This window comes from Streptomyces sp. NPDC031670, assembly GCF_055580545.1.
On the sequence record NZ_JBVILC010000004.1, the window covers coordinates 1 to 111,727 of the forward strand.

Here is a 111,727-nt window from a genome sequence, read left to right on the forward strand (position 1 = left end):
CCCCCCCCCCCCCCCCCCCCCCCCCCCCCCCCCCCCCCCCCCCCCCCCCCCCCCCCCCCCCCCCCCCCCCCCCCCCCCCCCCCCCCCCCCCCGCTGCCCGTGGGACGGAACGTGTTCTCACTCCCGGTTCTCGTCGGCCGGTGGCAGGTCCTCGTCGCGGATGATGTGCATCGCGGCCTCCTCGGCGCCGGCCGCACCACCGTCGATGCCCTCGTCGGTGGCGACGACCTCCTTGGTGGTATCCGGATGGGCGCCCTCGTCCGGGGCCACGAGCCGTCCCGCGCGCCTCTCGCCGGACTCGGGATCGAGGGGCTCGCCCTCTCCCCCGGGAAGGTCGCCGATGCCGTCTCCCGGCGGTGGCTGCACGTCCGGGACCTCCTGCTCCAGCCGCTCGTCGAGCGTCTCGCCCTCGCGCTGCTCCCGGGCCGTGGTGCCCGTCTTGGTGACGCCCAGGGGCTTCTCGGGCGGCGAATAGCCCTCGTCGAGCATGTCGTCGTACGTACGCTCGTCCAACGCGTCCTGGAGGTCCAGCGGGGACGCGTCCTCCTGCTCCTCGTTGGTACCGGTGGGCTGGTAGGCGTCGTCCGCCATGTTCTGGTCGCTCATGACTACCTCGCGTCAGGGGTCTCGTTGAGATCGCGCTTCGCCCTCTGATCGTCGCGCGTAGATCCTCGAAGTGCCCGCGCCACACTCCTGCAAACGCGCCACCGCGAGATCGCCCGCGTTCTCCGGATCCTGGTCCGGGTGTGGGAGACCACGCCGTAAAACCACGTCTTGAGGCGTTTAGGAAGGCACCTTCGCAAGAACACATCACTCATGGACCACTCGAAGGCTCCCGTACTGGAAGCGCTGGCCGCCTACCACGCCGAGGGGCAGACACCGTTCACCCCGCCCGGCCACAAGCAGGGACGCGGCGCCGATCCACGCGTGCGCGCCGTGCTCGGTGACGCCGTCTTCCGCTCGGACGTGCTCGCCACCAGCGGCCTGGACGACCGCACCTCGTCGCACGGTGTCATCGAACGGGCCCAGGAGCTGATGGCGGACGCCGTCGGAGCCCAGCACACGTTCTTCTCCACCTGTGGCAGCTCCCTGTCGATCAAGTCGGCCATGCTGTCCGTCGCGGGCCCGCACGAGAAGCTGCTCGTCGGACGGGACGCGCACAAGGCGGTGGTCTCCGGGCTCGTCCTCGCCGGCATCCGCCCGGTCTGGGTGGATCCGCAGTGGGACCCGGACCGCCACCTGGCGCACCCACCGTCGCCGGACGCGTACCGGGCGGCACTGACCGAGCACCCCGACGCCCGCGGCGCGCTGGTGACGACCCCCACCCCGTACGGCACCTGCTCGGACCTGGCCGCGATCGCCGACACCTGCCATGAGCACGGTGTCCCGCTCATCGTCGACGAGGCGTGGGGCGCGCACCTGCCCTTCCACCCGGATCTGCCGACCTGGGCCATGGACGCCGGTGCGGACGTGTGTGTCACCTCGGTGCACAAGATGGGCTCCGGACTGGAACAGGGCTCCGTCTTCCACCTCCAGGGCGATCTGGTCCAGGCGCACGTCCTCCAGAGCCGCGAGGACCTGCTGGGCACCACCAGCCCCTCCGTACTGCTGTACGCCGCACTCGACGGCTGGCGCCGGCAGATGGTCGAGCACGGGCGCGAACTGTATGACGCCACGCTCGCCCTGGCCATGCGGACGCGCGCCCGCATCGGGGAGCTGGACGGACTGCATGTGCATGGGAGGGAGGACTTCTGCGGCCCGGGGCGCGCCTTCGACCTCGACCCGCTCCAGATCACCATGGATGTCACGGCTCTGGGAACGACCGGGTACCGACTGGCGGACTGGCTGCGCGAGCACCACCGCGTCAATCTGCACCTGGCGGACCACCGGCGGATCAGCGCCCAGCTGACCCACGCCGACGACGAGCGCAGTGTGGACAAGCTGCTGACGGCGCTGTCGGACATGGTGGCCCATGCCGCGGATCTGCGTCCCGCCCCCCAGGTGGAGGTGCCCGACCCGCAGGAGCTGCGGCTGGAGCAGGCGGTCCTGCCGCGCGACGCCTACTTCGGGCCTGTCGAACAGGTGCCGTTGCAGAAGGCCGTGGGCCGGATCTCCGCCGAGATGCTGACTCCGTACCCGCCGGGGATCCCCGCGGCCCTGCCCGGCGAGCGGCTGAACGACGCCGTGGTGCGCTATCTGCGGACCGGCGTGGACGCGGGCATGGTCGTCCCGGACGCCGCCGACGCGGAACTCACGTCGGTGCGGGTGGCCGTGGAGGAGTGAGGTACCTGGGCCCGGGTCCCGCACCGGGGGCGTTGCCCTGCCCCGCGCGGGACCGGGCAGGACGGGGTGGGAGAACGGGCGGGATCGGGCCGGATCGGGCCGCCCGACGCGGAAGACGGTCGCACGGCCCGCTTCCGCCCGCGTCGCCGGTCACAGCCCGGCCGTCGCCATCTCCCGCAGCCGCGCCCACGCCTCCTCCCGGACACCGGGCACGATCAGTACGTCGGCCGCCGTACGGGCCAGCGCCTCGGCGGCGGCCGGCATCACCTCGCGAGCCCGCGGTCCACCCGCCGCCTCGGCGAACTCGGGCGTGTGGTCCGTACCGCCGGCGCCCATGATCGCGACGAACGGGTGGATCGCGGGCAGACGCGTACTGACGTTGCCGATGTCGGACGAGCCCAGATACACCCCGGCGACGGGCTCGGTCAGCTCGATCCCGCGCCGGGCGATGTGGCGGGCGAACCGCCGCGACAGCACGTCGTTGTCGCGGAAGTGCTCGTACGTCTCCCCCACCGGCTCCACCACCGCCCTCGTGCCGGTGGCCAGGGCCACACCACGGGCAGCGGAGCCCACTTCGGCCACCAGGTTCTCCAGGGCGGCGGTCGTGGCCCCGCGCAACCCGAAGAGCCCCTCGGCGTACTCGGGGACGATGTTGGTGGCCTCGCCGCCCCGCGTCACGATGCCCTGGATGTGGGAACCGGACGGCAGGCGCCTGCTCAGTACGGAGACGGTGTTGAAGAACTGGATCAGCGCGGCCAGGGCGTCGATGCCCTCGGTCGGGTTGCCCGTGGGGTGCGCCGACCGGCCGTGGAAGGCGACCCGCAACTGCCGCTGGGCGGTCAGCGGCGCCCACGACCAGTTCTGCGCCCCGGGGTGGAACATCAGCGCGCAGTCCACCCCCTCGAACAGCCCGGCGGCGACCTCGGCCACCTTGCCCCCGCCCCGCTCCTCCGCGGGCGTGCCGACCGCCAGCACGGTGCCCGGGACCTCCTCGAACGCGTCACGCAGCGCGAGCGCCGCGCCGAGACCCGCTCCGGCGATCAGATTGTGCCCACAGGCGTGACCGAGGCCGGGCAGCGCGTCGTACTCCAGGAGCAGCGCCACGCACGGCCCGTCGCCGGTGCCGGTGCGCGCGAGGAACGCCGTCGGCAGACCGGCCACGCCACGCTCCACCCGGAACCCGGCGTCCTCCAGTTCCCCGCTCAGTGTCGCCGCGGCCCGGTACTCCTCGTAGGACGGTTCGGGGTCCTTGTGCAGAAGCGAGCTCACGTCCCACAACCGGTCCGCGCGGGCGGTAATGCTGCGTCCTATACGGTCGTACGTCGGTTCGAGGGTGTCCGGCACGTCTCTCCCTGCCCTGCTGTGCTGGGTGCCCGGCTGTCCGGGCCGGTCTCACGCAGCCGTGTTCCACGCATGGCGCACCTGATGCCTGCACGTCGGCACGGCTACCCGCCTCGCTCGCATGGTCTAACGCGGCCCAGTCGGAAGGGTGAGCCGAAACGGCTCTGCGCGGCGCAGCAGCGCGTGGCGCGCCGACGCCACGGAGTGCGACCCCGTTTGCGGGACTGCCTGGTAGGGGCCGGAATGAGAGGCAGGGCGCGGCCTTTCCCCTGGGGCGCACCGAATCCCCTGGGCCGCATCCTCCAAAGGAGCGATGAAGCATGACTGCAGGATTCCTCCATACCGGCGAGCTCAAGGACCTCACCGTCCGCGACCCGAAGGGCGACAAGATCGGGACCGTCGAACAGGTCTGGCTCGACGACCACACCGGCCGCCCCGAATGGGTCACCGTGAAGACTGGTCTCTTCGGCACGAAGGAGACCTTCGTGCCGCTGTCCGGGGCGCGCAGCGACGGTGACACCCTCACCGTCGTCCACCCCAAGGCGCATGTGCACGACGCCCCCCATGTGGACGCGGACCAGCACCTGGACGCGGAGGAGGAGCGCACCCTCTACCTCCACTACGGCCTGTCCGGCGACGGTGCCCCCGGCACCGGGCGCACCGACCGGGCCCGCAAGGGAGCGGCGGGCACGCGGGAGACGCGGAGTGAGGACGAGCTGGTCCGTTCCGAGGAGCGTCTGCACGTCGGGACCGAGGAGCAGGAGGTCGGTCGGGCGCGTCTGCGCAAGGTCGTGGTGACGGAGAACGTGACCACCACCGTGCCGGTCAGCCATGAGGAAGTCCGTGTCGTGCGCGAGCCGATCCGCGACGGCGAGAAGGTCCGCGCCGACATCGGCGAGGCGGAGTCCGAGGTGACCCTGCACGCGGAACGCCCTGTCGTCGGCAAGGAGAAGGTCGCCGTCGAGCGCGTCCGCTTGGAGACCGACAAGGTCACCGAGCAGAAGGAGATCTCCGAGAGCGTCCGCAAGGAGCAGATCCAGTACGACGACGGCACCGGCAGGCGCGACCGCCGGGGCAACGAGCCGGGCCGTGGCGACCGGCGCGGTCCGCGGCACTGAACCACCCGCGGCGAGCTGTCGGGCCGCAGCTGTGTGACGGCCCGGACGAACGAGATGCCCGGCCACGGCGAGGACGGGGCTACCAGCCCTCGACGTGGCCGGGCCCCCGCATGCCCGGCGCCGCCCGCCGCCGCGCGCACCAGGCGTTGATGGTGATGCCCACCCACACCACCGCAAAGATCTCGTCGTCGTCCAGTACGCCGCGCGCCTCCTCGTACGCCTGTTCCTGCGCCCCTTGCCTGTTGTCACCAGGACTATGATCACCCATGCTTGTTGAAAGTGAAAATACATGGGTGGAGAGGGGTCGGGGACATGGGCGACACGGAAGTCGAGGTCCTCACCGCGCGGGACGTCCCGCTGGGCGGACCGCGAGCGATGACCGTACGGCGAACCCTGCCGCAGCGGGCCCGGACGCTCATCGGCGCCTGGTGCTTCGCCGACCACTACGGTCCCGACCGGGTCGCCGACACCGGCGGCATGGACGTCGCCCCGCACCCGCACACCGGCCTGCAGACGGTCAGTTGGCTCTTCAGCGGTGAGATCGAGCACCGCGACAGCCTCGGCACCCACGCCTTCGTACGCCCCGGCGAACTCAACCTCATGACCGGCGGCCACGGCATCGCCCATACCGAGGTCTCCGCACCGGACACCACCGTGCTGCACGGCGTCCAGCTGTGGGTTGCGCTCCCGGCCGAACACCGCCACGCCCCGCGCGACTTCCAGCACCACGCCCCCGAACCCCTGCGCGTCGACGGCGCGGAGCTCAAGGTCTTTCTGGGCGCACTCGCGGGCGAGACCTCCCCGGTCCGCACCTTCACCCCGCTGCTCGGCGCCGAAATCACCCTCGATCCCGGCGCCACCATCACTCTCGACGTAGACCCCGACTTCGAACACGGTCTGCTGGTCGACGAGGGCGACGTGCGCCTCGACAACACCCCCCTCCTGCCCGCCGAACTCGGCTACGCGGGCCCCGGACGCACCCGACTGACGCTGGCCAACGCCTCCGACGGCCCGGCGCGGACGATCCTCCTGGGCGGGCCGCCGTTCGAGGAGGAGATCGTGATGTGGTGGAACTTCATCGGCCGCAGCCACCAGGACATCGTCGAGGCGCGCCAGGCATGGGAGCAGTCCTCCGACCGTTTCGGCACCGTCGACGGTTACCCCGGCGACCGGCTGCCCGCTCCCGCCCTGCCGAACGCCGTCATCGCACCCCGCAAGAACCCCTCCCACCGCTGACCCCTATCGAAAGAGCCCACCATGAGCGAGCACACCACCACCCCCGTCGTCCGTCGGGTCGACGCCCGGCACCGCTACGAGATCCTCGTCGACGACAACCGCGCCGGTCTGACCGCGTACCGCGACCGCGACGACCAGCGGGTCTTCTTCCACACCGAGATCGACGACGCGTACGCCGGACAGGGCCTCGCCTCGCTCCTCGTCGAGCACGCACTGAGTGACGTCCGCGCCGCCGGTATGCGCATCGTCCCCGTCTGCCCATACGTCGCCAAGTTCCTGACGAAGCACGACGAGTTCGCCGACATCGCCGACCCCGTGACCCCCGAAGTCACCACCTGGCTCGACGCCCAGCTCGGGCGCTGACACCACCACCGCCGCTCGGCCAACCGGTCGGCGCCAGGAGGCTGACGGCTGGGGTACGGGGGGTAGCCCCACCCCAAAGCAGGTGGCTGACGGGATCCCGGATGCAGGCCGGACCGAAAATACTGGGCTCACGGAGATCAGTTGTCACCCACCGGCCTCGCAGGAGCCTTTCGTGAACGAGCACACGCATACAGCAGACGGAACTCGACCGCCCCGGGGGAAGGCGGCCGGCGCGCCCGGGGGGCCGAGGTTGCGGGTGGCGGCGGTCGGTGCGGTCGCGATGGCCGTGCTGGGCGCCGGGTTCACTCTGCCCGCGTCGGCGGCGGGTACCGAGCACACCGGTCGGATGTCGTCCGAACGCGGCGACCACGCGGCCACGCAGGCCGCCTTGGACGGAGTGGTCCAGGGCGGCCCGCCCGGTGGCATCGCGCTCGCCCAGCGGGGACATGACGTCTGGGCAGGCCGTTCGGGCACCTCCGACCTGACAACAGGCCGACCGCCGCGGGCCGATGACCGGTTCCGGGTGGGCTCGATCACCAAGACATTCGTCGCCACCGTGGTCCTCCAGCTCGAAGCCGAGGGCAGGCTGAGCCTGGACGACACCGTGGACCACTGGCTGCCGGGCGCGGTACGCGGCAACGGCCACGACGGCACGAAGATCACCCTGCGTCGGCTCCTCAACCACACCAGCGGCATCTACAGCTACACCGACGACGCGGACTTCAAGCGGAAGGAGTTCAGCACCGACTTCCTCCGGCACCGCTACGACACCTGGACGCCGGAGCAGATCGTCCGGCTCGCCATGACCCACCAGCCGGCCTTCGCCCCCGGCACGGGGTGGAGCTACTCCGACACCAACTACACCCTTGCCGCAATGGTGATCGAGAAGGCCACCGGGCACTCGTACGCCCGCGAGATCGAGCGGCGGATCCTGCGCCCCCTGCACATGGACTCCACCACACTGCCGAGCACCCGGTCCCGCGTGCCGGGACCCAGCGGGCGGGCGTACTCAAAACTGACCGGGGAACTCGCCGGGCCCGCGGAACCGAACAGTCCCACCTACGACGTCACCGAGTTCAACCCCTCCCTCGCAGGCGCGGCCGGAGAAGTCATCTCCACCACCGGTGATCTCAACCGGTTCTACCGGGCCCTGCTCTCCGGTCGGCTCCTCGACAAGCGCCGACTGGCGGAGATGACCACGACAGAGCCGATCGAGGGTATGCCCACCGTCTCCTACGGCCTGGGTCTGATGAAGATCAAACTGTCCTGTGGCATCGACGTATGGGGGCACAACGGCGGCATCCAGGGCTCCGTGTCGCAGACCATGTCGACCGCGGACGGCGGGCATGTGCTGTCGCTGAACTTCAACGGCGACTGGAACGTCCACGAACAGCGGGTCGTGGAGGCCGAGTTCTGCGGGGTGTGAGGGGGGCGCGGAGCGCGGGAGGTGCCCCCTTCGGTCGTGAGCGACCGTCTCCCCCCGCACCGGGATGGATTCAGGATGTTCCGACGAGCACAGCGGTCGTGGCCAGGGTGGTGTAGTGCATCGTGAAGCGTCCACCCAGGGAGTCGATGGCACGCCCGACCGCCTCCAGTATTTCGGCGAGCTGATCGGAGCGGAGTCGCGTCACACCGCCGGTAGTGGGCAGCAGATCCAGCCACTGCTCGCGCGTGTAGGACTGCTCCCAGTCGAATCGCCACTGTTCGGGACCGTTGAACTGTCCGGTCTCGCGGATCCTGTCGGCGAACTTCGCGTATGCCGCCTGGTATACGTCCAGCGGACGACGGGACGGTTGGCCGTTGAGCGGCGAGTCCGGCGCCGCCCGCCGATAGGCCGCGGCGAATGCTTCGGCCACCTCAACAGGCGGCTCGTACACATGTCCGAAGATCGCCAGCCTTCCCTCGGAACGCAGCACACGGGCCGCCTTCGCGGCGCCGACGACCGGGTCCACCCAGTGCCACGACTGGGCGGCGATGACCGTGTCAAACGTCCGACCGGAAGACTGCCAGGCCTCAAAGGCCGCCACCTCGACCTCCACGCCATGGGCTCGCGCGAAGTCCGCCATCCGCACATCCGGCTCGACGCCGAGCACGGCGCAGCCGGCGGCTTGGAACTGGCGGGCCGCGATGCCGGTGCCGCAGCCGACGTCGAGCACGTCGGTCCCGGGACTTCCGGCGATGATCCGCTTCACCAGTGCGTCCGGGTAGGCGGGTCGGGACTGGTCGTAGCGCTGCGCGTCCGCGCCGAACGACTCGGCCATCCCCCGGGCCTTGTGCGGCTCCAGTGGGGGCGGTTCTGGCTGCTCTCGCGGTAAGGTGGGCATGCGCCCACCTTAGTGGGCGTGCGCCCACTCGGCAACGAATGCCGGCGGGCCGCCGCACGAGAGGAACGACGAATGCCGACGGGGGTACACCTTCGCGACGTACGACAGCAACTGTTCGACGCCGCCGAACGCGTGCTTCTCAGGGACGGAGCGAACGGCCTGACCAGCCGCGCGATCACCGACGAGGCGGGCTGCGCCAAGGGCGTTCTCCACCGGCACTTCAGTGACTTCGACGCCTTCCTCACCGATCTCGTACTGGATCGGGCCGCGCGGCTTGAGCAGCAGGCGCGTGCACTGCGCGAGTCCGCCGGCACCGGCACGGTCGCCGACAACCTCACCAGCGCGCTGACCACCCTGTTCGGGCCCCTTCCGCTAGCGCTCATTCCCCTCATCACCTTTCGGGACGAGTTGCGCGCACGACTGCGGAAGGCGAGGCCGGGCGGCGGCATAGCGATCCTGGCCGAGGCCACAGCCGAGATTTCGGCCTATCTGGCCGATGAGCGCGACCTGGGGCGCATCGCGGCAGACGCCGACATCAGCTCACTCACCCTCTCCTTGGTCGGCGGCGGACATCTCCTGTTCGCGGACCGGGACCCCGGCCCACCGGCCACGTCCGTCGTCAACAAACTCGTGACAGCAGTCATCGCCGACGCCGTACGACGTCGAACGGTCTAGGGCGCGGGCTCCGACGACACCACGGACGGTCGCAAGGATGCCCGGGCATGCTGTCCGTACGCGCGGGTCAAACGGTCCGCCACCAGGGCGGTTGTCCCATCGACGCCCACGCATGGCGCGATCCTGTACGTGTGTGGTGATCGCATCGGGGCACGGGGCCTGAGAGCACGCGAATGCGCTGCCCCCAGTACCCGAGGAAGAGGACTCATGGAAAACGGCTTTCCGAGCGGGGACTTCCGGATCATCAACGACGAGACCGGGCTATGCCTGTACGCCCCGCGTGAGCTCTATGAGGAACAGACGGTTCTCCACGACACCGACGGGCCCCACGAGGCACACCGGGTGAGCCGCAGCGACGCGGTTTCCGGCCGGGAGACGGCCGCCGGCAACATCCCCGAGCTCGCCATCCGCAAACCGCAGGGAACGGAGGACGAGACGTGGTACTTCGACACGCGCCGTGACCAGGGGGACACCAGCCCCGTCAACCAGCTGATCAGCGCCGTCGTGCAAGCGACGCACAACCGGTACGCACTCGACGCCGGGCAGGCCGATCTGTATGCCGCGGAGAAGGACGAGGCCCGGGCGGACATGCTGAGCCGGCTCATCCGGGCGGAGGAGGAACAGGCCAGGCTGGAGGCGATGACCACGGACCCGGAGAAGGAGGACGAGGCCGTACGGCGACTTCAGGAGCTGGCCGCCGACGAGGAGCTGGAGGATCTGCGCGAAACCGTCGGTTTCCTGGGTCTGGGGTCGTTGCGCGCCCAGCTTCGTCTGGCGCGGGGTTTGGACCTGCTCCCGCAGGACGTGCCGCACCTGCTGGGCGGCATCGGGCTGGTGGAGGCCGGGACCTCGTCGGTGTCGAAGTGGGCGGCCCGGGACGGAGCGTTGGTCCTGGAGGAGAAGCCGGACCAGCAGGTCGTGATCTACCAGCTTCCCAACACCGGCGAATACCGGCCCGCGCTGATCCACCGGGAGGCCACCGGCCCGGGTCTGAACCGGACGTGGCGCTTCGAGAAGGCCTGAGCGACGGCAACCCGCCGGTCCCGGACCGGAACCCAAGGACTCGTCGGCGCCGCTCCGTCCGAGGCCGACCCTCTCGCCCCGTGTCCCCGCCCCCACACCGAAAAGGCATGATGGCCACATGGACGAACGACTCCCCACCGCCATCGAGCAGACTCTCGTCGCCCTCAACAAGATGAGCGAAACGCGGTCCTACGACCACACCCGCCAGGTCATGACCTTCCTCTACCAACGCGGTGACGAGGCCATCGACCTCGGCCTCTTCGAAGGCCCTCTGCCCATTCCCGCCGTGGGCCAGTCCGTGACGCTCTGGACCACCGGCAATCCCCTGGTCGTGACCCGGGTCGAGACGCACTACGGGATCGGACAGCACGGCGACGACAAACAAGGCGCGCAGGTGGCGTCCGTCCTGGTGTTCGTGGAGCCTGCCGCCGACCACCCGTAGCCGCGCGCCGGTGACCGACGAAGCGTCCTGCTCCCGGCGGAGGCGTCGGCGACTCCCCAGGGGGCAGGACGGTTGCTCAGAAGTTGCTGGGCGGCAGGGGAAGAGGCAGCCCGGGCAGACCGTCCATGCTCTGCGCGATGTGTTCCTTCTTGGCGAAGTACGCGCTCAGCGAGGCGTCGTCCTCGCGCGCGAAGCGCTTGCCGTGCAGGTCGCGGTCTTCGTCGTACGACATGAAGGGCACCGCGTATCCGCAGGAGTCACGGACCAGTTCGGCTGTCACCACGATGATCGCACGCAGCCCGTGCAGGGCCGGGTCGATGTCCGGGAAGTGGGCGAGCAGTTCCGTGAAGCGCGGGTCGTCACGGAAGACCGGCTCCCCCCGGCCGTGTACCCGCACGATGTTGGGCGGCCCCTGGAAGGCGCACCACATCACCGTGATCCGGCCGTTCTCCCTCAGATGTGCGATGGTCTCGGCCGTGCTGCCGGCGAAGTCGAGATAGGCGATCCGTTCCTCGTCGAGCACCGCGAAGGAGCCCTTGAGCCCCTTCGGGGAGAGGTTGACCGTACCGTCGCCGTCCAGCGGGGCGGTCGCGGTGAAGAAGATCGGCTGCTGCTCGATGAAGCTGCGCAGCCGGCCGTCGATGCGTTCGTAGGTCTTTCCCATATCTAAGGATTATGCGAGGAAAACCTTCGACTGTCTAACGAACCCTGGCGCCCAGTCTCAGGGCTTCAGCGTGTCGACGAACCGGTACCGTCCGCCGCCGTCGTCGCGCGCCGAGGGCGGTCCGAGTTCGACCAGGGCCATCGGGCGGTCGGACGGCTCGCCCGTGTCGGGGGTGAACGCGATCTCACCGCTGACGCCGCGTATCTTGTACGTCCCGTTGGTCTGCCCGAGCAGGTCGAGGACTGTGCCCGCGGTGACCTTCTCCACGCCGTAGGTGTCCACGGCCCGGCGGGCCGCGATACTGGCCGTGTACACCGCGTCGTGGCCCACCATGGCCTGCCCGTTGGTGAGTTCGCCCGCGCTGCCGCCGCGCAGGGCGAGGTAGCGGCGCCGGAAGTCGGGGAACGGGCCGCGTTCCTGGCCCCCGTATATCCGGGCGGAGGCATCGGGGTGGGCGTACGCCGTGTAGTACGCCCGCAGCCCGCTGGCCTTCCAGCGTCTGCCCAGCTCGTCGAGTTCGGCCGTGTCGGTACGGCCGCTGGTGCCGAAGTACATGCCCACGGCGCTCGACCCGGAGAGCACGGTCACCGGACAGCTGCGCCGGTTCTCGCCCGCCGCCTCCACGAAGCTGCGCAACTCCCGCCCGCGCGCGGCGAAGTAGACGCCGTCCGGTGTGGCGCCGGGAACACAGATCTTCTCCGCGACCACCCGGAGCGCGTTGCCGCTGCCCGGTGCCGCGCCCGAGGTGAACGGGACCACCGTCTCGACCTTGAGGCCCATACGCCGCGCGGCGGTCATGAACCCCGAGTACAGCGAGGCGTTGTAGATGTCGCCCGCCTTGTTGTCCTTGACGACCTGGAGGCGGTATCCGGGCCGGCTGTCCTGCTGCTGCTTGAAGTAGCGTGCCGCGGCCGAGGCCTGCTCCCCGGCCGGGAAGGAGACCCGGAAGAAACCGGGCGCGGGTGAGCGCATCTCGTCCCCGGCGACCGTCGCGCCCACGACCGGCACCCCGGCGGCACGCAGTTTCTCGACCGCGGCGAGCGTGCGGGCGTTGCTCTGCCCGATCCCCGCCACGGCCACGAGATGCTGCTCGTCCTTCATCTTCAGGAGCTGGTCGACCACTTCACCGGCGTACGTGTCGTTGCGGCCGGTGTTGGCGAGCAGCAGCCGGACGCGGGGCAGGGTGCCGCGCTCGTCGTTGATCTCCTGCTGGGCGATCAGCGCACCGGTGACGGACTGGCGGGTGCCTTCCGGGCCGCGGTCCTCCGAGCCGCCGGACATCGACTCCAGATAGGCGATGGCCACCGACTTCTCCCCGGCCTTCTCGACCTCGCGGTTCTCGTCACGGATCCGCGCGCTGAGGTCGCCGAGGGCGGGGAAGGCGTAGGAGCCGTCGGTCACCCCGACGCACTCGCCGCCGGACTTCTTGGCGACGCCCCGCGCGCAGTCCGTCTCGGGCGCGCAGGCCCTGACCAGTACGAGGGTGAGCAGCGCCGCGAGCGCGACGCCGAGTGCCGACCACAGCACCTTGCGGCTGGGCGGTCTGGGCAGGGTGAGGCTCGGGGTGGGTGTGCTCATCGCCAGGGCTCCTCGGTGTACTGCTGCGCCTTGTCCTGCAGCACGTTCGCCCAGGAGACCCGCTGGGTGTGGGCTGCCGCGAGGGTGTGGAAGCGGGCGTAGACCTCGCGGTAGAGCGAGGCGTACGGATCGCCGAGCGGGTCCCGGTAGGGGTCCCCGATCAGGTCGGTGGCCGGATCCTCGCCGGGCTCCGGGGCTATCCAGCTCGCGGCGAGCAGGCGCGTGACGGTGCGCAGCCGGGGTGCGGTGTCATCGCGCAGATGCCGCACCAGCGCCTCGTAACGCTCCCAGGGATCGCTGCCGGTGCCGCTGACGGAGCGGGGCAGGGGCGCGCGGCGCAGCCGGCACAGTTGGGCACACCACTGCTCCGGGGTGTCCTGCTCGAAGGTCGCGTCCAGGTGAGCCGCGGCGGCGGGCAGGTCGCCTCGTGCCAGGGCGTGGTACGCCGCGAGATCCGGCTCCCCCCGCGCCTCCGCCTCGGCGCGCAGCGCGGCGTGCAGTGCGGCCGGGTCCTCCAGGGTGTTCAGGAGCAGGCGGCGCAGGAGGGGATGCGGGGTGCCCGCGGGGCCGTCGGCGAGCGGGGTGGCGGTATCGATGTGCATGGTGCGCAGCCGGTCCCGGGTGAACGCGTGGAACTCCTGGCCCAGATGGGCCCTGGTCTCGGTCTCGGCCTGTAACCAGTGGGCGACGGTGGCCTGGGCGAGGTCCGGTGCGGCGGCGGCCCTGGCCAGCGCGCCGCGCAGCCCCTGCGGCGGGTCGATGGGCAGCAGGCGGTCCAGCAGGGCGGTACTGAAGTCGCCCCGTGGTTCCAGGACGCGGCGCAGCCGCTCCTCCCAGGGCTCCAGGGGCTCGCCCCCGTGCAGCGCGGCCAGGACGCGGGCGGTCGCCTCGGGCTGTCCCCGGGTGATCTCGTACACCGTCCAGCCCAGCCACCGTGCCCCCGCATGGCTGCGGGGCGGGGGTGCGGAAGCCGACTGGAAGACGTCCTTGGCCTGCTGCTCCACCTCGGCGCGCGTCAAGTCGCGCAGTCGGCCCACCCGCAGTCCCGCCGTCACCTCCTGCGGGGCGAAGGCCGTGCCAGGCGGCCACGGCCCGGGATAGCCGTCGGCCGCGTACTGCCGGCCGAAGTCGACGTCCTGGAGTGCCTTCGGGTAGCTGCCGGCCATGGCCACGACCACCAGGGGGTCGGGGTCGGCGGCCCGGCGCTCCTGGACGAGCAGGCGCAGCACTTCGCCGCCGAGCTTGTTGTCGGCGTTGTCCAGCAGGACCAGGCAGCGCACGGCCCAGCCCTTCCTGGTGTAGCAGCGCCGGAGTTCCTGGAGGAACAGGCCGCAGACGATGCGCTCGGTGGTGGCTCGGTCCTCGGCGGCGGCGCCGTGGTAGGCGTGGTTGAGCTCGACGAGGATGTCGAGGGCGGAGGCGACGGCCGAGGCCCGCCGGATCCTGGAGAGCCGGCGGAGCATCTGGCCGTGCCTCAGCACCCGTTCGATGGTGGGCAGCACCCGGAACAGCTCGGTGAACGGGGACGGCAGCCCGGCCATGGACCCCGCTGCCTGCCCGACCTGGATGATGTGCGGCAGCCAGTGGGACGGCGGCCCGGACAGCTCCTGGCTCAGCCGGCGGCGGGCCACCGCCCGGTCCTGGGGGTCGAGTTCGAGCGCGAGCGCCGCACACATGAGGTGGAAGGCGGGCAGCGAGATACGCGGCACATGCTTCTTGCGTGGTTCGATGCCGTACGCCATCGCTTGCAGGACGTCGACGGGCCGTTGCTCGTGGCGGGCCAGTTCGGCCAGGTCGAGCCGGACCACCGGGCCCACGGCCGCCCATGTGCCGAGCGCCCGCAGCAGAGTCGTCTTGCCGCTGCCCCGCGGCCCGAGCAGCAGCGTGACAGGGTGCTGCCCGGCCGCTCGGCCGCCCTCGCCGGGCAACAGCTGCGACTCGACGTAGCTCTGCACCAGCCGGTCACGCTCGGACTGCCCCGCCCACTCCCGCGGCATTGGCCCCCCTACCCACGGTCCGGTACCACCACGGTGTGGCACCAGCGGAGGAGCAATATCCCCGGGGTGTATGGGGGTTGCAAGGGCTGTTGTGAATTCTGGACGAAGTGGCGGGGAAATCCGGTCCCACCTGCTGCCTTCAGCGGCGGCGGTCGATCCGTGGGGAGGGGGCGGTCAGCCGGAGGGAGCGACTTCTCGCCGTCGACGCCGTGTCGGTGCCGTGTCGGTGATCTGTCGACGGCTGACGGGACATTGGTGGAAACCGGCACCCGCACCACGGCACCGGTCGCCAACGTCCCGGCCCAGCGGCCCGCGTACCCGGCACACCTGGCCGGAGTACGCCCAGCAGGCCACGACCAGCAAGGAACCCTCGATGACCACCGACATCACGATCATCGGCGCCGGACTCGGCGGCCTCACGCTCGCCCGCGTCCTGCACGTCCACGGAATACCGGCCACGATCTACGAGGCGGAACCCTCTCCCGCCGCGCGCTCGCAGGGCGGCATGCTGGACATCCACGACTACAACGGCCAACTGGCCGTTGAAGCAGCCGACTTGGTGGACGAGTTCCGCGGCATCATTCTCGCGGGCCGCCAGGCGATGCGGGTCCTGCGGCCGGACGGGACCGTCCAGTTCGACCAGGCCGACGACGGGACCGGGGGACGCCCCGAGGTACAGCGCGGCGAACTGCGCCGGATCCTGCTCGACTCCCTCCCGCCCGGCACCGTCCGGTGGGGGCACAAGGCCACCGGCAGCCGCAGCCTCGGCGACGGGCGCCACGAGGTGACGTTCGCGGACGGCAGCACCGCCGTCAGCGGTCTGCTGGTCGGCGCGGACGGCGCGTGGTCACGGGTCCGTCCGTTGCTCTCCCCCGCCACACCCGAGTACATCGGGAAATCGGTCGTCGAGACCTACCTTTTCGACGCCGACACCCGCCACCCCGCCGCCGCCAAGACGGTCGGCGGCGGCGCGATGGTCGCGCACTCGCCGGGCAGGGAGCTCTTCGCCCACCGCGAGAAGGACAACGCGCTCCACGTCTACGTGGGTGTGTCGGAACCCCAGGAGTGGTTCGCCGCCGTTGATTTCACCGATGCCGCCGCGGCCACCGCACGCATCGCGCGGGAGTTCGACGGCTGGGCGCCGGAACTCCTCGCGCTGATCACCGACGGCGACATCGCACCCGTACTGCGTCCCCTCTTCGCCCTGCCGACCGGGCACCGGTGGGACCGGGTACCTGGCGTGACCCTGCTCGGCGACGCGGCACACCTGTCTGCCCCGAACGGCGAAGGCGCCAACCTGGCCATGCTCGACGGCGCCGAACTCGCCGCGGCCCTCGCCGCGCACCCCGGCGACATCGAGACCGCGCTCGCCGCATACGAACAGGCCCTGTTCCCCCGCAGCGCCGAAGCCGCCCTCGTCGCACACGGAGACGGTCACGGCGGCGACTCCGCCGAAACCGCCAACGCCGACAACACCGACAACACCATCAACAACCTGATCAACGCCTACGTCCGGGATGACGGGGCCCGATCATGACGTAGGGGCGCGCAGCGGGCAGGGCGCCGGTCGCGCGGCTCTTCCGCCGCGTTACCGGCGCCCCCGCGCCGGGTACGTGAAGATCGCGGGGCGGATGAGGCGGGGATCCGCAACGGGGGTGGCTTGCGCGTCGGTCCTCCGGGTAGGGCGTCTGAATGAGCGGGACATCCGCGCAGCCCGGAGATTACTGAAAGAGACGCGCTTGTGACCCATCTCGGCGGCCCCGGCGACGACGCTGCGAAGGGAGCGGACGACGGCGCTGACGCCGTCGCGCGGGACATCGCTGATGCCGTGGACCAGTTGACCAACCTGTGGTCACTGGCCGCCCACGAGGCACCCGTACGGTTGTCCCTGCACCAGCTGAGGGCCCTTCGCTTCCTGGAGTCGGCACGGGAGCTGAACCTGACAGGGCTGGCGGAACGGCTGGACATCGGGCTCCCCACCGCCAGTCGTCTGTGCGACCGGCTGGAGGCGGCCGGCCTGCTGGAGCGGACGCTTCATCCCCACAGCCGGCGCGAGGTGCGGCTGAGCCTCACCCCGCACGGCGGACATGTGCTTCAGGACGTGGCCGACCGGCGGGTCCAGATGCTGGCGTGCGCGCTGGAGGAGATGACGCGGGCCGAGCGGCTGGCCCTGAGCCGCGGCCTGCGTGCCTTCCTCGCGGCCCGGGATGCCGCACGGACGCGTACGGACGGTCCTGGGCTCACATGACGCCCGCGGAAGAGCACGCGCCGGTTCTCCGCGGCCGGAACGCGGTCGGCGGCGTTCACCAGCGTCCGCCTTCCCTGCTGGTGACTTCGACCCCGGTGGACCGCGTTCGGGGTGAGGGCACTTCGCAGCCCACGGCCGAGGGGCCGTCGACCGGGGTGTGGCACAGCAGCAGGCAGACGTCGTCGTCGCGTTCGGAGTCGTACAGCATCGGCTCCAGCAGGGCTTCGGCCGCCGTGTCCAGATCCTCCCGCAGATCCGTGGCGGCCAGCGCGCCGAGGGCCTCGGTGAGACGGCCGATGCCGACGTCGATGCCCGCGCTGCGGCGCTCGACCAGCCCGTCCGTGTAGAGGGCCAGCGTCGAGCCGGGCGGCAGGTGGGCGGTGTGGTCCTGGTACTCGTACGACATCGGGATGCCGAGCATGATCCCCGGGCGCGAGTCCAGGATGTGCACCGAACCGTCGGGCGCGCGCACGACCGGCGGCGGATGTCCGGCGGCGGCCCATACGACGGTGGGGTCGCCGGGACGGAAACGGACGACGGCGGCGGTCGCGTACAGCTCGGGCTGCAGGTGGCGGAGCATGCCGTGCAGACGGGTGAGGATCTGGCCGGGGCCGTCGCCTTCGAAGGCGTAGGCGCGCAGGGCGGTGCGCAACTGTCCCATCATGACGGCCGCACGCAGACCGTGGCCGGTGACGTCGCCGATGACGGCCAGCAGGCTGCCGTCGGGCTGGGGGAAAGCGTCGTACCAGTCGCCGCCGATGTTCAGGCCGTGGGTGGCGGGCAGATAGCGGGCGGCGAGGCGGAGATGGGAGGTCGCGGGCAGGTCGGTGAGCTGGGCACGCTGGAGTGCTTCGGCCGTGTCGCGGTGCTGTTCGTAGCGGCGGGCGTTGTCCAGGGCGGTGGCGGTGCGGCGGGCGAGTTCGACGAGCATGACGCTCTCGTCGGGAGCGAAGCGGCGGTCGGCGGTGAGGATGAGGACGCCCAGGAGCCGGCGCGCGGTGAGGGGAATGCACAGCACCGTCCGGTCCGGGGCGAGGACCGAGGGCGGCAGGTCCTCGACGCCGGGCAGGCCACCTGGGTGGGCGGCGGCGTGCTGCGGGCGGCCGGTACGGGCGGCGGCGACCGCGGCGGCCGGGTGGCTGTCGTGGTGCGGGGTGTGCTCGTCGTCGAAGAGCCAGACGTCGACGCGGGCGGCGTGGCTGGGGACGAGGAGGTCGGGCAGCCGCCCGAGGATGTCCTCCTGGTCGAGTGAGGCGGCCACGGCGTCGCTGGCGTCGGCCAGGAAGGTCAGCAGGCGCCGAGCGTTCTCCGCCTCCGCCCGGGCGGCCTGTTCCGCGGCGAGGAGTTCCTTCTGCACCAGCGCCGCGGCCTCCAGTTCCGCGTGGATCGCCACGACGCCCTGGTTGGTCTGGTGCAGCTCCTCGCGGTGGAAGCTGAGCAGGCTCTCCGCCTCCTCCAGCCGGTCCAGGATGGCGGCGGTGTCCTCGTCGGAGGCCAGGACGGCCGCGGCGAACGCGTCGTCGTCCAGGGCGGCCGGGTGGGCGCGGAAGAGGCGCGGTGTCTCGGCGCAGTCGAGCGAGCGCTGCCACGGTGTGCCGTCGCCCGGCTGGTGGCCGGCCGGGCGCAGCGTGATCCGCAGGTGCGGGCGGTGTCCGGCCGCGGGCTGCCGCGTGTGGAGGAGGAGTTCCCAGACACCGCCCTGGGCGAGGCAGTCGCGCAGGCGGGCGGTGAGGTCGGTCAGGAAGCGCGTGCGCTGGAAAGGCGGCGCCGCGGCGTCCACCGCCAGGCGGGCCAGCGTCGCCCGGGCGCGGACCGCGTCCTGGGCCGAGGCGATCTTCCAGAACTCAGAGATGTCGGTCATGGTCGCCTGTCCGGCGGTCGGGGGCCAGTACGGCCACGCTGGTGTCGTCACGCAGGGGGCTGGCGGCGCTGGCGGCGTCCCGCAGGATCGCCGCGGCCACCACCGCGGGGTCGTGGGTGAACAGATGGGTGTCGTGCGGCGGTGTCCAGCGGCTGGGCAGTCCGTCGCTGTGCAGAACGAGAAGGCTGTCGGGCTGCCACGGCACGCGGTGTACGGGGACGGTGGCGGGACGCTGGACGCCGACGATTCCGGGGTGGGACAGGAGCGGGCGCCAGCCTCCGGCGGTGTACAGGCGGGCGCCGATGTTACCGATCCCGGCGAACGACAACTGGCGTGATTCCAGGTCGAGTTGGGCCACGGCGACGGCCGCGCCGCGGGTGGGCCGCAGCGGCGCGTCCAGGCGTCGCAGGAGGTCGGCGGGCGGCAGATGGGGGTTCGCGCGCAGTTCACGCGTCGCGGCGGTGGAGGCCCGGGCGGCTTCGGGGCCGTGGCCGAGGCCGTCGGCGAGGAGCAGGGTCAGATGTGTGCCGGAGCGTGCCCAGTACCAGGCGTCGCCGGAGCACTCCGCCTCGGCCAGGGGGACGTTGATCCCTCCCACCCGCAGCCCGGCACCGGGGTCGCTCCGCGGTGGCGCCGGTGGGGGCAGGTCGCGGATGCGGGCGACCGCGACCGTCCCCCGCCCGGGTGTGCTGTGCAGGTCGAAGTCGTCGGATATGCGTCGGCACGTGCCCAGTCCGGCGCCGAGTGAGGAGTGGCTGGTGGTGTGCCCGTCGCGCAGGGCGGTCTCGACGTCGGGGATGCCCGGGCCGTGGTCCATGGAGACCATCTGCACGGAGGGTTCGCCCCGGGCGGCCGAGGTGTCCGCACCGTCGACCAGGTCGATGGTGATGCGGCCTCCGCCCGCGTGCTTGAGGAGGTTGGTGGCCAGCTCGGTGGCGACCAGGGCGGCGGCCTCGGTGCGGCGCGGCGCGAGCCCGGCGTGGGCGCAGGCAGCTTCGGCGGCGACCCGGACGTCCCGCACGCGGGTCGAGTCCTGCACGGGGATGTCCCACACCCGGCTCATCCGAGCCCCGCACGTGGTCGGCCCATGGGAGTGACCCAGGCGATGACGGTGACGGTGGTGCCCTCGCCGGGTCGGCTGTCGATGGTGAACTCCTGGACGAGGCGTTTGGCGCCGCTCAGCCCCAGGCCCAGGCCGCCGCCGGAGGTGTAGCCGTCGGTCATCGCCTGTTCCAGGTCGCGGATGCCGGGCCCGGAGTCCGTGAAGGTCACCTTCAGCCCGCGTACGGGACCGCCGGTCAGCGGGGTCACCTCCGCGTGGCCGCCGCCCCCGTGGATGAGGGTGTTGCGGGCCAGCTCGCTGGCCGCGGTCACCAGCTTGGTCTGCTGCACGAGTCCGAAGCCGAGCTCGGCCGCCGCCTGCCGCACCTCCTGCCTGACCCAGGCCAGGTCCGCGTCCGAGCCGATGGGCAGGCAGGTGGTGCCGGTGGGGCGAGGGGCATGTGTCACGCGTCCTCCCCCGCACGCACGGGCAGAGCGGTCGCCGGGTCGTGCCCCAGCAGGGCCAACGCCCGCTCGACGTCCAGGGCGGTGGCCAGCCCGGGCAGGGTCAGTCCGAGCTCGACCATGGTGATGGCCACGGCGGGACGCATCCCGGCCAGAACGGTCCGCGCGGCCAGCAGGCGGGCGCTTGAGGCGATCTCCGCCAGGACCCGGCCGAGGAACGAGTCGACGATCTCCACTCCGGACAGGTCGATCACCACCCCGGTCACCGGGCTGCTCGCGATGCGCTCGGTGAGGTCGTGCTGGAGCTGCTCGGCCGCCCCGTCGTACAGCTCGCTCTGGAGCGTGACCAGCAGGAGACTGCCCAGCGCCAGGACCGGCACCTGGGGCGAGGCGCCCAAGGGTGGTCCGTTCATCGCGGGCTCGCTCCGCCGGGCGTACCGGCGCTGACCGCGACACCCTGCCTCCGCAGCGCGTAGGCCAGGGCGTCGGCGAGGGTGGCGTGGGTGACGACGCTGCCGAGGTCGATGCCGAGGTGGACGATGGTCTGCGCGATGGCCGGCCGGATACCCGACACCAGGCATTCGGCGCCCATCAGCCGGGCCGCGGCCACCGTCTTCATCAGGTGCTGGGCCACCAGGGAGTCGACCGTGGGCACACCGGTGATGTCAAGGATGGCGTACCGGGCGCGCTGCGCGACGATCGCGTTCAGCAGGTTCTCCATCACCACCTGGCTGCGCGCGCTGTCGAGGGTGCCGATCAGCGGCACCGCGACGACGTTCTCCCACAGCTGGATCACCGGCGTGGCTACTTCCATCAGCTGCTGGCGCTGCCGCTCGATCAGCTCCTGCCCGGCGCTGAGCGCCGTCTCCATCACCACCAGGCGCAGGGTGCCCATCAGTACGGCCAGTGCCAGCGCGCACTGCTGTGCCTGGTCGTCGGCGGGGTCCTCGAACTCGTCGCGGAGCAGGGCGGCGACGGGCTCGCGCAGCGCCGCGACCTCGTCGGCGATCTGCGCCGCGGTGGCTCCCGTGCGCGCCAGGGAGGCCGCCATCCGCTGCAGCTGTTCGCGTACGGGGGCGAAGCCGGGCGCGGCGATGTCCTCCAGCCGCCGGGAGGCGGCCACCGTGGACAGCGCGTCCACGACGGCCTTGCCCGCTTCCACGGCCTCCTCACGGGAGAGGGTGAACACCGTGCGGAACAGGGCCGCGTCGGCCCACCGCTGGGCGATCTGCTCCCGCCTGCGCTCAAGGAAGTCGGCTGTCTGCTTCGCCGCCGGCTCCGGGGCCGCGTCCTGTTCCGACACCTGCATACGTCTCCCTCGTGCCCGTGGGCTCTGTGGCCCGCCGCACGGCAGGCCTTCCGACAATCATTGCCGCATGACAAACATTAGCGGCGGGGTGTAGTGCAAACAACTGCGTGATCACCTCCGGAGGGGCCCGGACGCGAGAGCCCGGTCACGTCGACCGCCCCCGCCAGTCCAGACAGATCACCAGGGCGTCGTCGTCCGGCGCGGACTTGCCGCGGTAGCCGGCCAGTTCACGCAGGATGGCCCGGGGAACCTCCGCGGCGGGCAGCAGCCGGGTGGCCGTCATCGCCCGAGCGAGCGCCGCGTCCCCGTAGGTCTCGCCCACCGGCGAGGCGACCGAGTACACCCCGTCGCTCACGAAGATGAAACGGTCCCCCGGCTCGGCCTGGAAGTCCTGAGCCACGTAGTCGGTCTCCTCGAACATGCCCAGCGGAAGCTGGGCCTCGAAGCGGACACGTTCCACCACGCCGTCACGCAGCCGCAGCATCTGCGGGGAACCGGCGTCCACCACCCGCGCCCGGCCGGTGGCCAGGTCGAAGTCGAACATCAGCACCGACAGGTAGCAGCGCCCCCGGTAGTGGGCGTAGACCGCCTGGTCGGCCAGCGCGGCCTGGTCGGCGAGCTCGATCCCCGCCCGTCGCGCGTTGCGCAGGGCGTTGACGGCCAGATTCGTCAGCAGCGAGGCCTCTATCCCCTCGCCCATGCCGTTGGAGACGTACAACATGAACCGGTCGGCCGTCGCCGACCAGTCGAAGTTGTCGCCGAAGATCCCGTACGCCGGCTCCAACTGCGCACCCAGCTCGTACTCCGGGCGCGCGCAGGAGCGGCCCGGCAGCAGTTGCCACTGCATCTCCGCGGCCAGGGTGAGCCGGTCCTTGCGCCGCGCCTGGAGGTACAGGTCGGTGTCCCGCTCGGCGACGATCACCTCGTGCCCGAGCATTTCCGCGATCTGCGCCAGTTCTGCCAGACCGTCGGCCACAAGCTTCCGGCTCGCGTACGTCACCGTCAGCACACCGAGCCGGTCGCCGCGCACGGTGACGGGCAGATGGACCCGCACCGGGCCGCCCTCCACGCCCTCCTCGACGAAGGGTTCCTGGGAACCGAAGGCCCGCCCGGCCGGGCTGCTGTGCGCCGACACCGGCTCCAGCGTGTGCGGAAGCACGGACACCGGCTGCAGCACCGTCAGACCGTAGTCGGCCATGAAGAGCTCGACGGAGTCCGCCGCGTACTGCTCGATCAGCACACGACGGACAGCGTCGAGCACCTCGTGAGGCGCCGCCGTGCGCAACGCACGCTCTGCTGCCATATATCTGTTCACGATGGAAATCACCAATCCTTCACCGGAAGGTCGTATACCTCACTCAAGCGATGCGGCCGTCCGGTCCGGCCGCGCCGGTCGCCACGACAGCTCCGCCGACGCCCGCGCCTAGTAGGCTGGCAGCCGTCCCAGTGCCTGCGAGAGTGTGACCGTGACAGACTTCCGCCCCCGCTCAGTGCCGAACGAGGTCGCGCGCGTGACTTCCACGGCCGCGGAGCTGCTGGAGGTCCTGTGGGGCAGGGCCTCAACCGCACCGGCGTCCGCGTCGCAGCTGCGCGTCCTGCTCATCCTTGAGCACAACGGCGGCATCAACCTGCGCACCCTCGCCGACTTCCTGGCCTCGACCCCGCCCTCGACCAGCCGTCTGTGCGACCGTCTGCAGGCCGCCGGGTTCGTCGAGCGGGAAGTGAGCCCGGTCGACCGGCGCGAAGTGCGTCTGCACCTCAGCAGCCGCGGCCAGGCCTTCCTCACCGACCTGCGTGTCCGCAGGCAGCAGGCCGTACAGGCCGTCCTGGAGCAGATGCCCCACGCCGAGCGGGCCGCGCTTCTGCGAGGCCTGGAAGCGTTCTGTATCGCCGCCGAGGCACAGATACACGACGGCTCCGAGGCCTCGGAGGACACCGACAGCCGCACGGCCTGAGCGCCCTGCCGCAGCATGCGGTCCCTGATCGCCGTAGGCTGCCGACGATCAGCGCACGGAGCGGTCTCCGCCCACCGGAACATTCCAGGTCCCTTCCCGTGCACGGTCCGCACGGCCACTTGATTGCCCTCCCCCATAGTTGTCGGAAGGCAACTATTCACTCTCTGCCACTCTCTCACACGGCGTTCATGTACCCCCGGTCGCCGCGCCCCTTACCCCTTGTGGGCAAGATCTCGTGGCGATGCGGGGGGCGCGGAGGCGCGCCAGGCGCACAAGACCGGCGCGAGCCGGGCCTGTTGCGCGGTGTTCCCCGGCGAGGCTCCGGTGGGGATTCGGAGGGGGTTTTCCTCGACCGGGCCGCGCTTCTTGTCCCCGGGGTCGCCGACTGTCATCGTCGGAACCTGCGCCCGGTACGAGAGCCCGGGCAACGCAGAAGCAGGGGGACGGGATGAGGATTCTCAAGGGGCACACGTCGAAACGAAGGGCATTCGTGCTGGGGACCTTCGTGATGCTCGCGGGCCTGCTACAGGTACCGGCCGCGTCGGCGAGCGATACGGCAGCCGCTCCCCCGGGCTACGGCGGGCCGTTCAGTTCGTGTCCCGGCGAAACGTATAAAACGGTGACCCTGCGCAACGGGACCACGGAACTCGGCTACATGCAGATCTGGTACTCCGGCAGTTACAAGGGAGGCACCTACTGCGCACGGGCCGGCGAGTCGATCGCCGGCGCACATCACATGGAGATCGTCGTGCGCCGCGGGGACTGGCAGACTTCCTGGTCCGACTCGGGCACCTACAACGACTACGCCGGCTATATCGACGTCTACGGCGCGGCCACCAAGTGTGTGCACTTCTTCGGCCGCGTCACGGTGAACGGGGTGAACTACGACCGGACTTGGCTGACGCCCGAGTGCCTGTGACACCGGTGCCCACCGGACGGCGTGGTGATGGGTGCGGGTCAGGGGCCGTCCGGCCCGGCCGCCGCCACGGCCTCCGCCGCCACCCGTTGCAGCGCACGCTGAGTGACCCAGCGGTTGTCCCCGCCGGCCAGGTGTGTCAGGGCGCGGCCCACCCATTCCGGGTCGCCGAGCAGGTGCGCATTCCCCTCGCCGACGAGCTGCCGCAGCAGATGCTCAAGCCGCAGGGCGTCCACCGCGCGGTACGGTCGCGCGTGCCGGTCGAAGCGCAGTTGGTCGTCCTCGTAGGGGTGGCGCAGTGTCATGTGCAGCCACCCGCCGTCGCGCCCGGCGACCATGCCCTTCCACGTATACGTCCCCCGGCTGTTGACGCTCCAGGAGTGCTTGCCCCAGGTGATCCATATGCCCGACATGATCCTGGACCACGGGATCAACCGTCCCTCGGAGTCCGGCTCGTGCTGGTAGAGCCCGTCGGGACGGAACTCGACCCAGTGGGTGTCCGGCCGCGTGGCGTCCCCGACTCCCCAACGACCGCTGACCAGTTCCAACGGCCCCAAGCATGTGTGGTCCTTCACCATGCCGTCATTGAATCACGCGTTCCACGAACGGTTGTGCCGCCCCGTGCCGAGTGCCTCCGCCTCCACGGCGCGCAACTCCGGCCTGACCAGTGTCACCTCGGTGGGCGGCGACGAGAAACACGGTCGGCCCCCGACCCCTTCGCGGGGGTCGGGGGCCGACCGTGCGAGAGACGGCTGCCGTACTAGTGGCGGAACGCGTCCTTCGTCTTCTCCTTGGCCTGGCGGGCATCGCCCTTGGCCTGCTCGGCACGGCCTTCGGCGGTCATACGTTCATTGCCGACCACGCGGCCGAGGGTCTCCTTCGCCTTGCCCTTGGCCTGCTCGGCATGCGCCTTGGTCTTCTGCTCGCCCGACATCGGGGACCTCCTCGTGACGTACCGGATTGGTCGTGACCCGCTCCTGCTCGTATCCGCCGACCTCAAACCCCCGAGGCGGGCGGGACGGGCGAACCGGGCACACCGCCCTTCCCCGCGCCGTCACTCCTTGCTGACGACGACCACTTCGTCGTTGTCCGTCCAGCGGCGCCGCTCGTCCTTGGGCGGGTTGATCCGCACGCCGTAGCCCAGCCGCGTCGACGAGCCGTCGTGACTGCGGTAGCCGATGGCGCATTCGCCGTGCTGCCGTGCCGCTGCCACGATGGTGGCGAAGGACGTCTCGACCCCTGGCCGCACATAGTGCGGGGCCGGCCGTAGGCGCACCCCGGTGCCGTCGGCGGAGAACAGTTCCTCGAACACCGCCGCCAAGTGCCGGTTCTGGGAGATCTGGGCCATGAGCAGGCCGATGAGCTTGCCACTGATGATCACGTCGGCGCCGGGGCTGATGGGCGCCAGTGGCCGGTTGCGGTCGTCGACCAGTTCGGTGACGACCGGCAGTTCGTGCCCGGTGGCCTCTTCGAGCTGGCGCAGCAGCAGGAGGGTGACGAGCGTCCGGTTGTCGGGGTCGTCCGGCGACGGCCCCGGGGCGGGGTCCTGGCCCAGCACGATGATGCTGTCGTACGAGTGCACGTCCAGGCGTTTGAACGTTTCGGGACGGGTGATGTCCGCGTCGTGCAGGGTCACGGTGAGGTTGGTGCCGCTGTGCGCGTCGGCCGCGTTCACCTGTCGGGCTGTCGCTCCCCCACCCCCGGTCACCACGTCGATGACCGAGCCTGGCCGGGTACAGCGGCGTAACTGGTTCACCAGGAGCGGCGCTCGGCGGTTCCAGCCCAGCAGCAGCACCCGCTCCGCCGCCGCGGGAGCCGAAGGGGCGGACACCATCGCGGTGTTCTCGACCAGCTCCGTGCAGTCGTCCAGCCAGACCGTGTCGTCGTCGCGGGAGATGCCGATGAGCAGGTCGTCGGGAGCGAGCGGGGTCTGCGGTGGCGGGTTCAGCAGGGCCGCGTTCTCTCGTACGATCCCGACGACGCTCGACGTCCGATAGGCGAGGAGTGCGTCACCGAAGGGGCGGCCGGTCAAGGTCGGTTCGTTGAACAGGTAGAACTCGTCGCCGGCGAAGTCCATGAGTTCCTGGTGGACCAGGGAGAGCCCCGGACGGCGGGCCGCCTGGACGATCAGCCGTGCCGTGATGGTGTCGCTCTCCAGGACCACCCCGTCGGGCCCCGCGGCCAGACGGGCGGCCAGGCGGTACCGGTCGTCCCGGACGGCGGCGACGACAGGGGGACGGGCACGGGCTCCCTCCGCGGCCGGGGCCGCCCTGAGCGCCAGCAGTGTCTTGACCACCTCGGCGTCGGCACCGGGTTCGTCATGGGGCAGAACGAGCACGACCCCGGCGGAGTCCGCGTTGGTCAGGGCCAGCACCGCCGGGTCGGTGGGGGGACCGCTGCGGCAGATCAGCCGCGTACGGCCCAGGGGACCCACCTTCGTCCTCAGGGCCTCCTCCATGGCGCTCTTGTCCCGGTCGGCCAGCACCACCACCGCGGCACGCCGCTGGTTGGCGTTGGCGGCCACCAGTTCGCTCACCACCGTGAACACCTGCTCCGACCACCCGAGGACCACGACGTGCCCCTGTTCGAGCACGGTGGAACGGCCCCGCCGTAGCGCCGCGAGCCGTTCCGTGATGGCCGCGGTGATCAAGCTGACGAGCGTCGAGACGTACAGGAGCGCGATCAGGGCGAGAAGCACCGACAGGGCGACCCGCAACGGTCTGCCCGTCGCCCCGCCCAGCCGCAGCGTCTCCCCGGTGACGTGCCAGACCTGGACCAGCCGACCCCTCAGGGGCCTCGGCGCGGCGGGGTCGGTCCACACCATGACGGCGCTGACGGGGACGACGATGGCCAGGCACAGCACCGCCATCCAGCCGACCAGCGCGAAGGCACCACGGGCCAGCGTGCTGTCGAACCAGTAACGGGCTCGTTCACCGAGCCCCGTACGCCCATGCGGCACACTGCTCCCTCCGTCGCGCCGCACTCTCCTGAGGCCGCCTCGGCGCCGCGTACGGAATGCGCCGCGCGGACTCGGCCGAGAGCACGGATATGGATATGCCTTTGGCAGTGTGCGGGATCGGTCGCGACGGCAGACCGAGATCGCCCGGCATTCATCCCTTCGGGTCTTCCCCCAGGCGCCCCGGCCTGTTCCGGGCCTGTTCCCGGGCCCGTCCCCCTCAGCGGACGTGCCGCGTCGTCAGGGTTTCTCGCCGCGTCGCTCCTTCGAGTCAATGGCGGTGCGATGTGCGGGCCCCGGGTCACGGCCGCCACTACAAAGGGCGCCATGACTGAAGATCACGCGGTGGCCCCAGACAGCGGTTTCTCCCGGCGGACCTTCGCGACGGCGGCCGGCGCGGCCACGGTCGCGACAGCCCTCACCGGCCCCGCCGCCGCGGCCCTGCCGGCCCCGGCCGGCCCGGTCCAGAGCCGTGGTGCCGACTTCGACCGGTGCCTCGCCGTCGCTCGCGCGCTGCTCGTACTGGACTCCGACAACCACCCCCTCGTCCCGCGTTACCAGCACGTCCTCCGCGAGGGGCTGCCCGCCCAGCGGCGGGCGCGCCCCAAGAACGTCCTGGTGGTCGGCGCCGGCCCCGCCGGGCTGGTGACCGCCTGGCTGCTGAAGCGAGCGGGGCACCGGGTGACGGTCCTGGAGGCGAACGGCAACCGAGCCGGCGGACGCATCAAGACCTTCCGCAAGGGGGGCCACGAACAGGGCGAGCAGCCCTTCGCCGATCCCCACCAGTACGCCGAGGCGGGCGCCATGCGCATCCCCGGCAGCCACTCCCTGGTGATGGAACTGATCGACCGGTTCGGTCTGAAGAAGCGCCCGTTCCACTACGTCGACATCGACCACGAGGGACACCCCGCCAACCACACCTGGATCCACGTCAACGGCATCCGCATGCGGCGCGCGGACTACGCCCGCGCGCCCCGGCGCGTCAACCGGTCCTTCGGGGTCCCCCGGGCCTACTGGGACACCCCCGCCGCGGCCATCGTGCGCTCCGTGCTGGACCCGGTCCGCGACGAGTTCAGCTACCTCGGCCGCGACGGCAAGCGGATCGACAAGCCTCTCCACGAGCGCTTGGAGGGCTGGGCGCGGGTGGTGCAGCGGTTCGGCGACTGGTCGATGTTCCGCTTCCTGACGGAGCACGCCCGCCTCGACGAGCGGACCGTCGACCTGATCGGCACCGTGGAGAACCTCACCTCACGCCTGCCGCTGTCGTTCATCCACAGTTTCATCGGCTCCTCCCTCATCAGCCCCGACACGCCCTTCTACGAGCTGGCGGGCGGCACGGCCGTACTGCCGGACGCCCTCCTGGAGCGCGTGCGCGGGGAGGTGCGGTTCGACCGCCGTGTCACGCGCATCGAGTACCACGACCCCGAGCACCCCTCGTCGGACACCGAGCACGTACGGAGCAAGGGCCCGCACGTGTGGGTGGACACCGTGTCCGAGGGCCGCGACGGTCCCGTCGTACGGGAGCACTTCAGCGCGGACGTCGCCGTGATCACGGTGCCCTTCGCCGGACTGCGCCACGTACGGATCGACCCGCCCATGTCGTACACCAAGCGGCGCGCGGTCTGCGAACTCCACTACGACAGCGCGACCAAGGTCCTGCTGGAGTTCAGCCGCCGGTGGTGGGAGTTCGACGAGGCCGACTGGAAGCGCGAACTGCACGCGATCGATCCCGGCCTGTACGACGCCTACCGCACCGGCCGCGCCGCCGCGGACGGCAGCCTGCTCGGCGCCCACCCCTCCGTGCCCGGCGGATACATCACCGACGATCAGCGCACCCACTACGCCGCCAACCGCTCGGTGGCACGGGACCAGCCGGAGGCGGTCCACGTCGTGGGTGGCGGCTCGGTGTCGGACAACGCCAACCGGTTCATGTTCCACCCCTCCCATCCGGTCCCGAACAGCGCCGGAGGAGTGGTCCTGGCCTCGTACAGCTGGGCGGACGACGCCCGGCGCTGGGACGCCGTGGACGACGAGGCCCGCTACCCGTACGCCCTGTGCGGCCTCCAGGAGGTCTACGGACAGCGCGTCGAGGTCTTCTACACCGGCGCGGGCCGCACCCAGAGCTGGTCGCGCGACCCCTACGCCTTCGGGGAGGCGTCCGTGCTCCTGCCCGGACAGCACACCGAGTTGCTGCCCTCCATCCCCACCCACGAGGGGCCGTTGCACTTCGCCGGCGATCACACGTCCGTGAAGCCGGCCTGGATCGAGGGCGCGGTGGAGTCCGCGGTGCGTGCCTCCTTGGAGGTCCACACCGCATGAGCCCAGCGATCCGCTGAGCCTCGGCGCGGGCTGCCAACCCCTGCGGTTCAGGGGGTTGGCAGCCCGGGGACGGGTTCCAGCCGCAGTCGCCGGACCGGCCAGGGCGGTGGTTCCGTCCGGCCGAACCAGACCCGGACCTCCTCCCCGGTGCGGACGGGCAGGAGGGGGTAGTCGTTCTCGGCGTGCTCGGTGCGGTGCAGTGCGTGGTCCGGGCCCAGATGCTGGGCGGCGTACGCGTCGAAGGCCGTGGCGTCGGACGGGTGGCAGACGGTGGCGACCACCTCGCCGGTGCCCGGCCGCGAGGGGAAACCGGGGCCGCGCAGCAGCAGGACGTCATCACTGTCGATCATGGTGGCGTTGGCCGCGTCGCGGTGCTTCCGCCAGACGGGACCGGTGTAGAACGCCTCCAGCGCGCGGCGACGGTGTGCCATGTCGGGAAACGCCCGCAGCCAGACGAAGCGGTCCGGGTCGTCGAGGTCTCGGAACCGGCCGCCCACCGTGATGCCGACCGCCTGCTGACCGGTCACGAACTCGCGCTCGAAGAGCTCGACCAGCGTCTCCCGGGTGCCGGGACGCAGGGTGTACTGCCGGAGCTCGACGATGCTCATGCGGCGCCCACCGCGGCACGGGTGAAGTCCATCGTCCAGTTGAGTTCCCAGGTGCGGCCGTCGTCGGCGGAGAACTCCTGCTCCCAGCGGGCGGCGTCCGCGCCGAGGCGGGACCAGGTGAAGTGCACCCGGACGGGGCGGCCGTCGTAGGTGTCCTCGCCGAAAAAGTCGCCGCGGTCGCCGGTGAAGCCACCGACCACGGGGGGATCCAGTCGGCCGGTGCGGCTGTCGGACCAGTGGATCGACCAGCGCTCCGTCGTGCGGTCGAACAGCCGCAGGGTCACGCCCTGGTGTCCGAGGGTGGGAAAGGTGATCTCGTCGATGTTGCCGCCGCCCGCGAACAGCGGCCGGACCACCGCGTGCCCGGGGAACTCCACCCAGGTGTCCGGGCCGGTGCCGAGCGGGGCGGTGAGACGGCGGTTGGCCACGTCCCAGGAGCCGTGCAGGAAGTCGAAGTCGTTCATATGCGCAGGCTAGGGAGACTCCCCTGACATCCACTGTCAGTGGATACCGAGGCGTATGCGCGCGAGCCGACTGGTCACCCTGCTTCTGCTGCTCCAGAACCGGGGCCGGATGACGGCACGGCAACTGGCCGACGAGTTGGAGGTCTCCGTCCGTACGGTCTACCGGGACGTCGAGGCGCTCAGCGCCGCTGGTATTCCGCTGTACGGCGATGCCGGGCACGCAGGGGGTTACCGGCTGGTGGACGGCTACCGGACCCGGCTCACCGGGCTGACGGCGGACGAGGCGCAGGCCGCGTTCCTCGCGGCGCTCCCCGGCACCGCCGCCGAACTCGGCCTCGGCGAGGCGCTCGCCACGGCCCAGCTCAAACTGCGGGCGGCCCTTCCGGCGGAGCTCCGCGAGCACGCCGGCCGGATCCAGGAACGCTTCCTGCTCGACGCCCCCGGCTGGTACGGCGACGGCGGCCGTACGCCTCATCTGGCCGCGGTCGCCACCGCGGTGTGGGCACGGCGGGCGGTGGTCCTGCGGTATCGGCGCTGGCGGGCGCCGGAGGAGATCGAGCGGCGGGTGGAGCCGTACGGGCTGGTACTCAAGGCGGGCCGCTGGTATCTGGTCGCCGCCGGACCGTCCGGGGTCCGCACCTACCGGGTCGACCAGATCGACGAACTCCGGCCGCTGGACGAGGAGTTCGCGATGCCGGACGGGTTCGGCCTGGCCGCGTACTGGGACGGCTATCTGGCCGACTTCCGGGCCCGGCTGCACACCGGGGAGGCGGTGGTGCGGCTCACCGAGGAGGGGGCCCGCCGCCTCGGCGTGCCGCACGGGGGCGGCGAGTGGACCGAGGCCCGGGTGCCCATCGAGTCCCTCGACCACGCCCCCCAGGAGTTCCTGCGGCTGGGCACCGACGTCGAGGTCATGGCACCGGCCGAACTCCGCGAGCGCGTCGCCGAGACGGTACGCGTCCTGGCGGCCCGCTACACCCGTTCCTCGTGCGGTGCGGTGCGCTGAGCGGAGAGCGCACCCCATGATCGGCCGTCGGTTTCGGGCTCACCTACGGGTTCGTCGGTTCGGCGGCGCGACGGTATTCGGCGTTGATGCGCTGGGCTTCTTCGAGCTGGTCCTCAAGGATGACGATGCGGCAGGCGGCCTCGATGGGGGTGCCCTGGTCGACGAGTTCGCGCGCGCGGGCGGCGATACGCAGTTGGTAACGGGAGTAACGGCGGTGGCCACCGGCGGAGCGCAGCGGCGTGATGAGACGGGCTTCGCCAATGGCGCGAAGGAAGCCCTGGGTGGTGCCGAGCATCTCGGCGGCCCGGCCCATGGTGTAGGCGGGATAGTCGTCGTCGTCGAGACGGCTGTTGGAGTCCTCTACTGTCATTTGCACCTCTCTGTGGCACGCGTCGAGGGGCCCGGATGCCGTACCGGCACCCGGGCCCCGAAGGAACTGCTACACCATCTGCCGGCCCTGGTACTGCGCCGGCCTTCTGTTTCCGCCGTTCCGACCCGATTGCTGTCGGAGGTGCGGGGATCGCGGTTGCTTGACCGGAGACCACCTCACTATCGATGTCCTGCGGTACCCGGGGTCAGACATCCGCCCGGGCGATCCTGATGGCGCTCGCTCCTCCGTCCTTCCCTCTGGATCAATCACTTGCGTACTGCTGGTACTGCGGACTGCACTTGTCGAACTGCTACTGCGGTACTGCACTACTGCTGGTACTACTGCCCGGCAGTTCGTCTCTGCCGGGCCTTGTCCGATCTGAGCTACAAGAGAAACCATAGCCACATCAGCACCCAATGTCTACTCCGGCCAGCATAGATTTTCTGGCGTCCGACAGTGGAGCCGCCACGTCATCCTTTCGACGACGACATGTTTGTCATCGATTGGATGACCTGCTACAACGGTGGTGTTGAAGCGCATTGGCGGGTACGACCCGAACCTTCTGGAGGTGTTTCACGATGTTGATGCGCACCGACCCCTTCCGTGAGCTGGACCGCCTCGCCCAGCAGCTGACCGGGACCGGTACCGGCACCTGGACCCGGCCGTCCGCGATGGCGATGGACGCCTACCGCGAGGGCGACGAGTACGTGGTGGCCTTCGACCTTCCGGGTGTCAGCCCGGAGGCGATCGACATCGACGTCGAGCGGAACATGCTGACCGTCAAGGCCGAGCGCCGACCGGTCGCAAAGGCCGAGAACGTGCAGATGGAGCTGTCGGAACGGCCCCTGGGCGTCTTCTCACGTCAGCTCGTGCTGGCCGACACCCTCGACACCGAACGCATCAAGGCCGACTACGAGGCCGGGGTGCTCACCCTGCGCATCCCGATCGCCGAACGCGCCAAGCCCCGCAAGATCACCATCAGCGGGGACTCCTCCCGCAAGGAGATCTCCGGCTGAACCCGGCGCCGGGAGCCGAACAGAGGCGCAGGACGGGACCCGGTCTCCCCCCCTCCACCCGTCCTGCGCTCCCCTCAGTCCCCCTCAGCCCAGAGAGGCGGTGGCCGACGTGTCTCTACGGAGGGAAGCGTTCCTCGACCAGGTGAAGGAACGTGGCGAGTACAAGAACATCCAGGAGGCCGAGCGGGCGGCCCGTGTCGTTCTCGCCCTTCTCGGCGCCCACTTGGTCGGCCGGGTCCGTGCCGAGCTGGCCGCGTGTCTGCCGGAGGCGTTCGCCCTGATCCTCCTCAACCCGCTGCAGAGCGCCGAACCGCTCTCGCCCGAACGGTTCGTACGGGCGACGGCGGCCTGGATCGAGGGGGCCACCGAGACGACCGCCACCTGGGACGTCAGCGCCGTCCTCAGCACCGCCGCCGACGCGGCCGGCGACGATCTCATGCACCAGATCCTGCTTCAGTTGCCCACCGGCTACGACCTTCTCTTCGGCCGCCCCCAGGCCGGCTCCGCACATCCATGAGCAGGTACGCGCAACGGTCGGACGGCGGGACCACGGTCGCCCACCGCCCGGTCGTCCTCGACGGAAACCGGGTCCTGGGCTGGGCGGCGTCGACACCGCGCCGGCAGACCGACTAGACCCGCTCAGCGTGTTCCGGCCGTGGCGCGGCGATACTCATGCCGGTTCGGTGGGCTTCACGCCGTCGTCTCGATACCGAGTTCGGTCAGCAGGCCGCGGACGCGCCGCTCGATCTCGTCGCGGATCGGGCGGACCGCCGCGACGCCCTGGCCGGCCGGGTCGTCGAGCTGCCAGTCCAGGTACCGCTTGCCGGGGAAGTACGGGCAGGCGTCGCCGCAGCCCATGGTGATCACCACGTCCGAGGACCGCACCGCCTCGGTGGTGAGGATCTTGGGGCTCTGGGCCGAGAGATCGATGCCCACCTCCTTCATGGCCTCCAGCACGGCCGGGTTCACCGCGTCGGCGGGCGCTGATCCGGCGGAGCGGACCTGGACGCGGTCCGCGCCGAGATGGGTGAGGAAGGCGGCGCCCATCTGGGACCGTCCGGCGTTGTGCACGCAGACGAACAGCACGGAGGGTACGGCGGAGGTGCTCATCAGGTCAGGGCGCTTTCTTCGGCGGAGGCGGAGAGGGCGGGGGCGCAGGCCTGCTGCCTGCCGTGGGGGACGATGACCTCGTCCTCGTTCGCGGAGGCCGGACGGCCGAAGCAGAGCGCGACCAGACCGAGCCCGATGGCGGCGCCCACCAGCTGGGCGGCGACGAAGGGCAGTACGGACGCCGGGGCGATTCCGGCGAAGGTGTCGGTGAACGCCCGGCCCATCGTCACGGCCGGGTTGGCGAAGCTGGTCGAGGAGGTGAACCAGTACGCCGCCCCGATGTAGGAGGCGACCAGCAGCGGCGCCAGGTGCGCGCGGCCCGCGCGGGCCAGGCCGAAGATGAGCCAGACCAGCCCGGCGGTGGCCACGACCTCGCTCAGCCACAGATGTCCGGCGGACCGGTCGTGGGTGGCGAAGTGCACCAGCGGCTTGGCGAACATGGCGTCGGCCAGCACCGCGCCGGTGATCGCCCCGGCGATCTGAGCGGGCACGTACGCGAGGACGTCACGCAGGGTGGTCGTGGTGTCGCCGGTGCGGCGGCCGGTGAACCAGGCGGCGAGGGTGACCGCCGGGTTGAAGTGTGCTCCCGACACGGGGCCGAGCAGGGCGATCAGCACGCCGAGGCCGAAGACGGTGGCGAGGGAGTTGGCCAGGAGTTGCAGCCCGATGTCGTGGGTCAGTGCGGTGGCCTGGATGCCGGAGCCGACCACCACCGCGACCAGCGCGGCCGTGCCGAGCCCTTCGACGGCCGTCCGCCGCCCCAGCGGCGCGGGCGCGCTCACGCCGACATCTTCGCGGCGACGGGGATCTGGAGCAGCGCGGACAGCTTCGCCAGGGCCTCGGGCAGCACCCAGTAGTACACCCAGGTCCCACGCCGCTCGGAGCCGACCAGGCCGGCCTCCCGGAGCACCTTCAGATGATGGGAGATCGTCGGCTGGGACACGTCGAACGGGCCGATGAGGTCGCACACGCACGCTTCACCGCCCTCGTGGGAGGCGATCAGCGAGAGCAGCCGCAGCCGGATCGGGTCCGACAGCGCCTTGAACATCCGCGAGAGGTCGGCCGCGGCCTCCTCCCCCAGCGGCTCGTGGACCATCGGGGTGCAGCACGCCTCCGCGTCAGGGGCGAGCAGCGGCAGACCAGCTTGTTTCGACATGCCTCTATGTTGACAGCGATCTAATCCGGCGGCAAGGTTATCAATATCGACAGCTGTCGATACAAGCCGTTTTCACGGTTGGGAGACCGCCATGTCCCGTGTTCAGCTCGCCCTGCGCGTTGCCGACCTCAAAGCCTCGATCGCCTTCTACTCCAAGCTCTTCGGGGCCGAGCCGGCCAAGCGTCGCGAGGGATACGCCAACTTCGCCATCACCGAGCCCCCGCTCAAGCTCGTCCTCATCGAGGGCGACGGGGGCGAGGACACCCGCCTGGACCACCTCGGCGTGGAGGTCATGTCCACCGACGAGTTCGCCGCGGCGACCGGGCGGCTCAAGGACGCGGGCCTGGCGACCTTCGAGGAGAACGACACCTCCTGCTGCTACGCCGTACAGGACAAGGTGTGGGTCTCCGCTCCCGGCAAGGAGCCGTGGGAGGTCTACGTCGTCAAGGCCGACGCCGACACCCGGGCGAAGGCCGGCAGCGCCCCGGACGCCTGCTGCGGCACCACCGCGTGCTGCACTCCCGACGAGCAGGCCGTCGACCCGGCCCGGACGGCCGCCGAAGCCAAGGCCGCCGCTGGATGCGCCTGTGCCGGCTGAGCCCGACACGGCGCCGTGACCCCGGGCGCAGCCGGTGGCGCCGCATTTCGTCCCGTCGTCCGGTGCGGCCCCCGGGCCGTATCCGCCCTTGCCCACCCCACAGTCACTCGGGGCGGTCAAGAGCGGATACGGCCAGATTCACGGGAACCCCTTCGCCTCGACTCCTCAACTCTCGTATACGTCCTCACCTGTTGACGGCTGCCCCTCACCTTATTACTGTCCGCCTCGAATCTCCGATCCATCGACCAGTGTTCGATACTTCGACCAGTGGGAGCGCTCCCCCGACCCTGTCGTCCTCCAGGGCAGGCGACGGGAAACAAGAAACCGGACCGGTAGTCCTTGGCGGCACGGCGCCGACGGTCGCTGGACTCGGACCAACTCCATCCGCTGACCCCAAGGAGCCGCTCATGCCCCCCACCCCGCCGTCAGCCCGGCCCAGAAGCATCGCCGCCGCCCTGCTGACCGGCTGCCTCCTCGCCGGTGGCATCCTCGCCGCACCCGCCGCGTCGGCTTCCACGACCGCCACGACAGCCGTACGCGTCAACCAGGTCGGCTACTTGCCGGACGGCCCCAAGCGCGCCACCGTCGTCACCACCGCGACCCAGTCGCTCACCTGGCAGCTGCGCAACGCGTCCGGGACGGTGGTCGCCTCCGGCGCGACCGTTCCGCGCGGCGCGGACACCCCCTCCGGACAGTCCGTCCAGGTGGCCGACTTCTCCTCGTACCAAGGGACGGGCTCGGGATACGTCCTGACGGTGGACGGCAGCAGCAGCGTGCCCTTCGACGTCCGCGCCAACCTCTACGACGGGCTGCGCTCCGACTCGATGGCCTTCTTCTACCACCAGCGCAGCGGCGTCGCCATAGACGCCTCCCTGGTGGGCTCGGCGTACGCGCGCCCGGCCGGACACCTGGGCGTCGCACCCAACAAGGGCGACGTCTCCGTCCCCTGTCAGGCGGGGGTGTGCGACTACACCCAGGACGTCAGGGGCGGCTGGTACGACGCGGGCGACCAGGGCAAGTACGTGGTGAACGGCGGTATCTCCACCTGGCTGGTCGTCAATTCCTTCGAGCGGGCCAAGCGGGCGGGCCGGGACGCGGCGCTGGGTGACTCCACCCTGCGCGTCCCCGAGCGCGGCAACGGCGTGCCGGACGTCCTGGACGAGGCGCGCTGGGAGCTCGACTTCCTGATGAGGATGCAGGTGCCCGCGGGCAGGCCGTACGCGGGGATGGCGTTCCACAAGGTCCATGACGCGGCCTGGACCGGGATGCCGATGCGGCCCGACCAGGACCCCCAGCCCCGTGAGCTGCACCGGCCCTCCACGGCGGCGACGCTCAACCTGGCCGCGTCGGCCGCTCAGTGCGCCCGGGTCTTCCGGCCCTACGACGCCGCATTCGCCGACCGCTGCCTCTCGGCCGCCCGCCGCGCCTGGAGCGCGGCCCAGGCCAACCCCGCCCTGTTCGCTCCGGATTCCGACAGCACGGGCGGTGGCGCCTACGGCGATGCGCAGGTCGGCGACGAGTTCTACTGGGCGGCGGCCGAGCTGTACGCGACGACCGGGGAGAGCGCCTTCCGGGACGCGGTCACGTCGTCGTCCTGGCACACCTCGGCCAATGCCTTCTCCCCGTACGGCTTCGGCTGGGCGGACACGGCCGCGCTCGGCCGACTCACCCTGGCCACGGTGCCCAACGGACTGCCCGCCTCGGACCTGGCCCGGGTGCGTTCCTCGGTGACCGCGGCGGCCGACACCCATCTGTCCAGGATGGCCGCCCAGGGCTATGCGGTGCCGGCCCCGGCGGACGGGTACTTCTGGGGCTCGAACAGCGAGGTCGCCGACAACGCGATCATCCTGGCCGTCGCGGGTGAGCTGACGGGCGACGCGCGCTACCGTACCGGCGCGCTGGAGGCGATGGACTACCTCCTCGGCCGCAACGCCCTCGGCCAGTCCTATGTCTCCGGCTACGGTGAGACGTCCTCGCAGAACCAGCACCACCGCTTCTGGGCGCACCAGTTGGACGCCTCGCTGCCGCACCCTCCGGCGGGTTCGCTCGCGGGCGGTCCGGACAGCGCGCTCCAGGACCCGGTGGCACAGGCGAAACTGCCGGGCTGCGCACCGGCCGCCTGCTACATCGACGACATCGGCTCGTACTCCACCAACGAGGTGGCGGTCAACTGGAACGCCCCGCTGGCCTGGCTCGCCGCCTACGCCGCCGAGGGAACCTCGGCAGGTGAGCCGCCGACCGCGGCCTGCTCGGTGGCGTACAAGGTCGACAACGTGTGGAGCAACGGCTTCACGGCGACGCTCACCGTCAAGAACACGAGCGCGGCCCCCGTGGACGGCTGGCAGCTGACCTGGACGTATCCGGGCGGCCAGCGGGCCACGAGCGCCTGGAACGCCACCGTCACCCAGAACGGCACCACCGTGAGCGCCCGCAACGCCGACTGGAACCGGACGATCGCCCCCGGCGCGACGGCGAGCTTCGGAGTCCAGGGGACACACACCGGCACGAATCCCTCCCCCACCGGTTTCGCACTCAACGGCAGCGCCTGCACCTGATCTCCGGCCGACCGGGGATCAGGTGTCCTGAAAGGGGAGCCCCGTCGGCGGTCCGGCGGGGCTCCATCGGCGGTCCTGACCGTCGCGGAGGCCCGGCAGGGGGGCGCTGCTAGCCTCGGCCGCATGATCGAAAAGAGCGCCGGGCCACGGATATCCGGCCTGTCGACGTCCGGTCCGCAGCGTGCGCTCATCGTCGCCGCCTTCGTCAGCCGGGTCGGCAACGGGCTCTTCAACACCGCCGCGGTGCTCTACTTCACGCTGGTCGTGCACCTGCCCGCGGCGCGGGTCGGTGCCGGCCTCACGATCGCCGGGCTCGTGGGGCTGCTCGCCGGAATCCCGGCGGGGAACCTGGCCGACCGGTACGGGCCGCGCACGGTCTGGCTGACGGCCCTCGCGGTGCAGGCCGTGACGATGGCCGCCTTCGTCTTCATCCACGGATGGCTGACGTTCACGCTCATCGCCTCCCTGGACCGGCTGGCAGCGACGGCGAGCGGCGCGGCGGGCGGTGCGCTCATCGCCCGTGCGGGCGGTGAACGCCCCGCCGCCTTCAGGGCGAGGCTCCGCACGTTCGTCAACCTGGGCGTGGTCCTGGGCACCCTCGGTGCCGCCTTCGCCGTCTCGGCCGGCACGCGCGCGGCGTACACCGCGCTCATCCTCGCCAATGCCGCCAGCTTCGCCTGCGCCGGCCTGATCGCCCTGGCCGGTGTGCCCAACTACCGGCCGCTGCCCCGGCCGACGGAGCACCACCGCGGGGCCGTCCTGTCCGACCGGCCGTATGTGTCCTTCGTGGTGCTCTACGGGGCGATGGGACTGCAGTACCAGACCGTTTCGCTCCTGCTGCCGATCTGGCTCTCCGCCCACACCGACGCGCCCCGCTGGACGGTGGCGGCGGTCTACGCGGTCAACAGCGGGGTGTGCGTGCTGCTCCAGAGCAGGATCGGCTCCCGGGTGGAGACACCGCGCCAGGGTGGCCGGGCGTTCCGTCTCGCGGGTCTGTTCTTCTTGGTCAGCTGCCCCCTGATGGCTCTGACCGCGGACGTCCCGGCCTGGATCGCGCCGGGTCTCGCCGTCCTCGCGGTCTGTGTGCACAGTCTCGGGGAGGTATGGGAGTCCTCGGGCGGTTACGCGCTCGGCTTCGGTCTCGCCCCCGACCACGCCCAGGGCCAGTACCAGGGACTTTTCGGCATGGGCTTCGACGCGGGGCAGGCCCTGGCCCCGGTGGTCCTCACGACCGTGGTCCTCGGACTGGGCCACGGGGGCTGGCTGCTGCTCGGCGCGTTCTTCGCGGTCCTGGGGGCCGCGGGGCCGCCGGTGGCCGCGTGGGCGGAACGCACCCGCCGCCCACCCCACGACACGGCCTCTACGTCACCGGGCCGGCCCGCCGAGGACCCGCTTCCCGACACTGCCTGATGTTTCGTGGGCACCCGCCCCTACAGCCAGCCGTTGCGCCGGAAGGCCCGGTACAGCAGCCCCGCGCCCAGGGCCATCAGGGCGAGTGCGCACGGGTAGCCGTAGCGCCAGTCCAGTTCCGGCATGTGGGCGAAGTTCATACCGTAGATACCGGCGATCATGGTGGGTATGGCGAGGATGGCCGCCCACGCGCTGATGCGGCGCATGTCGTCGTTCTGCCAGGTGCCGACCTTCGCGAGATGAGCGTCCAGAACGGAGGCGAGCAGGTCGTCCAGTGCGCGCACTTCGGTGTCGGTACGGCTCAGATGGTCGACCACGTCACGGAAGTACGGCACGATCTGCCTCGGCCAGTCCTCCGCTTCCGTGGCGAACGGCCGCACCACCGGGACCAGCGGCTGGACCGCGTCGCGGAACTCCACCACCTCGCGCTTGAGTGAGTAGATCTGCTCCGTCAGATCGTCGCGGGAGGGTGAGAACACGCACCGCTCCAGCTCCGTCAGGTCCGTCCGTACTTGGGCGGCGGCCTCGGCGTAGGCGTCGACGATCACATCGGTCACCGCGTGCAGGACGCTGACCGGCCCGAGCTCCCGCATATGGGGCTGCTTCGCGAGCCTGCGCGCCGCCTCCGCGGTGGGGTCGTTCGCCCCGTGCCGTACGGTCAGCGCGAACGACGGTCCGATGAAGACCATTACTTCGCCGGTCTCCACGTCCGCAGTCCGCTCGACGAACCACAGCGTTTTCACCGCGACGGCCAGCACATCACCGTAACGCTCCTGTTTGGGACGCTGGTGGGCGTGGACCGCGTCCTCGACGGCCAGTGGATGCAGATTCAGATACCGGCCCAGCCGCTGCAACTCCTCCTCGCGGGGTTCGTCCATACGTATCCAGGCGAACTCCTCCGGCTTCAGCGCGGCCAGCCGGTCGAGGACGGTCTCACATCCCGTGTCCGCCTGCCGGCAGTCCATCTGCTCGCACTCGCCCGTCTGCTCCTGATAGATCACGCACTCCATGCCCCCTCGCATGCTTCCGCCGCCGGATTCCATGCCTCCCCGGAGGGAAAAGGTCTGCCGCGCCGGGCCGATGTGCGCACGGTCGTCACTGGACCTTCGTAACGGGCGGGCCCGGCCGGTCAGGTGGGGCGCGGCCCGGACCCGCCGCCGTCCGGCTCGTCCAGGAGCGCCACCCGGGCGGTGATGCGTTTGCCGACCGGCTCCCGGCGTGCCTCGAAGCCCTGGGCCACCGCCATGACGATCTCCAGCCCGTGCTGGCCCACCCGGCCGGCGTCGGCGGCCCGGGCCACCGGCAGCACCGGATCGCTGTCCCAGACCACCACCTCCACCACCGCGCCGGTGACCCGCAGATCGAGGAGGACCGGGCCGGGGGCGTACTTGCGGGCGTTGGTGACCAGTTCGCTGACCACGAGCTGCGTGAGGTCCATCGCGCGCGCCGAGACGGCTATGCCGTGCTCGCTCCGGAGCCGGGTGAGGAAGTCCGCCGCGAAGTGGCGGGCCTCGGCGATACAGGCGCCGTCGCCGTCCAGCGCCGCCGACACCTGCCAGGGCTCGGGATGCCGCACTATGGGACCCTCCCCATCGAGAGGGACCGACTCCACCCCCACCACGTCCGTCCCCCGTTCATATGCCCGCGCGTACCCCCGACCGCTCTTTGTACACCCGTGGTCCCCGGGCGGCACGGCTTCCCCGTCGGGGAGGCGCCGTAGGATCCAGGCCGAGAGGCAGCCGCCGGCCCGAGTCACCGAGCGTTGTGGAGGCAAGCGTGACCGACAAGAAGGAAACACCGGAGCCGGACGGCTTGGCGATCACTTCCGCGACCGTGGACGGCGTCGGGGTCGTCACCGTACGGGGAGAGATCGACTACCACACCGGCGTCCATCTCCGGCAAGCCCTCAGCCTCCCCGAGGACACGGCCGTCCCCCGGATGGTGGTGGATCTCAGCGGGGTGACGTTCATGGACTCCAGCGGCATCAACGTGCTCATCGCCGCACGCGCCGCGGTCTGCGAAGCGAACGGTTGGCTGCGTCTGGCAGGCGCCACCGGATCCGTGCTGCGTACGCTGCAACTCGTCGGACTCGACAAGATCATCGACTGTTACCCCGCCGTCCGCGAGGCCCTCGACGCCTGAGGTCGGCCGGATGGGGCGCCCATGACATGAGCGCGGTTTCAAGGGGTACCCGGCGCCCATGACGAAGCTCCATCTTCCAGGGCGGAAAGCGCGCCACGGCGGCGACGAGGCGCGAGAACACGACAGGGTCACGCCGGAGGAGGCCGGGCCCGGACCGGAGGTGGAGCGGCGCGAGCCGGACACGCCGACGAAACTGCCCAAACAGGCCTGGGGCGCCGTGCTCAAGGGGGCGCTGCGGGAGTTCAAGGACGATGAGCTGACCGACCGCGCCGCGGCTCTGACGTACTACGGAGTGCTGTCGCTGTTCCCGGCCCTGCTGGTCCTCGTGTCGCTGCTGGGCATCACCGGCAAGTCGGCGACCGACTCGGTGCTGGCGAACATCAAGAAGTTCGCCCCCGGCTCGGCCAGGGACATCATCACGCACGCCGTGGAGCAGTTGCAGAGCAACGCGGGCGTCGGCTCCTTGATGGCGGTGGTCGGCCTCGTGCTGGCGGTGTGGTCGGCCTCCGGCTACGTGGCCGCCTTCATCCGCGCGGCGAACGCCGTCTACGACATGCCCGAGGGCCGCCCGGTGTGGAAGATCCTTCCGATCCGGGTCGGGGTGACGATCATCCTGATGCTGCTGGCCGTCGCCAGTGCGCTGATCGTCGTTTTCACCGGCGGTCTGGCCCACCAGGCGGGCACCGCGCTGGGCTTCGGGGACTCCGCGCTGACGGCGTGGTCGATCGCCAAATGGCCCGTGCTCGTTCTCCTCGTCACCATCATGATCGCGATCCTCTACTGGGCGACCCCGAACGCGAAGGTGAGGGGGCTCAAGTGGATCACGCCGGGCAGTTTCCTCGCCCTGGTCATCTGGATGATCGCCTCCGCGGGCTTCGCGTTCTACGTCGCCAACTTCGCCAGCTACAACAAGACCTACGGCACCATGGCCGGCGTCATCGTCTTCCTTCTGTGGCTGTGGATCACCAACCTGGCCATCCTGCTCGGGCTGGAGTTCGACGCCGAGACCGCGCGCCAGCGGGCCATCGCCGGCGGCCTGCCGCCGGAAGAGGAGCCGTACACCGAGCCGCGCGACACCCGGACCTGGGACGAGGAGGACCGCCGCCGCATGGGCGACGGGTGACCCGCAACCGGAGAACTTGGGTGTACGCCGGTGACCTCGGGATATCTGTCGTTCATGAAGGATTTCGTAGGTTTGCGTGACGCTGAGCGATCGCTCACCAAGAAGACTGCTTCCGGCATTCCTCCCCGCGTCGGCATGGTGCTCTCGGCGGTGGAGGAGACCGCGGAGAGTACGAAGCTGTGGTGCGGCGCGGCCGTGGCGATGGCGTCACTGGGCGGATGGCGGGGCCGCAGAGCGGCGGTCGCCGGTCTGACCGCCCTGACGCTGGCCCAGCTCGTGTCGAACGGCCTGTGCAAGCAGCTGGCGGGGCGGCCCCGTCCTCCCAAGGACTGGTTCCCCCACGACGAGGTCGACGACCGCCCCGACTCCTCCTCGTTCCCGTCCGGCCACACCGCCGCCGCGGTGGCGTTCACCGCCGCGGTGCACCATCGGTGGCCGGCCGTGGGCGCGGCGTGTGCGGTGCCCGCCGCACTGGTGGCGGTCGAGCGGGTGCAGAGCGGCGCCCACTATCCCAGCGACGTGGCCGCCGGGGCCGTCGTCGGGCTGGCCAGCGCATGGGTGACCCGCCGCTCCCTGCGGGTGATCCTGCGGCGCTGGCTGTTCTAGCGGTTCGATGCCCCGGACGGCCCGTCGCCGTCTGCTTGGCCACCGCCGCCACAAGCCTTGGGGAGATACGAGTTCGGGTCCCGGAGGGGTACGACCGTGAGGTGGGGGCACACGGATTCCATGCAGCGACACGCGCGTCCCACGAGCACTCTGTTCGGTCCGGCCGTAACGGCCCGCTCATCGCCGTCCGGTTCGGCCGGTGCCAAGCACGCGCGCCCCAGTCGGCTCACCGCCCGGCTGCAGCGCCGGATCCTCGCCTACAGCGCGATCGATTTCCTGTCCACGCACATCCCGGGCGCCGCGGACTCCAGCGAGGAATGCCTGCTCCTGGTCCATGTCCGCCAGGTCGTCGGACAGGTCCGCTACCGGATCTGCTCCCCCTGCGCCCAGGGAGTCATCACCGCCGTCGCGATCAACGAGCCTTTCGACAACACCGGTCTGGACACCCGGGCGCTGTCACACCTGCGGGCACGCAACCCGGATATCGCGTGGCACAGCACATCGGGCTCGGGCATCACACGCGACCTCCTGCTCCGCATGCGCATCCCCGCCACCACCTCCCTGACACCCTGCCCCCACGCCCCGCCCGCTGCCTGAACCGACAGGGGGCGCCGGCTGCTCACCGTCCGTCCGTACCGGACCCGGATCAAGGGGGCTCCGAACTGCCGACTCCGAATGACGCGTTACTCGAACAGGGCCCCTGGCAACAGGGGCCCTGACGCGTTACGGCACTCCGTGCCCGGTTCAGAAACCGCTGTCAACATTGTTGACCCCTGGCCGACGATGGCTCAGATTACCTATCGGTAGTACCGGCGGTAATCCTTCTTTCTCTCGAAGCCCGGCCGCGTCCGACGCGGCCTCCCCCCACCCCGCACCGCTCCTGAGAAGAGTGAGCACATGCCCGAGCTCCCCTCTGTCATGGCCGCGTCAATTTCGATAGGTGTCCTGGTAGCCGGTTTGACCGGGACCACCGCACAGGCCACCGCACACACCACCGCCCGCGCCGCCTCCCCGCTGGACTACGTCGCCCTCGGTGACAGCTACAGCGCCGGCTCGGGTGTCCTGCCCGTCGATCCGAGCAATCTGCTGTGCCTGCGCTCCACGGTGAACTACCCGCACGTCCTCGCCTCCCGGACCGGCGCCCATCTCAAGGACGTGACCTGCGGCGCGGCCCAGACCAAGGACTTCACCGCGTCCCAGTACCCGGGCGTGGCACCCCAGTTGGACGCGCTGAGCGCCGACACCGATCTGGTGACCTTCACCATGGGCGGCAACGACAACAACACCTTCATCAACGCCGTGACGGCCTGCGGCACGGCGGGCATCCTCAGCGGCGGGAAGGGCAGCCCCTGCAAGGACAAGAACGGCACCTCCTTCCAGGACCAGATCGACGCGAACACCTACCCCGCGCTCAAGAAGGGGTTGCAGAACATCCGCGCCAAGTCACCGGGGGCCCGTGTGGCGGCTCTGGGCTACCCCTGGATCATGCCGGCCACCGCCGACCCGTCCTGCTTCGTGAAGCTCCCGATCGCCGCCGGGGACGTGCCGTATCTGCGGGACATCCAGCAGCATCTGAACGACGCCGTGAGGCGGGCGGCCCAGGAGACCGGAGCCACCTACGTGGACTTCTCCCAGGTGTCCGAGGGGCACGACGCCTGCAAGGCCGTCGGGACGCGCTGGATCGAGCCGTTGCTCTTCGGACAGAACGTGGTGCCCGTCCACCCCAACGCGCTGGGAGAACAGCGCATGGCCGAACGTACGTTGGGCGTCCTCCAACTGGGCTGATCCCAGGCCCACGTACGCGGAAAAACAAAGGCAAGGAGAAATACTTCTCCTTGCCACTATCAAGATATAGCGCACCGGGGGGCTTGCCGCAAGGCCCCGGGCAGGGCGCACAATCGTCGGCCGAGGCCACAACCTGCGGGATTGAGGGCACGACGTGCGTGTGTTGTTGTCGACGAGCGGGGGACGCGGTGACGTCGAACCAGGAGTGGGACCGGCAGGACGGTCCGTGAAAGGGCAGCCCGGACCGAGGGCTTGCCTGACACGGAATACGGCAGATTCGCAAGCGCCGGTGGTTGGATCGGCGCTTGCAGGGCGACGCGGCACGGCTGCCGGGAAGGTATCGCGATGAACGAGCAGTACGTATGGGATCTTCAGGCGGCTGATGAGACGCAGGGGGCGGTCGTCGGCGGCAAGGGAGCCCATCTGGGTGGCCTGTCGAGGATCGAGGGCGTCCGGGTGCCGGACGGCTTCTGTGTGACGACGGACGCCTTCCGCCGGATCGTGACGGAAGCGCCGTCGCTCACGGACCAGCTCGAACGGCTGTCCCACGTCGGCCCGGACGACCGGGAGACGACCCGGACGCTCAGCGCGGAGATCCGGCGGACCATCGAGGACGTCACCGTCCCGGCCGACATCGCGGCGCAGATCACCCGCGCGCTCGCCCGGTTCGGCGAGCAGGCCGCGTACGCCGTCCGATCCAGCGGTACGGCCGAGGACCTGCCGACCGCCTCCTTCGCCGGCCAGCAGGACACGTACCTGAACGTCATGGGACCGGCCGCGATCCTCGAGCACATCAGCCGGTGCTGGGCCTCGCTGTTCACCGAGCGGGCCGTCACCTACCGCCGGCGCAACGGCATCGACCACCGTAAGGTCCATATGGCGGTGGTGGTGCAGCGGATGGTTTTCCCGGACGCGGCCGGCATCCTGTTCACGGCCGACCCCGTCACGGGCAACCGGAAGGTCGCCACCGTCGACGCCGGCTTCGGCCTCGGTGAGGCCCTGGTCTCCGGTCTGGTGAACCCGGATGTCTTCAAGGTGCGAGGCGGCGAGGTCATCGCCAGGACGATCGCCGCCAAACAGCGGGCCGTGCACGCCCTGCCCGCCGGCGGTACGCGGGAAGTGACCGTCGACGCCGAGCGGCAGGCGCGGCCGTCCCTGACGGATGAGCAGGCCGTCCGCCTCGTACAGCTGGGACGGCGGATCGAGACGCACTTCGGTTGCCCGCAGGACATCGAGTGGTGCCTGGTCGACGACGACTTCCAGATCGTTCAGAGCCGCCCGATCACGACCCTGTTCCCGATCCCCGAGGCCGACGACCAGGACAATCACCTCTACGTCTCCGTCGGTCATCAGCAGATGATGACCGACCCCATGAAGCCCCTGGGGCTCTCGGTGTGGCAGCTGACGGCCATGGCGCCGATGCGGCAGGCCGGTGGCCGGCTGTTCGTCGACGTCGCCGCGCGCCTGGCCTCGCCCGCGAGCCGCACCGCCCTCCTGGACCTCATCGGCAGGGGCGATCCGCTGGTCCGGGACGCGCTGGAGACCGTACTCGACCGCGACGACTTCATCCCCTCACTCCCCGACACGGCTCCCGCCGGACCGCCTGCCGGACCGCCTCCCGGCGGCGCGCCCGCCCCGATCGAGACCGATCCGGCCCTGGTCACCGAACTGATCCAGCGCAACCGGGCGTCCGTCGACGCCCTGGGACGCGACATCCGCACCAGGACGGGACCGGCGCTGTTCGACTTCCTGCTGGAGGCCTTCGAGGAGCACAAGCGGATCCTCAGTGACCGGTTGAGCATGCAGGTGATCATGGCGGGGATGGAGGCCACCTGGTGGCTCAACGACAACCTGCGGGAGTGGCTGGGCGAGAAGAACGCGGCGGACACGCTCACGCTGTCCGCCCCGGGCAACATCACCTCGGAGATGGGGCTCGCCCTGCTGGACGTCGCTGATGTGATCCGCCCTCGGCCGGAGGTGGTGGCGTTCCTCCAGGGCGTCGAGGACGAGGACTTCCTCGACGAGCTGGCGAAGCTCCTGGGCGGAAGCGAGGCGCGCGACGCCATCGAGGACTACCTCGACCGGTACGGCATGCGCTGCGTCGGCGAGATCGACATCACGAGGCCGCGTTGGCGCGAGCGCCCCACCACGCTCGTTCCCGTCATCCTGGACCACGTACGCAACTCCGAGCCGGGCGCCGCCGCGCGCCGCTTCGAGCACGGACGGCAGAAGGCGCTGAAGAAGGAACAGGACGTGCTGTCGCGCCTGCGGGCCCTGCCGGACGGGGACCGCAAGGCCGGCGAGACCAAGCGGATGATCGACCGCGTCCGTACCTTCATCGGGTACCGCGAGTACCCCAAGTACGGCATCATCAGCCGCTACTTCCTCTACAAGCAGTCCCTGATGGCGGAAGCCGAGCGCCTCGTGCGGGCCGATGTGATCTCCGACCAGGAGGACGTCTTCTACCTCACGTTCCAGGAGTTCCACGACGCCGTACGCTCGAACCAGGTGGACGCCCAGGTCATCCGGCAGCGCAAGGAGGCGTTCGAGTCGTACCGCGCGCTGACGCCGCCGCGGGTCCTCACCTCGGACGGCGAGACCCTCAACGGGGCGTACCGGCGCGACGACGTACCGGACGGCGCCCTGGTCGGCCTGCCCGTCTCCGCCGGCACCGTCGAGGGACGGGCCCGCGTCATCCTCGACATGGCCCGGGCCGATCTCGAAGCGGGCGACATCCTGGTCACGGCCCACACGGACCCCAGTTGGTCGCCGCTGTTCGTCGGAATCACCGCTCTGGTGACGGAGGTCGGCGGTCTGATGACCCACGGCGCGGTCATCGCCCGGGAGTACGGATTGCCGGCCGTCGTGGGCGTGGAGGGGGCGACCCGACTGATCCGCGACGGGCAGCGGATCCGTGTGCACGGAACGGACGGGTACGTCGAGATCCTGTCGTGAGCGAGCGAGCCGGGGATACGGCGCTCCGGCCGAGGGCGCTCGATCGCTCCGGTCGGGGCTGCTCCGGTCCGGCCCGGCGCGGTGGTCAGGGCCGGGGTCGACTAATCTCCCCCCGGGGCGGCCGTTCGGCTGTCTCGACCGATGCGCAGTGAAGGACTTGTCGTGCGGCATGTGATACGCGGTGCGGTGGTGACCGCACTGGCGGCAGCGCTGCTGACGGGGTGCGCCGGGGAGAGGGAGTCCTCGGACGACCCGAAGGCGCGTTCCACAGGGCCCACGCAGACACCCTCCTCGATAGCGTCCGACGCCGCAGGCGCCCCAACAGTCAAGTCCCACGGCACTGTTGGGGCCGCCGGGTCGGCATGTCCGCTGCCCGTGGTCTTCGCCACCGCCGACCACTGGAAGGCGAAGCCGTTCAAGCTGGACGGAACGGCGCTGGACGCCCTTGCCAAGCAGGGCCCGTTCACCCTGGCCTGCGAGATCGACGCCAAGCCCGCCGGGAACATCGGTTTTCTGCGCGCCTGGACCAGCGACCTCAGGGGCGGTACCCCGCGTGCCGCCCTGAAGGCCTTCGTCGCCGCCGAGAAGAACGCGCGGACGGCGACGTACACCGACATCGAGGCGGGCTCGCTGCCCGCCGCCGAGGTGGTCTACGAGACCTACAGCGAGCTCCTCGACGAGTCCAAGCAGGAGCACGCGTTCGCCGTCGCGACCCCGAGCGGCGCGGTGGTCCTCCACCTGGGAGGTATGGACACCGACGAGCACAAGGACATGCTCCCGGCCTACGAACTGGCGAAGAGCAGCCTGCGGGTCAACTCCCGGTAGCCTCTCGCCCAGTCGCCGCAAGGTGTTCCCGCCCACCCGGGCGCGCCTCTTCGAGGCGCTTCCTCCCCCGCCGGGCCGTGTGAGGTCACGACCGCGAGAGCGTGAACGCGGCGAGGAACCCCAGGACCGTGGTGAGGCCGGCGAGCAGGTGGGCGTCTTCGAATGCCTCCGGGATCATCGTGTCCGCGATCATCGCCAGAATGGCGCCCGCGGCCACCGCGGTGATCATCGCCATCACGTTGTCGGAAGCGCCGCCCAGGAGCGTGTAGCCGGCCAGCGATGCCAGTCCCGAGATCAACGCGATCGCCGTCCACAGCCCGAAGACGTAGCCGCGACCGCGTCCCGCCTGCTTCATCCCCGCGGCGCTCGCCATCCCCTCGGGGAGATTGCTGAGGAAGACCGCTACGACCGTGGCCGTCCCCACACTTCCCCCGCCCAGCAGGCTGGTGCCGATGACCACCGACTCGGGTACACCGTCCAGGAGCGCGCCCAGAGCGATGGCACCACCCGAGCCGGGCTGTTCGCTTTCGGACGGCTGCTGGGAGCCCGACCTCTTGCGGTGACGGGCGCCGCGTGCGGCGAGCGCCACGTTCGCCAGCGAGTACACGCCCGCGCCGGCCAGCGCGCCGAGGGCCGTCGGCGCCAGGCCACCCTGCTTGTCCGCTTCCTCGATCAGGTCGTAGGAGACCGCCGAGATCAGTACGCCGCTGCCGAAGGCCATCACCAGAGCGACCCACCGGGCGGGCACCCGGAAGAGTGTGCCCGCCGCCGCGCCGACCAGCAGCGCGCTCCCCGCGAGTAGGCCCCAGCCCCCAGCAACCAGCGCTCCCACCGCATCCTCCTTCGCCCTGCTCTGCCGTGTTGTGCGCCGTTACCCGGGAAACGGGGTCCGATGCCAGGGATGCGGGGTGATCTTGAGGTCCACCGCTTCTCGTACACTGGCCGCGTGGCATTCATGAGCACCCCGCACTGCTGCTTCCTCTGAGCGGAAGACACCGAGGGTGACGTCGGACGGCGTCGCCCTCCTTGGTGTGCCTGCCGTTGAAACCACGCTCCCGCGGCTGCCTTTCCCCAGGCTATGACGCTCCGGGCGGGTGCGCAGGCACGGTCTCTTCCCTTCACACCTGCCAGGAGTGCCTCGTGCCCATACCTCTTTCCCCTGCTCTCACTCTCTCGCTGGACCTGTTGCGCTGCCCCACGTGCCGCACTGGCCGACTGCACCCCGACCGCGGCGCACTGCGCTGCCCGGCGGGGCACACCTTCGACATCGGACGCCACGGATACGCCGCCCTGCTGACGGGCACACGAGCGATCAGCGGCGACGACGCGGCCATGGCTCAGGCCCGGGCACGCTTCCTGGCGACCGACGCCTACGCTCCGATCCGCGAGGCAGTGGCTCGACTGGCGGCCGGCTCCGCGCGCGAGTCGGCCACGGTCACGGACATCGGCTGCGGCACGGGCTACTACCTGGCCGGCGTACTCGACCGGCTGCCCGGGGCCCGTGGTCTGGGGCTGGACACCTCGGTGCGGGCGCTGCGCTCGGCGGCTCGGGTCCATGACCGAGCCGCGGCGGTGGCCTGGGACGTCTTTCGCCCCTTTCCCCTGGCCGACGCGGCGGCCGACGTCGTACTGAACGTGTTCGCCCCGCGCAACCCGAGCGAGTTCCACCGGGTACTGCGTCCGACCGGCCGACTGATCGTGGTCCGCCCCACCCGGCGGCACCTCGTCGAGCTTCGCGGCCGGATACCGGCGATGGTCACCGTCCATCCGGCCAAGGAACACCACCTCCACCGGGCGCTGGACCCCTTCTTCGAGGCGGACGTGACCGAACAGGTCGAGTACCTTCTGTCCCTGCCCCGGCAGCGGGCCCTCGACCTGGTGGGTATGACACCGAGCGCCCGCCATGTGAGCGGCGCGGACCTCATGGACGGGGTTCGGCTGCCCAGTGAGGTGACCGTCTCGGTGCTGGCCACCGCATATCTGCCACGGCCGGCCCGCCCTTGATCACGGCTCGCCGCGATTACTTGGAGTGACGACCGCTGAGGCCAAAGTAGCCGGATTGCGATGGTGTTTCGGGGGTATCGGCGTGAGTACTGGGATCGACTTCAGGACGCGAGGCTGACCGGATGGACCTAGCTGGACAGGGCACGAGCTGGCCGCCCTTGGTGGAACGTTCGATATCGGTGTCGGCCGCGTTCGAGAGCAGCGAGGACATCGCCGTTGCCCGCGCCATGGCCAGGGACTTCCTGGTGGAGGTGCAGACCGTGCACGGGCTGCCGGTGTCGAAGCGGGCCATGGGGATGGTCCAGCTGGTGGTGAGCGAGCTGGTCACCAACGCCCGTAAGTACGCGCCGGGGCCCTGTCTGCTGACACTGGAAATCAGCCAGGGGGCCGTGGAAGTGACCGTCTGGGACAGCAGCACGACGCTCCCCCTGATTCTGCCGCCGGACCCGACCCGGGTGGGCCAGCACGGGCTGGAGATCGTCATGGCGGTGTGCCGCAGCTTCGAGGTGCACCGGGAGCCCGTCGGCAAGCGGGTCAGGACGGCCGTCGTCCTCGCCGACGACCCGGGTGGGGACGCGGCCGGGCGCCAGATGATGTGACGTGCCGGAGGGCTGTGCTCTCCGCGGGCTGTTCCGGTCAGCGTGAATAGTCCGCGAGGGTGAGCAGCAGGTGGGCCGACTCCGTGCGCACATGGTCGGAGTGGGCCCCCGCCGGGTTCAGGCGGCGGCCCCGCACGTACACCTCGGAGGCGTCGATGTTGACGAAGGTGTGGTCGAGTGCGGCGAGCGGGTAGCGCTCGTCGGGCGGCAGCAACCGTGTGGTGAACATGGGGGCCGGGGCCGGTCCGATACCGGAGTGCCCGATGCCGGGCTGCCGCTCGGCCCTCAGGTGCCAGAATCCCGTGGCACGGTCGTGCCGGGAGTACGTCGCGACCACCGGGCCACGGAGTGGGGCGCCGTCGTGCCCCTCGCCCGGCAGGATGTGGGAGAAGAGCGAGCCGAACGCGTCGCGGCCCGCGGCCATCTGGAACAGCAGCATGCTGTCCACGGTGAACGGGCGGGACGCCACAGGGGTGTGCGTGCTCCAGCCGAGGGTGTCGTCGAGCCGGGCGTCGGCGGCCCACTGCACCGCCTCGCACAGCAGGCGGCAGCCGAAGGAGTGCCCCATGAGGTGCAGGTACTGTCCGTCGCGGTTGGCCAGCACAGGCGCGGCCCGCGGGTCGGCCCGTTCGGTGCTCAGAGAGCCGAGCAGCCGGCCCAGGATGTGCGCGGCGTGACCGTGTCCGTCGCGGGCGCCCATGGCGTGCGCCCGGTCCCGGATCCGGCGGTAGCCGGCCGGGGTGACCGGGCTGGAGGACGGCCAGCGCACCACGACACACCAGGGGTCGAAGCCCCCGGCGGCCAGGGACGGGTACCGGTCCGGCGACGCCTCCAGGGTGTTCTGCGCCAGGCCCAGCAGCCGTGCCGCGGTGCGCAGGGCGGAACGGGGAGCCGTCTGCCAGCCGTGGACGTAGACGAAGATGTCCGTCGCCCAGGCGGGCGGGGCCAGACGCTCGGCGAAGTAGTCGCGCAGCCACTGCCCGGCCACCGGTTCACCGGATTCGCCGTCCAGCAGCCATCCGGTCTCGTCGAGGTCCACGGTCTCGACCGGGGCGCTGTGGTTCATTCCTCGCCTCCGCGTGCCAGGTCCAGACGTGCGTCCATCCCGCTGTGGAGTCCGTAGGCGAACCCCAGGGGGTTGCGGTACCGGGCGGCGAAGTGCCGGGCCAGCTCGTTGGTGATGCTGCCGGCGGTCGCCGTGCCGCGCAGGTAGCGCGTGACGAAGGCGAGCGCGTACTCGGCGGCGAACGCCTGCGGCATCGCGATGTGCGGCCCGAGCACGCCCTCGGCGCCGTGGTCGATGAGCATCCGGCCGAGAAACGCGCGGTCCGCGTTGGCCGCGGACATCCCGGTGTGGCAGGCGTTGAGCAGGACGAGCGGCCGGAAACGGCTGTGCCGGTGAGCGGCGCGCAGCTCACGGACGCTGTAGCCGTCGAACGGGGTGCCGTCGGTGAGCCGGATGGCCAGGACGGGCGGTTCGGGCGCGTTGCCGATGAACTCGCCGTGGCACCAGAAGTACGTCAACTGCTCGTCCAGGTCCGGCTTTCCGAAGTCACGGACCAGTTCGTCGTACGTCGTGCGCACCGTGCATTTTGTGCCCTCGGCCAGCGCCGTGGCCACCTCCTCCGCCCGGGTCGCGCGGCCCACGCGGGTGTCGTGGTTGAGGCTGACCGTCGGCCGCGGCGGCGCCGGGCGGGGCGGACCGATCCACGCGTACGCGGCGCCGGTGTGCTCGATCTGGTGCCGATGGCCCAGGAACCGGGCGAAGAGGGCGTCCAGGTCGGCCGCGGGCTCCATGGCGGGGTCACTCGTGCAGAGCATCGGCCAGGGCAGTTGCAGATCGGAGTCGAACCGGACCCGTAGCCTTTCCCGGGACAGCGCGGAGCGCAGATACGAGCGGAACGTCCTGGTCGGTACGTCGTCGCCGCGCAGCAGCGTGTCGAACAGCAGGGACTCCCCGGCCCGGGCCAGATCGGCCACGATGGGGAGCAGGTGTTGCTCCGGTTCGGCGCTGAGGTCGGCGGTCGTGGCGTAGGGGCGGAGCCGGTTCCGTAGATCACGGCCTTGCTCGTCGCGCGGCTGGAAGTCGACGAATCTCCTGTTCCAGTGGGCGCAGAGCCGGGCGGCGGCGCCATGGACCTCGTCGGGGCGCGCGCTCAGGTCGGCCTTGTGCTCGGTGCCATGGAGCGCCGGAAGGCAGCCGCCGGACATACGGGCCCGGATCCGGCCACCGCCGAGAACGTCGAAGCTGACACGGAGATCGGGAGGTGCCGTCTCCAGATGCGGCAGGAACCGGAAGCCGTCGCTGGGGTCCTGCACGACACGGGTGTGCAAGGTGCGGGGCATGGCGGTCAGGACCTCCCCTTGTGCGGACCGGCCGCCCCGGTGGTCCCCGCCCCGGTGGGCTCAGGACCTCCGACATCCAGGTCCGTCTCCACCTGCTGCAGGACGGCGCCGGACGGGCGGTGCAGAAAGGTGAACCGGATCCGGTGCCTCCCGGGCTCCGCCGCCATGACGCGGAACTGCGGGGAGCCGGTCTCCCCGGGGCTGTACAGAACCGTGGCGGGCACGACCTCCGCACCGCTCAGCGGCACGGCCACGATCTCCAGCAGCGGCCGGGAATCCGGGCGGGACCATGGATGCCCGGACTCGGCCACCACCTCGACGGCGAGCGGAACGGGAGTCCCGACGCGCGGATCGTCGTCCATGAGCACCACCCGAACCCGGCAGCCGGGCGGCGCCGCGCCCCCGAGCCCAGGCGATTCACCCGTACGGAGGACGTCCGCGACGGCTCCGAGTCCGGCGGCGCCCTCCGCCCACCGAGCGGCGGTCGCGCTTCCGCGGCTCAGCCGGAAGGCACCCGGTCCCCTGCCCGCCGGGTCGTTGAGACGCGGCCGTTCGGTCAGTGTCCCGCCCGTCGGCGCATAGACCACCGCATGCCGCAGATACTGCTGGGTGACCTCCAGGACGACCTGGGGCAGGACCTGCCCGAGGGCTTCGACGCTCAACACGCCGTTGGCCGCGGCCCGGCAGGCGGCCGGCCCCTGGCGCATCTTGGACGGCATGGTCTCTTCCAGCCGGCGCGACAGCTCCGCCTCCGCCGCCCGGCTCTGCTGGTCGTCGCGGTTCCAGGGGACGACCACGCTCACCCAGGGCCGGTGTTCGGCGTCGAAGGCCGCGAGCCGGGCCCGCCGGTCCTCGTCCTCCAGCGCCCACCGGTCCACCAGCAGGATCTCCGGCCGTGAGGGGGACTGCTTGCCGTCGAGGTGCAGCACCTCCTCGTCGAACGAGGAGACGGTGGTCCGGCAGTCGAGCGACCGGGCCATGTCCTCCACGACGAGCGCCAAGGGCCGCGCCGAGAACGGGTGGTAGGGGTTCCAGTCGAGCGGGCTGTCGCCGTAGTACGCCTCGTCGCGGCCCTCGGGCAGCGCGTTGCGGGTCGGCGCCACGACCGTGATGTGCAGCGTGCGAAGGTGTGCCCCGGTGGCGCCGAAGGCGCTGGGCAGCTTCCGGTAGTCGAGGGGCCGGACGGGGGCGAGGGGGGTTGCCTCGGCGACGCTGATGATGCGCTTGGCGAGCTCGTAGACCGCGCGCTCGTACTCCTCGGCGAATAGACGCTGCTTGATCAGCCCATAGAGGCCGTCGGCGACATAACGGTCGCCGAAGGCCCGGTGGTTGAACTGCAACCGCTCGGCGGGCCCGGGCAACTGCTCGGGCGGGACCGGCACCCACAGAGTCGGCACGATCGCCTCGGCCGGGCGGTTGGTACAGGCCTGGTGCTGGATGGTGCGCTGCTCGAACGCGTACCACTCGCGACCGCACATCTCGCTCGCGAAGTAGCGCGGCGAGAACAGCGGCACGAACACCCGGCAGGAGGCTAGAGCGGCGCCCAGGGACTCCGACCAGCCCTCGCCGGACCGCATCTCCCGGTCCATGAAGCCGGCGGGCGCACCGGCGGGCAGGTCGGTCATGGCCATCACATGACCGCAGAGATCACGGAAGAACCGCTCCACCCACATGTCCGGGTCGGGGCCACCCGCCCCGAACCTCGGCGTGCGCGCGTAACTCAGAAAGAAGTACGGCCGATCCGCGTCGCCCGGACGCGGCTGCGCTGATACGTGCACACGACCCCCGAAGCTCCTTCTCCTTCTTCCCGCTGCGCACCCAGCATAGGCTCGGCTCCGGACGCGGGCGGCCGATTCGCCGGCGGTCCGCTCCAGGTCTGCGGGTCGGCGGACCGTTGCGGCAGGATGCGGTTGGCAGCGATCATTGAAGACGGGGGCGCGGGATGACGACGGACGGCAACGAGATCACCGAGGCGATCGAGCAGTTGCGTACACAGCTGGCTCAGGCACAGGAGTACGGCAAGGACGCACGGCTCCAATTCCGTATCACCGAGGTGGAGATGGAGTTCCTCGTCGAGGTACGCAAGGACGCGGGGGGCTCGGGGGGCGTGCGCCTCGGCGTGGTCAAACTCGGCGCCGACGCGAAGGTGTCCCAGGGCACGACCCACCGGCTGCGCCTCAAGCTCGATGTGCGCGACACCCTGACCGGGGATCTGGCCGCGGTCTCCGACCGGCGATGACGGCTCCACCGGCCGAAGGCCCCCACGACGGGGCGCAGTTGCACCCGGGGCTCGTGGCCGTCACGGCGGGCCCGGTGGACGCCGAGGGGCGCAGGGAGTTCTCGTCCGGGCGGCTGCTCGCGCCCGCGCTGGTGCTCACCTCCCGCCATGGCGTGACGTTCCCCGACGGCCAGCACCGGCCGGACATCACCGTCAGGGCCGTCGTCGGAGGGCGGGGGGCGGTGCGTCTCACCGGCCCCGTGCCGTGCACCGTCCTCTGGCAGGGGGACGCCGGTCTCGACGCGGCGCTGCTGCGCCTCGGGGCCGACGGCAGCGGCTTCACCGAGCCGCCCGGCGTTCCCGAGCCGCGCTGGGCCGAGGTGACGGGGACCGAACCGGTCGCCGTCGCCGTGACCGGTATGTCGGCCGCCGCGGCACGCAGCACGGGCGACGGCACGGAGACCGAGACGGTACGCGGGGTGCTGGACCCACTGACGTACACGCGCAGCGACCGTTACGCCATCGACGTGTCGACCGCGTGGCCGGCCGGCTGGGACCAGTGGTCGGGCATGTCCGGCAGCGCGGTGGTCCACAAGAGCGGTGCCCTGCTGGGCGTCGTCGCGTGGAGCGACCGGCCCTACGAGGGGCGGCGGCTGACGGCCGTTCCGGTCCGGGCGCTCCTCGCGGACACCGGATTCCGGGAGGCCCTGCGAGAACTGACGGGCCATGACCCGCTGTTGCGCGCCCTGGACCCGGAACGCCCGGCCGAGTCGGCCCGGCTGCCCGCCGCGCCCGGTCCCGCCGGGGCGGTGCTCACCACGCTCAAGGCGCCGCCCCGCCAGATCGTGGACCGGGTCGCGGAGCGCCGCCGGCTGCCCGAGCTGGTCGCCGGGAGCCTCACGGGGCGACCCGAGCTGGTGCACGCCATCGTCGGGATGCCGGGCGTCGGCAAGTCCGCCCTGGCCCGGCACCTGGCCCACCAGCTCGCCGCCGACTTCCCCGACGCGCAGTTCGAACTCGACCTGTACGGCCACACCCCCGACCGGGCCCCGATGGAGGCGCACGCCGCGATGGAGGCGCTGCTGACCTGGGCGGGCATCCGCGGTGACGACGCGCCGACCCTGGACGCCAAGGCCGCGCTGTGGCGGAACTGGCTGCACGGCAGACGCGGCCTGCTGCTCCTCGACAACGCGGCATCGCTCGACCAGGTGTCCTGTCTGCTTCCCGGTGACGACAGCAGTCTCGTCCTGATCACCAGCCGGATCGCGCTGCACGACCCCGACCGCATCACGCTCACCGCGCTCGACGTGCTGCCCGCCGACGAAGCGGTACGGCTCCTGGTGGCGGGCGCCGGACTGGCCGCGGAGGAGGCGGACGACCCCGCCCTGGAGGAGATCTGCCGGGCCTGCGGGTTCCTGCCGCTGGCCGTGCAGGCGGTCGCCGCCCGGCTGCGCTTCGAGGAACCGGAGGAGCTGCTGCTCGCCATGCGGGAGACGGACTCGCCGCTCCTCGAGGTACCCGACGCCGACCGGCGGGTGGGCGCGGCGTTCGCGGTGTCCTGGCAGGCGCTGGAGACGGCGGACCCGGTGCAGGCCGCCCTGTTGCGGGTACTGGCCATGCATCCGGGTTCCGAACTGGAGGTGGAGGCGTGCGCGACGATGAACGGTATGACGGTGCGCGAGTGCCGCCGTCGGATGGCCGACCTGGCCGAGAGACATCTGTTGCAGCGCCACGGCCGGGGACGCTTCGGCTTCCACGACCTGTTCCTCGCGTACGCCCGGAGCCTGGCGGTGGCACAGGAGCCGCGGGAGCGCTGGGACGAGGCCCTCGACCGGCTCTTCACCCACCAGCTGACCCGGGGCGAGGCGGCGCGGGAGGCGCTGGCCACCGGAGCGGGCGAACCGGACGCCGCACGGGCCTGGCTGGAGGCGGAGCGCGGCAATCTGATCGCCGTGACGGTGGCCGCCGTCGAACGCCGCTCCCCGCACGCCAGACGCCTCGCCGCCCTGGCACACGCCGTCCTGGGCGGGCTGGGCGCGACCACCGAACTCGCCAGGATCTGGGCCACCATGAGGGACGCAGCCATGGCTGACCACGACCGGCCCAGCCTGGCCGACGCCCTGCGGGGCCTGGCCGATACGGAACGTACCCGAGGCGATCTGGCGGGCGCGCGGGACGACTACCGGGCCGCCCACGAGTTGTACGAGGCGCTCGGTGACCGGCGGGGGCGCGCGGACGCCCTGTGGGGGCTCGCCGAGACCGAACGCGCCCGCAGCCGCTACGACGACGCCCGTGAGCTCTTCACCGGCGCGCTGCGCGTCTACGAGGAGCTGGACGACCGGGCGGGCCGCGCCGACGCGCTCTGGGGCCTGGCCAACGTCAGCGTCTCGCAGGGCCGTTACGAGACGGCCACCGACGCCTTCCGTCAGGCGCGTGAACTGTACGCCGGGCTCACCGACCGCCGGGGCGAGGCACAGGCGCTGCGCGGGCTGGCCGACATCGCACGCAACCGGGGCCGGGGCGTGGAGGCCCACGAGGGCTACCGGGCCGCGCTGGCGACGTACGAGGAGATCGGTGACGTACGCGGGCAGGCGCAGGCGCTGCGGGGTCTGGGCCATGTGGCCCGCGTCGACGGCCGCCACGACGAGGCCGCCGACCTCTTCGTACGGGCCCGTGATCTGTCCCGTCGCATCGGCGACCGGCGCGGAGAGGCCGACATGCTTCGCGGGCTGGGCGACGTACAGCGGTTGCGGGGGCAGTACGCGCAGGCCCGCGAGACCCTGGCCCGCTCCGCCGCCGTCCACCGTGAACTGGGCAACGCGGGCGGCCTGGGCTTCACCCTGCGCGCGCTCGGTGACACCGAACGCGCCGACGGGCGCCCGGACCGGGCCCGCGCCGCGTACGACGAGGCCCGCGCGGCCTTCGAGCGCGTCGGCTCCCGGCGGGGCCTGGCCGACATCCTGTGCGCCCTCGGTGGCGTACTGCCCCGGGCCGACGAGGCACGGGCCGCGTACACCGAGGCGCTCGCCCTCTACGAGGAGCTCGGCGCGGACATCGCGGCGGCCGGGTGCCGCGAGCGGCTGGCGGCGCTCGGCGGGGAGGAGCGGACGCGGGGGTGACGGTCGGGGGCGCGCCCGGGTGCGCGGGCGCCGGCAGCCGCCGAGCGGAGCCGGCGCCGCGCAGGGCGTACGCGCCCCCTCCGCCTCTCCTCAGTCGTCGAGGGGTTCCGCCTCGTGCGCGGCGGCGATGGAGTCGATGCGGGCGGCGAGGTTGAAGTCGGCCGCCGTGAGCCGGTGGCCCGCGTCGCGGGTGGTGATGGAGAACCGCACCGTGTCCCAGCGCAGGTCGATGTCCGCGTGATGGCCGATCAGCCGCTCCACGTCCGCGACATGGACGATCAGCGCGACTCCCCCGTGATAGCGGATCGCGAAGGTCCGGGTGATCTCCTCGCCCGTCCGGCGCCAGCCGGGCACATGCCGCAGGGCGGCTTGGATCGCCGCCTCCGACAAGGGCTCGGGCCTGCTCCCGGCCATGTCCGCTCCCCTCGTTCACGGGCGCCGGCACCTCGTCGAGTTCCGGCCGACCGGGGCATCGTGCCATGCCCTCCCAGGATCAGCCAAAGGGAGTACACGGACGGGACTGGTGCCGCTCGGTCACGTCAAGTAGCTTTACGATCACTCCCCGTACGCAATCGCGTCTGATCGCGGGGCGCGAGCGTGCAGCTGATCAGAAAGGCACCCCATGCAGCACCGGCACCGCATGCGGTCTCTCTCCCGTACCTGCGTCCTCGCCTTCGCGGGTCTCCTGGCGACCGTCACCTCCTCCGCGTGCCCCGTGTCCGCAGCCCCCGCTTCCACCGAAGCCCCCGTGGCCAGGGCCGCCGAATGCCGGGGCATCGGCACGTCGTTCACCGACCGGATGCTCCCCGGGCAGTGCCTGCGCAACGGGGGCTACCGGCTGGAGATGCAGTACGACGGCAATCTGGTCCTGTACTCGGGTTCGCGCGTGTGCTGGGCGAGCGGTACGGACGGGACGGACGGTGTGTACGCGAAGTTCTCCGGGGACTGGAAGCTGGACTCTCCGTACATGACGCTGGAGTCGCAGTTCGGCGAGCTGCGGAAGTACCGGGGCAAGTACACCTACCTCCACAAGACCGGTGGCGATGTCAGCCTCAACAACAAGGGCGAAGTGTGGATCGCGTACGGGAAGATGGCCGGATGCTGACAGCGGCCGACGGGCGGGTCCGGGCACGGCGGGGAATCGGCCGGGCCGTGTCGGTGGCAGCCTTCCTCGCGGCCACCCTGCTGACCGGAGTCCCCTCCCCCTCCGCCGCCGCGACGAGTACGCCGGTCACCGCGGCGGACGTGTGCGCCGCCAACGACAACCTCGGGGAGATCGCCACCAACTTCATCTCGCGCTGCCGCCAGGCCTCCATCCGGCAGGTGTTCCCGGGGCAGCACTACGGGGACTCCCTCGGGTACATCAAGGACTGCGGGGAGAAGTCGTGCAGGACGGCCTGGAAGCTGTTGAACGACAACCGGTTCAAGAAGTAGGCCGGAGGTGACCGTGGAGAGGGGCCTCTACGTCGCCGTACTGCTGTGCGCGGCGTCGACCACGGCCGACGGCCGGGCCCCGCTCTACCAGGAGAACTTCGTCCTGCTGCGGGCTGGGGACGAAGGCGAGGCCCGCGAGAAGGCGTTCGCGCACGGCAGGCGCCTTGAGACGAGCTACGAGAACGAGCTCGGTGACACCGTCTCCTGGAAACTGCTGCACGTGGTGGACGTCAGCGAGGTCGGGCAGGGCGACCTCGACGACGGATCCGAGGTGTACACCCGGCACTTCAGGAACTACGACGCCTACAGGTCCTTCGAACCGCTGCTGTCGGGAGAAGACCTCTGACGCGTCTCCCCCTTCTCCGGGGGAACATCTCGCGCCCTCGCGCCGTACCGCATCCGCGCGGCCCCTGTCAGTCCGTAACGTTCCGGATTCTCCGGGCGGAGTGCGCGTCACTACCCTCCGAAGCGCCTGTCACACAGCGGTCGCTCGCCCCGACCGCCGCCGCGCTTCCCCCAGGAGGTCCCGTTGACCGCGCACCACCCCACCCGCAGGAGCATCCTCAAGTCCGCCGGCGGGATCACCGCCGCCACGGCCCTCGGCGCCGGAGGCGTGCTCGCGGCGGCGACGACGGCCTCGGCGGCCGACGACGGCTTCGGGCTGCACATCGTGGACCGCAACGAGAGCGACCCCAGGATGTGGTACTACCGGTTCCAGACCGACGCGATCGGCTGGAACCCCGGTGTCAACGTGCTGCTGCCGGACGACTATCACGTGAGCGGGCGCACCTACCCGGTCCTGTACCTCTTACACGGCGGTGGAACGGACCAGGACTTCATCACCTTCGACCGGGAGGGCGTCCGTCAGTGGACCGCCGGAAAGCCCATCATCGTGGTCATGCCCGACGGCGGCCACGCCGGCTGGTACTCCAACCCCGTCAGCTCCAACGTGGGACCCCGCAACTGGGAGCACTTCCACATCGACCAGCTGCTCCCCTGGGTCGAGGCCAACTTCCGGACGTTCGCCGAGTACGAGGGGCGCGCCGTGGCCGGGTTCTCCATGGGCGGCTTCGGCGCGCTCAAGTACGCCGCCAAGTACTACGGGCACTTCGCGTCCGTCAGCGCCCACTCCGGCCCCGCCAGCCTGCGCCGTGACGGTGGACTCGTCGTGCACTGGGCCAACGCCTCGGCCGCGGTCCTGGACCTGAACGGCGGCACCATCTACGGTGCACCGCTGTGGGACGAGGGCCGGGTGAACGCCGACAATCCGGTCCAGCGGATCGAGAGCTACCGCAACAAGCGGGTGTTCCTCGTCGCCGGTACCAGTCCCGACCCGGTCAACTGGTTCGACACCGTCAACGAGACCCAGGTGCTCGCCGGGCAGCGGGAGTTCCGCGGTCTGCTCGACCGGGCCGGGATTCCGCACGAGTCCTATGAGGTGCCCGGCGGCCACTTCATCCGCCACGACCTGATGCAGCGCGACATCGACGGCATCATCGACCGCCTGCGCAAGGCGTGACAGGAGGACGCACCGTGTCGCTCACCACGTCGCCGCGGCGCACCCGGCGCCCCGGGCGCGCGACGGTCGCGGCCCTGCTGCTCGGTCTGCTGGTCACGGCTCCCTCCACGGCCGCCGCCCAGACCCGTGCCCAGCCGGCCGCCCGGGCATCAGGCTTCGCTGCCGCCTGCCCGACGACCGGCTTCATCTCCCAGTACTACAGCGCCGGACACAACGGTATCGACATCGCCAACGGCCGCGGCACCCCGATCTACGCCGTCGGTGACGGCGAGGTGACGATCTCCGGGTACGAACCGGGCTACGGGCAGTGGATCCGCGTCCAGCACGCCGACGGCACCATCACCGAGTACGGCCACATGTACGAGCGGGACGTCCAGGTGGGCGACCATGTGGTGGCCGGCCAACAGATCGCCCTGATGGGCAGCGAGGGCGAGGCCACCGGCCCGCATCTGCATCTGCGGGTCTGGACGGACCCGAGCGCGAGCGTGGGGACGGACCCCCTCCCGTACCTGGCGGAACGCGGCATCGACATGCCCTGTACGCCCGGCACCGGCCCGCACCCCAAGCCGCTGGAGTATCCGGCGGAGTCGGGGCGGGTGGTGTCGGCCCGATCGTCGGACGGCCGCCTGGAGGTCTTCGCCGCCGGAGCCGACGGCGTCCACCACGCCTGGCAGACAGGCGTCAACGGCACCTGGTCCGACTGGGAACCCCTCGGCGGCCCCGGCAGCGCCGAACTCGCGATCGGCCCCAACGCCGACGGACGCCTGGAGGTCTTCGCCATCAACGGCGACACCTTCCAGCACCGCTATCAACTCTCCCCCTCCGGCGCCTGGTCCGGCTGGGAAACCTTCGGCGGCGGCGGACGGGACATCGCCGTCGGCACCAACGGCGACGGCCGCCTGGAAGCCTTCGCCTCCGGACCCACCGGCGTATTCCACCGCTACCAGACCGCACCCAACAGCGGATGGTCGGAGTGGGAGAGCACCGGTGGCGGTCCCGCCAACAGCCGTATCGAGATGGAGAAGTCGCCCGACGGGCGTCTGGAAGCCTTCGCGATCAACGGCGGGGTGTTCCAGCACCAGTACCAGACAGCCGTCAACGGCGCCTGGTCGGCCTGGGAGGACTTCGGCGGCGGCGGCCATGATCTCACCGTGGACCACAACCAGGACGGACGCCTGGAGGTCTTCGCCTCCGGACCCGCCGGAGTCTTCCACCGCTACCAGACCGACCGGGCCAGCTGGTCCGGGTGGGAAGGGATGGGCGGGCCCGCCGACTCACAGCTCACCAGCCAGCCGACCGCCGACGGCCGCGTGGAGGTCTTCGCGATCAACAGCACCGTCGCCGAGCACCTGTGGCAGACCGGCGTCAACGCCCCGTACGGCCCGTGGGACACCTTCGGCGGGGGCGGTACGGAAGTCACCGCGGTGGCCAACGCGGACGGTCGTATCGAGGTGTTCGGCACGAGCCGCGCCGGCGTCCACCACAAGTGGCAGACGGGCTTCGCGACCTGGTCCGAATGGGCCTGGCTCAACACCACTTCCGGCCCCGCCGTCAATTGAGGAGACAGCACGTGAGAACCGTGCAACGCGCCCACCGCGCACCCCATCGCGTCGTCCTGGCGACCGCCGCCTCGCTCCTGCTCGGGGCGGGCGTCCTGGTGGGCGCGTCGCCCGCGTACGCCGCGCCGAGCGATCTGTGCGCCCAGGTCGGCTACAACGCGGGCTTCCGGGGCGAGAGCCTGGTGACCGCCGTCGCGGTCGCGCTCGCCGAGTCCAGCTGTGACCCGACGGCCACCAACGTACAGAACAACACGCCTCCCTCCACCGACCGCGGCCTGTGGCAGATCAACAGCTACTGGCACCGCGAGGTGGACGATGCCTGCGCCTTCGACCCGCAGTGCAACGCGAACGCGGCCTACACCATCTCCTCCGGCGGTACCAACTGGCAGCCCTGGTCCACCTACAACGCGGGCGCCCACCTGCGGCACATGGACGAGGCGCGGGCGGCGGTGGACCGGCTGGGCCACCACGAGCCCGGGCCCGCCCCTCTGGTGTATCCGGCGGAGTCGGGGCGGGTGGTGTCGGCCCGATCGTCGGACGGCCGCCTGGAGGTCTTCGCCGCCGGAGCCGACGGCGTCCACCACGCCTGGCAGACAGGCGTCAACGGCACCTGGTCCGACTGGGAACCCCTCGGCGGCCCCGGCAGCGCCGAACTCGCGATCGGCCCCAACGCCGACGGACGCCTGGAGATGTTCGCCATCAACGGCAACACCTTCCAGCACCGCTACCAACTCTCCCCCTCCGGCGCCTGGTCCGGCTGGGAAACCTTCGGCGGCGGCGGACGGGACATCGCCGTCGGCACCAACGGCGACGGCCGCCTGGAAGCCTTCGCCTCCGGACCCACCGGCGTATTCCACCGCTACCAGACCGCACCGAACGGCAGCTGGTCGGAGTGGGAGTCCGCGGGAGGCGGCCCGGCCAACGGCAGGATCGAGATGGAGAAGTCCGCCGACGGGCGCCTCGAAGTCTTCGCGATCAACGGTGACGCCTTCCAGCACCAGTACCAGACAGCCGTCAACGGCGCCTGGTCGGCCTGGGAGGACTTCGGCGGCGGCGGGCACGATCTCACCGTGGACCACAACCAGGACGGACGCCTGGAGGTCTTCGCCTCCGGACCCGCCGGAGTCTTCCACCGCTACCAGACCGACCGCGCCAGCTGGTCCGGGTGGGAACCCACCGGCGGCCCCGCCGACTCCCAGGTGAGCAGCGAACGCTCGCCCGACGGCCGGGTGGAGGTCTTCGCCATCAACGGCACCGTGGCCCAGCACCTGTGGCAGACCGGCGTGAACGCTCCATACGGCCAGTGGGACACCTTCGGCGGCGGCGGTACGGAAGTCACCGCCGCCACCAACGCCGACGGCCGCATCGAGGTGTTCGGAACAAGCCACGCCGGCGTCTACCACAAGTGGCAGACCGGTATGTCGACCTGGTCCGAATGGTCCTGGCTCAACACCGGTCCCGGCCCGGCAGTCAACTGAGCGCACGAACGGTCCCTTCACCGCGCGAACGGTCCCTTCGGGGAAGAGCCATGCATCCGATCAGCAGGCGGGCGCCTGCTGCGTACGGCCGGGGCGGGAGCACTCGTGCTCCCGCTCGCGGCCCGTACCGCCGTCTCGTCCTCAGCCGCCGCCGGCCCACCGCCCCACCAGTGGATCGGCGCCGGTCCCTTCACACCCGTCCACGACCCGTCCACGCCCGGCCGGCGCCGCTACCTCAACGACCACATCCTGCTCCGGGCGGACGGCCGCCGGCACCTGTTCGCCATCGTCGGCGACAGCGCGCCGCCCGGCGAGGCCCCGGACAGCGGCGCCGAGACGGCGCCTGGTCGTCCTGGGACCGCTTCGGTACGGCTGCCGGTGCCGCCCCGCGGGTGAGCCGCGACGGCGGCGGGCGGTTGACCGTCGCCGCTATCGCCCCGCCCGGTACGGCGGCCTTCCAACGGCGCCAGTCGGTGCCCAGCGGCGGCTGGGACGACTGGCAGGCACTGTCCGGCTGGTCCGCCGCGGCCCCGCTGTTCGTCGAAACATTCGAGCCGGCCGTCGGCGCCGGGGCTCCGTCGGCGGCGGCCGACGCGACCGGCCGGCCGGCCGCGCCCGCCCTCCCCGTACCGCATCGCCCCTGTTCCGGCCCTTCGCGGCGGCGCGCCGAAGTGGCGCAAGCCGCGCGGTGAAACGCCGTGGACAGACGGTAACGTTCCCTCTGTCGGACAACGGGGACGGTCGGCACGCGGGACGGGGGAGCGGTGAGCGGGATAGTCATCCATCTGCCGGAAGGGGACGGCGACGACGCGGTGACGCTGCGGCTGGGCCCCGGGGAACGCGTCCGTTTCGGGCGTGGTTCGGCCCGCGCACCCGTCGAACTACGGCTCACCGACGAGTCGGTGTCCCGTCTCGCGGGGGAGATCCGGGCGACGGACGACCACTGGCAGCTCAGCAACCTCAGCGCCACCCACGGCTATCTGGTCGAGAATCCGGAGGGCGCCGGAGAGTACTTACGCGTGCCGCCGCGCCGCGTCGGCGCGCCCATCCCGTTCGAGTTCGCCCGGGTGGTCCTGCCCTCCCGCCGCGAAACCCCGCTCTCCTTCCAGGTGTTCGCGCCCGACCACGTCTATCTGGACCCGCACGCGCTGGGCGGTGGCTCCTGGGAGAGCCGTACCCTCACCGCGTACTCGCTGGACGAGAGCGCCACGTACTTCCTGGTGCTCGTCGCGCTCTGTGAGCCGTGGCTGCGCGACCGGTCGCCGGTGGCCGTGCCGACCACCCCGCAGATCGTCGAGCGGCTCCGCGGCCATGGCGACGGCGCCGGTCTGACGGCCCGAGCGGTCAGTTCGCACATCGACTACCTCGCCGACGAGAAGCTGCGCATCGCCGTGCCGACGGCTTCCGAAGACGTTGACCGGGCGGCGCGCCGCAACGGCAAGCGCGAGGCCGTTGTCGCTCTCGCCCTGAAGTTCGGGATCGTGCGGGAGGAGCACCTCGCCCTGTTGCCCCCGCGTACCGAGCCGGCCGAGCGTGGACGGTAGGACGCGGTGACGGCACGGAGCAGGGCGCTCGCGGCGGACAGTGGCGAGCCGGAACTCCTGCCGGTGGGCCACCGGATCGGTTCCTGGATCGTCGGCGAGCCCATCGGAGCGGGCGCCTGGGCCACCGTCTACGCCGGGCGGGCGGCGGAACCCGCCGGTGAGCGCCCGGTGGACGGCGTGGACGCGGACGCGGACGGGCACGGGGTCGCCCTCAAGGTCATGCCGACCGCCGGGCTGGCGCCCCGTCAGGCGCGCAGCGTGGCCGCGTCCGCCCGCCGTGAACTCGAACTGGGCCGTGAGGCGGGCCACCCGAGGCTCATCCGGCTCCTCGACTCGCTGGTCCTCAGCGCGCCGGACCGGCCGTCCCTGGACGGCGCGATCGTCCTGGTCATGGAGCGGGCCCGGGGCAGCCTGCGTGAACTGCTCGCTGCACCGGTGACCGAGGCCGAGGGCGCCCGGCTCGTCACGGGGATCTGCGAGGGACTGGAGCACATGCACCGCAGCGGCTGGGTGCACGCCGACCTCAAGCCCGAGAACATCCTGATCGGCCGGGACGGCGAGGTGCGCCTGTCGGACTTCGGCTTCGCCATCGAACTGACCGGCACCCACGGCTGGACGGCGCCGATGGGCACCCTGGACTACCTTCCGCCCGAGCGGTGGCGCGAGCCGCTCGCGGAGCGCGGCATACAGATGCGTCCCAGCGCCGACATCTGGGCGCTCGGCATCGTCGTCCACGAGATCTTCGCCCATGGCGCCTACCCCTTCCCCGGCGCCACACCGACCGCGCGCGGCGCGGCCGTACAGGAGTACGCGGCGGGCCGGGCGGCGTTACGGCTGGACGGCGCCCTGCCCGAGTTCTGGCGGGCCCTCGCCGTCGACTGCCTCGCCCCCACCCACGCGGCCCGCGCCCCGCACACGGCCGAGAGCCTCCTCGAACGCATCCGGGCCCACACCCCCGAAGACACCACCGGGCCGCCCCGCACCGCACTCCCCCGCCGGTCCCGCGTCCGGCGCCGCCTGCGCCGGGCCGCGCTGCTGACCGTCACCGGGTGCGCGGCGGCGGGCGCCGCGCTCTGGGCGTACCCGGCGGGGGACGGCGGCGAGGAGCAAGGGTCCGCCCGTATAAGGGTGTTCAACGCCGAGCGGGGGTGCCAGGAGCGTGCGGACCGCGAGGGGCAGTGCAGCCTGGGCCTCGCGATCGACCCGCTGCGGCCCTACACCGCCGACAACGTCGTGGGCACCCGGGTGTGGCACGGCGACGTCCTCGACGCGGAGTGCCGGCTGCCGCGGGGACTGCCGATCGTCGACGAGGAGGACCTGAGTTCCACTCTGTGGTTCCGGGTCCGGCTGCCGCGCGCCGGGACCGCCGCGGCGCGGTCCGCCACCGCATGGTTGCCCGCCGTTCGTACGAAGGACCGCCCCTCCCTCCCCCGCTGCGCCGCACCCACACCGTGAGGGCACCCGGCGGCAAGGAGCCGGACATCGTGGGGCGTTAGCATCGTGGGACGCTGCTGTCCGTTAGAGAAAGCGATTGCCCTCGATGGCCGACGACGCCTACCTCTTCCTCCTTCCCGAGCGGCACCCCCGGCTGGGGGCCGCCCTGGCCGCCGTCGGAGAGCTCGAATGCTCACAGACTCCGGCCGTCCACGGCTGGCTCCAGGCCCACGGGGTCTCCGCCTCCTCCGAACACGTCCGGATCCTGCCCGCCGGCGCGGAGGCGTTCATCCCGGAGGACGCCGAACGCCTGCCGGTGCCCTTGAGCGAGGAGGAGACCGTACGAGTCCAGCAGGAGTGCGCTCCGCAGTCCGTCACGGACCTGGAGACCGAGCTGCTGGAGTTCCGCGAGACGACCGAGGACTGGCAGGCGCTCGTCCACCGGGCGCTGACAGCGGGTGTTCCGGCCGCGCGCATCGCGCAGTTGACCGGGCTGGACCCGCAGGACATCGCGCATCTGACCGTGTGACGTCTCACGGAAAGCGCTTCGCGCCGGCCGGTGCCGTCCGCCGGCCGGGGCGTCGCGCCGACGTGGGCCGGCCCCGGCGCCGACACGTGCCGCGTTTGCCCGGTATGCCTGCCGGGTACAGCGATGCATCACGTGAGAAGTGAGGCCGAAGCACGACCACGAGGAGATCCGCATGTCCGCCCCCACCTCGCCCGCGACCAAGACCGCCCTGGTGACCGGATCCGACTCGGGGATCGGGCGCGCCACCGCCGTCCGCCTGGCCGAGGCCGGTATGGACGTCGCCATCACCTGGCACAGCGACGAGAAGGGCGCCCAGGAGACCGCCGAGGAGGTCCGTGCCACGGGCCGCCGGGCCGTGGTGGGCCAGATGGACCTCACCCGCCTGCCGGAGGCCCTGGAGACGATGGACGAGCTGTGCGCCGAACTCGGCCGTCTGGACGTCCTCGTGAACAACGCCGGTACGGGGACGGCCACACCGTTCCTCGACCTGAGCGAGCAGGATCTGCGCCGGGTCCTGGACGTGGACCTGGTGGGCCCGTTCCTGTGCGGGCAGAAGGCGGCGCGGCGGATGATCGAGCAGGGCGACGGCGGCCGGATCATCAATGTGACGTCGGTCCACGAACACCAGCCACGGGTGGGCGCGGCCCCGTACTGCGCGGCCAAGGGCGGTCTGGGTCTGCTCACCCAGACGATGGCGCTGGAACTGGCCGAGCACGGCATCACGGTGAACGCGGTCGCGCCGGGCGAGATCGCCACCCCGATGACCGGCCAGGAGGACTCGGACGTGCACGCCACGCACCGGCCCGGCGTTCCGCTCGGCCGCCCCGGTGACGCCCGGGAGGTCGCCGCCGTCATCGCCTTCCTCGCCGGCCCGGACGCCTCCTACGTCACCGGCGCGTCCTACGCCGTGGACGGCGGCATGCTCCGGATGGGCCCGATGGCCGGCTCCCACCTGACCGGCGACGACTGGCGCCGCCCCTGAGCGGCGAGCGGCGCGCGCATGGAGCGCAGGGTACGCACCCTCGGACGACACCGAGCCGCCTCGCACTCACACACCCGGAAAACCCTTTCGGCCATCCGCGCTCGGACTCCCGCGCCGGGGCACCTCCTGGCCGCCCGGCGCCAACCACCCTCGTACGCTTGTCCCGTGCCACCCTCCTCCCCCCTGCGACGCGTCGCCGTCCTCGTGCTCGAAGGCGCCAAGCCACTCGATGTCGGCATTCCCGCGCAGGTGTTCACGACCCGCGCGAGCATGCCGTACGAAGTACGGGTGTGCGGGGCGGTGCCCGGGCTCGTGACCGGGGGCGACGGGCTGTCCTACTCCGTCGCCCACGGCCTCTCCGCGCTCAGCTGGGCCGATCTCGTCTTCGTCCCCGGCTACCGGTTCCCCGGCCGCGCCGATCCACCGCGGGACGTCCTCGACGCGCTGGTCGCCGCCCACACCCGGGGTGCCCGGCTCGCCGCGATCTCCACGGGCGCCTTCGCGCTCGCCGCCACGGGACTGCTCGACGGGCGGCGGGCGACCACGCACTGGCACTACACACGGGCCCTCGCCGAGAAACACCCCCGGGTGAGGGTGGACGAGAACGTCCTGTTCGTGGACGAGGGCACGGTGCTCACCTCGGCGGGTGCCGCCTCGGGCATCGACCTGTGCCTGCACATCCTGCGCCGCGACCTCGGCGTGGCCGCGTCCAACCACGCGGCCCGCCGCCTGGTCGCGGCCCCGTACCGCAGCGGCGGACAGGCGCAGTACGTGCCGCGCAGTGTGCCCGAGCCGTTGGGCGAGCGGTTCGCCGCCACCCGGGAGTGGGCGCTGCACCGCCTGGACGAGCCCCTCACGCTGGAGGCGCTGGCACGTCACGCGGCGGTGTCGGCGCGGACGTTCTCGCGGCGCTTCGCGGAGGACACCGGGTACACACCCATGCAATGGGTCATGCGTGCCCGTATCGACATGGCGCGTGAGCTGCTGGAGCGTTCGGAGCACAGCGTGGAGCAGATCGCGACCGATGTGGGGCTGGGCACGGGGGCGAATCTGCGGCTGCATTTCCAGCGCGTGCTGGGGACCACACCCACGGAGTACCGGCGGACGTTCACACGCGGCCAGTAGGGGCAGGGTCTGACCGTGCCCGGGCTTCGGGGGCCTCCCCCGGGCCCGTGGCGGGATCCTTGCGAACCGTGGCGCTCACGCCACTGCCACCGTCGGGCCTCGCGCGCGAGGCTGGAGGCGAACCGAAGGGACGGACAACACTCATGACTCGTATCGCCATCAACGGATTCGGCCGTATCGGACGCAATGTGCTGCGCGCGCTGCTCGAACGCGACAGTGGTCTGGAGGTCGTCGCCGTCAACGACCTCACCGAGCCCGTCGCCCTGGCGCGGCTGCTCGCGTTCGACTCGACGGCCGGCCGGCTCGGCCGCCCGGTGACCGTGGACGGGGACACGCTGGTCGTCGACGGCCACCGCATCAAGGTGCTGGCCGAGCGCGAGCCGGCCTCGCTGCCGTGGGCCGAGCTGGACGTGGACCTCGTACTGGAGGCGACGGGCCGCTTCACCTCGGCCAAGGCCGCCCGTGCCCATCTGGACGCGGGCGCGCGGAAGGTCCTGGTCAGCGCGCCTTCGGAGGGGGCCGACGTCACCCTCGCGTTCGGGGTCAACAACGACGCGTACGACGCCGACACGCACACCATCGTCTCCAACGCCTCGTGCACCACGAACGCGCTCGCCCCGCTGGCCTCGGTGCTGGACGAACTCGCCGGGATCGAGCACGGGTTCATGACGACCGTGCACGCGTACACCCAGGAGCAGAACCTCCAGGACGGCCCGCACCGCGACCCCCGCCGCGCCCGCGCCGCCGGGGTCAACATCGTGCCGACCACCACGGGCGCGGCCAAGGCGATCGGTCACGTCCTGCCGAACCTCGACGGCAAGCTGTCGGGCGACTCGATCCGGGTGCCCGTCCCGGTGGGTTCCATCGTCGAGCTGAACACCACGGTCGCGCGTGACGTGACGCGTGAGGACGTGCTGGCCGCCTACCGCGCCGCGGCCGAGGGACCGCTCGCGGGCGTGCTGGAGTACTCCGAAGACCCGCTGGTGTCGTCCGACATCACCGGCAACCCGGCCTCGTCGATCTTCGACTCGGCGCTGACCCGGGTGGACGGCCGCCATGTCAAGGTGGTCGCCTGGTACGACAACGAGTGGGGCTTCTCCAACCGTGTGATCGACACACTGGAGTTGCTCGCCCGGCGGTGACGTACGGCGGTTGACGGTCCGGACCGGAGGCTCAGGCCACCGCTCCGGGCCGTCCGCGATGTCCGGGGCGCGAGCCGCCGCATCAGGCCGCGTTCACGGCCAGGGCCGCCCGGTGAGCGGCGCGCCTCCCGCCAGCACCAGGAGCGCCGCGTCGAGACCGGCCATGGCAAGGACGACGACGAACGGCCCGCGGCCACGTGTCAGGGCGGGCGGGCCGGCCGCCGCGTAGAGGCAGAGCGCGAGGGTCACCGCGACGACACCCGCGCCCGCCGGAGCCACCCGGCCGGTCGGACCCACCGTCAGCACCACACAGGAGGCGAGGGCCAGGACCGCCGCCGACGCCACGGACCCACGGCGGCCGATCCTCTGCGGGAGTCCGAGCACCCCGCCTGCGATGTCGTCCTCCATGTCCGGCAGCACATTGGCGAAGTGGGCGCTGGTGCCGAGGAGCGCCGCCGCGACGGTCAGCCACAGCGGCGGCCAGGGGCTGCCCGGGAGAGTCAGCGTCAAGAACGCCGGGAGCAGACCGAAGGCGAGGGCGTACGGCAGCCAGGACAGGGCGGTGCGTTTGAGCCACAGGTTGTAAGCCCAGGCGGCGGCGACGCAGATGAGGTGGACCGCGCCGGCCGGCACCCCGCAGGCCAGCGACAGGGCGATGCACACGAGCAGGGCCGCACAGGCCGCCGTGCCCACCGTGACCGGCCGTAGCGCCCCCGTGGCGAGCGGTTTGTCCCGCCGTCCGGCGGCCCGGTCACGCCGCAGGTCCAGCCGGTCGTTGCACCAGCCCACCGACAACTGACCCGCGGCCACCGCCGTCACCGCCCGCACCGCCGAGGCGAGGTCGAGGCCGAACGCGGCGGCCAGCAGCGCCGCGAGGACGGTCACCCCCGCCGCGGGCACCGGGTGACACGTCTTCAGCAGGCCCGCGACAGCCCGGTGTTCCGCCGGACCGGGCACGGCCGGGCCGACGAGGCGGGAGTCTCCTTCATCGGTGGTGGAGGGCATCGCCCCACGCTAGGCGACGGCGCGCCCACGAGCGCCGGGTTGAGGGCACCGGCGTCGCACTGTCCCTATGTTGGAGCAATGACCCGCGTCCTTGCGGTGAGCACGGTCTTCCCACCGCACCGCTATATGCAGCACGAGATCACCGAAGACCTCGTCTCCACCCTGCCGCCCGGATCGCACAGGGACCTCGTGCGCCGGCTGCACGCGGCAGCGGGCGTGGAGAGCCGCCATCTCGCTCTGCCCCTCGACCGGTACCGTGACCTCGGCGGGTTCGGTGAGAGCAACCGCGTCTTCGTGGAACTGGCCACCGCCCTGGGCGCCGAAGCCGTCGAGCGGGCCCTGGCCGAAGCCGGTGTGCGCCCGCAGGACGTCGATCTGGTCGTCTCGACGACCGTCACGGGTATCGCGACACCGTCCCTGGACGCCCGGCTGGCCGAACGGACCGGTCTGCGGCCCGACGTCAGGCGGATGCCCCTGTTCGGGCTCGGGTGCGCCGCGGGCGCGGCCGGTCTGGCCCGCGTCCACGACTTCCTCGGCAGCCGGCCGGACGGCATCGCGCTCCTGCTGTCCACCGAACTGTGCTCGCTCACCTTGCAGCGCTCCGACACGTCGATGGCGAACCTCGTGGCGGGCAGTCTGTTCGGGGACGGAGCCGCCGCGCTGGTGGCCGTCGGCCATGACGGTTCCCGTCCACCCTCAGCGGCGGCGTCGTCCGGTTTCGGACCGTCGGGGCCGACGGTGCGAGCGGCGCGCAGCCGTCTGTATCCGGGCAGTGGGCACCTGCTGGGCTGGGACGTGGGCGACTGGGGTTTCCGCCTGGTGCTGGGTCCGGAACTCCCCGAACTGGTCAGGCTGCATGTGAGCGAGGAGGTCGAGTCCTTCCTCGCCGCACACGACCTCAAGCCCGGGGATGTCACGGCATGGATCTGCCACCCGGGCGGTCCCAAGATCCTCGACGCGCTCGCCGAAGAACTCGGCCTTCCGGACGCGGCCCTCGGCGCGAGCCGCCGCGCGCTCGCCGCCCACGGAAACCTGTCCTCCGCGTCGGTGCTGCACATCCTCAAGGACACCCAGAACAACCGGCCCCCGCCCGGCTCGACCGGTCTCATGATCGGTTTCGGGCCCGGTTTCTCCTCCGAACTCGTCCTTCTGGACTGGTGAGTCTCCCGTGACGCCGTACACCGTACTGATCCTGCTGGTCGTCGCCGAGCGGCTCGTGGAGCTCGCCGTGGCGCGGCGCAACGGCGCCTGGAGCCGGGCCCGGGGCGGACGTGAGTACGGCGGCGGCCACTATCCGGTGATGGTCGGCCTGCACACGCTGTTCCTCCTCGGCTGCCTGGTGGAGCCGTGGGCGGCGCACCGGCCGTTCCTGCCCTGGCTCGGCTGGCCCGCCCTCGCCCTCACCCTGGTCGCGCAGGCGCTGCGCTGGTGGTGCGTGGCCACCCTCGGCCCCCGTTGGCACACCCGCGTACTGATCGTCCCCGGTCTCGCCCTGGTCACCTCGGGCCCCTACCGGTATCTGCGGCACCCCAACTACGTGGCCGTCGTCGTCGAGGGCCTCGCCCTCCCGCTGGTGCACACCGCCTGGCTCACCGCCCTGGGCTTCACGCTGCTGAACGCGGCGCTGCTGACCGTACGCATCCGCTGTGAGAGCGCCGCGTTGGCGCCGTCACGCGCTCTGCCGGGCCCCGGTGCCGTGTCGTGATCGACCTTCTCGTCGTGGGCGGCGGTCCGGCGGGTCTGGCCGTGGCCATCCACGCCGTGCGGTGCGGTTTCGAGGTCGTGGTGGCCGAGCCGCGCCCCTCCCCCGTCGACAAGGCGTGCGGCGAGGGGCTGATGCCCTCGGCAGTACACGCCCTGCACGCCCTCGGCGTGGACGTGCCCGGCCGGCCCCTCCACGGCATCCGCTACCTCGACGCCACCGGCGGCCGGCAGGCCGAAGCCCGGTTCCCCGCGGGGCCCGGTCTCGGCACCCGCCGGACCGTACTCCACGAGGCGCTCGGCGCCCGGGCCGCCGAACTCGGCGTTCCCGTCATCGCACACCGCGTCCGCCAGGTGACGCAGTCCGACGCGTATGTGACCGCCGACGGCATCCGCGCCCGCTATCTCGTGGCGGCCGACGGGCTGCACTCCCCCACCCGGCGGGCGCTCGGTCTGACCGTCCGCCCGCCCACCACCGGGCGAAGCAGCCCCCGATACGGTCTGCGGCGCCACTACGCCGTGGAGCCGTGGACCGATCTGGTGGAGGTGCACTGGTCCGCCGACTGCGAGGCGTACGTCACCCCACTCGGCCCCCGGCAGGTCGGCGTCGCCATCCTCACCTCACGCCAACTGCCCTACGACGAACAGCTGACCCGCTTCCCCGTCCTGGCCGCCCGGCTCCCCCAGGCCGACAGGACGCCGGTCCGGGGCGCCGGGCCGCTGCGCCAGCAGGCCCGTTGCCGGGTGGCCGGCCGCGTGCTGCTCGTGGGGGACGCGGCGGGGTACGTCGACGCCTTGACGGGTGAGGGGCTGACGCTCGCCCTGACGGGGGCGGACGCCCTCGTACGCTGCCTTCGCGAGGGCCGTCCGCAGGCGTACGAACGCGCTTGGTGCCGCCTGTCCCGCAGCTACCGCCTGCTGACCCGGTCCCTCCTGTGGGTCCGCAACCAGCCGCGCCTGGCGCCCCTGGTCACCCCGGCAGCCGCCCGGTTCCCCCGGCTGTTCGAGAGCGCCGTACGCCTGCTCGCCTGACCCGCACCGGCACCAGCACCGGCACCGGCACTCTCAGGAAACCGGCCGGGGAGGACCGAGGCGAACGGGACCCACCCCCGGGGACAGGTGTACGAGCGAAGCGGGCCCCGGGTCGGGAAGACCGGCGGCACGGGTCAGCGTCTGGCGCAGCTCCGTGATCGTCCCGCGTCGGAGCGTCCAGGGCTCGTGGTGCACCGGGGTGAGCAGCAACCGGCCGGCCCGCCGGGAGAAGGCGCCCCATCGCGCGGTGAGCCAGTCGTCGAGGGGAGTGACGTCATCGACCGGCGCGCCCGCTTGGATGCCCAGCCGGTATCCGACGCCCTGTGCTCCCCGGCGTCGTCCGGCATAGACCATGCCGCCGCCGCGCGCACGCACCGACAACTCGGCGAGCCGGTAGGGCACCCCGATGGCCCGCGCCGCCAGCATGTGGGGTGCGCTGACATCGAGGGAGAAGAACCACAGCCCACTGCGCCCGTCCGGGAGACGTACATACGTCCGCAAGTTGGTCTCGGGGAAGACGGCGGGAGGCAGCGGTACGACCCGCAAGCCGCGGACCGAAGCCATCTCGAACGGCGTCAGACTGACCCAGGCCCGTTCCTCGAACCGGTCCACCAGCAGCCCGGCGGGCAGCAGACGCTGGACGGCATCGGCCTCGTAACTCCAGTGCACCATCGCGAGCCGCTCCCACCGCATCGTCAGGAGCGGGAAGGCGACAGGCGCGGGAACACGTGGGGGTGACGTCCTCGTCAACACCTTCTCCAAGCTCGCGAACCGGTCCTGTGTACGGAGTCAGCCGTCAGGGGCCCCTCGATCCGCCCCTCGGTCAGGGGCCCCATGCTCCGCTCCGCCATTCGTCACGGTCGGCAGCGACACGGCGGCTGTCGCCCGATGCGCGGCTCAGCCGTCCTAGCCCATGGCCTTGCGCACGGCGTCCCTGGTGCGGTCCACCAACGCCGCGACGGGCCCCAGGGCCATGTTGGCCGCGCGTGACTCCACCCCGGGGTGAGGGCGCGTGGGTGCCATGGCCTCCGCCGCCCTGACGGCTTTGGCCATCGCCACCAGTTGGGTGATGTCGGTGCTGCGGCGCAGGTGCGTGAACTCGTAGCGCTCCTCCGCGCGTGCGTGTTCCTGGACGTCCCTGCGCAGCTTCAGGAGCTGCGGCATGAATTTCGGATCGTCGGTGTCGCGGTCGTCCAGTTCCGCCAGCACCTCCTTGGCCGCCTTCTCCTCGGCGAGCCGGTCTTCCACGATCTGCTTGCCGCCGACGATCGTGCCTCGGAGGAAGGGGTGCACGACCTCCTCCTCGGCCGTCTCGTGCACCGCGAGCAGCCGCACGAGGCGGCGGAACGCGTCGCGGCGCTCCTCTCCCGTACCGGCCTCGACCTCGTCGAACAGATTGCGAATGTCGCCGTGCTGACGCATCAGCAACGACACCACGTCGGTGTCGGGAGCGTGGTCGTCTCCGGCCTGCGGGGTGGTGAGCTCGCTCATCCGCTGGTCCTCACTTCTCGCGCTGGGAGGGGTCGGGGTGCTCACCCTCGGTCTGGAGGCGGTACTCGCGGCCGAACATCGCGTCGTGTTCCACCATGACCCGGTCGCTCGGGGGTGCCTCACCGCCGTGGATCCGCTCCTGCATCTGGTCGAACCGCTCATGTGCCTCGCGCACATATCCCGCGCCCAGCGTCGTCAGATCCATCTGGGTGTCCAGCAGCTCACGCAGATAGGCCTTGTTCGGCTCGAAGGTCAGTACCTTCGGCAGTTCGGGCGCCAGCACCGATTCGGGGTCGCGGCCGTCGTGCCGGCGCATCAGGTCGCAGGCGAGGTGCAGATGCTCCAGCTCCATGTTCAGATGCAGCTCCCAGATCGCCTTCACCCGGGGATCGCTCTCCTGCTCCATGAAGGAGTAGTAGAGGTAGCACTCGTTGTACTCGTGGTTGACCAACTGCTCCCACCACGTCTCACCCGGGTCGACCAGCGACTCGTAGTGCGTGACGTGCTCCTCCTCGATGAGTCCGATCTCCTGGTAGAGCTGGCGTGCGATCGGCTCCATGTAGGTGGGGCCGGTGTTCATGTAGAAGTTCATCGTCTGCTGCTCCGCCGACATGATCGTCAACGCGTGCAGCTTCGACAGCGGATTCGTCTCGTCCTTGGCGTAGGGGTCGCGGACGTTGTCGTACGCGTCACGGTGGTGGAAACGCGTCGGCCTGCCCGGCATGACCTCGGTCAGCCCGTCCACGATCGACTCCGCCTTGCGGTGCTCGATCATCTCGTACAGATTCGCGTACCGGTACAGATGGTCGAAGTCCTCCAGCACGCCGAACTGGTACGCCTGGCGCAGATACGGGTCGGGCTCCATCCGTGCCACCCATGCCGTCAGGTCGACCGCCACCTGCTCGTAGGCGATGGTCGTCTCCAGCACCGATGACACGCCGGGCAGCAGCCAGTTGACGACCTTCTGCTGCTGCGCCTCGATGTAGCGGGTCTTGGCCAGCTGCCGTTTCACCTCGGGATCCACTGTGTTGCGGGCCAGTTGGTGGCTGAACATGATCGCTTCGACCTCGATGCCGTTCATGGTGATGATGCGGCAACGGGTGTACGGGGTCGCAGTGGTCGGGGTCGATGGGCTTGACGTTCAGCTCACGCCAGTTGCGGAGCTGGCGGTCCAGCGGGATGCCGCGCTGTTCGAGCGGGTTGAAGGTCACTTGGGTTCTCCTCATTGAGGCGTGGGTGGGCGAGGTACCCCCGAGACCACGCTCCATGTCCGCCTCGTCCACGATCGGACGCGCACCCCCGTCAACGGCGCGTTTCCGCCCCTACTTGCCGTCGTCCGGGCCGGACGGGTGCCGGACGGCGTCGCTGTCGTCGATGACGTCACGCCCGGTGTGGCGCGCGGGGTCCAGGGCGGTGATCTCCGGGTGGTGGAGGTCGAAGGCGGGGGATTCGGAGCGGACCCGGGGCAGGGTGGAGAAGTTGTGCCGCGGCGGCGGGCAGGACGTGGCCCACTCCAGGGACCGGCCGAAGCCCCACGGGTCGTCCACCGTGACGCGCGGCGCGTATTTCGCTGTCTTCCACACGTTGTAGAAGAAGGGCAGTGTCGAGGCCCCGAGCAGGAACGCGCCGATGGACGAAAGCGTGTTGAGGGCGGTGAAGCCGTCGGCCGCCAGGTAGTCGGCGTAGCGGCGGGGCATGCCTTCGGCGCCGAGCCAGTGCTGTACGAGGAAGGTGAGGTGGAAGCCGACGAACAGGGTCCAGAAGTGGATTTTCCCCAGGCGTTCGTCGAGGAGTTTGCCCGTGAACTTCGGCCACCAGAAGTAGAAGCCGGCGAAGGTGGCGAAGACGACGGTCCCGAACACCACGTAGTGGAAATGCGCCACGACGAAATACGAGTCGGTGACATGGAAATCCATCGGCGGGGAGGCCAGGATGATGCCGGTGAGGCCGCCGAAGAGGAATGTGACGAGGAAGCCGATCGACCACAGCATGGGTGTCTCGAACGACAGGGATCCGTTCCACATCGTGCCGATCCAGTTGAAGAACTTCACCCCCGTGGGCACGGCGATCAGGAACGTCATGAAGGAGAAGAACGGCAGAAGTACGGCCTGGGTGGCGAACATGTGGTGGGCCCACACGGTCACGGAGAGACCGGCGATCGACACGGTGGCGCCTACCAGCCCGATGTATCCGAAGATGGGTTTGCGGGAGAACACCGGAATGATTTCCGTGATGATGCCGAAGAACGGCAGCGCGATGATGTAGACCTCCGGATGCCCGAAGAACCAGAACAGGTGCTGCCACAGGACGGCGCCGCCGTTCTCCGCGTTGAACACCTGCGCCCCGAAACGCCGGTCCGCCTCCAGCACCAGGAGCGCCGCCGCGAGCACGGGGAAGGCGAACAGGACCAGCACCGACGTGAGCAGGACGTTCCAGGTGAAGATCGGCATCCGGAACATGGTCATGCCGGGCATGCGCATACAGATGATGGTGGTCACGAAGTTGACCGACCCGAGGATCGTGCCGAATCCGGACAACGCCAGCCCCATGATCCACATATCGCCGCCCACGAACGGGGTGCGCTCGCCGCCACTGAGGGGCGTATAGGCGGTCCAGCCGAAGTCGGCCGCTCCCTCCGATGTGAGCAGACTGCCCACCACGATGAGTCCACCGAACAGAAAGAGCCAGAACGCGAGCATGTTCAGCCGTGGAAACGCCACATCGGGTGCACCGATCTGCAAGGGCATGATCGCGTTGGCGAAACCCGCGAAAGTCGGTGTCGCGAAGAAAAGCAGCATGATCGTGCCGTGCAGGGTGAACACCTGGTTGTACTGCTCGCTGGAGACGATCTGGAGACCGGGGCGGGCCAGCTCCGCGCGGAGCACCAGCGCCATGATCCCGCCGACGAGGAAGAACCCGAACGACGCGATCAGATACAGATGACCGATCTTCTTGTGGTCCGTGGTGGTCAGCCACGAAACCAGCACCTGTCCTCGCGTACGGCCCCTCACCGGGGGCGACGCGACGGACTCGGTCGAAGTCTCCATGGACGCTTCCTTTGGTCGGATCTGCCGCCAGGGGGCTTGGGCGGAGGCGTCAGTACCCACCGCGGCGGGTCCTACGCCCGGCCTACAGATGTACTACGGAAAGTGACGGGAAACGAAGGCTTCGCCCCGCGGATAACTCGGTTGGCCCTCACCCGTGCCGTCTCGAACCCCCGCACCCAGGAGGTGCGTACGGGGAACCGGACCGGGTACACGGCGTGTGCGCGTGGCAAGGGCCCGCGCTGTAGCGAAATCGAAGTTGTACACCAGGCGTAATGAGGCGGCGTTCGATGGCAAAGTTCCAGGGTCTGCGGCCCCATGTCGGCCATCTGGGGGCACTGGCGGCCTGGGGCGGGTACACAGCCGGCTGGGCCGTACTGCTGCGGCGCCGAGGGCGACCGCTGCCCGCCTCCCCCGAGCCGTGGGACGTCCTGCTCACCGCGGCGGCGACGTTCCGGCTCAGCCGTCTGATCGGCAAAGCGACGGTCACCCGGCCGCTGCGCGCCCCGTTCACGGAGGTGGACGGGGCCGGCGCACCCAGCGAGTTGAACGAGACTCCCCTCGACAAGCCCGGCCGGCGGACCGTCGGAGAGCTGATCAGCTGCCCGTTCTGTCTGAGCGTGTGGATCGTGACCACGTTCACCGGCGCCAAGGGGATCTGGCCCCGGGCCACCCGCACGGTGACCGGGGGCCTGACCGCTCTGGCGGTGGCGGACGCCCTGCAGTTCGCGCACGCGGCTCTGGTGGAGCAGACCGAGGAGTGAGTCCGCGACCGTCAGCCCCGTCCGCACGTTCCCAGTTCCCGCACGTTCCTAGTGCGCCACGTCCCGGTCCATGGGCCCCCAGCGGCCGGGCAGGTGCTTGATGATGTCCACGGCTTCGGTGATGACGTCGTCGGTGATCCAGGCGAGCGGCTCTACGTCGATGACGAGCGGCTCGTTGTCCGGCCCCCGGCCCACCTCCCTGCCGCGCAGCACCCAGGGCCGGGTGGCCGGGGCCTTCACCGCGGGCAGGTGACAGTAGTCGTACAGACGCCGGGCGACCCATACGCGGGCGGGGCGGTCGCCCCACCACTTCTCCACACCGAGGGCGCTGGCCGACAGTCCCGGTAGCTGGATGCCGGTCAGGTCGTCGGTGCTGGAGACGCTCCGGAGGTCCCGCTCGGGCCCGCAGGACCAGCGCACATAGAGGTCCTGGCGGTCGGCCACCAGCGCGGTGACGGCATCGAGCCCGGTGAGGGTCGGCAGGGAGACCGGATCCATGGTGCGCGAGCGGATGTGGTTCAGCCGACGAGCGCGAAGTCGCCCTCGGCACGGACGCTGCTCAGCCGACGGCGGGCAGCGGCCAGAGCGGCCTCGATGTCGCGGGTGCCCGTGGACACGCACAAGGTGTAGGTCACGTCCTCGATCCGCCGCCCCACCTCGGCCGAACCCTCCTTCGCGTACTGGGTCCGCAGCGTCTCGTACCGCTCGACCAGGTCCTTCAGTACCGCGGGGTGCGCCATCAGCATGAGAGGCCTCTCCTTACTTGAACCACGGAACGTGTACGGAGGTTTGTTCGATGTCCCGCGTGTGCCCCGGAACGCACGGTGTAACCGTGCGACCCTCGACACCCGTTTGCACCAACCGCTCGACCTCTTCCACACAGTGCCTCGAAGCCCGAACCACGGCAACCGGACCCGGTGACGCCCTCACCTCCCCTTTCCCCTGGCGTGGCCGGAGCTCGTCGGCCCGGTGATCGAAAAACCTCCCCGGGTGCTTCACTGGCCTGGAGAAGCTTTCGTGGCCGGTAGAAACCTTCCTGGAAGGACTCCCTCATGGCCGTCCGTCACCGGTTGGTCCGACGCCCCCCGCAGGCGGTGTGGGACGTGCTGAGCGATCCGAGTCGCTACGGCGAGTGGGTGGTGGGGCCTTCCCACTCCGCCCCCCTCGACCACACGTGGCCCGAGGTCGGATCGCGGTTGAGCTTCACCCTGAAGCTGGGCCCGTGGTCCACCAAGGGCATGACGGTCGTCCGCCACCAGGAACCGGCGAAAGAGCTGGAGCTGGAGGCGGTGGTCAAGTCCCTGGGCACGGCGAGGATCCTGCTCCAGCTGCGGCCCTGGGGCGAGGAGACCCTGATCGTCTGCGACGAGCATCCCCTGCACGGTTTGGGCGGCACCTTCCACAACCCCGTCGTCGAGGCGGTGCTCCAGCTGCGGCACCGGGGCATGCTGAGCCGTCTGGCCGCGCTCGTGGAGAGGCGTCCAGCCGAAGCACGCCATGCCTGACGCCGTGGTGATCGGCGCCGGCCCCAACGGGCTGGTGGCGGCCAACGTGCTGGTCGACGCCGGATGGAGCGTGGAAGTCCTGGAGGCGCAGAGCGAGCCGGGCGGCGCCGTCCGCAGCGACAGGGGTGTCCATCCCGACTACGTCTCGGACCTCTTCAGCGCCTTCTACCCCCTCGCAGCCGCCTCTCCGGTGCTCGCCCGCCTCGACCTCGCCGCCGAGGGCCTGCGCTGGAGCCACGCCCCGCGCGTGCTGGCCCACCCCCTTCGCGACGGCCGGTGTGCCGTGCTGGAACGGCGTGCGCCGGACACCTGCGCCGGGCTGGCCGAGTTCGCCCCGGCCGACGCGGACGCCTGGCAGGACATGTACGCGGGGTGGTGCCGGGTCGGGCCGGAGCTCGTACGGACCCTGTTCACGCCGTTCCCGCCGGTCCGCTCCGGGCTGCGGCTGGCCGCGCGGCTGCGGGGGCCCGCCGGACTGCGGCTGGCTCGCAGCCTCGCGCTGCCGGTGCGCCGGCTGGGCGAGGAGCAGTTCCAGGGCGAGGGAGGCCGGCTGCTGCTGGCCGGGAACGCCCTCCACGCCGACCTGGGGCCCGAGGCGGCCGGAAGCGGCGGGTTCGGATGGCTGATGTCGATGCTGGCGCAGAGCCACGGCTTCCCCGTGCCGGTCGGCGGCGCCGGGGCCCTCACCGCGGCGCTCGTCCGCCGGCTGCGGCGCCGCGGCGGAGTGCTGCGCTGCGGGGAGCGCGTCGAAGCCGTCGTCGTACGCGGCGGTGCCGCGGTGGGGGTCAGGACCGCCGCCGGGGAGACGGTCGGTGCGCGCCGGGCGGTGCTGGCGGACGTCTCGGCACCGGCCCTGTACCGGGACCTCGTGGGCGAGGAACACCTTCCGTCCCGGCTGGTGCGGGACCTGGAGCGCTTCCAGTGGGACTTCGCGACCTTCAAGGTCGACTGGGCGCTGTCCGGACCCGTGCCCTGGACGGCGCCGCAGGCCGCCGGGGCGGGAACGGTCCACCTCAGCGACGGCGTCGACGCCCTGACCCGGTACGCCTGCCGGCTCGCCGTCGGGCAGGTGCCGGACGAGCCCTTCGCCCTGTTCGGCCAGATGACCACGGCCGACCCCAGCCGCTCCCCCGCGGGCACGGAATCGGCCTGGGCCTATACCCACCTCCCGCAGCGCGTCACCGGCGACGCCGGGCCCGACGGCATCACCGGCCGCTGGGACGCCCATGAGCAGGAGGCCATGGCGGACCGGATCGAGGTGCAGGTGGAACGGTTCGCCCCCGGCTTCCGCTCCCTGATCCGGGCCCGCCGGATCCTGGCCCCCACCACGCTCCAGGCCATGAACGAGAACCTGCGCAACGGGGCCATCAACAACGGCACCGCCGCCCTGCACCAGCAGGCGATCTTCCGGCCCGTACCGGGCACCGGCCGGCCGGAGACGCCGGTGAAGAGGCTGTATCTGGCGTCGGCGGCAGCCCATCCCGGCGGCGGGGTGCACGGCGCCCCGGGGGCGAACGCGGCGCGGGCCGCGCTGCGGCCCGAGGCCGTGCGTACCCTGCTGCACCGCGCCCAGCGCCTCTGAGCCGCGCCACGCATCACCGTAACGCCACCAAGAACTTCACGGGTTACTCCTGTTCGCGGGCCGGACAGGCTCTGTGGTGCAATGACCACATCCCGGCGCGAGCCCCTCGCGCGCCCGGGACGGACCCTGAGCATCGGCGATGCGGCGAGGAGCGACCGTGACCGGACACGGACCCTACGGGGGCGGCGAACCGACCGCTCGCACTGCGGAGAACGGGGACGGCCCGAGCGCGGCGACGGCCCTGGCCACGACACTGGCGGCGGCGGAGACCGCGGCGCCCGTGGAGTCGCTCGACGTGGTCGCGCGCATGCTCAAGGAGCACATCGGGGCCGCGTCCGTGTCGTTCCTCATCACCGACTTCACCGGCGGCTCGGTCGTACGGCTGGGCGCCGCGGGCAGCGTCGAGACCGATGAACCCGCCCGGCGCATCCCGCTGCGGGGCACCCTGTACGACGACGTCATCCGTACCCAGCGGCTGAGGGTGCAGGACAGGGGCCACGGCGCGCTGGTGCGGGTCGTCGCCCCGGTGACCAACCGCGGGGACGCCATCGGGCTCCTCGAACTCTTCCTGCCCAAGGCGCCGGACGCCAGGGTGATGCGGGAGATCGGCGAGACCGCGCACGCCCTGGCGTACATCGTCATCGCGAACCGGTCCTTCACCGACGTGTACCAGTGGGGGCGCCGCACCAAGCCGCTGAGCCTGGCCGCGGAGATCCAGCACCGGCTGCTCCCGGCGTCGCTGGCGTGCGAGGCGGCGCAGTTCGCGGTGGCCGGGGCGCTGGAGCCGGCCGACCACGTCGGGGGCGACACCTTCGACTACGTGATCGACCGGGACACGGTGCAGCTCTCCGTCACCGACGCCATGGGGCACGACGTCGAAGCGGCACTGCTGGCAACGCTCCTGGTGGGTGCCCTGCGTCGGGCCCGGCGGGCCGGTGCCGACCTCGCCGAACAGGCTCGCCAGGCCAACGAGGCCATGCTCCGGCACGGCCGCCAGAGCTATGTCACCGGCCAGCTCCTGCGTATCAGCCTGGTCGACGGCAGGACCGAGTTCGTCAACGCCGGGCACCCCTGGCCGCTGCGGATGCGGGGCGGCCGGGTGCGGGAGATCGCCCCGGAGATCGATATGCCGTTCGGCTTCCCCGTCACCCACGGCTACCGGATCCAGTCGCTGGACCTGCGGCCGGGCGACCGGCTGGTGATGCTGACCGACGGCATGCTCGAACGCAACGCCAGGAACCTCGATCTGTCGGAGCTGATCGTCCGCACCCGCGACCTGCATCCACGCGAGGCCGCTCGCGCCCTGATCGCGGCGGTCGTCGACGCGAACGACAGCCACCTCCAGGACGACGCGACCGTCATGTGCCTGGACTGGCACGGTGTCGGCAACTCCCGGCGGGACGCCGACACCGGCGCCGACCTCGCCGACGCCTCCGCCCCTTGGCGGACCGGCGCGCGGTGACGTGGGTGACGGGCGGCGCGGGCCCGAAACGCTGTCGCGGTCAGTAGGCGGCCAGGGAGATGGCGACGTAATGCGCGGCGAAAGCCGCCACGGTCAGGGCGTGGAAGACCTCGTGGTAGCCGAACCAGAGGGGTGAGGGGTCGGGCCGCCGCAGGGCGTAGACGACGGCGCCCGCGCTGTAGAGGAGACCGCCGACGACGACCAGGACGACCACGGCCGTGCCGCCGGCGCGCTGGAAGTCGGGAAGGTAGCTCACCGGCGCCCAGCCCAGGGCCAGGTAGCACGGCGTGTACAGCCAGCGCGGAGCCCCGACCCACAGGACCCGGAACGCGACTCCCGCCAGCGCGCCCGCCCACACGATCCACAGCAGCACCGACCGCTGGTCCGGCGGGAGGAGCAGCACGGCCAGCGGGGTGCACGTACCCGCGATGATGAGGAAGATGTTGGCGTGGTCGAGGCGGCGGAGAAGCGCCTCGCCCAGCGGTCCCCAGGTGCCGAGGTGGTAGACGGCGCTCGTGGTGAACAGCAGCCAGGCGGTGACCGCGTACGCGGTACAGGCCAGGGTCGCCCGCGGCGTGGGGGCCAGGCAGATGAGGACGATGCCCGCGATCAGTGCGGCGGGGACCATGCCGGCGTGGAGCCAGCCGCGCAGCTTCGGTTTGATCGGCTCGGCCAGGTCGGCCGCGCGTTCCACCAGCGCGGCGACCGGGTGGTCCACCGTCTCCGCCGTGTTTTCCGTGGCGCCGGGGGACACCGCTGCTCGTGGTTCCCCGGGCTTCTGGGCGTCATTGGCAACCATGCTGCCATGCTAAAAGATCTCCCTTCCGGTCTTCCGGGCAAGGGGGGCGCGACGGCGTGGCCGGAACACGGTGCTCAACGGGGAGTGCTCCAAGGGCCGGGCTTCGAGGGCCGGGCGTCAGAGCCAGCTGGCGCGCACGCTGGTGGCGTGCGGGCCCGTGTCGCCCGGTGGGCGGCCGAGCTCGCCGGACCACACACGCTCCAGAAGTCGCCGCACGGTGTCCGTGATCTCGGGTGCCGCCGTGCGCAGGGCGTCCGCGTCGGCCGCCGGGATGTCGTCGGAGCTGACGCCGTTCTCCTTCAACAGGGCCGTCAGATCGGTGAGTCTGCCGGTCAGCCACGCCAGCGGGTCGCGGGTCAGCTCGTCCACGAAGACCCGGGGGCCGGGATTCCAGTCGTCGAAGCCCGGGTGGTGGTGCGTACGGTCGAAGGTGCGCGGGGCGGCGTTCGCGTCCTGGAGGAGATCCACGCGCCACAGGGGGCGGCCGATGGTGATGGGGCGTGCGGCGTAGATGGATCCGGGCAGCTCGCCGCGTTCGAGGATCCGCAGCTCCAGCCGCACCCCGCGCTCGGGGGACTCCTGCCCGGGCAACGGTTCGGGGTCGACGAAGTACAGGTCGCCCACCACGACGCCGAGCCGCTCGAAGCCGAATGCGTACAGCACGTCAACCGCCCCCAGGGAATGGCTGCTCGACACATGCCTGTGTGTGCCTCCGAGCCTAGGGCGAGTCCGGCGCGGCCGACAACGCCGGAGTCGGCCGTGTCGGGCGCGGATCACGGTTCGTGGCCCGCGCGGCAGGCGCGCGGGCCACCGCCGTCGGGCCCGCGAGGGCACAACCGACTGCCCGAACACGCCGTCTTGGGCGTTCCCACGTCCTCAAGTGTCACTTTCCCCTGGCGGGCCGGGCGGAGCCTCCCGCAGGCTCGGAGGGTCCGGGCACCGCACCCGCCGCCCTGACCAGGCGGGCGGGTCGGCGGGCCGGGGGGCGAGCGGCGGAACCAACGCTCCGCGCTCCACGACACCCAAATGACATGAGGGGGAACCTTTCTTGACCACTCACCTTCGACCTGGGACCCGCCTGCGAACGGTACTCGCGCTGATGGCGGCGGTCTGCGGCCTCGTCGGTGCCACCGCGTTCGGCACGACCCCTGCGGCTGCGGCCGATCAGCGTCAGGCGATCTACGCCATCGCACACCGGGTCGACACCCTGGACGGCGTGGACGCCGCACTCAAGCACGGCGCCAACGGCATCGAGATCGACGTCTGCGCCTGGTGGAACCCGAACGAGTGGCGTGCGTACCACGACTGTTCCTCAGCGGGTGACAACCGGCGGGGCCCCAGCTTCGACAGCATGATCGACCGTATCGTCTCGCACGCCAACGCGGGGCGCAGGCTGTCGCTTGTCTGGCTGGACATCAAGGACCCGAACTACTGCGGCGAAGCGCAGAACCGCGGGTGCGGCGTCGCCGGGCTCCGCGACAAGGCTCAGCGGCTGACGGCTGCCGGGATCCAGGTGCTGTACGGCTTCTACGAGTACCACGGCGGCAGCACCCCCGACGTCGGCGGCCGGGGCTGGAAGAGCCTGGAGGGCCGGCTCGGCAACCTGGAGGGCATCACGACGACCGGAACCCGCGACCAGGTCACGGGCGCTTTCAACCGGTCCGGTTCCGGTTTTCCTACCGGACGCCGGGCCATGGACTACGGCGACAGCGACATCACCAAGGGGTTCGGCAACTGCACCGAACCGACCTACAACACCTGCGCGGAGCTCAAGAAGGGCGCCCAGGACCGTGCCGCCGGGCGGCTCGCGGCCACGCTGTCCTGGACGACCACGTACAACGACCCGTGGTACGTCGACAAGCTCCTGGGCGATGCCCGGGTGGACGGCATCATCGCGGGTTACGGCGCTTTCACTGGAGTACGCGAGTACGACGACAGCTGGCAGTGCGCCAACGCCGTCAACCTCGTCCGGGACTGGGTGAACCGCCACAGCGCCACCCACCGCATGGCCACCAGCGGTGACCGCCTCTTCCGATGACAGACTCCCGGGGCCGGGCCCGTGAGAGCCCGGCCCCACGGCAGGCCCGCCCATCCCTCGTCGCGGGCTGCGGTGTGCTTCCTCAGCCCTGACCCCCGCCGCCCCCCTGGGACGCCTCTTCGGATTCTTCGACTATTCTGGAAATCCAACTAGTCGGGGTGGGGGGCTGTGCCGGACATCCAAGCCGCGTGGCTGCGCGCGTCCTTGCCGTTGTGTCTGCTCGGCGTGCTGGCCGCCGAGGGCGAGAGCTACGGCTACGCACTGATCCAGCGCCTCGGCGAAGCCGGGCTCGGTGGCCTCAAGGCGGCCACCCTCTACCCGGCCCTCGGCAGGCTGGAGGAAGAGGGGGCGGTCGAGGTGCGCTGGAGCGCGGGAGACGGCGGACCCGGGCGGAAGTACTACCGTCTCACCGCCGCCGGACACACCCGGCTCGCCGAGGAGTACCGGTCCTGGCGCGCTCTGGACGAGGTGGTGAGCACGCTGGCCGGGGACCGCCTTCCCGCACCCACGACACACGCGAACCAAGGGGGCGAGGACCGATGACGCGCGCTGCCGAACAGCGGCCGGTCTGGACGTACAAGGACGACGAGCGGTGGGCGGCGCGGTTCGAACTCGCACTGGTCGGCCACCACAACCCGCCGCCCGGGCTGGTGGGCGAGGTACTCGCCGAGGTGTACGAGATCGCGGCGGAGGCGGGGCGGCCCGTACGGGAGGCGGTCGGCGATCCCGACACCTACGCCGAGACGGTCGCGGCGGAGCGCATCAGCGAGACGCGGCGCAGCGCCGACGGCCTGGACGGGTTCGCGCCGGGCGGCCGGTTCACGGCCGGGCTGGTCCTGGCAGGTGTTCAGGCGGTGCTGTTCGGCATCATGCTCTGGGTCGGTGACGGGTTCTGGCTGTCGGCGGGGTGGCCGGATCTGACGGGCGGGGCGCTGCTGGCGCTGGTTTCGGTGACGGTGTCCGGCGTGCTGCCCGAACTGCGGGCCGCCGCGCGGCTGCGGGCCTGGCGCATCGCACTGGCCCTGGTCTGCGTCCTCATCGTGACGACCGCTGTCCTGTTCGTCTCGGTCCCCTCCGGGCCGCTCGTCGAAGTGCCCGCGCCCGCCTTGTTCGGGATCGGCGCGCTCCTGGCCGTCGCGGGTTTCAAACTGTCCGACGAGCGGGCGGCACGCTGGTTCCTCGGGCGGCGTGCCGCGGCGGAGCCGGTGGGTGACGACGCCTGGCTGGCGCGCCTGGAAACGCTGCTCAGAGGGCGGCACGGCTACCCGCCGGCCGCGGCGGCCCGCTGCCGGGAGGAGGCCCGGGACCATCTGCTGGCGTCCGGCGGCGGCGCGGCGGACGAGTTCGGTCCTGTCGAGGTGTACGCGCTGCGGCTGGCCGACAATCCGGGACGTACGAGCCGCGCGGCGCGCGCCCAGGTGATCCCGACCGCGGCCATGTGCCTGCTCGGCGCCGGGTGGGCGTATGACCTGCTCGCCCACCCGGAGCCCGGATCGGTGTGGTTCTGGATCAAGGTCGTGTTGGTGGTGCCGGTCGTGTGGACGTACAGTTCGACGCTCCTCCAGATCCGTTCGCGGTTGCGCCGCGACGCGTAGGCACCGCGCGGGACTTGGCCGGGCGTACGTGAGCGTCGGCATCCGGCAATGACCGCCCTGTTCCGGGTCCGCCCGGCCCGCGAGCCGCCCGGAACGGCAGCCCCGTCGGCCTCATCCGGCCGGGCGGCGGACTTCGGCCAGGACCCGGCGGGCGGCGGCTGTCCAGGTGACCGTGGCGGCCAGGCGATCGCGTACGGCATGCATCCGTTCGAACGCCTCGTCGCGGCCGGTCAGACACTTCTCGATCCGCGCGGCCCATTCCCGGGTGTCGTCCTCGTAGTCGCCCGTGACAGGGACGATCAAATGGTCGGCGTCGGCGCGGAGTTGTTCACGCAGGAGCTGTGCCAGTCCGCTCTGGTCGCTGACGAGCACCGGCACACCGCGCAGGATGGCCTCCTGTCCGACCAGACCGAAGGCCTCGGACCGGGACGGCATCACGACCAGTCCGGCGCGGAGCATGTCGGACTCCAGTTTGCGCGGGTCGGCGGAGTAGGGGCGTACCACCACACGCAGGCCGGGACAGCCCGACCAGTCCCGGATGAGCTGCTGCTGTTCGTCCGCCTTCTCCGGTGGTGCGCCGCGCACGAGCAGTTCGATGGGCTCTCCCGCTGTTCTGGCCCGCAGTTCGTGCACCATTCCGCAGGCCCGGGCGGCGAGGTCGACGCCCTTGAGCCGGACGTCCTCGGTACGGCCGACGAACAGCACCTTGTGCAGCCCGGCCGGAGGGGGTCTGCGGCGCGCGAACGCGGTCGGCGCTTCCGCGCCGGGCTCCGCGGTGGACCTGGGCGAGTCGAAGCCCGGGTCCAGGCGCAGTGGTTCGGGCACGTCGGAGTCCCAGAGCTCGTTGGTGAAACGGCGTTTCAGGGCAGGGCCGACCGCGACCACCCGGTGGGCCGTCCGCCCGAGTTCGCGTTCGATCTCGGTACGCTCCTCCGCCTGCCGCGCGCGGTCGACGCCGTCCCCCATTTTGTGCCATTCGATCTCGTCGGGTGCCATGTGGACGAAGTGCAGCCGGCGGGCGTGCGGGAAGAAGTCCTCCGTGAGATGGGCGGCGGCCGGTCCGGTGATGCGGGCGTGCCCGATGACCAGATCGGGCAGGACGCCGTGCGGGAGGGTGGGCCGGCGGGTGAGCCGCCCGTAGTCCGGGGCGCCCGGCGCGCCCGGGTGGGTGAGCAGGGTGACGCCCTTCTCCTTGGCGTCGGTCACCTCCGAGGCGTCGGCGTCCAGCACGACGCAGAAGACCTGGGCGCCGGCCGTCGCCATCGCCACGCACAGGTGGCGGTTGAAGGTGCTCAGGCCCCCGCGCCCCGAGGACCACTCGGTGGCGACGACCAGGACGCGGGGCCGCTCCGACAGGATCCGGGTGGCGGCGAGTTCGGTGAGGTCGACGGGGTCGAACTCGAAGTCGTCCTCGACGTCGTAGTCACCGTCATGGTCGCCGTCGAAGCCCTCTTCCTCGGCCGCGTGGGCGTCCGTGCCGACGTCCTCATCCGTGCCGATGCCCTCGTCGGGCCGCCCGTCGACACCCAGGTCCTCGTCCGCCGCCGGCCGGGCGTCGGTGTCGGTGTCGGTGTCGGTGCCCAGGTCCTGGTCCTCGGGCGCCGCGGTGGCCGGCTCGACGGCGGCGCTGTCGGCGAGCGCCCGCAGCAGCGGTCCGGGCACCGCGTGACTCAAGTAGACGCTGTCGCGCACCACTTCACGCAGGATCCCGCCGGCCGTGGCGTGGGTGGCGAGGTGTTCGAGGATGTACGGGTCCGCCGCGGCCCAGTCACGCCGCCCGTCGGCCGTGCGCGGCACCAGGGCGATCAGTCCCCGGGCCATGCGCCGCTGCTGTTCCCGTTCCTCGGCGGACGGCCGCAGGTACTCGGCGAGGGCGATATGGAAGAGCCGGTGGACGGGGGTGCCGTCGGGCCGGAGGCTGTCGACCACGAGGCTGTCCGCCCGGTCGCGGAACCGCCGGAGCTCCTCGGGCGCGCACACCTCGCCGGTAAGGGCTTCCACCAGGGGCGCCCACAGCCCGTACGGAAGGCCCGTTCCCTGCGCGTGGGCGAGCGGCGACAGCAGACGCCGCGTGCGGGCCTCGTCGGGGCCGAGTCCCTGGAGCACACCTTGAAACAGCGAGGACAGGTCTCCGGTGGCCGGTGGTAAGCCGTCGGCTGTCAGCGCACCCGCCGCCAGCAGGTGCAGCATCAGGAAGGAGTGCTCCACGTCGCGGGTGACGTCTTCCCTGATCTCCGCAAGGACCTCTCCGGCCCGGCCGGGGTCCCGGGCCAGGCGGTGGGCGACCTGGTGCAGCGCGTCGTCGTCGCGGTACCGGGACGAGTCGAGGTCGAGGATCTGCACGTTCGGGCCCAGGGACGCCAGTCGGTCCGCGCGTGTTCCGACGAGGAGCCGTACCGCGGGAACGCGGCCAAGTGTGCGGACGAAATGGGCGAGCCTCGCGTCGTACGAGGACGGGTCGATCTCGTCCAGCCCGTCGAGGACGATGACGACGGGGTCCGTCCGGGCACGCAACGCCTGTCGTACGTCCGACGCGCCCGAGCCCCGGCGCAGGCCCAGCGCGCCGGCCAGGTCCTCGCAGAGGGACTGAAGCCCGCTGACACCGTGGCCGCTCAGCGGAATGACGGCCAGACCTGGTGGCGGCAGCGTCTCGGGCGCGGTGTTCATCCTCGCCGGGCTGTCCGGGTCGGTCAGAGCCAGGAAGCGGCCGAGCAGGGCGGACTTGCCGGTGCCGGGCGCACCCACGACAGCCAGTGGCGGCACCGCGGCGCCGGGTGCCGCCCGCACCCAGGAGGCGATCCGCGCCAGGGCTTCGGTTCGGCCGACGAAGAAGTCACCGGGTTCGGCGGCGTGCGCGACGCCACGGCCGCGCGGCTCGAAGTGGTCGCGGTACTTGTGCCGCAGCCGGGCCACACCCACGGGATCGAGGGCGTCGGGCGGCAGATCCGGTACGTAGCGGGGATTCGGGAAGAAGGATTCCGTCCCTCCCGTCCGCTGTCCGGCATAGAGGGGCCCCTTGCCCGTCGCCCCGTGGGACCCGAGGTGGTTTCGCATGCCCTGCAGCACGTCGGTGACGAGGAGGTAGCGCTGCCGCATCCCGGCGTTCGCGTGGGTGAGCGCGTACGTCCAGGCGTCCGCCAGGGACCCCGTGTCGTCCTCGGCGTCCCGGCGGTGCAGGATCAAGTCATAGGCGCGGTAGGGAAGTCGCGCGTGGAGAGGGGGCAGGCACCAGGGGGTCGAGGCGGGGGCACCTTCCGGCCCCGTACACACGTCGAGAACGGTCAGGGCGCTTCCCACACCGCTCTCCGCGACCAGGGCGGTGAGGTCGTCGGCGGCCGGCGCCGTGAGAGCGTGCCCCGGTTCGCCGTCCGACGCGAGCAGACGGAGACGCTGGCCGTCGCCGATGCCGTGGCCGTTGAAGTACACGACCAGCACGTCGTCCGGCCCGAGCCGGGCCTCTCGCGTCCAGTGCGCCAGGCCGGACCACAGCTGCTCGGTGGTGGGCGCGTTCCCGAGGCCGGAAAGGACGCGCTGGTACCCGAAGCCCGCGAGCAGTTCGGCCACATGCTCCGCGTCCGCGCCCGCGCGGGGAAGGTCCGGCAGGCGGGGCGAGTGGTACTCGGAGACGCCGAGGGCCACCAGGTAGCGGCGCCCCACCTCCGTACTCCGGCGGTCCGCCTCGCCTCCGCTCACGCCCGATCCCCTCGTTCCGGCAGGCGAGTCGAGCTCCCGCGACCGCTCACGCCCCGCCGTCGTCGCGACCCGCTCCCCCGCGGGCGGAAGGCCGTCGGTACGGGTCCGACCCTAGGCCAAATAGCGTGGCCTTCGGGCCACTTCGCCGGGAACTCTCCCCCCGGCCCGGCCCCGCCCGGTGCACCCCGGGCCGTCCCGTCAGAGGACGTCGTAGGTCAGATGGGTCGCGGACGGTGTCGCGATCACGCTTCGCCGCACCAGCGAGCGCGGCGCTCCCCCGGTGAACAGGGGCGTCCCGGCGCCCAGTACGACGGGGGCGAGGTGCAGCGACAGCACGTCGACCAGTCCGGCCTCCAGCGCCGAGGCGATCGTGGCGCCGCCGCCCATGAGGACGACGTCGAGGTCCCTGCCGCCGGCCGCCGAAGCCGCCTCGGCGCGCTCCCGCGCGGCGGTGACGGCGTCGGGCAGACCAGTGGTGGGGTCAGCGGGTGGCGGCGTCCCCGTCCGGGTGGGGGTTGCGCAGTCCCTGGAGGAGCGGTTCGATCAACCGGCGGGGGTCGTAGCGGGGATCGTCGTCCCGTCCGACGCAGAGGTTGCCGATGCCGCGCATCAGCTCGTAGGGCCGCATGCCGGGCCTGATCTCACCGGCATCGACCGCGGCGTCGAGCAGTTCGGCGCAGACGGGCATCAGACGGTCGAGGAAGCGGGTGTGCAGCGCGGCGAAGCGGTCGCTGTCGGACCGCAACGCGTCGGCGAGTCCGTGCTTGGTCACCAGGAAGTCGACGAAGAGGTCGACCCACCGGCGCAGCGCCTCGAACGGGGAACCGGCCTCGGCCAGCAGCTTCGGACCGGCTTCGGCGCACGCCTCGATCTGGTGGCTGTAGACGGCGGCGACGAGGTCGGCCCGGGTCGGGAAGTGCCGGTAGAGCGTTCCCAGTCCGACCCCCGCACGGGCCGCGATCTCCCGGATCGGCGCGTCGATCCCGGAGGTCACGAACACCTCCGCGGCGGCGTCGAGCAGTGTCCGCTGGTTGCGTACCGCGTCCGCCCGCTTGCTGCGGGCGGGTGTTCCGCCGGGCTGGGCTGTAGTGGGCACGTCTCACCTTCCGCCGGTCATTGACTAAACGGATCACTGATCCGTATCGTAAGTGGAACAACGATCCGCTTTCAGCATAGCTGACCGCGGCACTCCGCCGTACCTGCCCGCCGGTCGTACGCGACCGGCGGCAGGAGCCATCGAAGGGCATGCTCCTCATGCGTGAACCCGCTTCCACCACCGCCACCTCCCCCGCGCCCGCTCCGGTCCTCTCCGTCAGCCCGGTGGTGCTGCCGGCGCCCGGCCGCGCGGTGGACCTGCACTTGCGCGTCTCCGCCCCGACGACGGGGAGCGAGCTGCCGGTCATCCTCCTCTCCCACGGCCTCGGCCACTCCAACAACCTCTCCTCACTGAACGGTTACGCCCCGCTCGCCGACCACTGGGCCGCACACGGCTTCGTCGTGATCCAGCCCACCCACCTGGACTCCCGGACGCTCAGCCTGGAGTCCGACGAGCACTGGCGCACCCGGGCCGAGGACATGACGCGCGTCCTCGACCGACTCGACGAGATCGAGGCCTCCGTCCCCCAGCTCGCCGGCCGCCTCGACCCGAACAGGGTCGCCGTCGCGGGGCACTCGATGGGCGGGCACACCGCGAGCCTGCTGCTCGGCGCCCGGCTCACCGATCCGCACGACGGAACGGAAGTGGACCTGTCCGACCGCCGGATCAAGGCGGGTGTGCTCCTCGCCGCTCCCGGCCGGGGCGGTGACGCCCTCACCGAGTTCACCGTCGACAACTACTCCTTCTTCCTGACCACGGACTTCTCGGGGATGACGACGCCCGCGCTCGTGGTCGCCGGCGACCAGGACGACTCCGCCTTCCTGACGGTCCGGGGCCCGGACTGGCACGCCGACCCCTACCTCCTCGCCCCGGGGCCCAAATCCCTGCTCACCCTGTTCGACGCGGGGCACGGCCTCGGCGGGATCTCCGGATACGACGTCGCCGAGACCACGGACGAGAACCCCGAGCGGGTCGCCTGGGTCGCCCGGCTCACCTCCGCCTATCTGCGCAGCGAGCTGTATCCCGGGGACCCCGCCTGGCCGGCGGCGAAAGACGCGCTGGCGACCGCCGCCGGTCCCGTGGGCCGGATCGAATCCAAGTAAGGGGCGGAGGTATCCTTGGCCCGGCCGGTCAGCCGTCGGCCGAAGAGGACAGCAAGCACTCCGCCTGGGCCAGAGCCGTGGGATCCTCGAAGAGCCGGTTGAGCAGCGCGCCCTCCAGCTCCGCCGCCTCGAACTCGTCGAGGCCGCGCTCCTCCAGCAGCCTGCCGATGGCCTGGAGGGCGAGCAGCGAGTAGCCGCCGAGCTCGAAGAAGTCGCTGCGGCGGATGTCGATGGTTTCGGCGTCGATCTGCAGGAGTTCGGCCCAGATCCGGCGAACCGAGTCGGCCACCCGCACCGACACGGCCTCGGTTGTCGGGGGCGCGTCGGCGTTCGGGGTGGCGGCTGCGGCCAGGGACTCAGCGGTACGGGCGGTCGATTCTGTGGACACGTCTCCCCCAGGGGGTCGGATGGCGTCTGTGCGGGCCGGGCCGCCGGCCGGCGGGGCGGCTCCGTTACGGAGGGGCCGCACCGGCGGGCGGCCGTCGAAGGGAACTCGTACGGGCAGAGGGGCGTTATGGGGCGCGCGCTCTCGCGGCAGGCCTCCTCATTCACACCACCGCGTCCGGCCGGTCCGCCACGGCCTCCAGCAGGGCCCGGAACGCGGCGGTGTGCTGGTGAGCGGTCGTCTCGTCGTACAGCGCGCGATCGTAGGCGAGGTCGATGGTGAATCCGCCCTGCCGGTCCTCCTCCACCATGACGGTGACGTCGAACTTGGCGTACGGCACGGCGACCTCCACGGGTGTCACGCTCAGGCCGCGCAGGCGCGGGGCGGGGGCGGACGCGGCGCCGTGGCAGAACACCATCTGGAACACGGGGTTGTGCCGGGGGTCGCGGGGTGGGGCGAGGTGCGCCACGATGTGCTCGAACGGGACGTCCTGTGCGGCCACCGCGCCCAGAACCGTCTCGCGCACCCGTTGCACGAGCCGGCGGAAGGTGGTGCCCTCGGGCACCTGGGTGCGCAGCGGAACGGTATGCGTGAACAGGCCGATCCGGTCGGCGGTGTCCGGGCTGTCGCGGCCCGCCAGCAGTGTGCCCACCACGATGTCCCGGGTGCCGGAGCGGCGGTGGACGAGCGCCGTGAAGACGGCGAGCAGCACCATGAACGGGGTGGCGCCCTCCTCCACGGCCAGCTCCCGCAGCCGTGCGGCGGAGCCGGCCGGGACCGCGAACGGGCAGCGCACCGTGCCCTGCCGGCCCGTGGGAGGGCCGGCCGGCAGCCGGGTCACGGGCGGTGCCCCCGCCAACTGCCGCTCCCAGTAGGCGCGCTGCTCGCGCGTCCGGCGTTCGGCGCCCGGGTCGTCTCCGGGTGGCGGCACACTGCTCGGCGGCAGGGAGGGCAGCGGCGGCAGCGCCGCGGCGACTCCGGTCACGGCCTCGTCGTGGAACGCCGCCAGGTCCCGGAAGAGCACGTCCATCGACCATCCGTCGAAGACGATGTGGTGCAGGACCAGCACCAGGACGTGGTCGTCGGCGGCGACCCGCAGCAGATGCGCGCGGACGAGCGGGCCGCGCCGCAGGTCGAACGGCACGGAGGCCAACTCCTGGAGGACCCGCTCCAGTTCGCCTTCGGAGTGGCCGCCCAGATCCCGGCGGTCCAGAGGGAAGGCCTCGGCGGTGGCGGGCGGCGCTGTCCGCTGGACGGGCCCGCTCGCCGTGGTGGCGATGGTGGCGCGCAGGGCGGCGTGCCGTCCCACCGTCCGCCGAAGTGCCCGCAGGAGGTGGCCGGGGTCGAGCGGGCCGCGCAGACGCAGCGCCACCGGCTCGTGGTACGCGGCGCTCGCCGGGTTCCGGCGGTGGTGCAGCCACATGCGCCACTGCGCCGATGACAGCGGGGACTCGGCGCCCGTGTCCGCCGCCTTCACCGGGCCGTCGGCGGGCGTGCCGTGGCGGCGGCGCGAGATCACGTCGGCCATCGCCCGTACGGTCGGCGCGTCGAACACGGTCCGCTGCCGTACGTCCGCTCCCAGGACCTCGCGCAGATGGGCCGCCAGCCGGGTGGCCGTCAGGGAGTCGCCGCCCCGGTCGAAGAGGCTGTCGTCGAGGCCGATCAACGGCACGTCGAGCGCCCACGCCCAGAGCGCGGCGAGGGCGGCCTCCAGCGCGGTCCTCGGGGTGTCCCCCGGCGGGCCGGCAGGGTCACCGTCCCAGGGCATGGCCCGCAGCGCCCGACGGTCCACCTTGCCGTGGGCGGTACGCGGCAGGTCGGGCAGGGCCGTCAGACGGGCGGGGACGAGTGCGGGCGGCAGCGTGGCGCGCAGATGGGCGCGCAGCCCGGCTTCGTCGCGCCCGTGGTGCCAGACCACACAGGCACAGAGCTGGTCGTCCCCCCGTGCGGTGGTGCGGGCCAGCACGGCGCTCTCGGTGACGCCCGGGTAGCGGCCGATCGCCGCCTCGATCTCGCCCGGTTCGATGCGTACGCCCCGCAGGGTGATCTGGTGGTCGACGCGCCCCAGGAACTCGATGTTGCCGTCGGCGCGCTCCCGGGCGAGGTCGCCCGTGCGGTACATGCGCGCGCCTGGCCGGTCGGTGAACGGATCGGGCGGGAAGCGCTCGGCGGTGAGCTCGGGCTGCCCCACATAGCCGCGCGCCAGCGTCTCTCCGGCGAGGTGGAGCTCGCCGGGCTCGCCCGGGGCCACCGGCCGGCCCCCGGGGTCGAGGATGTGGACGCGTACGCCGGGCAGCGGGGTGCCGACGGGCAGCCGCGTCCAGGTCCGCAACTCGTCCGGGGAGACGTCGGGTTCGTACAGCAGTTGGGAGACCGTGCCCTCGGTGGCGCCGTACTCGTGCACCAGGCGCACCCCGGCGGCCAGCCAGTCCGCCGCCCGGTCGGGCGCGGCCTGCTCGCTGCCCACCACGAGCAGCCGCAGCGAGGCGGGCGGGCGCAGGGTGCCGTCCCGGCTCAGCTCGCGCAGCCACTCGTACCAGAGGGTCGGGGTGAGCTGGAGGACGGTGACGGCGTAGGTGTCGACGGCGGTACGCAGGCCCGCGCTGTCGGCGAGGGCGTCGTCCGGGTCCATGACGAGACAGGCTCCGGCGGCCCAGGTCGAGAACATCTCCTCGGCGGCGACGGAGAAGCCGGGGGAGGCGAACTGCAGGACGCGGTCGTCGGGGCCCAGGTCCAGACGGCGGCCGATCTGCACGGCGAGGTTGGTGAGCGGCCCGTGTTCGAGGCCCACGGGCTTGGGCCGGCCGGTGGATCCCGAGGTGTACGCGATCCACGCGAGACGGCGCGCGAGGGGCGGGTGAGGGGGCGATCCGGCGTCGGCGGGCCACCGTGGGGCGGTGTCCCGCGACGGATGGGTGCCCGGCTGGGGCGGGGGCGCCGGGTGTTCGTCGGTGTGGGGCCCCGGTGCTGCCAGGCGACCGTTGGCGTGGGACTCCGGTGCCGCGGGGCGTTCGCCGGCGCGGGGCTCCGGTGCCGCCGGGTCGGCGCTCTCCGGGTCCACGTACAGGACGGTCGCCGTGTGCGGGCCCAGGCCCCGCGCCAGTGCCCGCCGGCTCAGGACCAGCGGGGCGCCCGCGTCGTGCAGGGCCTGGGCCAGCCGGCCGGGCGGATGGGCGGGGTCCAGCGGGACGCAGGCGCCGCCCGCCTTGAGCACCGCCAGGCAGGCCACGGCCAGCTCGGGCGAGCGCGTCAGATGCACCCCCACCGGGACCTCGGGGCCCACCCCGTGGTGGCGCAGCCGGCGGGCGAGACGCTCGGCCCGCTGGTCCAACCGGGCATAGCTGAGGCGTTCGGTGCCGCACAGCACGGCGTCGGCGTTCGGTGTGCGCGCCGCCCGCTCCTCGACGAGACGGTGTACGGCACCGGTGAGCGGGTCCGGGGCGGCCGGGTGTGCCGGTGGGGCGAGGCGGCGGGTGGTCACGGGAGGAGCACCACCTTGATGGCCTCGCCCGCGTCGAACAGCCGGAAGGCCTCGGGGGCTTCGGCGAGCGGCAGGCGGTGGGTGATGACGAAGGAGGGGTCGATACGGCCCTGGCGAACGAGCTCCATCAGCGGCTCACGGGTGGCGATGGGGTTGCCGACGGCGAACCGCAGGGTCACCTCCTTGGCGAAGGCGGTGATGGTCGGCAGCGGCATCGCGGTGGACGCGTGGGCGCCGACCGCGCACACCACACCGCGCGGTCGCACGATCTCCAGGGCGCTCAGCAGGGCGGCGTCCGTCCCGACCGCCTCCAGCACGGCGTCGGCGCCGCGTCCGCCCGTCAGCTCGCGTATCCGCCCCGGGAGGCCGTCTCCGGGGGCCAGGGCCTCGGCGCCGCGCCCGGTGGCCGCGTCGCGGCGGGCGGCCACGGGGTCGACGGCCAGGACACGGGCGGCTCCCAGGAGCCGGGCTGCCTCGGCGGCCAGCAGGCCCACCGCGCCGCAGCCGATCACCGCGACGGTGTCGCCGGGCCGCACCTGGCCGCCGAGGGCGCAGGCGTACCCGGTGGCCAGCGCGTCCCCGATGAGCAGCGCGCGCTCGTCGGGGACGTCGTCGGGGACCGGGAAGAGGACCGTGTCGGCGAAGGGGACGCGGACGAACTCGGCGTGGCCGCCCGCGACCGGGCGCGCACCCACCACCGTGTCGTAGCCGAACAGTCCGACCTGCTCGCACTGGTAGTGGCCGCCGTGCCGGCACCACCAGCAGCGGCCACAGGCGATGATGTCCGAGGCGAGGACCCGCTGTCCGACCCGCAGGCCGCGCACCTCGGGGCCGACTGCCTCGACGACTCCGGTGAACTCGTGGCCGGTGACGGTGCCCGGGGAGAAGGAGGAGATCTCGCCCCGGTAGGGATGCAGGTCGGTGCCGCAGATCGCGCTGGTGACGACCCGTACGACCGCGTCGTCCGGGGCCTCGACGCGCGGCGGCGGCACGTCGTCGGACAGGGCCACCCGGTGGGCGCCCTGCCACTGCAAAGCCCTCATGCGGTGGTCTCCTTCGCGTCGTGGGGGCGGACGGGCCCGGCCGTGCGGTGCGTGCCCGCGTGTTGGGTGGCGTCCCACAGCTCCCGGCTCAGCGCGTCGAGCAGGTGGCGGACCGCTTCGGGGGTGTACCGGACCGGGTTGTAGATCATCAGGGCGCGCAGGCCGCCGTCCTCGGTGTAGAAGCCGAGATCGAGGTCGAAGGGCGAGTACGGGTCGTGGTTGACCAACGTGACCTCCAGGCCCGGCAGTCGCGGCATGACCTCGGGGGTGGTCTGGAAGGAGACGCATACGTTGATCACCGGGCGCGCGCCCGTGCGGCGCAGGCCGAGCTCCGCCACGAGGCGTTCGAAGGGCAGGTCCCGGTTGAGGTAGGTGCCGAGGAGGGTGTCGCGCACCTGGGGCAGCAGCTCGTGGAACCCGGTGTCTTCGGCGACGCGGGTGCGGATGGGGAGCATGTTGACGAACAGGCCGACGGTCTTCTCGAACTCGGGTCTGCTGCGGAAACCGCCGCGGGTGCCGACCAGGATGTCGTCGCCCGGCACATGGCGGCGCAGCACCCGTGCGAAGGCGGTCAGCAGCAGCATGTACAGGGTGACGTGTTCGCGGCGGCCGAGGGCGCGAAGCCGGTCGTGGAGCGGTTGCGGGAAGGCCGTCCACTCGGTCGCGCTCGCGGTGTGGGGTACCGGCGCGGTGGTGGTCGCCAGGGTGAGTTCGGGCAGCGGGGTGACCCCGGCGAGGGCCCGGCGCCAGTGGTCGGCCTGCCGGGTGTGCGCGGGGCTGTTCAGCCAGCGCTCCTGCCAGTCGACGAAGTCCGCGTAGTGGGTGCCGACCGGCTCCAGGGGTCCCGGTACGCCGCCGACGCGTCGGGCGTAGAGCTCCTCCAGCTCGCGCAGGACGACCATCCACCAGGACCAGGCGTCGCAGACGAGATGGTGCAGGGTGAGGCGGAAGAGATGGTCGTGCGGGGCGAGCCGGATCAGCGTGGCCCGCGCCAGCGGGCCCGCGGCCAGGTCGATGGGGCGGCCGAGTTCGGCGCGCAGCAGCCGCTCGGCGCGCCGGTGGCGCTGGTCGGGGGGCAGATACGCCAGGTCGACCCGGGCCAGCGGCACCCTCGCGTCGCGGACGACGTACTGGCGCGGCGCCCCGTCGACCACGGTGAAGCGGGTGCGCAGGGCGTCGTGGCGGCGTACCACCTCCTCGACGGCGGCGTGCAGGGCGCGCACGTCCACCTCGCCGGTCAGACGGAAGGTCATCGGTTCGGCGTACAGCGTCGTCCCCGCGCGCCGTTCCAGGAACCACATGCCCAGTTGGGCTTGGGAGAGGGGGCCGGTGGCGGCGCCCACCGCGTGCCGGGTCGCCGCGATCACCGCTGCCTCGTGCCGTGGACGAACAGCCAGCGCCGGGGCACCTGACTCAGTCCCAGGTCGCGGAAGACGGTGTGCAGGGCGGCGGTCAGCGCCCGGGAGCCGAGCTCGACGTCCGTGAGCCCGGTGGCGCCCTCGACGAAGACCGAGTAGCCGCACAGGGCCTGCCAGTCCTCCAGGGTCCACGGGTAGACGTCCTCCTCGGAGGTGACGGAGGCGAAGCCCGCCTCGGTCATGAGGGCTTCGTGGTCGGCGGGGGTCAGTGTCTCCAGGGCGACGGGGGCCTCGCGCTCAAGGACGAGGTCACCGCCGTGGCGGCGCAGCCAGACGCGGGTCGCGTGCAGCCACGCGGCGTAGAAGCGGCGGCTCTCGGGCAGCACGGCACCCTCGTAGAACAGGGTGTTCAGGGCGAGCCTGCCGCCGGGCGCGAGCAGCTCGTGGCAGCCGCGCAGCACCGAGGGGCGCTCGTTCCGGGGGATCTGGTGCATGACGTTGCTGAGCACCACGGCGTCCACCGGCCCGACGAGGGCGCCCACGTCCTGGGCCCGGCCGGTGACGAAACGGGCCCGGGGGTTGTCGCGCAGCCGTTCCTCGGCCAGGGCCAGTTCGTGGGCGGAGGGGTCGATGCCCACGACTGAGCCGAGCTGCGGGAAGCGTTCGAGCAGCAGCTCGGTGGCCCGGCCGGAGCCGCAGCCGACGTCCGCGACGACGCTGCCGGGGGCGCACGCGCACAGGTCGACGAGCCGCTGGGTCACGTCCCCGTACAGCGGGCGGCGCGACATGGCGTCGAATTCGTATCCCTGGATGAAGGCCACCGTCTCCTCATTTCTGGGTCAGTCGGGCGGCGGTGCCGCCCATGACCGCCCGGTGTTCGTCTGGTGTCAGGGGGGAGCTGTCCGACGGCCACGCCGTGGCGTCGGTGGTGAGTCGCGCCATCCGGGCCACGGCGGCGGACATGGTGGCGAAGGGGAAGTCGGTGCCCCACAGCAGACGGTCCAGCACTCCCCGCGCGCGGGCGTGGGCGAGCGCCGCCGCCACCGTCCGGGGCGACTGGTAGGAGCCGAAGATCGACAGGTCCGCGTACAGGTGGGGGTGGCGGGCCAGCAGGTCGATGCACGGGGTCGTCCACGGGGTGCCCAGATGCGCCAGGATCAGGCGCAGTCGCGGGAACCGGCGCGCGACCGGCTCCAGCAGCAGGGGCGAGAAGAAGCGGGCGTCGGCGTTCTTCGCGGGGGTGTAACCGGTGTGTACGAGGACCGGGATGTCCAGTTCCTGGGCCAGCTCGTACACCTCGAACCAGCGGGGGTCCGCCGGGGACATGCGCAGGTAGCAGGGGGCGATCTTCAGTCCGCGCAGGCCCAGTACGGTCACCGCGTGCCGCAGTTCGTCGGCCGCGCCCGGGCGGCCGGCGTCGACGGAGGCGAAGCCGGTGAACCGCCGGGGATGGCGGGCGCACAGCTCGGCGACGAAGGTGTTGGGTACCGAGAACCCCTCGACGCGCCGTACGTCGAAGGCGAGCAGGAAGGCGTGGTCGACCCCGGCGGCGTCCATCTCGGCGAGGAGCTTGTCCTCCGGGGCGGACAGCGCCTCGGGGGGCAGTCCGGTGGTGGCCATCATCTGGTCGGCGAAGCGGGCGGTGAAGTGGCGGTAGTACTCGCCGGCGTGGACATGGGAGTCGATGATCACTGCCGGCCCTCCTGCCTGCCGCCGGGGACCGCGGCGCGGTCCCGGGTTTCGGCTTCGGCTTCGGCTTCGGGGAAGCGCACGAGGGCGACGCCCTTGGGCTCCAGGCTCAGGTGCCGTACCGCCCGCGCGTCGCCGGAGGGGGACGTGCGGTACACGGTCGTCGTCACGGGCGTGGTGGCGTGGTTGACGACCACGGCGCAGCGTTCGTCGCCGCGTGCCAGGACGGTGGTCTCCACCAGCGGCTCGTCGGCGGACACCTCCGGCCGTATCCCCTCCTTCTCCCCGATCGCCGCGTACAGCCGGTGCCAGGGCGTCTCCTGGAGCCGGTAGGGGGCGTTCAGCAGCGCCTCCAGCGGGGCGTTGAGGAAGTAGGCGACTCCGCTGCCCCGTTGCTGCCGGGTCAGTGCGGGCGCGCCGTTGGGGTAGCGGGCGAGCGTCTCCGCGATCGTGCTGTCGACCACGGGGATCCGCCCGGCGGGCCAGTGCACCGGGAAGGGGGTGTCGGCCCAGGTGAAGCTGTCCTGTTCGGTCGCGTCGAGGGTGAAGTCGCGGATCCGTACGCCGAAGAGCTCTTCCAGACCGGCCGGGCCCAGGAGATCGCCGGTCGAGTACAGCAGGACCCCGCCCGCGACGGTGTACTCCCCCAGCCGCCGTTGCGCGGCCAGCGGCAGCGGCCGTACGGAGGGGCAGATCACCATGGCGTACCGTTCCAGGTCCTCGGTGCCGGTGAACTCGTAGGGCAGATCGGCCTGTTGGAGCAGACAGTGGGTGTAGAAGGCGGCGGCCTCGGTGTCCGCCTCCGACGCCAGGTAGCCGCCGTCGTGCTCCGGGGCCCGCTCGGGCAGGAACACACCCACCCGGCCGGGCACGGGGCGGAAACCGGCGAGTTCTCCGCTCACCCGGCGGGCGAAGCCGCGGAAGGCGTCCATGGCGGGTTTCTCGCGGCCGTCCATGTCCAGCAGCCCCACGAAGCGTTCGCCGGGCCGCAGCGCGTACGGCTTGCTCTCGGAGGTGAAGTCCTGCCAGCACCACACGACGATGCCGACGGCCCCCGCGGCGAAGGCGCTGTGGGCCGCCGCGCGCAGATAGTGGGCGGCGGTTGCCTCGTCACAGCCGTAGCTGCCCATCTCGTCCACGAGCACCGGGCCGTGCGCCCGGCCACGCCGCACCAGATAGGGCAGATAGGCGGTGGCCTTCACGGCGGCGGCCGACTCGATGTGGAAAGGGGTCCACAGCGGGAAGCCGTGCAGCGCGACGAGGTCCAGCGGCCGGGCGTACTCGGGCCGGAAGGCGTGGTCGCCGAAGACCGCCGAGCCCTCGTTGGCCTGGAGGACCAGCGCCCCCGGGTCGGCCGCCCGGATCGCCTCGGCGAGGCCGGCCCACCACGCCCGTACCTCGTGGGCGCCCAGCGAGCCGGACGCGACCGGGTCGACATGGAGGATCTCGTCGCCGATGTCGTAGGCGAGGATGTTGGGCGCGTCGCGCAGCGCGCCCGCGATGTGTGCGACGAAGGCGCGCTGCCGCTCCACCATCGCCGGATCGCGCCACAGGTCCCGGCCGTCCCGCCAGGGCGGGTCGAAGAGCTGTCCGTTCATCCAGATGGTCAGCAGCGAGGGCAGACACAGCAGTCCGTGCCCCCGTGCCAGGGCCGCCAGCTCGCGCAGCCGCCCGGTCATCCTCGGGTCGTACACACCCTCGGCGGGCTCGAAATCCGCCCAGAAGACGAAGATCCGTACGGTGTTGAAGCCGAGCGCGGCCATCCGGGCGAAGTCGGCGTCCAGGATTTCCGGGTCCCAGTCCCGCCAGAAGTCGCAGCCCGTCCGGGAGGGAAAGTAGTTGACGCCCAGGCAGAACAGGGGGCGTCCGTCGCGGTGCGGCACTCCCTCGACGAGCCGGGTGCCGCCAGGGGTGCTCACCGCCGCGTCGCCCATGCCCGGCTCACCGCCTCGGCCACCCGGCGCACGTCCCCGAGCCCGATCGCGGCGTGCAGCGGCAGCGACAACTGGCGCGCGGCGACGCTCTCGGTGACCGGGAGGCTGCCGGGGCGCGTGCCGTACCGCTCGCGGTAGGCGGTGAACAGGTGGGTGGGCGGATAGTGCACACCGCTCTGGACCCCGGCCGCCCGCAGCCCCGTCTGAAGGTCCTCCCGGTCGAGGCCGTCGGGCAGCACGACCGGGAACAGGTGGTGCGCGCCCTCCTCCACCGGCTGGTCCGCATAGGGCACTTCGAGACCGGGCAGCCCCGACAACAGCGCGCGATAGGACCGCACCGCCTCCTGGCGTACGACGCGGCGCTCCGCCAGTGCCTCCAGCTGGACGCGTCCGAGTGCGCAGGCGATCTCGGTGGGACGGTAGTTGAGACCGAACCCGTCCACGTCGTAACCCGAGGGGCCGCCTCGGTGGCGCTGCTCGGCACCCACGGTCAGCGCGTGCGAGCGCAGCCGTCTGATCCGGGCGCGCACCTCGGGATCGCGGGCGACGACGGCGCCGCCCTCCCCCATGGCCAGGTTCTTGGTCGCGAAGAAGCTGAAGCAGCCGATGTCACCGACCGTGCCCAGGACGCCGTGCGCGGTCCTGGCGGCCGGGGCGTGCGCCGCGTCCTCGATGAGGGCCAGGCCGTGCCGCCGGGCCAGCGTCGTCAGGGCCGGCAGGTCGGCCGCGTGGCCGCCGTAGTGCACGGCCACCACGGCACGGGTGCGGGGGGTGATCCGGGCGGCCACGTCCGCCGGGTCCACGCCGAGGTCATGGGCGCCCTTCACCTCGGCGAACACCGGGGTGGCCCCGCACAGGGCGACCACGGCGGCGGCCGAGACGAAGCTGAGCGACGGCAGGACGACCTCGTCGCCGGGACCGATCCCCAGGGCGAGGACGGCCAGGTGCAGCGCCGCGGTCCCGCTGCTGACCGCGACCGCGTCCTCGACCTCCAGCGCGGTCGCGTAGCGCTTCTCGAAGTCCTCGGTCACCGGGCCCACGGACAGCCAGTTGGCGCGCAGGACCTCGGCTACGGCGCGGGCCTCGGCCTCGCCGGTGCACGGGGCGTACAGGGGGATCTTCCAGTCGGTCATCGGCGCACCGCCTGCTGCGTGGCGTCCGTCGGGGTGCCGGTGCCCGTCGTGGGGGCGCCGCTCTGTCCGAGGGCGCCCAGATAGCGCGCCCGGTCGGCGCGGAGCGCGGCGTCGGCGGCGGCGAGCTGCGCGGGGGTGCCGATGTCGTGCCAGGCGGCGTCGAGGACCTGGCCCTCGACGCGGGCGCCCCGGGCGGCGGCGTCCGTGAGCAGGGCCGGCATGTCGTAGCGGGTACGCGGGGGCAGCAGGCGCGGGACCGAGGGTTCCAGGACGTAGATGCCGGTGCTGGCGAGGAAGCTCATGCGCGGTTTCTCCCGGAAGCGGGCCACCCGGTTCTCGCCGTCGACCTCCACCACGCCGTGGGCGAGGTCGACATGGCGCGGGACCAGGGCGATCGTCGCCGCCGCCTCGGACTTCTTGTGCCGCCTCCACAGGTCGGCGAAGTCGATGTCGGTGAGCAGGTCCGCGTTCATCACCAGGGTGGAGTCCTCCAGGGGAGGGAGCAGGCCCAGCGGTCCCGCGGTGCCCAGCGGTTCGTGCTCCAGGGAGAAGCGCAGGTCGAGGCCCGTCCAGCGGGGGTCGTCGAAGCTGGCCTCGATCAGCTGGGCGCGGTAGCCCAGCGAAAGCGTGACTTCGGTGAATCCGGCGCTCTGGAGCTGTCGGAGGATGATGTGCAGGATCGGGGTGCCGTCGACCTCGATGAGGGGTTTGGGGACGGTGAAGGTGGCGGGCCTCAGGCGCCGCCCCTCGCCGCCGGCCAGTATGACTGCTTTCACGGGACTTCCTCCGCTCAACTCCGGGCCGGGACCAGTTCGGTGTAGACGCGGTGCACCTGTGCGGCGACGGCGTCCCAGGTGAGTTCGCGGCGTGCCCTGGCGTGGCCCGCGCGCCCCAACCGCTCCCGTTCGGCGGGGTCGGCGAGCAGACGGCTCACCGCCTCGGCCACCGGCCGGGCGGCGGGCGGGACGATCAGCCCGTCCCGGCCGTCGGCGATCACCTCGGCGCTGCCCATGAACGCGGAGCCGATCACCGGCTTGCCGCACATCCACGCCTCCACGAACACCAGCGGGAAGATGTCGACCGTCGACGGCAGACAGACCAGGTCGCTCGCCATGAGGGCACTGAGTTTGGTGTCCTCGTCCACCCGGTCCAGTTCGGTGATACGGGGGTCGGCGTGGGCGGCGAAGAGCTCCCCGCAGTCCTCGTCCCAGCGCGGGCCGAGAAAGACGAAGTGCGCCTCGGGGTGCCGCTCCCACACGTGCCGCGTCGCCTCCAGCAGCACCCCGTATCCCTTGGAGCGCATCTTGCGGCCGAGGAAGAGCACCAGGGGCCCGGTGATGCCGTGCGCGGCGCGGAAACCCTCCGGGTCGGCGGTGCCCGGCAGGTGCGCCCCCTGCCCGATCCGGTGCAGGACGGAGTCCGCCACACCGTCGGCGCGCAGCGCCTCGCGTTCGGCGTCGGTCAGGACGAACACGGCGTCCGCCCGGCGGCAGCCCTCCACCACCGCCGCCCGGTCGGGCCACACCTCCGGTGCCGAGGCCGGTGTCACGGCGAACGGCACACCCCAGGCGCGGGCGAGGCGCAGCCCGGTGCGGATGTTCTCGGGCTGGAAGGCGTCGACGGCGTGCACTAGGTCCGCCGCGCGCGCCTCGCCCTCCCCGTCCGGCAGTGGTTCGACGCCGATCCCGGCGGCCGTCATCAGCCGCGCGTCCTCCGGGTCGCCCTCGCCGCCGTACAGGCCCACGCGCACTCCCCGGCGGCTCATGGCCACGGCGAGGGACCGGGTCATCAGCTCGGCGCCCGCGCGGGCGGGGAAGTACCCCTGGTGCACATACCGCACCCGGAGGCCGTTCACCGCTGCGCCCCGCGGGTGGCGAGGTCGTGCGCGTACCAGGCGTAGGTGCGGCGCAGGCCCTCGCGCAGGTCGACCGCGGGGCGGTAGCCGGTGAGTTCGCGCAGCCGGGTCAGGTCGGGCAGGCGGCGGGCCGGGGACAGGGGCGGTGCCGGGTGGGCGGCGATGCCGGGCGTCCGCCCGGCGGTCTCGAAGACCATGCGGGCGAGGTCGTCCATACGGACTTCCTCACTGTCGTTGCCGATGTTGACGAGCAGGGTCTCCTTGGTGGGCAGCCCGGCCAGCGCGATCAGGGCGGCCACCGCGTCGTCGACGTGGCAGAAGGCCCGGGTCTGGTCGGCGCCGTAGACGGCGAAGGGGTCGGCGCCGGTGAGGACGCGTTCGATGAACTGCGGGATGACGTGGTCGTAGCCCATACGCGGTCCGTAGACGTTGTGGAAGCGCACCATGCGCAGGGCGAAGCCGTGGGCGCGGGCGTATGTGCGGCACAGCAGCTCGCCGGTGATCTTGCTGAAGCCGTACGAGGAGCGGGGCACCTCGGGGTCGGGGACCAGCAGGGGGACGTCCTCGCCGGTGGGCAGCGCGGCGAGACCGGCGGCGACGCTTCCCGCGTACGCCTCGCTGGAGGAGGCGAAGCAGAAGGTGGCGCCGAACATGCCGGGCCGCCCGGTGAACCAGTCGAGGACGTGCACGGTGGACAGGAGGTTGGTCCGCAGCACCCGTTGCGGATCCTCGTTGGAGTGGACGACGCCGACGACCGCCGCCAGGTGGTGGACGGTGTCGAAGTCGTCGGGCAGGAGGGTGTCGGGAACGGGGGTGGTCAGGTCGTGCTCGACGAGCGTGACGCGGTCGAGCAGGGAGTCGAGCAGTGTGTCGCGCCGGCCCCTGCTGAAGTCGTCGAGGAGGGTGACGTCGTGGTGGGAGGCGAGTTCGGCGGCCAGGTGCAGCCCGATGAACCCCGCTCCCCCGGTGATCAGGATCTTCTCAGGCACTGCCGAGCCTCATTGTCTTCGTCGTCCGCGGGAACACCCGCCAGGCGTCGTACACCAGCGCCGGTGGGCTCATCCGGGCGATGAGCTCGGCGGCCGGCGACTCGCCGTACCGGGCGTGGTCGTTGAGCAGGATGGCGGCATGGGCGCCGGTGAAGCCGTCGGTCAGCGTGACGGGCTCCACCCCCAGTGCCTCGATGCGTTCGGGCGGGATCACGAAGTCGTGGCCGACCACCCGGGCGACCTTGCCGCGCAGGAACTCCAGGAGCGGCACACAGGGGGCGCCGCGCATGTCGTCCGTCTCGGGGCGGCCCTTGTAGGCGAATCCGGAGACCAGGACGGTGGACCGCTGCGGGTCCTGGCCCGCCCGCCGCAGCGCGTCGAGCACGCGCTCGCCGACCTGTCGCGGGAGGGACTCGTTGAGGGCGCGGGCCGCCATGACCATCCGCGGGGTGTGGTCGTGGCGGGCCAGGGAGTGGCTGAGCAGATACGGGTCCTTGGTGAGGCAGCTGCCGCCGACGAATCCCGGCTTGCTCAGATCGGGGCGCGGATAGTCCGCGTTGGCGGAGTCGATGACCTCCATCGCGTCCAGGCCGAGCTTCTCGGCCATGAGGGCGATCTCGTTGCCGAAGCCGTAGATGAGGTCCGTGTGGCAGTTGTTGACCAGTTTGACCAGTTCGGCGGCCTCCAGCGAGGAGACGGGGACCACCCGTCCGCTGATGGTGGTGAAGAATCCCGCCGCCAGCTTCGTCGCCTCTTCGTCGAGGCCGCCGACGATCTGCGGCAGGGACAGCAGTTCCGCCAGCGCCCGCCCCTGGATGGTGCGTTCGGGGCAGAAGGCGAGCAGGGGTTCGGGTATCCGGCGCGCGAGGGCCGGCAGGACCAGTTCGCGGGTGGTGCCGACGGGGACGGTGCTGCGCACGATCACCAGGGTGTCCTCGTCCGCGCCTGCCGCGACGGCTTCGGCGGCGGCCGACAGATGGCCGAGTTCGGGCGTGGTGCCCCCGGGCGTGATGGGTGTGCCGACGCAGATGACGACGACGGGCGGCAGCCGGTGCCCGCTGATGTCGGCCGTGAC

Annotated in this window: 106 protein-coding genes and 2 pseudogenes (1 of these 108 cut by a window edge); 55 read left to right on the plus strand and 53 right to left on the minus strand. The window is 71.6% G+C overall.

What is annotated here, in order from left to right; genetic code table 11:
• Window positions 1-117: 117 nt before the first annotated feature.
• Window positions 118-606, minus strand: coding sequence for a DUF5709 domain-containing protein (locus tag ACZ5ID_RS09465; RefSeq protein WP_468895103.1), 489 nt, complete (start codon window positions 604-606; stop codon window positions 118-120).
• 210 nt (window positions 607-816) lie between these two features.
• Here ACZ5ID_RS09465 and ACZ5ID_RS09470 point away from each other — a divergent pair, with 210 nt between their 5' ends.
• On the plus strand, window positions 817-2,283 hold the full coding sequence (locus ACZ5ID_RS09470; protein ID WP_468895105.1) for an aminotransferase class I/II-fold pyridoxal phosphate-dependent enzyme: 1,467 nt from the start codon (window positions 817-819) through the stop codon (window positions 2,281-2,283).
• 150 nt (window positions 2,284-2,433) lie between these two features.
• Here the strand turns inward: ACZ5ID_RS09470 and ACZ5ID_RS09475 are convergent, their stop codons facing one another.
• Window positions 2,434-3,627: an amidohydrolase gene (locus ACZ5ID_RS09475; RefSeq protein WP_468895107.1), complete on the minus strand. Its 1,194-nt coding sequence runs from the start codon at window positions 3,625-3,627 to the stop codon at window positions 2,434-2,436.
• A gap of 317 nt (window positions 3,628-3,944) precedes the next feature.
• On the opposite strand from ACZ5ID_RS09475, the gene ACZ5ID_RS09480 reads away from it, so the two are divergent.
• Entirely contained in the window at window positions 3,945-4,742 is a 798-nt protein-coding gene (locus ACZ5ID_RS09480; protein WP_468895109.1) for a DUF2382 domain-containing protein, read from the plus strand.
• Window positions 4,743-4,821: 79 nt separating this feature from the next.
• Here ACZ5ID_RS09480 and ACZ5ID_RS09485 read toward each other — a convergent pair whose 3' ends face one another.
• Window positions 4,822-5,010: a hypothetical protein gene (locus tag ACZ5ID_RS09485; protein ID WP_468895111.1), complete on the minus strand. Its 189-nt coding sequence runs from the start codon at window positions 5,008-5,010 to the stop codon at window positions 4,822-4,824.
• A gap of 44 nt (window positions 5,011-5,054) precedes the next feature.
• On the opposite strand from ACZ5ID_RS09485, the gene ACZ5ID_RS09490 reads away from it, so the two are divergent.
• The 3 genes from ACZ5ID_RS09490 to ACZ5ID_RS09500 all read left to right on the plus strand — a co-directional run bounded on the left by ACZ5ID_RS09490 (window position 5,055) and on the right by ACZ5ID_RS09500 (window position 7,767).
• Entirely contained in the window at window positions 5,055-5,978 is a 924-nt protein-coding gene (locus ACZ5ID_RS09490; protein WP_468895113.1) for a pirin family protein, read from the plus strand.
• Window positions 5,979-5,999: 21 nt separating this feature from the next.
• Complete coding sequence (locus ACZ5ID_RS09495) at window positions 6,000-6,341, plus strand: GNAT family N-acetyltransferase (protein ID WP_468895115.1); 342 nt, start codon at window positions 6,000-6,002, stop codon at window positions 6,339-6,341.
• A 280-nt stretch (window positions 6,342-6,621) separates the two neighbouring features.
• Entirely contained in the window at window positions 6,622-7,767 is a 1,146-nt protein-coding gene (locus tag ACZ5ID_RS09500; protein WP_468896161.1) for a serine hydrolase domain-containing protein, read from the plus strand.
• 70 nt (window positions 7,768-7,837) lie between these two features.
• On the opposite strand, the gene ACZ5ID_RS09505 is transcribed toward ACZ5ID_RS09500, so the two are convergent.
• Window positions 7,838-8,665 (minus strand): class I SAM-dependent methyltransferase, encoded by an 828-nt coding sequence (locus tag ACZ5ID_RS09505; protein WP_468895117.1) that lies wholly within the window; start codon window positions 8,663-8,665, stop codon window positions 7,838-7,840.
• A gap of 72 nt (window positions 8,666-8,737) precedes the next feature.
• Here ACZ5ID_RS09505 and ACZ5ID_RS09510 point away from each other — a divergent pair, with 72 nt between their 5' ends.
• The 3 genes from ACZ5ID_RS09510 to ACZ5ID_RS09520 all read left to right on the plus strand — a co-directional run bounded on the left by ACZ5ID_RS09510 (window position 8,738) and on the right by ACZ5ID_RS09520 (window position 10,805).
• Window positions 8,738-9,340, plus strand: coding sequence for a TetR/AcrR family transcriptional regulator (locus ACZ5ID_RS09510; RefSeq protein WP_468895119.1), 603 nt, complete (start codon window positions 8,738-8,740; stop codon window positions 9,338-9,340).
• 207 nt (window positions 9,341-9,547) lie between these two features.
• Window positions 9,548-10,363, plus strand: a complete 816-nt coding sequence (locus ACZ5ID_RS09515; protein WP_468895121.1) for a hypothetical protein — start codon at window positions 9,548-9,550, stop codon at window positions 10,361-10,363.
• A gap of 118 nt (window positions 10,364-10,481) precedes the next feature.
• The gene (locus ACZ5ID_RS09520; RefSeq protein WP_468895123.1) at window positions 10,482-10,805 is read left to right on the plus strand and encodes a hypothetical protein; all 324 of its coding nucleotides are present in this window, start codon (window positions 10,482-10,484) and stop codon (window positions 10,803-10,805) included.
• A 76-nt stretch (window positions 10,806-10,881) separates the two neighbouring features.
• Here the strand turns inward: ACZ5ID_RS09520 and ACZ5ID_RS09525 are convergent, their stop codons facing one another.
• The 3 genes from ACZ5ID_RS09525 to ACZ5ID_RS09535 are packed head-to-tail and all read right to left on the minus strand — an operon-like array spanning window position 10,882 to window position 15,044.
• Window positions 10,882-11,469, minus strand: coding sequence for a pyridoxamine 5'-phosphate oxidase family protein (locus ACZ5ID_RS09525; RefSeq protein ID WP_468895125.1), 588 nt, complete (start codon window positions 11,467-11,469; stop codon window positions 10,882-10,884).
• 57 nt (window positions 11,470-11,526) lie between these two features.
• Entirely contained in the window at window positions 11,527-13,047 is a 1,521-nt protein-coding gene (locus ACZ5ID_RS09530; protein ID WP_468895127.1) for an ABC transporter substrate-binding protein, read from the minus strand.
• The gene (locus tag ACZ5ID_RS09535) at window positions 13,044-15,044 is read right to left on the minus strand and encodes an ATP-binding protein (RefSeq protein ID WP_468895129.1); all 2,001 of its coding nucleotides are present in this window, start codon (window positions 15,042-15,044) and stop codon (window positions 13,044-13,046) included. The genes ACZ5ID_RS09530 and ACZ5ID_RS09535 overlap by 4 nt, the downstream gene beginning before the upstream one ends.
• A gap of 373 nt (window positions 15,045-15,417) precedes the next feature.
• Here ACZ5ID_RS09535 and ACZ5ID_RS09540 point away from each other — a divergent pair, with 373 nt between their 5' ends.
• Window positions 15,418-16,581 carry an FAD-dependent oxidoreductase gene (locus tag ACZ5ID_RS09540; protein WP_468895131.1) on the plus strand — a complete coding sequence of 388 codons (1,164 nt, stop codon included), beginning with the start codon at window positions 15,418-15,420 and terminating at the stop codon, window positions 16,579-16,581.
• 204 nt (window positions 16,582-16,785) lie between these two features.
• Complete coding sequence (locus ACZ5ID_RS09545; protein WP_468895133.1) at window positions 16,786-17,292, plus strand: MarR family winged helix-turn-helix transcriptional regulator; 507 nt, start codon at window positions 16,786-16,788, stop codon at window positions 17,290-17,292.
• A 55-nt stretch (window positions 17,293-17,347) separates the two neighbouring features.
• Here ACZ5ID_RS09545 and ACZ5ID_RS09550 read toward each other — a convergent pair whose 3' ends face one another.
• The 6 genes from ACZ5ID_RS09550 to ACZ5ID_RS09575 all read right to left on the minus strand — a co-directional run bounded on the left by ACZ5ID_RS09550 (window position 17,348) and on the right by ACZ5ID_RS09575 (window position 23,271).
• Complete coding sequence (locus tag ACZ5ID_RS09550) at window positions 17,348-19,153, minus strand: PP2C family protein-serine/threonine phosphatase (protein WP_468895135.1); 1,806 nt, start codon at window positions 19,151-19,153, stop codon at window positions 17,348-17,350.
• Window positions 19,137-20,216: a SpoIIE family protein phosphatase gene (locus ACZ5ID_RS09555; protein WP_468895137.1), complete on the minus strand. Its 1,080-nt coding sequence runs from the start codon at window positions 20,214-20,216 to the stop codon at window positions 19,137-19,139. The genes ACZ5ID_RS09550 and ACZ5ID_RS09555 overlap by 17 nt, the downstream gene beginning before the upstream one ends.
• Window positions 20,213-20,662, minus strand: a complete 450-nt coding sequence (locus ACZ5ID_RS09560) for an anti-sigma regulatory factor (protein ID WP_468895139.1) — start codon at window positions 20,660-20,662, stop codon at window positions 20,213-20,215. The genes ACZ5ID_RS09555 and ACZ5ID_RS09560 overlap by 4 nt, the downstream gene beginning before the upstream one ends.
• A complete protein-coding gene (locus tag ACZ5ID_RS09565; RefSeq protein WP_468895141.1) occupies window positions 20,659-21,072 on the minus strand; it encodes an STAS domain-containing protein in 414 nt (137 codons plus the stop codon). The genes ACZ5ID_RS09560 and ACZ5ID_RS09565 overlap by 4 nt, the downstream gene beginning before the upstream one ends.
• Window positions 21,069-21,968, minus strand: coding sequence for an STAS domain-containing protein (locus ACZ5ID_RS09570; protein ID WP_468895143.1), 900 nt, complete (start codon window positions 21,966-21,968; stop codon window positions 21,069-21,071). The genes ACZ5ID_RS09565 and ACZ5ID_RS09570 overlap by 4 nt, the downstream gene beginning before the upstream one ends.
• 145 nt (window positions 21,969-22,113) lie before the next feature.
• Window positions 22,114-23,271 (minus strand): PP2C family protein-serine/threonine phosphatase, encoded by a 1,158-nt coding sequence (locus ACZ5ID_RS09575; RefSeq protein ID WP_468895145.1) that lies wholly within the window; start codon window positions 23,269-23,271, stop codon window positions 22,114-22,116.
• 157 nt (window positions 23,272-23,428) lie between these two features.
• Here ACZ5ID_RS09575 and ACZ5ID_RS09580 point away from each other — a divergent pair, with 157 nt between their 5' ends.
• Window positions 23,429-23,923: a MarR family winged helix-turn-helix transcriptional regulator gene (locus ACZ5ID_RS09580; protein ID WP_468895147.1), complete on the plus strand. Its 495-nt coding sequence runs from the start codon at window positions 23,429-23,431 to the stop codon at window positions 23,921-23,923.
• A gap of 448 nt (window positions 23,924-24,371) precedes the next feature.
• Window positions 24,372-24,842, plus strand: a complete 471-nt coding sequence (locus tag ACZ5ID_RS09585) for a hypothetical protein (protein ID WP_468895149.1) — start codon at window positions 24,372-24,374, stop codon at window positions 24,840-24,842.
• Window positions 24,843-24,880: 38 nt separating this feature from the next.
• On the opposite strand, the gene ACZ5ID_RS09590 is transcribed toward ACZ5ID_RS09585, so the two are convergent.
• The 3 genes from ACZ5ID_RS09590 to ACZ5ID_RS09600 form a co-directional block, all read right to left on the minus strand.
• Window positions 24,881-25,417, minus strand: coding sequence for a hypothetical protein (locus ACZ5ID_RS09590; RefSeq protein ID WP_468895151.1), 537 nt, complete (start codon window positions 25,415-25,417; stop codon window positions 24,881-24,883).
• A 182-nt stretch (window positions 25,418-25,599) separates the two neighbouring features.
• On the minus strand, window positions 25,600-25,773 hold the full coding sequence (locus ACZ5ID_RS09595; RefSeq protein WP_468895153.1) for a CsbD family protein: 174 nt from the start codon (window positions 25,771-25,773) through the stop codon (window positions 25,600-25,602).
• A gap of 120 nt (window positions 25,774-25,893) precedes the next feature.
• On the minus strand, window positions 25,894-27,798 hold the full coding sequence (locus ACZ5ID_RS09600) for a CASTOR/POLLUX-related putative ion channel (RefSeq protein WP_468895154.1): 1,905 nt from the start codon (window positions 27,796-27,798) through the stop codon (window positions 25,894-25,896).
• Window positions 27,799-28,122: 324 nt separating this feature from the next.
• On the opposite strand from ACZ5ID_RS09600, the gene ACZ5ID_RS09605 reads away from it, so the two are divergent.
• A complete protein-coding gene (locus ACZ5ID_RS09605) occupies window positions 28,123-30,114 on the plus strand; it encodes a flavin monoamine oxidase family protein (RefSeq protein ID WP_468895156.1) in 1,992 nt (663 codons plus the stop codon).
• A 47-nt stretch (window positions 30,115-30,161) separates the two neighbouring features.
• On the opposite strand, the gene ACZ5ID_RS09610 is transcribed toward ACZ5ID_RS09605, so the two are convergent.
• Together ACZ5ID_RS09610 and ACZ5ID_RS09615 are read right to left on the minus strand one after the other, a co-directional pair.
• Window positions 30,162-30,722, minus strand: a complete 561-nt coding sequence (locus ACZ5ID_RS09610) for an NIPSNAP family protein (protein ID WP_468895158.1) — start codon at window positions 30,720-30,722, stop codon at window positions 30,162-30,164.
• Window positions 30,719-31,186, minus strand: coding sequence for a hypothetical protein (locus ACZ5ID_RS09615; RefSeq protein ID WP_468895160.1), 468 nt, complete (start codon window positions 31,184-31,186; stop codon window positions 30,719-30,721). The genes ACZ5ID_RS09610 and ACZ5ID_RS09615 overlap by 4 nt, the downstream gene beginning before the upstream one ends.
• A 55-nt stretch (window positions 31,187-31,241) precedes the next feature.
• Here ACZ5ID_RS09615 and ACZ5ID_RS09620 point away from each other — a divergent pair, with 55 nt between their 5' ends.
• Entirely contained in the window at window positions 31,242-32,192 is a 951-nt protein-coding gene (locus tag ACZ5ID_RS09620; RefSeq protein ID WP_468895162.1) for a helix-turn-helix transcriptional regulator, read from the plus strand.
• Window positions 32,193-32,235: 43 nt separating this feature from the next.
• Here the strand turns inward: ACZ5ID_RS09620 and ACZ5ID_RS09625 are convergent, their stop codons facing one another.
• Window positions 32,236-32,562 (minus strand): MerR family transcriptional regulator, encoded by a 327-nt coding sequence (locus ACZ5ID_RS09625; RefSeq protein ID WP_406551810.1) that lies wholly within the window; start codon window positions 32,560-32,562, stop codon window positions 32,236-32,238.
• Between the two features lie 578 nt (window positions 32,563-33,140).
• Here ACZ5ID_RS09625 and ACZ5ID_RS09630 point away from each other — a divergent pair.
• On the plus strand, window positions 33,141-33,578 hold the full coding sequence (locus ACZ5ID_RS09630) for an Hsp20/alpha crystallin family protein (RefSeq protein WP_406551786.1): 438 nt from the start codon (window positions 33,141-33,143) through the stop codon (window positions 33,576-33,578).
• A gap of 109 nt (window positions 33,579-33,687) precedes the next feature.
• Complete coding sequence (locus tag ACZ5ID_RS09635) at window positions 33,688-34,095, plus strand: DUF2267 domain-containing protein (protein WP_468895164.1); 408 nt, start codon at window positions 33,688-33,690, stop codon at window positions 34,093-34,095.
• A 173-nt stretch (window positions 34,096-34,268) separates the two neighbouring features.
• Here the strand turns inward: ACZ5ID_RS09635 and ACZ5ID_RS09640 are convergent, their stop codons facing one another.
• From ACZ5ID_RS09640 to ACZ5ID_RS09650, 3 genes are read right to left on the minus strand one after another with little or no spacing between them, the layout of a single operon-like run.
• Window positions 34,269-34,688: an arsenate reductase ArsC gene (locus tag ACZ5ID_RS09640; RefSeq protein ID WP_468895166.1), complete on the minus strand. Its 420-nt coding sequence runs from the start codon at window positions 34,686-34,688 to the stop codon at window positions 34,269-34,271.
• Window positions 34,688-35,470, minus strand: coding sequence for an aquaporin (locus tag ACZ5ID_RS09645; protein WP_468895168.1), 783 nt, complete (start codon window positions 35,468-35,470; stop codon window positions 34,688-34,690). The genes ACZ5ID_RS09640 and ACZ5ID_RS09645 overlap by 1 nt, the downstream gene beginning before the upstream one ends.
• Window positions 35,467-35,844, minus strand: a complete 378-nt coding sequence (locus ACZ5ID_RS09650; protein WP_468895170.1) for an ArsR/SmtB family transcription factor — start codon at window positions 35,842-35,844, stop codon at window positions 35,467-35,469. Before ACZ5ID_RS09650 ends, ACZ5ID_RS09645 begins: the two co-directional genes overlap by 4 nt.
• Window positions 35,845-35,935: 91 nt before the next feature.
• Here ACZ5ID_RS09650 and ACZ5ID_RS09655 point away from each other — a divergent pair, with 91 nt between their 5' ends.
• From ACZ5ID_RS09655 to ACZ5ID_RS09665, 3 genes are all read left to right on the plus strand, one after another.
• On the plus strand, window positions 35,936-36,442 hold the full coding sequence (locus ACZ5ID_RS09655) for an ArsI/CadI family heavy metal resistance metalloenzyme (protein ID WP_468895172.1): 507 nt from the start codon (window positions 35,936-35,938) through the stop codon (window positions 36,440-36,442).
• A gap of 407 nt (window positions 36,443-36,849) precedes the next feature.
• Entirely contained in the window at window positions 36,850-38,997 is a 2,148-nt protein-coding gene (locus ACZ5ID_RS09660) for a glycoside hydrolase family 9 protein (protein WP_468895174.1), read from the plus strand.
• Window positions 38,998-39,120: 123 nt separating this feature from the next.
• Complete coding sequence (locus tag ACZ5ID_RS09665) at window positions 39,121-40,407, plus strand: MFS transporter (protein ID WP_468895176.1); 1,287 nt, start codon at window positions 39,121-39,123, stop codon at window positions 40,405-40,407.
• A 20-nt stretch (window positions 40,408-40,427) separates the two neighbouring features.
• Here the strand turns inward: ACZ5ID_RS09665 and ACZ5ID_RS09670 are convergent, their stop codons facing one another.
• On the minus strand, window positions 40,428-41,417 hold the full coding sequence (locus tag ACZ5ID_RS09670; protein ID WP_468895177.1) for a magnesium and cobalt transport protein CorA: 990 nt from the start codon (window positions 41,415-41,417) through the stop codon (window positions 40,428-40,430).
• Window positions 41,418-41,536: 119 nt separating this feature from the next.
• Window positions 41,537-41,983: an ATP-binding protein gene (locus ACZ5ID_RS09675; protein ID WP_468895179.1), complete on the minus strand. Its 447-nt coding sequence runs from the start codon at window positions 41,981-41,983 to the stop codon at window positions 41,537-41,539.
• Window positions 41,984-42,183: 200 nt separating this feature from the next.
• Here ACZ5ID_RS09675 and ACZ5ID_RS09680 point away from each other — a divergent pair, with 200 nt between their 5' ends.
• From ACZ5ID_RS09680 to ACZ5ID_RS09710, 7 genes are all read left to right on the plus strand, one after another.
• Complete coding sequence (locus tag ACZ5ID_RS09680; RefSeq protein WP_468895181.1) at window positions 42,184-42,549, plus strand: STAS domain-containing protein; 366 nt, start codon at window positions 42,184-42,186, stop codon at window positions 42,547-42,549.
• Between the two features lie 58 nt (window positions 42,550-42,607).
• Window positions 42,608-43,672: a YihY/virulence factor BrkB family protein gene (locus tag ACZ5ID_RS09685; protein WP_468895183.1), complete on the plus strand. Its 1,065-nt coding sequence runs from the start codon at window positions 42,608-42,610 to the stop codon at window positions 43,670-43,672.
• A 72-nt stretch (window positions 43,673-43,744) separates the two neighbouring features.
• A complete protein-coding gene (locus ACZ5ID_RS09690) occupies window positions 43,745-44,278 on the plus strand; it encodes a phosphatase PAP2 family protein (protein WP_468895185.1) in 534 nt (177 codons plus the stop codon).
• Window positions 44,279-44,398: 120 nt separating this feature from the next.
• Window positions 44,399-44,875 carry a hypothetical protein gene (locus ACZ5ID_RS09695; RefSeq protein WP_468895187.1) on the plus strand — a complete coding sequence of 159 codons (477 nt, stop codon included), beginning with the start codon at window positions 44,399-44,401 and terminating at the stop codon, window positions 44,873-44,875.
• A gap of 300 nt (window positions 44,876-45,175) precedes the next feature.
• On the plus strand, window positions 45,176-46,063 hold the full coding sequence (locus ACZ5ID_RS09700) for an SGNH/GDSL hydrolase family protein (protein WP_468895189.1): 888 nt from the start codon (window positions 45,176-45,178) through the stop codon (window positions 46,061-46,063).
• Between the two features lie 345 nt (window positions 46,064-46,408).
• Window positions 46,409-49,018 carry a rifamycin-inactivating phosphotransferase gene (gene rph / locus ACZ5ID_RS09705; RefSeq protein ID WP_468895190.1) on the plus strand — a complete coding sequence of 870 codons (2,610 nt, stop codon included), beginning with the start codon at window positions 46,409-46,411 and terminating at the stop codon, window positions 49,016-49,018.
• A gap of 162 nt (window positions 49,019-49,180) precedes the next feature.
• Window positions 49,181-49,843 carry a lipoprotein gene (locus ACZ5ID_RS09710; RefSeq protein ID WP_468895192.1) on the plus strand — a complete coding sequence of 221 codons (663 nt, stop codon included), beginning with the start codon at window positions 49,181-49,183 and terminating at the stop codon, window positions 49,841-49,843.
• An 85-nt stretch (window positions 49,844-49,928) separates the two neighbouring features.
• Here ACZ5ID_RS09710 and ACZ5ID_RS09715 read toward each other — a convergent pair whose 3' ends face one another.
• Complete coding sequence (locus ACZ5ID_RS09715) at window positions 49,929-50,675, minus strand: ZIP family metal transporter (protein ID WP_468895194.1); 747 nt, start codon at window positions 50,673-50,675, stop codon at window positions 49,929-49,931.
• Between the two features lie 308 nt (window positions 50,676-50,983).
• Here ACZ5ID_RS09715 and ACZ5ID_RS09720 point away from each other — a divergent pair, with 308 nt between their 5' ends.
• Together ACZ5ID_RS09720 and ACZ5ID_RS09725 are read left to right on the plus strand one after the other, a co-directional pair.
• Window positions 50,984-51,847 carry a methyltransferase domain-containing protein gene (locus ACZ5ID_RS09720; protein ID WP_468895195.1) on the plus strand — a complete coding sequence of 288 codons (864 nt, stop codon included), beginning with the start codon at window positions 50,984-50,986 and terminating at the stop codon, window positions 51,845-51,847.
• A 122-nt stretch (window positions 51,848-51,969) separates the two neighbouring features.
• Entirely contained in the window at window positions 51,970-52,446 is a 477-nt protein-coding gene (locus tag ACZ5ID_RS09725) for an ATP-binding protein (RefSeq protein ID WP_468895197.1), read from the plus strand.
• Window positions 52,447-52,483: 37 nt separating this feature from the next.
• Here ACZ5ID_RS09725 and ACZ5ID_RS09730 read toward each other — a convergent pair whose 3' ends face one another.
• Genes ACZ5ID_RS09730 through ACZ5ID_RS09740 form a run of 3 tightly spaced genes read right to left on the minus strand, consistent with a single transcriptional unit; the run spans window position 52,484 to window position 56,570 of the window.
• On the minus strand, window positions 52,484-53,512 hold the full coding sequence (locus ACZ5ID_RS09730; protein ID WP_468895200.1) for a hypothetical protein: 1,029 nt from the start codon (window positions 53,510-53,512) through the stop codon (window positions 52,484-52,486).
• A complete protein-coding gene (locus ACZ5ID_RS09735) occupies window positions 53,509-54,792 on the minus strand; it encodes a CHAT domain-containing protein (RefSeq protein ID WP_468895201.1) in 1,284 nt (427 codons plus the stop codon). Before ACZ5ID_RS09735 ends, ACZ5ID_RS09730 begins: the two co-directional genes overlap by 4 nt.
• A 5-nt stretch (window positions 54,793-54,797) precedes the next feature.
• Window positions 54,798-56,570, minus strand: coding sequence for a TIR-like protein FxsC (locus tag ACZ5ID_RS09740; RefSeq protein WP_468895204.1), 1,773 nt, complete (start codon window positions 56,568-56,570; stop codon window positions 54,798-54,800).
• 164 nt (window positions 56,571-56,734) lie between these two features.
• Between ACZ5ID_RS09740 and ACZ5ID_RS09745 the strand changes: the two genes are divergently transcribed.
• Complete coding sequence (locus ACZ5ID_RS09745; protein ID WP_468895207.1) at window positions 56,735-57,031, plus strand: trypco2 family protein; 297 nt, start codon at window positions 56,735-56,737, stop codon at window positions 57,029-57,031.
• On the plus strand, window positions 57,028-60,129 hold the full coding sequence (locus ACZ5ID_RS09750) for a tetratricopeptide repeat protein (RefSeq protein WP_468895210.1): 3,102 nt from the start codon (window positions 57,028-57,030) through the stop codon (window positions 60,127-60,129). Before ACZ5ID_RS09745 ends, ACZ5ID_RS09750 begins: the two co-directional genes overlap by 4 nt.
• 90 nt (window positions 60,130-60,219) lie before the next feature.
• Here ACZ5ID_RS09750 and ACZ5ID_RS09755 read toward each other — a convergent pair whose 3' ends face one another.
• Window positions 60,220-60,543 (minus strand): 4a-hydroxytetrahydrobiopterin dehydratase, encoded by a 324-nt coding sequence (locus ACZ5ID_RS09755; protein ID WP_468895213.1) that lies wholly within the window; start codon window positions 60,541-60,543, stop codon window positions 60,220-60,222.
• A 208-nt stretch (window positions 60,544-60,751) separates the two neighbouring features.
• On the opposite strand from ACZ5ID_RS09755, the gene ACZ5ID_RS09760 reads away from it, so the two are divergent.
• From ACZ5ID_RS09760 to gap, 14 genes are all read left to right on the plus strand, one after another.
• Entirely contained in the window at window positions 60,752-61,234 is a 483-nt protein-coding gene (locus ACZ5ID_RS09760) for a hypothetical protein (protein ID WP_468895215.1), read from the plus strand.
• Window positions 61,228-61,563, plus strand: coding sequence for a hypothetical protein (locus ACZ5ID_RS09765; protein WP_468895218.1), 336 nt, complete (start codon window positions 61,228-61,230; stop codon window positions 61,561-61,563). The genes ACZ5ID_RS09760 and ACZ5ID_RS09765 overlap by 7 nt, the downstream gene beginning before the upstream one ends.
• Window positions 61,564-61,570: 7 nt before the next feature.
• Window positions 61,571-61,909, plus strand: a complete 339-nt coding sequence (locus tag ACZ5ID_RS09770) for a DUF4288 domain-containing protein (RefSeq protein WP_468895220.1) — start codon at window positions 61,571-61,573, stop codon at window positions 61,907-61,909.
• Between the two features lie 183 nt (window positions 61,910-62,092).
• Complete coding sequence (locus ACZ5ID_RS09775; protein ID WP_468895223.1) at window positions 62,093-63,082, plus strand: alpha/beta hydrolase; 990 nt, start codon at window positions 62,093-62,095, stop codon at window positions 63,080-63,082.
• Between the two features lie 14 nt (window positions 63,083-63,096).
• Window positions 63,097-64,641 carry a DUF8189 domain-containing protein gene (locus ACZ5ID_RS09780; RefSeq protein WP_468895226.1) on the plus strand — a complete coding sequence of 515 codons (1,545 nt, stop codon included), beginning with the start codon at window positions 63,097-63,099 and terminating at the stop codon, window positions 64,639-64,641.
• 11 nt (window positions 64,642-64,652) lie between these two features.
• Window positions 64,653-66,119 carry a DUF8189 domain-containing protein gene (locus ACZ5ID_RS09785; protein ID WP_468895229.1) on the plus strand — a complete coding sequence of 489 codons (1,467 nt, stop codon included), beginning with the start codon at window positions 64,653-64,655 and terminating at the stop codon, window positions 66,117-66,119.
• A 105-nt stretch (window positions 66,120-66,224) separates the two neighbouring features.
• Window positions 66,225-66,515 carry a hypothetical protein gene (locus tag ACZ5ID_RS09790; protein WP_468895232.1) on the plus strand — a complete coding sequence of 97 codons (291 nt, stop codon included), beginning with the start codon at window positions 66,225-66,227 and terminating at the stop codon, window positions 66,513-66,515.
• A complete protein-coding gene (locus ACZ5ID_RS09795; protein WP_468895235.1) occupies window positions 66,512-66,811 on the plus strand; it encodes a hypothetical protein in 300 nt (99 codons plus the stop codon). The genes ACZ5ID_RS09790 and ACZ5ID_RS09795 overlap by 4 nt, the downstream gene beginning before the upstream one ends.
• A gap of 72 nt (window positions 66,812-66,883) precedes the next feature.
• On the plus strand, window positions 66,884-67,663 hold the full coding sequence (locus ACZ5ID_RS09800; RefSeq protein WP_468895238.1) for an FHA domain-containing protein: 780 nt from the start codon (window positions 66,884-66,886) through the stop codon (window positions 67,661-67,663).
• Window positions 67,664-67,669: 6 nt separating this feature from the next.
• Window positions 67,670-69,118, plus strand: a complete 1,449-nt coding sequence (locus ACZ5ID_RS09805; RefSeq protein ID WP_468895241.1) for a serine/threonine-protein kinase — start codon at window positions 67,670-67,672, stop codon at window positions 69,116-69,118.
• Window positions 69,119-69,203: 85 nt separating this feature from the next.
• On the plus strand, window positions 69,204-69,626 hold the full coding sequence (locus ACZ5ID_RS09810; protein ID WP_468895244.1) for a DUF6003 family protein: 423 nt from the start codon (window positions 69,204-69,206) through the stop codon (window positions 69,624-69,626).
• Window positions 69,627-69,798: 172 nt separating this feature from the next.
• Window positions 69,799-70,608 (plus strand): SDR family oxidoreductase, encoded by an 810-nt coding sequence (locus ACZ5ID_RS09815; RefSeq protein WP_468895247.1) that lies wholly within the window; start codon window positions 69,799-69,801, stop codon window positions 70,606-70,608.
• 165 nt (window positions 70,609-70,773) lie between these two features.
• Window positions 70,774-71,733 (plus strand): GlxA family transcriptional regulator, encoded by a 960-nt coding sequence (locus ACZ5ID_RS09820; protein ID WP_468895250.1) that lies wholly within the window; start codon window positions 70,774-70,776, stop codon window positions 71,731-71,733.
• 143 nt (window positions 71,734-71,876) lie between these two features.
• Complete coding sequence (gene gap, locus ACZ5ID_RS09825) at window positions 71,877-72,875, plus strand: type I glyceraldehyde-3-phosphate dehydrogenase (protein WP_468895253.1); 999 nt, start codon at window positions 71,877-71,879, stop codon at window positions 72,873-72,875.
• Window positions 72,876-72,968: 93 nt separating this feature from the next.
• On the opposite strand, the gene ACZ5ID_RS09830 is transcribed toward gap, so the two are convergent.
• On the minus strand, window positions 72,969-73,880 hold the full coding sequence (locus tag ACZ5ID_RS09830; protein WP_468895256.1) for a UbiA family prenyltransferase: 912 nt from the start codon (window positions 73,878-73,880) through the stop codon (window positions 72,969-72,971).
• 78 nt (window positions 73,881-73,958) lie between these two features.
• On the opposite strand from ACZ5ID_RS09830, the gene ACZ5ID_RS09835 reads away from it, so the two are divergent.
• Genes ACZ5ID_RS09835 through ACZ5ID_RS09845 form a run of 3 tightly spaced genes read left to right on the plus strand, consistent with a single transcriptional unit; the run spans window position 73,959 to window position 76,613 of the window.
• Window positions 73,959-75,041, plus strand: a complete 1,083-nt coding sequence (locus ACZ5ID_RS09835) for a type III polyketide synthase (protein WP_468895259.1) — start codon at window positions 73,959-73,961, stop codon at window positions 75,039-75,041.
• Between the two features lie 7 nt (window positions 75,042-75,048).
• Window positions 75,049-75,585, plus strand: coding sequence for an isoprenylcysteine carboxyl methyltransferase family protein (locus ACZ5ID_RS09840; protein ID WP_468895262.1), 537 nt, complete (start codon window positions 75,049-75,051; stop codon window positions 75,583-75,585).
• Window positions 75,582-76,613 (plus strand): NAD(P)/FAD-dependent oxidoreductase, encoded by a 1,032-nt coding sequence (locus ACZ5ID_RS09845; RefSeq protein ID WP_468895265.1) that lies wholly within the window; start codon window positions 75,582-75,584, stop codon window positions 76,611-76,613. Before ACZ5ID_RS09840 ends, ACZ5ID_RS09845 begins: the two co-directional genes overlap by 4 nt.
• A 33-nt stretch (window positions 76,614-76,646) precedes the next feature.
• Here the strand turns inward: ACZ5ID_RS09845 and ACZ5ID_RS09850 are convergent, their stop codons facing one another.
• The 4 genes and pseudogenes from ACZ5ID_RS09850 to ctaD form a co-directional block, all read right to left on the minus strand.
• Window positions 76,647-77,306 (minus strand): YqjF family protein, encoded by a 660-nt coding sequence (locus tag ACZ5ID_RS09850; protein WP_468895268.1) that lies wholly within the window; start codon window positions 77,304-77,306, stop codon window positions 76,647-76,649.
• A gap of 213 nt (window positions 77,307-77,519) precedes the next feature.
• On the minus strand, window positions 77,520-78,104 hold the full coding sequence (locus ACZ5ID_RS09855; RefSeq protein WP_468895271.1) for a hemerythrin domain-containing protein: 585 nt from the start codon (window positions 78,102-78,104) through the stop codon (window positions 77,520-77,522).
• Window positions 78,105-78,114: 10 nt separating this feature from the next.
• Window positions 78,115-79,315 (minus strand): annotated as a pseudogene (locus ACZ5ID_RS09860) (hypothetical protein).
• 111 nt (window positions 79,316-79,426) lie between these two features.
• Complete coding sequence (ctaD, locus tag ACZ5ID_RS09865; protein ID WP_468895274.1) at window positions 79,427-81,151, minus strand: aa3-type cytochrome oxidase subunit I; 1,725 nt, start codon at window positions 81,149-81,151, stop codon at window positions 79,427-79,429.
• Window positions 81,152-81,438: 287 nt separating this feature from the next.
• Here ctaD and ACZ5ID_RS09870 point away from each other — a divergent pair, with 287 nt between their 5' ends.
• Entirely contained in the window at window positions 81,439-81,912 is a 474-nt protein-coding gene (locus tag ACZ5ID_RS09870) for a DUF1360 domain-containing protein (protein WP_468895277.1), read from the plus strand.
• Window positions 81,913-81,960: 48 nt separating this feature from the next.
• Here the strand turns inward: ACZ5ID_RS09870 and ACZ5ID_RS09875 are convergent, their stop codons facing one another.
• Together ACZ5ID_RS09875 and ACZ5ID_RS09880 are read right to left on the minus strand one after the other, a co-directional pair.
• Window positions 81,961-82,410, minus strand: a complete 450-nt coding sequence (locus ACZ5ID_RS09875; protein WP_468895280.1) for a DUF6098 family protein — start codon at window positions 82,408-82,410, stop codon at window positions 81,961-81,963.
• Between the two features lie 20 nt (window positions 82,411-82,430).
• Window positions 82,431-82,658 (minus strand): DUF5133 domain-containing protein, encoded by a 228-nt coding sequence (locus ACZ5ID_RS09880; RefSeq protein ID WP_406552594.1) that lies wholly within the window; start codon window positions 82,656-82,658, stop codon window positions 82,431-82,433.
• Window positions 82,659-82,964: 306 nt separating this feature from the next.
• Between ACZ5ID_RS09880 and ACZ5ID_RS09885 the strand changes: the two genes are divergently transcribed.
• The 3 genes from ACZ5ID_RS09885 to ACZ5ID_RS09895 all read left to right on the plus strand — a co-directional run bounded on the left by ACZ5ID_RS09885 (window position 82,965) and on the right by ACZ5ID_RS09895 (window position 86,461).
• Complete coding sequence (locus tag ACZ5ID_RS09885; protein WP_468895284.1) at window positions 82,965-83,417, plus strand: SRPBCC family protein; 453 nt, start codon at window positions 82,965-82,967, stop codon at window positions 83,415-83,417.
• Complete coding sequence (locus tag ACZ5ID_RS09890) at window positions 83,410-84,999, plus strand: phytoene desaturase family protein (RefSeq protein ID WP_468895287.1); 1,590 nt, start codon at window positions 83,410-83,412, stop codon at window positions 84,997-84,999. The genes ACZ5ID_RS09885 and ACZ5ID_RS09890 overlap by 8 nt, the downstream gene beginning before the upstream one ends.
• Before the next feature lie 280 nt (window positions 85,000-85,279).
• Window positions 85,280-86,461 (plus strand): PP2C family protein-serine/threonine phosphatase, encoded by a 1,182-nt coding sequence (locus ACZ5ID_RS09895; protein WP_468896164.1) that lies wholly within the window; start codon window positions 85,280-85,282, stop codon window positions 86,459-86,461.
• A 40-nt stretch (window positions 86,462-86,501) separates the two neighbouring features.
• Here the strand turns inward: ACZ5ID_RS09895 and trhA are convergent, their stop codons facing one another.
• Complete coding sequence (gene trhA, locus ACZ5ID_RS09900) at window positions 86,502-87,260, minus strand: PAQR family membrane homeostasis protein TrhA (RefSeq protein WP_468895290.1); 759 nt, start codon at window positions 87,258-87,260, stop codon at window positions 86,502-86,504.
• A 117-nt stretch (window positions 87,261-87,377) separates the two neighbouring features.
• Window positions 87,378-87,923: a hypothetical protein gene (locus ACZ5ID_RS09905; protein ID WP_468895293.1), complete on the minus strand. Its 546-nt coding sequence runs from the start codon at window positions 87,921-87,923 to the stop codon at window positions 87,378-87,380.
• Between the two features lie 385 nt (window positions 87,924-88,308).
• Between ACZ5ID_RS09905 and ACZ5ID_RS09910 the strand changes: the two genes are divergently transcribed.
• The 3 genes from ACZ5ID_RS09910 (at window position 88,309) to ACZ5ID_RS09920 (ending at window position 90,893) form a co-directional block, all read left to right on the plus strand.
• The gene (locus ACZ5ID_RS09910) at window positions 88,309-89,298 is read left to right on the plus strand and encodes a PI-PLC domain-containing protein (RefSeq protein WP_468895296.1); all 990 of its coding nucleotides are present in this window, start codon (window positions 88,309-88,311) and stop codon (window positions 89,296-89,298) included.
• Between the two features lie 168 nt (window positions 89,299-89,466).
• Window positions 89,467-89,841, plus strand: coding sequence for a PadR family transcriptional regulator (locus ACZ5ID_RS09915; protein ID WP_468895299.1), 375 nt, complete (start codon window positions 89,467-89,469; stop codon window positions 89,839-89,841).
• Window positions 89,838-90,893: a hypothetical protein gene (locus tag ACZ5ID_RS09920; RefSeq protein WP_468895302.1), complete on the plus strand. Its 1,056-nt coding sequence runs from the start codon at window positions 89,838-89,840 to the stop codon at window positions 90,891-90,893. Before ACZ5ID_RS09915 ends, ACZ5ID_RS09920 begins: the two co-directional genes overlap by 4 nt.
• Before the next feature lie 111 nt (window positions 90,894-91,004).
• On the opposite strand, the gene ACZ5ID_RS09925 is transcribed toward ACZ5ID_RS09920, so the two are convergent.
• The 3 genes and pseudogenes from ACZ5ID_RS09925 to ACZ5ID_RS09935 all read right to left on the minus strand — a co-directional run bounded on the left by ACZ5ID_RS09925 (window position 91,005) and on the right by ACZ5ID_RS09935 (window position 95,682).
• Window positions 91,005-94,586, minus strand: a complete 3,582-nt coding sequence (locus tag ACZ5ID_RS09925) for a glycosyltransferase (protein WP_468895305.1) — start codon at window positions 94,584-94,586, stop codon at window positions 91,005-91,007.
• 198 nt (window positions 94,587-94,784) lie between these two features.
• Window positions 94,785-95,063, minus strand: a pseudogene (locus ACZ5ID_RS09930) (dihydrofolate reductase family protein); the annotation flags it as partial.
• 4 nt (window positions 95,064-95,067) lie between these two features.
• On the minus strand, window positions 95,068-95,682 hold the full coding sequence (locus tag ACZ5ID_RS09935) for a TetR/AcrR family transcriptional regulator (protein ID WP_468895308.1): 615 nt from the start codon (window positions 95,680-95,682) through the stop codon (window positions 95,068-95,070).
• Between the two features lie 158 nt (window positions 95,683-95,840).
• Here ACZ5ID_RS09935 and ACZ5ID_RS09940 point away from each other — a divergent pair, with 158 nt between their 5' ends.
• The gene (locus tag ACZ5ID_RS09940) at window positions 95,841-96,785 is read left to right on the plus strand and encodes an alpha/beta hydrolase family protein (protein ID WP_468895311.1); all 945 of its coding nucleotides are present in this window, start codon (window positions 95,841-95,843) and stop codon (window positions 96,783-96,785) included.
• Between the two features lie 28 nt (window positions 96,786-96,813).
• On the opposite strand, the gene ACZ5ID_RS09945 is transcribed toward ACZ5ID_RS09940, so the two are convergent.
• The 12 genes from ACZ5ID_RS09945 to ACZ5ID_RS10000 form a co-directional block, all read right to left on the minus strand.
• Complete coding sequence (locus ACZ5ID_RS09945) at window positions 96,814-97,173, minus strand: phosphopantetheine-binding protein (RefSeq protein ID WP_468895314.1); 360 nt, start codon at window positions 97,171-97,173, stop codon at window positions 96,814-96,816.
• 160 nt (window positions 97,174-97,333) lie between these two features.
• On the minus strand, window positions 97,334-100,651 hold the full coding sequence (locus ACZ5ID_RS09950) for an amino acid adenylation domain-containing protein (protein WP_468895316.1): 3,318 nt from the start codon (window positions 100,649-100,651) through the stop codon (window positions 97,334-97,336).
• Entirely contained in the window at window positions 100,648-101,694 is a 1,047-nt protein-coding gene (locus ACZ5ID_RS09955) for an alcohol dehydrogenase family protein (RefSeq protein WP_468895319.1), read from the minus strand. The genes ACZ5ID_RS09950 and ACZ5ID_RS09955 overlap by 4 nt, the downstream gene beginning before the upstream one ends.
• Entirely contained in the window at window positions 101,691-103,061 is a 1,371-nt protein-coding gene (locus ACZ5ID_RS09960; RefSeq protein ID WP_468895322.1) for a condensation domain-containing protein, read from the minus strand. Before ACZ5ID_RS09960 ends, ACZ5ID_RS09955 begins: the two co-directional genes overlap by 4 nt.
• Window positions 103,058-103,873 carry a class I SAM-dependent methyltransferase gene (locus tag ACZ5ID_RS09965; RefSeq protein WP_468895325.1) on the minus strand — a complete coding sequence of 272 codons (816 nt, stop codon included), beginning with the start codon at window positions 103,871-103,873 and terminating at the stop codon, window positions 103,058-103,060. The genes ACZ5ID_RS09960 and ACZ5ID_RS09965 overlap by 4 nt, the downstream gene beginning before the upstream one ends.
• 7 nt (window positions 103,874-103,880) lie before the next feature.
• Entirely contained in the window at window positions 103,881-104,744 is an 864-nt protein-coding gene (locus ACZ5ID_RS09970) for an amidohydrolase family protein (RefSeq protein WP_468895328.1), read from the minus strand.
• Window positions 104,741-106,675, minus strand: a complete 1,935-nt coding sequence (locus ACZ5ID_RS09975; protein ID WP_468895331.1) for a beta-galactosidase trimerization domain-containing protein — start codon at window positions 106,673-106,675, stop codon at window positions 104,741-104,743. The genes ACZ5ID_RS09970 and ACZ5ID_RS09975 overlap by 4 nt, the downstream gene beginning before the upstream one ends.
• Window positions 106,657-107,808, minus strand: a complete 1,152-nt coding sequence (locus tag ACZ5ID_RS09980; RefSeq protein ID WP_468895334.1) for a DegT/DnrJ/EryC1/StrS family aminotransferase — start codon at window positions 107,806-107,808, stop codon at window positions 106,657-106,659. Before ACZ5ID_RS09980 ends, ACZ5ID_RS09975 begins: the two co-directional genes overlap by 19 nt.
• Window positions 107,805-108,584, minus strand: coding sequence for a nucleotidyltransferase family protein (locus ACZ5ID_RS09985; RefSeq protein ID WP_468895337.1), 780 nt, complete (start codon window positions 108,582-108,584; stop codon window positions 107,805-107,807). Before ACZ5ID_RS09985 ends, ACZ5ID_RS09980 begins: the two co-directional genes overlap by 4 nt.
• 14 nt (window positions 108,585-108,598) lie before the next feature.
• Window positions 108,599-109,663: a glycosyltransferase family 4 protein gene (locus ACZ5ID_RS09990; protein WP_468895340.1), complete on the minus strand. Its 1,065-nt coding sequence runs from the start codon at window positions 109,661-109,663 to the stop codon at window positions 108,599-108,601.
• Window positions 109,660-110,652, minus strand: a complete 993-nt coding sequence (locus ACZ5ID_RS09995) for an NAD-dependent epimerase/dehydratase family protein (RefSeq protein WP_468895343.1) — start codon at window positions 110,650-110,652, stop codon at window positions 109,660-109,662. The genes ACZ5ID_RS09990 and ACZ5ID_RS09995 overlap by 4 nt, the downstream gene beginning before the upstream one ends.
• A protein-coding gene (locus ACZ5ID_RS10000; RefSeq protein WP_468895346.1) for a nucleotide sugar dehydrogenase crosses the window boundary here: on the minus strand, window positions 110,645-111,727 show its 3' portion. Its footprint extends 231 nt past the window's final position; 1,083 of the gene's 1,314 nt are visible here — the last part of the coding sequence; the start codon falls outside the window, past its right edge; the stop codon is at window positions 110,645-110,647. Before ACZ5ID_RS10000 ends, ACZ5ID_RS09995 begins: the two co-directional genes overlap by 8 nt.

Excerpts from the sequence above, each read along its gene's own strand:
- ACZ5ID_RS09535 (WP_468895129.1), bottom strand. The coding sequence starts at position 15,044 with ATGCCGCGGGAGTGGGCGGGGCAGTCCGAGCGTGACCGGCTGGTGCAG.
- ACZ5ID_RS09520 (WP_468895123.1), top strand. The coding sequence starts at position 10,482 with ATGGACGAACGACTCCCCACCGCCATCGAGCAGACTCTCGTCGCCCTC.
- ACZ5ID_RS09465 (WP_468895103.1), bottom strand. The coding sequence starts at position 606 with ATGAGCGACCAGAACATGGCGGACGACGCCTACCAGCCCACCGGTACC.
- ACZ5ID_RS09700 (WP_468895189.1), top strand. The coding sequence starts at position 45,176 with ATGCCCGAGCTCCCCTCTGTCATGGCCGCGTCAATTTCGATAGGTGTC.
- ACZ5ID_RS09590 (WP_468895151.1), bottom strand. The coding sequence starts at position 25,417 with ATGGTGAAGGACCACACATGCTTGGGGCCGTTGGAACTGGTCAGCGGT.
- ACZ5ID_RS09650 (WP_468895170.1), bottom strand. The coding sequence starts at position 35,844 with ATGTCGAAACAAGCTGGTCTGCCGCTGCTCGCCCCTGACGCGGAGGCG.
- ACZ5ID_RS09565 (WP_468895141.1), bottom strand. The coding sequence starts at position 21,072 with ATGAACGGACCACCCTTGGGCGCCTCGCCCCAGGTGCCGGTCCTGGCG.
- ACZ5ID_RS09880 (WP_406552594.1), bottom strand. The coding sequence starts at position 82,658 with ATGCTGATGGCGCACCCCGCGGTACTGAAGGACCTGGTCGAGCGGTAC.
- ACZ5ID_RS09615 (WP_468895160.1), bottom strand. The coding sequence starts at position 31,186 with ATGAACGACTTCGACTTCCTGCACGGCTCCTGGGACGTGGCCAACCGC.
- ACZ5ID_RS09595 (WP_468895153.1), bottom strand. The coding sequence starts at position 25,773 with ATGTCGGGCGAGCAGAAGACCAAGGCGCATGCCGAGCAGGCCAAGGGC.
- ACZ5ID_RS09850 (WP_468895268.1), bottom strand. The coding sequence starts at position 77,306 with ATGCGGTGGGAGCGGCTCGCGATGGTGCACTGGAGTTACGAGGCCGAT.
- ACZ5ID_RS09490 (WP_468895113.1), top strand. The coding sequence starts at position 5,055 with ATGGGCGACACGGAAGTCGAGGTCCTCACCGCGCGGGACGTCCCGCTG.
- ACZ5ID_RS09870 (WP_468895277.1), top strand. The coding sequence starts at position 81,439 with ATGGCAAAGTTCCAGGGTCTGCGGCCCCATGTCGGCCATCTGGGGGCA.
- ACZ5ID_RS09585 (WP_468895149.1), top strand. The coding sequence starts at position 24,372 with ATGAGGATTCTCAAGGGGCACACGTCGAAACGAAGGGCATTCGTGCTG.
- ACZ5ID_RS09480 (WP_468895109.1), top strand. The coding sequence starts at position 3,945 with ATGACTGCAGGATTCCTCCATACCGGCGAGCTCAAGGACCTCACCGTC.
- ACZ5ID_RS09605 (WP_468895156.1), top strand. The coding sequence starts at position 28,123 with ATGACTGAAGATCACGCGGTGGCCCCAGACAGCGGTTTCTCCCGGCGG.
- ACZ5ID_RS09510 (WP_468895119.1), top strand. The coding sequence starts at position 8,738 with ATGCCGACGGGGGTACACCTTCGCGACGTACGACAGCAACTGTTCGAC.
- ACZ5ID_RS09980 (WP_468895334.1), bottom strand. The coding sequence starts at position 107,808 with ATGACCGACTGGAAGATCCCCCTGTACGCCCCGTGCACCGGCGAGGCC.
- ACZ5ID_RS09750 (WP_468895210.1), top strand. The coding sequence starts at position 57,028 with ATGACGGCTCCACCGGCCGAAGGCCCCCACGACGGGGCGCAGTTGCAC.
- ACZ5ID_RS09735 (WP_468895201.1), bottom strand. The coding sequence starts at position 54,792 with ATGCCCCGCACCTTGCACACCCGTGTCGTGCAGGACCCCAGCGACGGC.
- ACZ5ID_RS09765 (WP_468895218.1), top strand. The coding sequence starts at position 61,228 with ATGCTGACAGCGGCCGACGGGCGGGTCCGGGCACGGCGGGGAATCGGC.
- ACZ5ID_RS09855 (WP_468895271.1), bottom strand. The coding sequence starts at position 78,104 with ATGAGCGAGCTCACCACCCCGCAGGCCGGAGACGACCACGCTCCCGAC.
- ACZ5ID_RS09940 (WP_468895311.1), top strand. The coding sequence starts at position 95,841 with ATGCGTGAACCCGCTTCCACCACCGCCACCTCCCCCGCGCCCGCTCCG.
- ACZ5ID_RS09500 (WP_468896161.1), top strand. The coding sequence starts at position 6,622 with ATGGCCGTGCTGGGCGCCGGGTTCACTCTGCCCGCGTCGGCGGCGGGT.
- ACZ5ID_RS09540 (WP_468895131.1), top strand. The coding sequence starts at position 15,418 with ATGACCACCGACATCACGATCATCGGCGCCGGACTCGGCGGCCTCACG.
- ACZ5ID_RS09810 (WP_468895244.1), top strand. The coding sequence starts at position 69,204 with ATGGCCGACGACGCCTACCTCTTCCTCCTTCCCGAGCGGCACCCCCGG.
- ACZ5ID_RS09610 (WP_468895158.1), bottom strand. The coding sequence starts at position 30,722 with ATGAGCATCGTCGAGCTCCGGCAGTACACCCTGCGTCCCGGCACCCGG.
- ACZ5ID_RS09745 (WP_468895207.1), top strand. The coding sequence starts at position 56,735 with ATGACGACGGACGGCAACGAGATCACCGAGGCGATCGAGCAGTTGCGT.
- ACZ5ID_RS09655 (WP_468895172.1), top strand. The coding sequence starts at position 35,936 with ATGTCCCGTGTTCAGCTCGCCCTGCGCGTTGCCGACCTCAAAGCCTCG.
- ACZ5ID_RS09660 (WP_468895174.1), top strand. The coding sequence starts at position 36,850 with ATGCCCCCCACCCCGCCGTCAGCCCGGCCCAGAAGCATCGCCGCCGCC.
- ACZ5ID_RS09975 (WP_468895331.1), bottom strand. The coding sequence starts at position 106,675 with ATGGGCGACGCGGCGGTGAGCACCCCTGGCGGCACCCGGCTCGTCGAG.
- ACZ5ID_RS09570 (WP_468895143.1), bottom strand. The coding sequence starts at position 21,968 with ATGCAGGTGTCGGAACAGGACGCGGCCCCGGAGCCGGCGGCGAAGCAG.
- ACZ5ID_RS09495 (WP_468895115.1), top strand. The coding sequence starts at position 6,000 with ATGAGCGAGCACACCACCACCCCCGTCGTCCGTCGGGTCGACGCCCGG.
- ACZ5ID_RS09730 (WP_468895200.1), bottom strand. The coding sequence starts at position 53,512 with ATGAACCACAGCGCCCCGGTCGAGACCGTGGACCTCGACGAGACCGGA.
- ACZ5ID_RS09505 (WP_468895117.1), bottom strand. The coding sequence starts at position 8,665 with ATGCCCACCTTACCGCGAGAGCAGCCAGAACCGCCCCCACTGGAGCCG.
- ACZ5ID_RS09695 (WP_468895187.1), top strand. The coding sequence starts at position 44,399 with ATGCAGCGACACGCGCGTCCCACGAGCACTCTGTTCGGTCCGGCCGTA.
- ACZ5ID_RS09640 (WP_468895166.1), bottom strand. The coding sequence starts at position 34,688 with ATGAGCACCTCCGCCGTACCCTCCGTGCTGTTCGTCTGCGTGCACAAC.
- ACZ5ID_RS09725 (WP_468895197.1), top strand. The coding sequence starts at position 51,970 with ATGGACCTAGCTGGACAGGGCACGAGCTGGCCGCCCTTGGTGGAACGT.
- ACZ5ID_RS09685 (WP_468895183.1), top strand. The coding sequence starts at position 42,608 with ATGACGAAGCTCCATCTTCCAGGGCGGAAAGCGCGCCACGGCGGCGAC.
- ACZ5ID_RS09530 (WP_468895127.1), bottom strand. The coding sequence starts at position 13,047 with ATGAGCACACCCACCCCGAGCCTCACCCTGCCCAGACCGCCCAGCCGC.
- ACZ5ID_RS09875 (WP_468895280.1), bottom strand. The coding sequence starts at position 82,410 with ATGGATCCGGTCTCCCTGCCGACCCTCACCGGGCTCGATGCCGTCACC.
- ACZ5ID_RS09920 (WP_468895302.1), top strand. The coding sequence starts at position 89,838 with ATGACGCGCGCTGCCGAACAGCGGCCGGTCTGGACGTACAAGGACGAC.
- trhA (WP_468895290.1), bottom strand. The coding sequence starts at position 87,260 with ATGGTTGCCAATGACGCCCAGAAGCCCGGGGAACCACGAGCAGCGGTG.
- ACZ5ID_RS09555 (WP_468895137.1), bottom strand. The coding sequence starts at position 20,216 with ATGAGCCGGGTGTGGGACATCCCCGTGCAGGACTCGACCCGCGTGCGG.
- ACZ5ID_RS09630 (WP_406551786.1), top strand. The coding sequence starts at position 33,141 with ATGTTGATGCGCACCGACCCCTTCCGTGAGCTGGACCGCCTCGCCCAG.
- ACZ5ID_RS09760 (WP_468895215.1), top strand. The coding sequence starts at position 60,752 with ATGCAGCACCGGCACCGCATGCGGTCTCTCTCCCGTACCTGCGTCCTC.
- ACZ5ID_RS09575 (WP_468895145.1), bottom strand. The coding sequence starts at position 23,271 with ATGGCAGCAGAGCGTGCGTTGCGCACGGCGGCGCCTCACGAGGTGCTC.
- rph (WP_468895190.1), top strand. The coding sequence starts at position 46,409 with ATGAACGAGCAGTACGTATGGGATCTTCAGGCGGCTGATGAGACGCAG.
- ACZ5ID_RS09515 (WP_468895121.1), top strand. The coding sequence starts at position 9,548 with ATGGAAAACGGCTTTCCGAGCGGGGACTTCCGGATCATCAACGACGAG.
- ACZ5ID_RS09665 (WP_468895176.1), top strand. The coding sequence starts at position 39,121 with ATGATCGAAAAGAGCGCCGGGCCACGGATATCCGGCCTGTCGACGTCC.
- ACZ5ID_RS09470 (WP_468895105.1), top strand. The coding sequence starts at position 817 with ATGGACCACTCGAAGGCTCCCGTACTGGAAGCGCTGGCCGCCTACCAC.
- ACZ5ID_RS09620 (WP_468895162.1), top strand. The coding sequence starts at position 31,242 with ATGCGCGCGAGCCGACTGGTCACCCTGCTTCTGCTGCTCCAGAACCGG.
- ctaD (WP_468895274.1), bottom strand. The coding sequence starts at position 81,151 with ATGGAGACTTCGACCGAGTCCGTCGCGTCGCCCCCGGTGAGGGGCCGT.
- gap (WP_468895253.1), top strand. The coding sequence starts at position 71,877 with ATGACTCGTATCGCCATCAACGGATTCGGCCGTATCGGACGCAATGTG.
- ACZ5ID_RS09835 (WP_468895259.1), top strand. The coding sequence starts at position 73,959 with ATGACCCGCGTCCTTGCGGTGAGCACGGTCTTCCCACCGCACCGCTAT.
- ACZ5ID_RS09830 (WP_468895256.1), bottom strand. The coding sequence starts at position 73,880 with ATGCCCTCCACCACCGATGAAGGAGACTCCCGCCTCGTCGGCCCGGCC.
- ACZ5ID_RS09625 (WP_406551810.1), bottom strand. The coding sequence starts at position 32,562 with ATGACAGTAGAGGACTCCAACAGCCGTCTCGACGACGACGACTATCCC.
- ACZ5ID_RS09670 (WP_468895177.1), bottom strand. The coding sequence starts at position 41,417 with ATGGAGTGCGTGATCTATCAGGAGCAGACGGGCGAGTGCGAGCAGATG.
- ACZ5ID_RS09955 (WP_468895319.1), bottom strand. The coding sequence starts at position 101,694 with ATGAGGGCTTTGCAGTGGCAGGGCGCCCACCGGGTGGCCCTGTCCGAC.
- ACZ5ID_RS09885 (WP_468895284.1), top strand. The coding sequence starts at position 82,965 with ATGGCCGTCCGTCACCGGTTGGTCCGACGCCCCCCGCAGGCGGTGTGG.
- ACZ5ID_RS09815 (WP_468895247.1), top strand. The coding sequence starts at position 69,799 with ATGTCCGCCCCCACCTCGCCCGCGACCAAGACCGCCCTGGTGACCGGA.
- ACZ5ID_RS09550 (WP_468895135.1), bottom strand. The coding sequence starts at position 19,153 with ATGACCGACATCTCTGAGTTCTGGAAGATCGCCTCGGCCCAGGACGCG.
- ACZ5ID_RS09485 (WP_468895111.1), bottom strand. The coding sequence starts at position 5,010 with ATGGGTGATCATAGTCCTGGTGACAACAGGCAAGGGGCGCAGGAACAG.
- ACZ5ID_RS09890 (WP_468895287.1), top strand. The coding sequence starts at position 83,410 with ATGCCTGACGCCGTGGTGATCGGCGCCGGCCCCAACGGGCTGGTGGCG.
- ACZ5ID_RS09755 (WP_468895213.1), bottom strand. The coding sequence starts at position 60,543 with ATGGCCGGGAGCAGGCCCGAGCCCTTGTCGGAGGCGGCGATCCAAGCC.
- ACZ5ID_RS09525 (WP_468895125.1), bottom strand. The coding sequence starts at position 11,469 with ATGGGAAAGACCTACGAACGCATCGACGGCCGGCTGCGCAGCTTCATC.